109 protein-coding genes, 1 other RNA gene and 1 pseudogene (2 of these 111 cut by a window edge) are annotated in these 113178 nt (G+C 64.6%); 45 read left to right on the top strand and 66 right to left on the bottom strand.

Going from position 1 to position 113178, the window contains the following annotated elements:
• Together N5A92_RS08365 and N5A92_RS08360 are read right to left on the bottom strand one after the other, a co-directional pair.
• A protein-coding gene (locus tag N5A92_RS08365) for an AsmA family protein (RefSeq protein WP_482155899.1) crosses the window boundary here: on the bottom strand, positions 1–545 show its 5' portion. Its footprint begins 3388 nt before the window's first position; 545 of the gene's 3933 nt are visible here — the first part of the coding sequence; the start codon lies at positions 543–545; its stop codon lies off the left edge, out of view.
• A 152-nt stretch (positions 546–697) separates the two neighbouring features.
• Positions 698–2119 (bottom strand): FAD-binding oxidoreductase, encoded by a 1422-nt coding sequence (locus N5A92_RS08360; protein WP_260901716.1) that lies wholly within the window; start codon positions 2117–2119, stop codon positions 698–700.
• Between the two features lie 128 nt (positions 2120–2247).
• On the opposite strand from N5A92_RS08360, the gene N5A92_RS08355 reads away from it, so the two are divergent.
• The 3 genes from N5A92_RS08355 to N5A92_RS08345 all read left to right on the top strand — a co-directional run bounded on the left by N5A92_RS08355 (position 2248) and on the right by N5A92_RS08345 (position 4719).
• Positions 2248–2724, top strand: a complete 477-nt coding sequence (locus tag N5A92_RS08355; RefSeq protein WP_260901714.1) for a thioesterase family protein — start codon at positions 2248–2250, stop codon at positions 2722–2724.
• Positions 2725–2731: 7 nt separating this feature from the next.
• Positions 2732–4366 carry a chloride channel protein gene (locus N5A92_RS08350; RefSeq protein WP_260901713.1) on the top strand — a complete coding sequence of 545 codons (1635 nt, stop codon included), beginning with the start codon at positions 2732–2734 and terminating at the stop codon, positions 4364–4366.
• A 155-nt stretch (positions 4367–4521) separates the two neighbouring features.
• Positions 4522–4719, top strand: coding sequence for a hypothetical protein (locus N5A92_RS08345; RefSeq protein WP_260901712.1), 198 nt, complete (start codon positions 4522–4524; stop codon positions 4717–4719).
• Between the two features lie 103 nt (positions 4720–4822).
• Here the strand turns inward: N5A92_RS08345 and N5A92_RS08340 are convergent, their stop codons facing one another.
• The gene (locus N5A92_RS08340; RefSeq protein ID WP_260901711.1) at positions 4823–5698 is read right to left on the bottom strand and encodes a dienelactone hydrolase family protein; all 876 of its coding nucleotides are present in this window, start codon (positions 5696–5698) and stop codon (positions 4823–4825) included.
• Between the two features lie 194 nt (positions 5699–5892).
• Here N5A92_RS08340 and N5A92_RS08335 point away from each other — a divergent pair, with 194 nt between their 5' ends.
• Complete coding sequence (locus tag N5A92_RS08335; RefSeq protein ID WP_260901710.1) at positions 5893–8520, top strand: ATP-dependent helicase; 2628 nt, start codon at positions 5893–5895, stop codon at positions 8518–8520.
• Between the two features lie 31 nt (positions 8521–8551).
• On the opposite strand, the gene N5A92_RS08330 is transcribed toward N5A92_RS08335, so the two are convergent.
• Positions 8552–8995 carry a hypothetical protein gene (locus N5A92_RS08330; protein WP_260901709.1) on the bottom strand — a complete coding sequence of 148 codons (444 nt, stop codon included), beginning with the start codon at positions 8993–8995 and terminating at the stop codon, positions 8552–8554.
• Between the two features lie 345 nt (positions 8996–9340).
• Here N5A92_RS08330 and N5A92_RS08325 point away from each other — a divergent pair, with 345 nt between their 5' ends.
• From N5A92_RS08325 to N5A92_RS08315, 3 genes are read left to right on the top strand one after another with little or no spacing between them, the layout of a single operon-like run.
• Entirely contained in the window at positions 9341–9499 is a 159-nt protein-coding gene (locus N5A92_RS08325; RefSeq protein ID WP_260901708.1) for a hypothetical protein, read from the top strand.
• Positions 9500–9521: 22 nt separating this feature from the next.
• Complete coding sequence (locus N5A92_RS08320) at positions 9522–10100, top strand: SCO family protein (protein ID WP_313958396.1); 579 nt, start codon at positions 9522–9524, stop codon at positions 10098–10100.
• A gap of 37 nt (positions 10101–10137) precedes the next feature.
• Positions 10138–11010 carry a 50S ribosomal protein L11 methyltransferase gene (locus tag N5A92_RS08315; protein WP_260901707.1) on the top strand — a complete coding sequence of 291 codons (873 nt, stop codon included), beginning with the start codon at positions 10138–10140 and terminating at the stop codon, positions 11008–11010.
• A gap of 58 nt (positions 11011–11068) precedes the next feature.
• On the opposite strand, the gene N5A92_RS08310 is transcribed toward N5A92_RS08315, so the two are convergent.
• Positions 11069–11251, bottom strand: a complete 183-nt coding sequence (locus N5A92_RS08310; protein WP_260901706.1) for a hypothetical protein — start codon at positions 11249–11251, stop codon at positions 11069–11071.
• A gap of 230 nt (positions 11252–11481) precedes the next feature.
• On the opposite strand from N5A92_RS08310, the gene N5A92_RS08305 reads away from it, so the two are divergent.
• Complete coding sequence (locus N5A92_RS08305; RefSeq protein ID WP_260901704.1) at positions 11482–13305, top strand: aminopeptidase P family protein; 1824 nt, start codon at positions 11482–11484, stop codon at positions 13303–13305.
• A 9-nt stretch (positions 13306–13314) separates the two neighbouring features.
• Here N5A92_RS08305 and N5A92_RS08300 read toward each other — a convergent pair whose 3' ends face one another.
• From N5A92_RS08300 to ligA, 4 genes are all read right to left on the bottom strand, one after another.
• Positions 13315–13614 carry an AzlD family protein gene (locus N5A92_RS08300; protein ID WP_260901703.1) on the bottom strand — a complete coding sequence of 100 codons (300 nt, stop codon included), beginning with the start codon at positions 13612–13614 and terminating at the stop codon, positions 13315–13317.
• Positions 13611–14339, bottom strand: coding sequence for an AzlC family ABC transporter permease (locus N5A92_RS08295; protein ID WP_260901699.1), 729 nt, complete (start codon positions 14337–14339; stop codon positions 13611–13613). Before N5A92_RS08295 ends, N5A92_RS08300 begins: the two co-directional genes overlap by 4 nt.
• 144 nt (positions 14340–14483) lie before the next feature.
• Positions 14484–14909, bottom strand: a complete 426-nt coding sequence (locus N5A92_RS08290) for a BA14K family protein (RefSeq protein ID WP_260901697.1) — start codon at positions 14907–14909, stop codon at positions 14484–14486.
• A 60-nt stretch (positions 14910–14969) separates the two neighbouring features.
• Positions 14970–17087 carry an NAD-dependent DNA ligase LigA gene (gene ligA, locus N5A92_RS08285; protein WP_260901694.1) on the bottom strand — a complete coding sequence of 706 codons (2118 nt, stop codon included), beginning with the start codon at positions 17085–17087 and terminating at the stop codon, positions 14970–14972.
• A gap of 786 nt (positions 17088–17873) precedes the next feature.
• Between ligA and N5A92_RS08280 the strand changes: the two genes are divergently transcribed.
• Positions 17874–18227, top strand: coding sequence for a hypothetical protein (locus N5A92_RS08280; RefSeq protein WP_260901692.1), 354 nt, complete (start codon positions 17874–17876; stop codon positions 18225–18227).
• A gap of 189 nt (positions 18228–18416) precedes the next feature.
• Here the strand turns inward: N5A92_RS08280 and N5A92_RS08275 are convergent, their stop codons facing one another.
• Entirely contained in the window at positions 18417–19121 is a 705-nt protein-coding gene (locus N5A92_RS08275) for a glutathione S-transferase family protein (RefSeq protein ID WP_260901691.1), read from the bottom strand.
• A 108-nt stretch (positions 19122–19229) separates the two neighbouring features.
• Between N5A92_RS08275 and N5A92_RS08270 the strand changes: the two genes are divergently transcribed.
• The gene (locus tag N5A92_RS08270; RefSeq protein WP_260901690.1) at positions 19230–19583 is read left to right on the top strand and encodes a winged helix-turn-helix transcriptional regulator; all 354 of its coding nucleotides are present in this window, start codon (positions 19230–19232) and stop codon (positions 19581–19583) included.
• Between the two features lie 339 nt (positions 19584–19922).
• Here the strand turns inward: N5A92_RS08270 and N5A92_RS08265 are convergent, their stop codons facing one another.
• Positions 19923–20561, bottom strand: a complete 639-nt coding sequence (locus N5A92_RS08265; RefSeq protein WP_260901688.1) for a class I SAM-dependent methyltransferase — start codon at positions 20559–20561, stop codon at positions 19923–19925.
• Between the two features lie 85 nt (positions 20562–20646).
• On the opposite strand from N5A92_RS08265, the gene N5A92_RS08260 reads away from it, so the two are divergent.
• Entirely contained in the window at positions 20647–21525 is an 879-nt protein-coding gene (locus N5A92_RS08260; protein WP_260901686.1) for a LysR family transcriptional regulator, read from the top strand.
• 188 nt (positions 21526–21713) lie between these two features.
• Here N5A92_RS08260 and N5A92_RS08255 read toward each other — a convergent pair whose 3' ends face one another.
• Positions 21714–22157, bottom strand: a complete 444-nt coding sequence (locus tag N5A92_RS08255; protein ID WP_260901684.1) for a DUF6389 family protein — start codon at positions 22155–22157, stop codon at positions 21714–21716.
• A 180-nt stretch (positions 22158–22337) separates the two neighbouring features.
• Between N5A92_RS08255 and N5A92_RS08250 the strand changes: the two genes are divergently transcribed.
• Together N5A92_RS08250 and N5A92_RS08245 are read left to right on the top strand one after the other, a co-directional pair.
• Positions 22338–23366, top strand: a complete 1029-nt coding sequence (locus tag N5A92_RS08250; protein WP_260901683.1) for a trans-3-hydroxy-L-proline dehydratase — start codon at positions 22338–22340, stop codon at positions 23364–23366.
• A gap of 333 nt (positions 23367–23699) precedes the next feature.
• Positions 23700–25943: a mechanosensitive ion channel domain-containing protein gene (locus tag N5A92_RS08245; protein WP_260901681.1), complete on the top strand. Its 2244-nt coding sequence runs from the start codon at positions 23700–23702 to the stop codon at positions 25941–25943.
• A gap of 130 nt (positions 25944–26073) precedes the next feature.
• On the opposite strand, the gene N5A92_RS08240 is transcribed toward N5A92_RS08245, so the two are convergent.
• From N5A92_RS08240 to mraZ, 21 genes are all read right to left on the bottom strand, one after another.
• Positions 26074–27078, bottom strand: a complete 1005-nt coding sequence (locus tag N5A92_RS08240; protein WP_260901680.1) for a nuclear transport factor 2 family protein — start codon at positions 27076–27078, stop codon at positions 26074–26076.
• Positions 27071–27343, bottom strand: a complete 273-nt coding sequence (locus tag N5A92_RS08235; RefSeq protein ID WP_260901678.1) for a hypothetical protein — start codon at positions 27341–27343, stop codon at positions 27071–27073. Before N5A92_RS08235 ends, N5A92_RS08240 begins: the two co-directional genes overlap by 8 nt.
• Positions 27344–27478: 135 nt before the next feature.
• Positions 27479–29155, bottom strand: a complete 1677-nt coding sequence (gene recN / locus N5A92_RS08230; protein WP_260901677.1) for a DNA repair protein RecN — start codon at positions 29153–29155, stop codon at positions 27479–27481.
• Between the two features lie 12 nt (positions 29156–29167).
• Positions 29168–30034 (bottom strand): outer membrane protein assembly factor BamD, encoded by an 867-nt coding sequence (locus N5A92_RS08225; protein ID WP_260901676.1) that lies wholly within the window; start codon positions 30032–30034, stop codon positions 29168–29170.
• Positions 30035–30233: 199 nt separating this feature from the next.
• Positions 30234–31184 (bottom strand): UDP-3-O-acyl-N-acetylglucosamine deacetylase, encoded by a 951-nt coding sequence (gene lpxC, locus N5A92_RS08220; protein WP_260902317.1) that lies wholly within the window; start codon positions 31182–31184, stop codon positions 30234–30236.
• A 274-nt stretch (positions 31185–31458) separates the two neighbouring features.
• A complete protein-coding gene (ftsZ, locus tag N5A92_RS08215; protein ID WP_260901674.1) occupies positions 31459–33084 on the bottom strand; it encodes a cell division protein FtsZ in 1626 nt (541 codons plus the stop codon).
• Positions 33085–33152: 68 nt separating this feature from the next.
• Positions 33153–34460: a cell division protein FtsA gene (gene ftsA / locus N5A92_RS08210; protein WP_260901672.1), complete on the bottom strand. Its 1308-nt coding sequence runs from the start codon at positions 34458–34460 to the stop codon at positions 33153–33155.
• Positions 34457–35356, bottom strand: coding sequence for a cell division protein FtsQ/DivIB (locus tag N5A92_RS08205; protein WP_260901670.1), 900 nt, complete (start codon positions 35354–35356; stop codon positions 34457–34459). The genes ftsA and N5A92_RS08205 overlap by 4 nt, the downstream gene beginning before the upstream one ends.
• Positions 35344–36270: a D-alanine--D-alanine ligase gene (locus N5A92_RS08200; protein ID WP_260901669.1), complete on the bottom strand. Its 927-nt coding sequence runs from the start codon at positions 36268–36270 to the stop codon at positions 35344–35346. Before N5A92_RS08200 ends, N5A92_RS08205 begins: the two co-directional genes overlap by 13 nt.
• Positions 36271–36609: 339 nt before the next feature.
• Entirely contained in the window at positions 36610–37572 is a 963-nt protein-coding gene (gene murB / locus N5A92_RS08195; protein WP_260901668.1) for a UDP-N-acetylmuramate dehydrogenase, read from the bottom strand.
• Positions 37569–38966: a UDP-N-acetylmuramate--L-alanine ligase gene (gene murC / locus N5A92_RS08190; RefSeq protein ID WP_260901667.1), complete on the bottom strand. Its 1398-nt coding sequence runs from the start codon at positions 38964–38966 to the stop codon at positions 37569–37571. Before murC ends, murB begins: the two co-directional genes overlap by 4 nt.
• Complete coding sequence (gene murG / locus N5A92_RS08185) at positions 38963–40087, bottom strand: undecaprenyldiphospho-muramoylpentapeptide beta-N-acetylglucosaminyltransferase (RefSeq protein ID WP_260901665.1); 1125 nt, start codon at positions 40085–40087, stop codon at positions 38963–38965. The genes murC and murG overlap by 4 nt, the downstream gene beginning before the upstream one ends.
• Before the next feature lie 2 nt (positions 40088–40089).
• Positions 40090–41244, bottom strand: a complete 1155-nt coding sequence (gene ftsW / locus N5A92_RS08180; RefSeq protein ID WP_260901664.1) for a putative lipid II flippase FtsW — start codon at positions 41242–41244, stop codon at positions 40090–40092.
• Complete coding sequence (gene murD / locus N5A92_RS08175; protein WP_260901662.1) at positions 41241–42647, bottom strand: UDP-N-acetylmuramoyl-L-alanine--D-glutamate ligase; 1407 nt, start codon at positions 42645–42647, stop codon at positions 41241–41243. The genes ftsW and murD overlap by 4 nt, the downstream gene beginning before the upstream one ends.
• Positions 42648–42891: 244 nt before the next feature.
• Entirely contained in the window at positions 42892–43974 is a 1083-nt protein-coding gene (gene mraY / locus N5A92_RS08170) for a phospho-N-acetylmuramoyl-pentapeptide-transferase (protein WP_260901661.1), read from the bottom strand.
• Between the two features lie 32 nt (positions 43975–44006).
• Entirely contained in the window at positions 44007–45434 is a 1428-nt protein-coding gene (locus N5A92_RS08165; protein ID WP_260901659.1) for a UDP-N-acetylmuramoylalanyl-D-glutamyl-2,6-diaminopimelate--D-alanyl-D-alanine ligase, read from the bottom strand.
• Positions 45431–46885 carry a UDP-N-acetylmuramoyl-L-alanyl-D-glutamate--2,6-diaminopimelate ligase gene (locus N5A92_RS08160; RefSeq protein WP_260901658.1) on the bottom strand — a complete coding sequence of 485 codons (1455 nt, stop codon included), beginning with the start codon at positions 46883–46885 and terminating at the stop codon, positions 45431–45433. The genes N5A92_RS08165 and N5A92_RS08160 overlap by 4 nt, the downstream gene beginning before the upstream one ends.
• A 52-nt stretch (positions 46886–46937) precedes the next feature.
• A complete protein-coding gene (locus N5A92_RS08155; RefSeq protein WP_425248561.1) occupies positions 46938–48650 on the bottom strand; it encodes a peptidoglycan D,D-transpeptidase FtsI family protein in 1713 nt (570 codons plus the stop codon).
• Between the two features lie 2 nt (positions 48651–48652).
• Positions 48653–49015, bottom strand: a complete 363-nt coding sequence (gene ftsL, locus N5A92_RS08150; protein WP_260901655.1) for a cell division protein FtsL — start codon at positions 49013–49015, stop codon at positions 48653–48655.
• A gap of 4 nt (positions 49016–49019) precedes the next feature.
• Complete coding sequence (gene rsmH, locus N5A92_RS08145; RefSeq protein ID WP_425248560.1) at positions 49020–50042, bottom strand: 16S rRNA (cytosine(1402)-N(4))-methyltransferase RsmH; 1023 nt, start codon at positions 50040–50042, stop codon at positions 49020–49022.
• Complete coding sequence (gene mraZ, locus N5A92_RS08140; RefSeq protein ID WP_260901652.1) at positions 50042–50506, bottom strand: division/cell wall cluster transcriptional repressor MraZ; 465 nt, start codon at positions 50504–50506, stop codon at positions 50042–50044. The genes rsmH and mraZ overlap by 1 nt, the downstream gene beginning before the upstream one ends.
• A gap of 514 nt (positions 50507–51020) precedes the next feature.
• Between mraZ and N5A92_RS08135 the strand changes: the two genes are divergently transcribed.
• Positions 51021–51917, top strand: coding sequence for a transferrin-binding protein-like solute binding protein (locus N5A92_RS08135; RefSeq protein WP_260901650.1), 897 nt, complete (start codon positions 51021–51023; stop codon positions 51915–51917).
• A gap of 1 nt (position 51918) precedes the next feature.
• Positions 51919–53082 carry a surface lipoprotein assembly modifier gene (locus tag N5A92_RS08130; RefSeq protein WP_260901649.1) on the top strand — a complete coding sequence of 388 codons (1164 nt, stop codon included), beginning with the start codon at positions 51919–51921 and terminating at the stop codon, positions 53080–53082.
• Positions 53083–53301: 219 nt separating this feature from the next.
• Here N5A92_RS08130 and rnpB read toward each other — a convergent pair.
• The 7 genes and pseudogenes from rnpB to N5A92_RS08100 form a co-directional block, all read right to left on the bottom strand.
• An RNA gene (gene rnpB / locus N5A92_RS08125) (RNase P RNA component class A) lies at positions 53302–53716 on the bottom strand.
• A 261-nt stretch (positions 53717–53977) separates the two neighbouring features.
• Positions 53978–54145: pseudogene (locus N5A92_RS27460) on the bottom strand (polysaccharide deacetylase family protein); the annotation flags it as partial.
• Positions 54146–54302: 157 nt separating this feature from the next.
• Entirely contained in the window at positions 54303–54956 is a 654-nt protein-coding gene (locus N5A92_RS08120; protein WP_260901648.1) for a lytic transglycosylase domain-containing protein, read from the bottom strand.
• A gap of 159 nt (positions 54957–55115) precedes the next feature.
• On the bottom strand, positions 55116–55883 hold the full coding sequence (locus N5A92_RS08115; RefSeq protein WP_260901646.1) for a peptidoglycan recognition protein family protein: 768 nt from the start codon (positions 55881–55883) through the stop codon (positions 55116–55118).
• Positions 55880–56587, bottom strand: a complete 708-nt coding sequence (locus tag N5A92_RS08110; RefSeq protein WP_260901645.1) for a J domain-containing protein — start codon at positions 56585–56587, stop codon at positions 55880–55882. The genes N5A92_RS08115 and N5A92_RS08110 overlap by 4 nt, the downstream gene beginning before the upstream one ends.
• 233 nt (positions 56588–56820) lie before the next feature.
• Positions 56821–57012 (bottom strand): hypothetical protein, encoded by a 192-nt coding sequence (locus tag N5A92_RS08105; RefSeq protein ID WP_260901644.1) that lies wholly within the window; start codon positions 57010–57012, stop codon positions 56821–56823.
• A gap of 148 nt (positions 57013–57160) precedes the next feature.
• Positions 57161–57682 carry a winged helix DNA-binding protein gene (locus tag N5A92_RS08100; protein ID WP_260901643.1) on the bottom strand — a complete coding sequence of 174 codons (522 nt, stop codon included), beginning with the start codon at positions 57680–57682 and terminating at the stop codon, positions 57161–57163.
• A 125-nt stretch (positions 57683–57807) separates the two neighbouring features.
• Here N5A92_RS08100 and N5A92_RS08095 point away from each other — a divergent pair, with 125 nt between their 5' ends.
• Positions 57808–61449 carry a hydantoinase B/oxoprolinase family protein gene (locus N5A92_RS08095; protein ID WP_260901642.1) on the top strand — a complete coding sequence of 1214 codons (3642 nt, stop codon included), beginning with the start codon at positions 57808–57810 and terminating at the stop codon, positions 61447–61449.
• A gap of 94 nt (positions 61450–61543) precedes the next feature.
• Positions 61544–62527: a squalene cyclase gene (locus N5A92_RS08090; RefSeq protein WP_260901641.1), complete on the top strand. Its 984-nt coding sequence runs from the start codon at positions 61544–61546 to the stop codon at positions 62525–62527.
• Here the strand turns inward: N5A92_RS08090 and N5A92_RS08085 are convergent.
• The gene (locus tag N5A92_RS08085; protein ID WP_260901639.1) at positions 62524–63327 is read right to left on the bottom strand and encodes an aldo/keto reductase; all 804 of its coding nucleotides are present in this window, start codon (positions 63325–63327) and stop codon (positions 62524–62526) included. The genes N5A92_RS08090 and N5A92_RS08085 overlap by 4 nt on opposite strands.
• 198 nt (positions 63328–63525) lie before the next feature.
• Here N5A92_RS08085 and N5A92_RS08080 point away from each other — a divergent pair, with 198 nt between their 5' ends.
• A complete protein-coding gene (locus N5A92_RS08080; protein WP_260901638.1) occupies positions 63526–64770 on the top strand; it encodes a BtaA family protein in 1245 nt (414 codons plus the stop codon).
• Entirely contained in the window at positions 64770–65426 is a 657-nt protein-coding gene (locus N5A92_RS08075) for a class I SAM-dependent methyltransferase (RefSeq protein ID WP_260901637.1), read from the top strand. The genes N5A92_RS08080 and N5A92_RS08075 overlap by 1 nt, the downstream gene beginning before the upstream one ends.
• A 16-nt stretch (positions 65427–65442) precedes the next feature.
• On the opposite strand, the gene N5A92_RS08070 is transcribed toward N5A92_RS08075, so the two are convergent.
• Positions 65443–66846, bottom strand: coding sequence for a serine hydrolase domain-containing protein (locus tag N5A92_RS08070; protein ID WP_260901636.1), 1404 nt, complete (start codon positions 66844–66846; stop codon positions 65443–65445).
• 60 nt (positions 66847–66906) lie between these two features.
• Between N5A92_RS08070 and N5A92_RS08065 the strand changes: the two genes are divergently transcribed.
• From N5A92_RS08065 to N5A92_RS08055, 3 genes are all read left to right on the top strand, one after another.
• A complete protein-coding gene (locus N5A92_RS08065) occupies positions 66907–67713 on the top strand; it encodes a glycoside hydrolase family 25 protein (protein WP_260901634.1) in 807 nt (268 codons plus the stop codon).
• A gap of 32 nt (positions 67714–67745) precedes the next feature.
• Positions 67746–68945: a lytic murein transglycosylase gene (locus tag N5A92_RS08060; protein WP_425248550.1), complete on the top strand. Its 1200-nt coding sequence runs from the start codon at positions 67746–67748 to the stop codon at positions 68943–68945.
• Positions 68946–69069: 124 nt separating this feature from the next.
• Positions 69070–69987, top strand: a complete 918-nt coding sequence (locus N5A92_RS08055) for a DMT family transporter (RefSeq protein ID WP_260901632.1) — start codon at positions 69070–69072, stop codon at positions 69985–69987.
• Positions 69988–70369: 382 nt separating this feature from the next.
• Here the strand turns inward: N5A92_RS08055 and metF are convergent, their stop codons facing one another.
• Both metF and N5A92_RS08045 read right to left on the bottom strand, forming a co-directional pair.
• Positions 70370–71290, bottom strand: a complete 921-nt coding sequence (gene metF, locus N5A92_RS08050) for a methylenetetrahydrofolate reductase [NAD(P)H] (RefSeq protein ID WP_260901630.1) — start codon at positions 71288–71290, stop codon at positions 70370–70372.
• On the bottom strand, positions 71290–72309 hold the full coding sequence (locus N5A92_RS08045; RefSeq protein ID WP_260901628.1) for an ArsR/SmtB family transcription factor: 1020 nt from the start codon (positions 72307–72309) through the stop codon (positions 71290–71292). The genes metF and N5A92_RS08045 overlap by 1 nt, the downstream gene beginning before the upstream one ends.
• Positions 72310–72507: 198 nt before the next feature.
• Here N5A92_RS08045 and N5A92_RS08040 point away from each other — a divergent pair, with 198 nt between their 5' ends.
• The gene (locus N5A92_RS08040) at positions 72508–72855 is read left to right on the top strand and encodes a DUF2293 domain-containing protein (RefSeq protein ID WP_260901626.1); all 348 of its coding nucleotides are present in this window, start codon (positions 72508–72510) and stop codon (positions 72853–72855) included.
• Between the two features lie 236 nt (positions 72856–73091).
• On the opposite strand, the gene N5A92_RS08035 is transcribed toward N5A92_RS08040, so the two are convergent.
• Both N5A92_RS08035 and ettA read right to left on the bottom strand, forming a co-directional pair.
• The gene (locus N5A92_RS08035) at positions 73092–74231 is read right to left on the bottom strand and encodes a beta-ketoacyl-ACP synthase III (RefSeq protein ID WP_260902315.1); all 1140 of its coding nucleotides are present in this window, start codon (positions 74229–74231) and stop codon (positions 73092–73094) included.
• Between the two features lie 223 nt (positions 74232–74454).
• Positions 74455–76104 (bottom strand): energy-dependent translational throttle protein EttA, encoded by a 1650-nt coding sequence (gene ettA, locus N5A92_RS08030; RefSeq protein ID WP_260901625.1) that lies wholly within the window; start codon positions 76102–76104, stop codon positions 74455–74457.
• A gap of 162 nt (positions 76105–76266) precedes the next feature.
• Here ettA and N5A92_RS08025 point away from each other — a divergent pair, with 162 nt between their 5' ends.
• Both N5A92_RS08025 and N5A92_RS08020 read left to right on the top strand, forming a co-directional pair.
• Entirely contained in the window at positions 76267–76953 is a 687-nt protein-coding gene (locus N5A92_RS08025; RefSeq protein WP_260901624.1) for an SDR family NAD(P)-dependent oxidoreductase, read from the top strand.
• Between the two features lie 103 nt (positions 76954–77056).
• The gene (locus tag N5A92_RS08020; protein ID WP_260901622.1) at positions 77057–77989 is read left to right on the top strand and encodes an alpha/beta fold hydrolase; all 933 of its coding nucleotides are present in this window, start codon (positions 77057–77059) and stop codon (positions 77987–77989) included.
• 46 nt (positions 77990–78035) lie between these two features.
• On the opposite strand, the gene N5A92_RS08015 is transcribed toward N5A92_RS08020, so the two are convergent.
• A complete protein-coding gene (locus N5A92_RS08015) occupies positions 78036–78467 on the bottom strand; it encodes a CBS domain-containing protein (RefSeq protein ID WP_260901619.1) in 432 nt (143 codons plus the stop codon).
• A gap of 181 nt (positions 78468–78648) precedes the next feature.
• On the opposite strand from N5A92_RS08015, the gene N5A92_RS08010 reads away from it, so the two are divergent.
• A complete protein-coding gene (locus N5A92_RS08010) occupies positions 78649–79824 on the top strand; it encodes a CaiB/BaiF CoA transferase family protein (RefSeq protein WP_260901617.1) in 1176 nt (391 codons plus the stop codon).
• On the top strand, positions 79821–81470 hold the full coding sequence (locus N5A92_RS08005) for a thiamine pyrophosphate-binding protein (RefSeq protein ID WP_260901615.1): 1650 nt from the start codon (positions 79821–79823) through the stop codon (positions 81468–81470). The genes N5A92_RS08010 and N5A92_RS08005 overlap by 4 nt, the downstream gene beginning before the upstream one ends.
• 72 nt (positions 81471–81542) lie before the next feature.
• On the opposite strand, the gene N5A92_RS08000 is transcribed toward N5A92_RS08005, so the two are convergent.
• From N5A92_RS08000 to N5A92_RS07980, 5 genes are all read right to left on the bottom strand, one after another.
• Positions 81543–81704 carry a glycine zipper domain-containing protein gene (locus N5A92_RS08000; protein ID WP_260902362.1) on the bottom strand — a complete coding sequence of 54 codons (162 nt, stop codon included), beginning with the start codon at positions 81702–81704 and terminating at the stop codon, positions 81543–81545.
• A 52-nt stretch (positions 81705–81756) separates the two neighbouring features.
• Positions 81757–82281, bottom strand: a complete 525-nt coding sequence (locus N5A92_RS07995; protein WP_260901614.1) for a DUF6692 family protein — start codon at positions 82279–82281, stop codon at positions 81757–81759.
• Positions 82281–82736 carry a DUF305 domain-containing protein gene (locus N5A92_RS07990; protein ID WP_313958395.1) on the bottom strand — a complete coding sequence of 152 codons (456 nt, stop codon included), beginning with the start codon at positions 82734–82736 and terminating at the stop codon, positions 82281–82283. The genes N5A92_RS07995 and N5A92_RS07990 overlap by 1 nt, the downstream gene beginning before the upstream one ends.
• A gap of 17 nt (positions 82737–82753) precedes the next feature.
• Complete coding sequence (locus tag N5A92_RS07985) at positions 82754–83320, bottom strand: c-type cytochrome (protein ID WP_260901612.1); 567 nt, start codon at positions 83318–83320, stop codon at positions 82754–82756.
• Between the two features lie 124 nt (positions 83321–83444).
• Entirely contained in the window at positions 83445–84059 is a 615-nt protein-coding gene (locus N5A92_RS07980) for a TetR family transcriptional regulator C-terminal domain-containing protein (protein ID WP_260901610.1), read from the bottom strand.
• A gap of 222 nt (positions 84060–84281) precedes the next feature.
• Between N5A92_RS07980 and aptA the strand changes: the two genes are divergently transcribed.
• The 10 genes from aptA (at position 84282) to N5A92_RS07930 (ending at position 93676) form a co-directional block, all read left to right on the top strand.
• Positions 84282–85610: an omega-aminotransferase AptA gene (gene aptA / locus N5A92_RS07975; protein ID WP_260901608.1), complete on the top strand. Its 1329-nt coding sequence runs from the start codon at positions 84282–84284 to the stop codon at positions 85608–85610.
• Position 85611: 1 nt separating this feature from the next.
• Positions 85612–85905 carry a cupin domain-containing protein gene (locus tag N5A92_RS07970; RefSeq protein ID WP_260901605.1) on the top strand — a complete coding sequence of 98 codons (294 nt, stop codon included), beginning with the start codon at positions 85612–85614 and terminating at the stop codon, positions 85903–85905.
• Between the two features lie 15 nt (positions 85906–85920).
• Complete coding sequence (locus tag N5A92_RS07965; RefSeq protein WP_260902312.1) at positions 85921–87171, top strand: Zn-dependent hydrolase; 1251 nt, start codon at positions 85921–85923, stop codon at positions 87169–87171.
• A 122-nt stretch (positions 87172–87293) separates the two neighbouring features.
• Positions 87294–88745 (top strand): dihydropyrimidinase, encoded by a 1452-nt coding sequence (gene hydA / locus N5A92_RS07960; protein ID WP_260901604.1) that lies wholly within the window; start codon positions 87294–87296, stop codon positions 88743–88745.
• A gap of 39 nt (positions 88746–88784) precedes the next feature.
• Positions 88785–89603, top strand: a complete 819-nt coding sequence (locus N5A92_RS07955) for an ABC transporter ATP-binding protein (RefSeq protein ID WP_260901603.1) — start codon at positions 88785–88787, stop codon at positions 89601–89603.
• A 213-nt stretch (positions 89604–89816) separates the two neighbouring features.
• A complete protein-coding gene (locus N5A92_RS07950; RefSeq protein WP_260901601.1) occupies positions 89817–90755 on the top strand; it encodes an ABC transporter permease in 939 nt (312 codons plus the stop codon).
• Entirely contained in the window at positions 90752–91612 is an 861-nt protein-coding gene (locus tag N5A92_RS07945) for an ABC transporter permease (RefSeq protein WP_260901599.1), read from the top strand. The genes N5A92_RS07950 and N5A92_RS07945 overlap by 4 nt, the downstream gene beginning before the upstream one ends.
• 109 nt (positions 91613–91721) lie before the next feature.
• Positions 91722–92708: an ABC transporter substrate-binding protein gene (locus N5A92_RS07940; RefSeq protein WP_260901596.1), complete on the top strand. Its 987-nt coding sequence runs from the start codon at positions 91722–91724 to the stop codon at positions 92706–92708.
• A 181-nt stretch (positions 92709–92889) separates the two neighbouring features.
• On the top strand, positions 92890–93255 hold the full coding sequence (locus N5A92_RS07935; protein WP_260901594.1) for a DUF982 domain-containing protein: 366 nt from the start codon (positions 92890–92892) through the stop codon (positions 93253–93255).
• Positions 93256–93370: 115 nt separating this feature from the next.
• Positions 93371–93676 carry a DUF982 domain-containing protein gene (locus N5A92_RS07930; protein WP_260901592.1) on the top strand — a complete coding sequence of 102 codons (306 nt, stop codon included), beginning with the start codon at positions 93371–93373 and terminating at the stop codon, positions 93674–93676.
• Position 93677: 1 nt separating this feature from the next.
• Here the strand turns inward: N5A92_RS07930 and N5A92_RS07925 are convergent, their stop codons facing one another.
• Entirely contained in the window at positions 93678–94598 is a 921-nt protein-coding gene (locus tag N5A92_RS07925; RefSeq protein ID WP_260901590.1) for a helix-turn-helix domain-containing protein, read from the bottom strand.
• A 104-nt stretch (positions 94599–94702) separates the two neighbouring features.
• Between N5A92_RS07925 and pobA the strand changes: the two genes are divergently transcribed.
• From pobA to N5A92_RS07900, 5 genes are all read left to right on the top strand, one after another.
• On the top strand, positions 94703–95875 hold the full coding sequence (pobA, locus tag N5A92_RS07920) for a 4-hydroxybenzoate 3-monooxygenase (protein ID WP_260901589.1): 1173 nt from the start codon (positions 94703–94705) through the stop codon (positions 95873–95875).
• A gap of 19 nt (positions 95876–95894) precedes the next feature.
• Positions 95895–96290 (top strand): 4-carboxymuconolactone decarboxylase, encoded by a 396-nt coding sequence (gene pcaC, locus N5A92_RS07915; protein ID WP_260901587.1) that lies wholly within the window; start codon positions 95895–95897, stop codon positions 96288–96290.
• Complete coding sequence (gene pcaH / locus N5A92_RS07910; RefSeq protein ID WP_260901584.1) at positions 96287–97027, top strand: protocatechuate 3,4-dioxygenase subunit beta; 741 nt, start codon at positions 96287–96289, stop codon at positions 97025–97027. Before pcaC ends, pcaH begins: the two co-directional genes overlap by 4 nt.
• 2 nt (positions 97028–97029) lie before the next feature.
• On the top strand, positions 97030–97644 hold the full coding sequence (pcaG, locus tag N5A92_RS07905; RefSeq protein ID WP_260901582.1) for a protocatechuate 3,4-dioxygenase subunit alpha: 615 nt from the start codon (positions 97030–97032) through the stop codon (positions 97642–97644).
• 262 nt (positions 97645–97906) lie between these two features.
• Complete coding sequence (locus tag N5A92_RS07900; protein WP_260901581.1) at positions 97907–98974, top strand: 3-carboxy-cis,cis-muconate cycloisomerase; 1068 nt, start codon at positions 97907–97909, stop codon at positions 98972–98974.
• Between the two features lie 16 nt (positions 98975–98990).
• Here N5A92_RS07900 and N5A92_RS07895 read toward each other — a convergent pair whose 3' ends face one another.
• From N5A92_RS07895 to N5A92_RS07880, 4 genes are all read right to left on the bottom strand, one after another.
• Positions 98991–99368: a DoxX family protein gene (locus N5A92_RS07895; RefSeq protein WP_260901579.1), complete on the bottom strand. Its 378-nt coding sequence runs from the start codon at positions 99366–99368 to the stop codon at positions 98991–98993.
• Between the two features lie 122 nt (positions 99369–99490).
• Positions 99491–99955, bottom strand: coding sequence for a carboxymuconolactone decarboxylase family protein (locus tag N5A92_RS07890; protein WP_260901578.1), 465 nt, complete (start codon positions 99953–99955; stop codon positions 99491–99493).
• Positions 99956–99967: 12 nt separating this feature from the next.
• The gene (locus N5A92_RS07885) at positions 99968–100489 is read right to left on the bottom strand and encodes an RrF2 family transcriptional regulator (RefSeq protein ID WP_260901576.1); all 522 of its coding nucleotides are present in this window, start codon (positions 100487–100489) and stop codon (positions 99968–99970) included.
• A 93-nt stretch (positions 100490–100582) separates the two neighbouring features.
• Positions 100583–101017: a MarR family winged helix-turn-helix transcriptional regulator gene (locus tag N5A92_RS07880; protein WP_260901573.1), complete on the bottom strand. Its 435-nt coding sequence runs from the start codon at positions 101015–101017 to the stop codon at positions 100583–100585.
• A 118-nt stretch (positions 101018–101135) separates the two neighbouring features.
• Between N5A92_RS07880 and N5A92_RS07875 the strand changes: the two genes are divergently transcribed.
• Entirely contained in the window at positions 101136–101804 is a 669-nt protein-coding gene (locus N5A92_RS07875) for a glutathione S-transferase family protein (RefSeq protein WP_260901571.1), read from the top strand.
• 52 nt (positions 101805–101856) lie between these two features.
• Here N5A92_RS07875 and N5A92_RS07870 read toward each other — a convergent pair whose 3' ends face one another.
• Positions 101857–102150 carry a DUF6958 family protein gene (locus N5A92_RS07870; protein ID WP_260901569.1) on the bottom strand — a complete coding sequence of 98 codons (294 nt, stop codon included), beginning with the start codon at positions 102148–102150 and terminating at the stop codon, positions 101857–101859.
• A gap of 11 nt (positions 102151–102161) precedes the next feature.
• Positions 102162–102701 (bottom strand): GFA family protein, encoded by a 540-nt coding sequence (locus N5A92_RS07865; RefSeq protein WP_482155897.1) that lies wholly within the window; start codon positions 102699–102701, stop codon positions 102162–102164.
• A gap of 112 nt (positions 102702–102813) precedes the next feature.
• On the opposite strand from N5A92_RS07865, the gene N5A92_RS07860 reads away from it, so the two are divergent.
• Entirely contained in the window at positions 102814–103446 is a 633-nt protein-coding gene (locus tag N5A92_RS07860; RefSeq protein WP_260901565.1) for a TetR/AcrR family transcriptional regulator, read from the top strand.
• Between the two features lie 14 nt (positions 103447–103460).
• Here N5A92_RS07860 and preA read toward each other — a convergent pair whose 3' ends face one another.
• The 3 genes from preA to N5A92_RS07845 are packed head-to-tail and all read right to left on the bottom strand — an operon-like array spanning position 103461 to position 106513.
• Complete coding sequence (gene preA, locus N5A92_RS07855) at positions 103461–104771, bottom strand: NAD-dependent dihydropyrimidine dehydrogenase subunit PreA (RefSeq protein ID WP_260901563.1); 1311 nt, start codon at positions 104769–104771, stop codon at positions 103461–103463.
• Positions 104772–104788: 17 nt separating this feature from the next.
• Positions 104789–105154, bottom strand: coding sequence for a VOC family protein (locus tag N5A92_RS07850; RefSeq protein WP_260901561.1), 366 nt, complete (start codon positions 105152–105154; stop codon positions 104789–104791).
• A gap of 6 nt (positions 105155–105160) precedes the next feature.
• Complete coding sequence (locus N5A92_RS07845) at positions 105161–106513, bottom strand: NAD(P)-dependent oxidoreductase (protein WP_260901559.1); 1353 nt, start codon at positions 106511–106513, stop codon at positions 105161–105163.
• A 292-nt stretch (positions 106514–106805) separates the two neighbouring features.
• Between N5A92_RS07845 and N5A92_RS07840 the strand changes: the two genes are divergently transcribed.
• Positions 106806–107600, top strand: a complete 795-nt coding sequence (locus tag N5A92_RS07840; protein WP_260901557.1) for a VOC family protein — start codon at positions 106806–106808, stop codon at positions 107598–107600.
• A gap of 175 nt (positions 107601–107775) precedes the next feature.
• Here the strand turns inward: N5A92_RS07840 and N5A92_RS07835 are convergent, their stop codons facing one another.
• The 4 genes from N5A92_RS07835 to N5A92_RS07820 all read right to left on the bottom strand — a co-directional run.
• The gene (locus N5A92_RS07835) at positions 107776–110463 is read right to left on the bottom strand and encodes a dipeptide ABC transporter ATP-binding protein (protein WP_260901556.1); all 2688 of its coding nucleotides are present in this window, start codon (positions 110461–110463) and stop codon (positions 107776–107778) included.
• A gap of 91 nt (positions 110464–110554) precedes the next feature.
• Complete coding sequence (locus N5A92_RS07830) at positions 110555–111712, bottom strand: ABC transporter permease (protein WP_260901554.1); 1158 nt, start codon at positions 111710–111712, stop codon at positions 110555–110557.
• A 12-nt stretch (positions 111713–111724) separates the two neighbouring features.
• On the bottom strand, positions 111725–112762 hold the full coding sequence (locus tag N5A92_RS07825; RefSeq protein ID WP_260901552.1) for an ABC transporter permease: 1038 nt from the start codon (positions 112760–112762) through the stop codon (positions 111725–111727).
• A gap of 93 nt (positions 112763–112855) precedes the next feature.
• A protein-coding gene (locus N5A92_RS07820) for an ABC transporter substrate-binding protein (protein ID WP_260901549.1) crosses the window boundary here: on the bottom strand, positions 112856–113178 show its 3' portion. Its footprint extends 1330 nt past the window's final position; the window shows 323 of its 1653 coding nt (coding positions 1331–1653); the start codon falls outside the window, past its right edge — the gene reads right to left on this strand; its stop codon occupies positions 112856–112858.

Here is a 113178-nt window from a genome sequence, read left to right as displayed (position 1 = left end):
AGCGCCCCGTTCACCCGCCAGGGCCCCGCCAGCGTGCGTGCCGAAAGCTCGGCGTCGATGTTGCTGAGCTGAATGGTGCGCCCGCTGGCCTGCTGGTGGATGGCGATGGTGCCGTCGCTGATTGTCACCTTCTCCAGCGTCACCTGACGCGGATCGAAGGGTGAGGACGGGCGCATGGCCCAGTCGATGCGCCCCGACGGGCCGACCTCGAGGCTGGCGCTCGGCCGCACCAGCCGCATGTCGAAGATCAGAAGTTCGCCGGAGAGGAACGGCGCCAGTTCCGCGTCCATAGAGAACTCGTCGACCGTCATGGCCGCCTCGCCTGATTCCCCGTCAACCACGACATCGGTGAAGGTCACGGAGGGAAAAGGCAGAAGCCGCGCCCGCGCAGTACCTTCAACCCGCACGTCGCGGCCGAGGACACGGCCAGCCTCGCGCTCGAATTCGTCGCGGTAGTTCGTCCAGTCGATGAAATAAGGCGCCACCAGCGCCGCCGTCAGCGCCAGCACCACAAGACCGCCAATAATGACGAAGAGCCGTGCCAGCTTTTACCTCCGTTTCCGCGTGGGGGCTTCCATTGCCATTCCCCGCTCTATGTCGCTCCCCTCTGGCCTGCCGGCCGGAGGGCGCGAAGGGGCAAAAGCATTTTCCGCTAAGTTATCCGACCTCAATGCCCATAAAATGGCCACCAGTCCGACTACTCGCCCTCAATTCCGATGATCTTTCCCGGATTCATGATGTTGAGCGGATCGAGCGCCTTTTTGATGGCGCGCATGACGTCCACGCCCTCCGCTCCGTGCTCCTCCTCCAGATAGCGCATCTTGCCCTGGCCGATGCCGTGCTCGCCGGTGCACGTGCCTTCCATGGCAAGCGCCCGCCTGTTGAGACGCGAGACGAAGCCTTCCGCGCGGGTGATCTCCTCTTTATCCTCCATGTCCATCAGCACGGTGACATGGAAATTGCCGTCCCCGACATGGCCGACGATGGGCGCGATCAGCCCTGTCTCGGCGATATCGGCCTCCGTCTCGACGATGCACTCCGCAAGCCGCGAGATTGGCACGCACACATCCGTTGCCAGCGCCTTCGTGCCGGGCCTCAGCGTAAACCCCGCCCAGTAGAAGTCGTGCCGGGCCTTCCACAGCTTCTGGCGCTCCTCCGCCTCGCGCGCCCAGTTGAAGGGGCCACCCGAGAACTCGCCCGCGATCTCGCCGAACAGCTCCGCCTGCTCGGCGACACCGGCATCCGTGCCGTGGAATTCGAGGAACAGGCACGGGCTCTCCGGATAATCGAGCTTGGAATAGCGGTTGATGGCCTGCATGCCGAGCGCGTTGACAAGCTCCATGCGGGCAACGGGAATACCCATCTGAATGGTGGTGATGACCGCCTGACAGGCAGCCTCGACGCTCGGAAAAGGGCACACGCCGCCGGAGATCGCCTGTGGGATGCCGTAGAGCCTGAGCGTCAGCGCGCTTATGACGCCGAGCGTGCCTTCCGAGCCGACGAGAAGCCGCGTCAGGTCATAGCCGGCCGAGGACTTGCGCGCTCGCCGCGCCGTCGTCACCGCCCTGCCGTCCGGCATTACCGCCGTAACCGACAACACGTTCTCCCGCATTGTGCCATAGCGCACTGCATTCGTGCCGGATGCCCGCGTCGCGGCCATGCCGCCAAGGCTGGCATTGGCGCCGGGATCGATGGGAAAGAAAAGGCCGGTGTCGCGCAAATAGTGGTTCAGTTCCTCGCGCGTGATACCGGGCTCCACCGTACAGTCGAGATCCTCCTGGTTGACGGCGAGCACGCGGTTCATGCGCGACATGTCGAGGCATATGCCGCCGGCAGGCGCGTTGACGTGCCCTTCCAGCGAGGAACCGACACCAAAGGGGATCACCGGCACGCGGTGCTCCGCACAGACCCGCACCGCCTCCTGCACCTCCTCGACACTTTCGGGGAAGAACACGCCGTCCGGCGCCTGGTTCGGGATATAGGTGGTGGTGTGGCCGTGCTGCTCGCGCAGGGACTGCCCGGTCTGCAGCCGGTCACCGAAGCGCTCGCCGAGCTGTTCCAGAACCCGCGCAATCCCGCTTTCGTTGCGCTCTGTCTTCGCCACCGCCGCCACGGCCATGTTTTTTCTCCCTGAATCCGCCTCCCGCCCTTGTGGAGCAAAAGGCTTTCCGTTTCTATCCCGAGTCTCCAGCAAATCGTCGCATTGTCCAGTGGCGATCGGCATTGCAAGGGAAAGGAACGAGACGGGTGGGTGGACCGCACATTTCCAGTGTCTTCAAGGTTGAGGAAGGCTGGATCGACTACAACGGCCACATGAACATGGCCTACTACGCGGTACTCTTCGACCGCGCGTTCGATGAGGTCTCCATCGCGCTCGGCATGGGGCCGGACTATGCAAAGACGCGGCGGCTGACCACCTACTCGGCCGAGGTCCACATCTGCTATGTGCGCGAACTGCACCTGGGCGACCGCGTCACCGTTTCCTGGCAGCTTCTCAACCACGACGAAAAGCGGCTGCACGCCTTTCAGGAGATCCGCCACGCCGATGGCTGGCTTGCCGCCACCTGCGAGGGCCTTACACTGCATGTGGACATGAACGGCCCCAAAGTAGCACAGTTCCCGCCCGACGTGATGGAGAAGGTGGATAGGCTCGCCACGGCCCATGCCGGCCTGCCCACGCCCGAGCGTGCCGGCCGCGCTATCGCCATCCGCCGGCGGGCCTGACGGACCCATGGCTCCGCGCCTTGTCACCCGGCTTCCACGCATCGTCGTCTCCTGGGTCGAGCCGAACCTGCGCGCCTTCACGGAGACGCGCCAGCCCCTCGTCTGGCTGATCGCGTTGATTGTCGGCATCGGCGTGGCCATTGCCGCCATCATCTTCCGCGAGCTGATCGGCATCTTTCAGCTTCCCTGGCTCGGCACCCGCTCCGAACGCGTCTATTCAAATGCCGTCACGCTTCCCTGGTACTGGATCATGGCCGGCCCCGTCGTCGGCGGGCTTCTCGTCGGGCTGCTTCTCACCCGGCTCAATGCGCGGCGCACGGGTGCCGTGGCCGACGTCATAGAGGCACGGGCGCTCTCCGGCCGCAAACTTTCGCTGCGCGATGGGCTGCTTTCCGCCTTCATTACCGCGCTCTCTCTGGGGTCCGGTGCCAGTGCCGGGCGCGAGGGGCCGGTGGTGCATCTGGGCGCGGTACTGGCTACCGCCGTCGCCTGGCGCGCCGAACTGCCCGGATGGTGCCGCCGCACGCTCCTGGGTGCCGGCGTGGCGAGCGCCATCGCCGCCTCCTTCAACGCGCCGATCGCCGGTGTCCTGTTCGCCCATGAGGTGATCCTCGGTCACTACGCCATGCGCTCCTTCGTGCCCATCGTCATTGCGTCGACCGCGGGCGGTGTAGCCTCCCGGCTTTGGTTCGGCGATGCGGCAGCGTTCCTCATACCGCACTATGCGATCACGTCCTTTTGGGAATTCCCCGCCTTCGTGCTGCTCGGCGTGACGGCGGCGGTGGTTGCCATTCTGTTCCAGCTGGCGCTGTTCATCGCCGACTTCACGGCACGCAGCACACCCGTCCCGCTGTGGCTGCAGCCGATGGCCGGCGGCGTCCTGGTCGGCGCCATCGCTCTCGTCTTCCCGCAGGTGCTCGGCGTCGGCTATGAGGTGACGGACATGGCGCTATGGCAACGGCTGCCTCTCATCACGATGCTGCTGCTGATCGTGGCGAAGACGGTCGCCACGGCGATCACGCTCGGCGCCCGCTTCGGCGGCGGCATCTTTTCACCCGCGCTCTATCTCGGCGCCCTCACAGGCGGCTCCTTCGGCATCATCGCCGCATCTGTCTTCCCCGACCTGGCCTCGAGCGGCGGGCTCTACGCCATCCTCGGCATGGGCGCGGTCGCCGGCGCCGTCCTCGGCGCACCCATCTCGACGACGGTCATCGTCTTTGAGCTGACGGGCGGCTACACGCTTTCCATCGCCCTTCTACTCACCGTCGCCGTCGCCCACGGCATCACGCAGGCGATCCATGGCCATTCCTGGTTCCACTGGCAGCTGGAAATGCGTGGCCTGTTCATCCAGGAAGGCCCGCATCGCGCGCTCGGACAGACCACCCGCGTGATGGACTTCATGGAGCCGCTCACCGACGACGCCCAACCGGAGCGCCACGATCCGAAGGAAGGTCCGCCCGCGCTCAAGCCCAGCGACACGCTGGAAGCGGCCTTGCGCGCCTTCGACCAGAGCGGCCACACCCGGCTACCAGTGGTCGATCCCAAGGACGAGACTCGCATCATCGCCTTCGCCACCCACATCCGTGCATTACGCTCATTCAACAGGGCCCTGGTACAGCTCAGCGAGGAAGAGCATCGCTGAGGTTCTCGGGCCGATGCGTTAACCGGCGCTTAACCATGACGCCCTTTGCACAGCTTACCGCCCCGCCCTTCCTTGAAGCGCCCGGTAGGCATTTCAGAATTCTCCCAAGCTCAAATTGATTCGCCCGCCGCCCCGGCGGCACGAGGGAGATGGTCTTGAAGGTCGATGTGAAGCGGATGTCCGAAAGGCTCGCCCGTGACGCGAGCGTAAGCGACTACGAGGTCTGGCGCGCCCTGAAAGCGCTGGACGAGGAGCTTTACCAGATCGAGTCGCAACGCGACCCCATCCCCATAGACCTCGTCTTCGCGCGTGCGATCCTGCGCCGGGCGCAGGAAGCGCGGGGCTGCCCATAGCAGTTCCGGGAGAAGTGGAAACCGGTTTTCCGTCCGGAATTGCGACAAAGAGATCGGACCACCGATCCGGTGAAACGACGGTCTGATCTAGCCCCTTGCTGGCTTAGGCAAGCTTCTCGTTGAAGAAGTCTATGGTGCGCCGCCACGCCAAGTCCGCCGCTTCCTTGTCGTAGCGGGCCTCGGATGTGTCGTTGTTGAAGGCGTGGTTCACCCCCTCGTACATGTGGATGGTGTATTCCGCGCCGCCCGCCTCTAGCGCCTCGCGATACTCCTCGATGCCGGCGTTGATGCGCTCGTCGAGGCCGGCGTAGTGAAGGAGCAGCGGTGTGTCGATGTTCTCAACGTCCTCCGGGTCGGGCTGCGCCCCGTAATAGGCAACCGCCGCGTCAAGCGAAGGCGCGTTGACAGCGAGAATGTTCACAACACCGCCGCCCCAGCAGAAGCCGACGGCGCCCACATTGCCGTTCGTCTCCTCGTGCTCTTCCAAGTATGTGATCGTCGCCACGCCGTTGGCGACCGTCTGCTGTCGGTCGAGCTGGCCGAACATCGACCGCGCCTCATCCTCGTCTTCCGGCGTGCCGCCGAGGGGCGACAGGAAGTCTGGTGCCAGCGCCACGAAACCCTCCAACGCCACACGCCGCGCCACATCCTGGATATGCGCATTGAGGCCGCGGTTCTCGTGGATGACGATGACTGCCGGCAGCGGCCCTTCCTGCTCGGCCGGGCGCACCAGATAGCCCCGCATCTCGCCTGCCCCGCCCGGATAGGTGATCTCCTCGATCGCCAGCCGCTCATCGTCTTCGGCAACCATGGCCGCGCGGGCGGAGCTGGCTGCCAGCATCGGCGCAATCGCCGCGGCGGCCGCGCTCGAACCGGCGAGCTTCGTCAGCTTTTCCATGAAGCCGCGGCGGTCGAGTGTAAGGTGGGTGTACTCGTCGTAGGCTTCGATCATCGCCTGGGTGATCTTCGGTGTGGACATGGCTATGCTCCTGGGAATGATTACGTACCCCCCCTTGGGTCGTCACACCCTGAGCTAGAATAAGAAGCAGTTGAGGGGGCGGTCCACTCAAGGCTGCGTGAAGTGCCGGGACAGACCTTGGCCTTGCCGTGACGAACCGGTACAAAAGGAAAACGCTTGGCCTCCCGGGCCCGAATCACCATATGCAGTGCTCAATGTCAGGTTCTCCGGACGATCTGCCGTTCTTCGGCGACGATGAAACCCCGCGTCCCCCCTCCGCCGCGCCGCGCGCGGGGGGCATTGCCGCGCGCGCCATGGCCGCCCGTCAGGGCGCGGCCGCGCCCTATCTCGAAGGGCTGAATCCCGAGCAGCGCCTGGCCGTCGAGACCACCGAAGGTCCAGTGCTCGTGCTGGCCGGTGCCGGTACCGGCAAGACGCGGGTGCTGACGACACGCATCGCCCACATCCTGGCAACCGGCCGCGCCTACCCTTCGCAGATCCTCGCCGTGACTTTCACCAACAAGGCGGCGCGCGAGATGAAGGCGCGTATCGGCGTGTTGGTCGGCCAGGCGATCGAGGGCATGCCGTGGCTCGGCACGTTCCACTCGATCGGCGTGAAGCTCTTACGCCGCCATGCCGAGCTCGCCGGCCTCAAATCCTCCTTCACCATCCTCGACACCGACGACCAGATCAGGCTCCTGAAGCAGCTCATCCAGGCCGAGGGCCTGGACGACAAGCGCTGGCCGGCGCGCCAGTTCGCGCAGATGATCGACGGCTGGAAGAACAAGGGGCTGGTCCCGAAGGACATCCCCGAGGGCGACGCCCGCGCTTTCGCCAACGGCAAGGGCCGCGAACTCTACACCGCCTATCAGGAGCGACTGAAGACGCTGAACGCTGTGGACTTCGGCGACCTGTTGCTCCACCCCATCCGCATCTTCCGTGAAAACCCGGATGTGCTCGCAGAGTACCACCGCAAGTTCAAGTATATACTGGTCGACGAGTACCAGGACACCAACACGGCGCAGTATCTCTGGCTGCGCCTCCTTGCGCAAAGGCCGCAGATCAAAAGCGGACTTCCTGCCGAAGGCCGAGCGCGCGACCGCGCGCCGGGCGACGTTTCGCCCGCCCCCGCGGAGGACCAGCCGCCGCAGGCGGCGGAGCGGCCCGTGAGCGAAAACAAACAGCAGCAGATAAATATCTGCTGCGTGGGCGACGACGATCAGTCGATCTATGGCTGGCGCGGCGCCGAGGTGGACAACATCCTGCGCTTCGAGAAGGATTTTCCGGGCGCCACCGTCATCCGCCTTGAGCGCAACTACCGCTCCACCGCCCATATCCTGGGCGCTGCCTCCCATCTCATCGCCCACAACGAAGGCCGGCTCGGCAAGACGCTTTTCACCGACGCCGCCGACCCAGACGACCCCAAGGTGAAGGTGCACGCTGCCTGGGATTCGGAGGAGGAAGCGCGCGCCCTCGGCGAGGAGATCGAGGCTCTCCAGGCCAAGGAGCACGCCCTCAACGACATGGCCATCCTCGTGCGCGCTTCCTTCCAGATGCGCGAGTTCGAGGACCGCTTCGTCACCCTCGGCCTCAACTACCGCGTCATCGGCGGCCCGCGCTTCTACGAGCGCATGGAGATCCGCGACGCGCTCGCCTATTTCCGCGTCGTCGCCCAAGGGGCCGATGACCTCGCCTTCGAACGTATCGTCAACGTGCCGAAGCGCGGGCTGGGCGAAGCCGCCGTGCGCCAGATCCACGATGTCGCGCGCATGCGCGGCGCGCCGCTCCTGCAGGCCGCGCGCGACCTCGTCGGCACCGAGGAGATGAAGCCCAAACCGCGCGCGGCCCTGCGCAACCTGGTGGAAAGCTTCGAGCGCTGGCAGGGCATGCTCGAGCGTACGCCGCACACGGAGCTTGCCGAGCTGATCCTGGAGGAGTCTGGCTACACCGATATGTGGAAGAACGACCGTTCGGCCGAAGCGCCGGGGCGTCTGGAAAACTTGAAAGAGCTCATCCGCTCCATGGAAGAATACGAGAGCCTGCGCGGCTTTCTGGAGCACGTGGCGCTGGTCATGGATGCCGAGCGCGACGAGGAGCTTGACGCCGTCAGCCTCATGACGCTGCACTCGGCCAAAGGATTGGAATTCGACACCGTCTTCCTGCCCGGCTGGGAGGAAGGTCTCTTCCCCCACCAGCGTGCGCTCGACGAGGGCGGGCGCTCGGGCCTGGAGGAGGAGCGGCGGCTTGCCTATGTCGGCCTCACGCGCGCCAAGAAGAACCTGCACGTCTGGTTCACCTCCAACCGCCGCATCCACGGCCTATGGCAGTCCACCATCCCCTCACGCTTCCTTGACGAGTTGCCGGAGGCGCACGTCGAGGTGGCCGAGGACGGCGGCGCCTATGGCGGTTACGGACGGCCCCTGGGCGACAGGCAGCCCGGCCGGCCCAATCCCTACGGCCCCTCGCGCTTCGACGAGGCGGCGGAGGTCTTCTCCAGCACCTACGCCACACCCGGTTGGCAGCGCGCCCAGAAAAACCGCACCGACGCCACGGCGCGCAACTGGGGAACCCGCTCCGGACATCAGGTTGAGCGCATCGGCTACGGCGAGACGGATTCGGGCTATGGCGCCGGGCGAGGCTCGGTCAAGGGCCGCACCATCGAGGGCGAGCTGGTGGCCAAGTCAGTCGCCGACAGCCCCTCGGCCTTCAAGGTGGGCGACCGCGTCTTCCACTTGAAGTTCGGCAATGGCAACGTTGCGGCAATAGACGGCAACAAGCTCACCATTGATTTCGACAAGGCGGGCCAGAAGCGCGTCCTGGACGGCTTCGTCGAGCGCGCGTAACCTGCGCTGCCTCTCGTAACGGCAATATATCTTATTTGAAGTATACGTACTTGCCTTCGGCGTTTTTCTCGCGCTTCAGCACGCCGCTATTGGCGTAGCGCGACAGCGGCCCGGAGAAGGCATTGGATTTATAGCGGGTGCCGACTTCTTCTTGGCATTTCTTCACGATGTCGCCGATGGTGCGTTTTTGATTGAAGAAATCGCTGGAAATCAACCCCGACAGCGCGGCGACAGCACCGCTGGCGCTGGGCGCGGTTGTGCGTGCCCGTGAAGCCGACGGGCCAGCCTCGCGTCCACCAGCCCGGCCCGGCCCCACGGCGTAGGAACTGCCAGGCGCTTCCAGGAACCGCTCGCCGCCAGCCTGATTGAATAAAAGCTCCACGATGCGGAGCTGGACTGCTTCCGACTCAAATTTGTTGATGGTTTCAGAGAGTTCGGCAAGCTGTCGCTTTAGTTCGTGGAAGTTCTTATTCATTTTAATCGCCCCTGCTCGACACCGCGCCGCCAAGACGCAGAAAAGCCCTTGTCATTTGGCTATATAAGTAGGATGAAAGTCAATACACGCACTGCGCGAGTATATTTCTAGATGGGGTTGCACATAAGCTTCCTCGGGCCGCGTAGGTAAATCGTTTTGAATGCACGCCAAGCTAATTCTGCCACAACAGCCTAAAACAAGGTAAAGGCCGTATCGGCAAACACGGCGCATGCACATGACGACGCCGAGTGCAGCGGCTTAATATCTATGGCGGCTTGGCGAGCGATTGCCGCTTGCGACAGTTTGCATCTTCCTTCCCCTCGGTATCAGGACTATTCTTCACCCATGAAGACGGCACCAGCCAATCTTCCAGCTTTCCTCAAGCTCGGCGCCGTCGCCATGCTTTTAGCGGCGCTGGCTGGTCTCGGGCTTGCGATGTGGGTAGAGAACGGCGCGGCGATTTTTATTTCCATGGCCCAGGCCGGCCTTGCCTGGTGTCTGTGATCTCCTTCAGCGGTGAATTTCCATGATGCGCTACATTCTTGTCGGCATTCTCGCCCTCATGATTCTTGCAGTCGGGCTGCTCACCTTTCAATGGTACCGCGACAGGAATGCGGCAATCGCCTTCGGCGCGCCTTTCGAGCTTGTCGACCAGAACGGCGAACCGATCACCGAGGCGGCATTCGAAGGCAGTCCAACAGCGATCTTTTTCGGCTTCACCCATTGCCCCGACGTCTGCCCCACGACGCTTTTCGAGATGGAAGGCTGGCTCGATGAACTGGGCGAAGACGGCGAAGCCCTGGGCACCTTTTTCGTCACTGTCGATCCCGAGCGCGACACACCGGAGGTCATGAAGACCTACCTGGAAAACTTCTCCAGCCGCATAGCCGGTATCACCGGCGAGCCTGAGAAGGTGATGGAGATGGTCAAGTCCTTCCGCATCTATGCCAGCAAGGTGGAACTGGAAGACGGCGACTACACAATGGACCACACCGCGTCGGTCATGCTGCTTGACCGCGACGGCGACTTTTTCGGCACCATTTCCTACCAGGAGAACCCGGAGACAGCTATCGCCAAGCTGCGCCGGCTGATAAAGGAGGGCTGACTGGCCCCTCCTCCTATAACCCCCCGCCTTGAGACCAATGCCTCAGACCCGTCTCTACCTTCAGGCGCCGCAGGCGCTTGCAACCCGCATCTACGATCTCTTCGACCGTGCATTCGAGGATGACGGGTTGGCACTCGCCATCATGGAGATCGACGAGGCGCGGGACCTGCACGAAGTCTCCGTCTATGCGATGGAGGACGTCGACGGCGTGAAAGCGCGCATGCGAACGGTCCTCTGTGCCCTGCCCGCCATTCCTGAGATCGCTACGGAGGAGCTTCCGGAAACCGACTGGGTGGCCCACGCGCTGGAGGGCCTGCATGCCGTGCGGGCCGGCCGTTTCTTCATCCACGGCGCCCACCAACGCAGCGGCGCGCGGCCGGGCGAGATCGCCATCGAGATCGAAGCTGGCCTCGCCTTCGGCACCGGCCACCACGGCACGACGGCAGGCTGCCTGGAGATGATCGGTAGCGTTGTGAACCGCGAGCGCCCCATGAATGCTCTCGACCTCGGCACCGGCAGTGCCGTCCTGGCCATCGCCATCGCCAAGCTCAGGCGCATTCCGGTGCTGGCCACCGACATCGACGCCACGGCAACGCGTGTGGCCCGCGCCAATGTGCGGCTGAACGAAGCGATCGCCTGGGTACAGGCCGTCACCGCGCCCGGCTTCCATCACCGCCTATTTGCCGAAAGGCGGCCTTTCGACCTGATTGTCGCCAACATCCTCGCTCGCCCGCTGATGCGGCTGGCGCCCGATATGGCACATCATCTGGCACCGGGCGGGTCGCTCATCCTGTCGGGCATTCTGGACCGCCAGCGCCGCGCCGTCATCGCCTCCTATGTCGGCCAAGGCTTCCGCCACGTCGCCACGATACACCGCGAGGGCTGGGCCACGCTTCACATGAAGCGCTGAAAAGAAAAGGCGGCCGCAGTGGCTGCAGCCGCCTCTTTCCAAGCCCCGAGCGGAAAACTCAGTACATATAGGCCGTGCCCCTGCGGCGCAGCTCTTCACGGCTGTAGCCGTGCGTCTTCAACGTCTCGTCGTCGAGCATCAGGAGCGCACCATTGACATAGCGGCTCACCTGCCGTTCGCGGGCAGCAACCAACGCATCTACCGCGTTACGAAAAAATCCACGCTTTGCACCATGTGCCATGTGAAGTTTCCTTCTCACAATCGAAAGTTCGTCCTCCACGCTTTGAAAGGTAAGCACTGCTGACCTGATCAACCAGCGCTCATTGTGCATGCCAGCCATTCGGTTTTTGCATGCGCGAAGGAGATGCTGCATCGCAGCATCAATAAGATTGAAATCCCTCTCCGCTGCATTGCTCGCGCCCGCACTGGCGGATAGGGTTCGCGGCCTCGAAGCCCCTCCGGAGTATCTCCATGTTCCAGTCGTTCGACAGCACCGCCGATCCCTCACAGGCAGGTCCGCGCCTGGAGCGCTTGCGTGCGTTGATGATAGAGGAAAACCTCGAGGGCCTGCTGGTACCGCACAGCGACGAACATCAGGGCGAATATCTGCCGCCGGGGGCGGAGCGGCTGGCATGGCTGACCGGCTTCACCGGCTCGGCGGGCGCGGCCCTTATCCTTCGCGGAAAGGCGATCCTCTTCGTCGACGGCCGCTACACGCTGCAGGCCGGCGAGCAGACGGATCCCACGCTCTTCGACATCGAGAGCCTGGTCGACAACCCGCCGCGGGAGTGGATGAAGGCGCACCTGTCGAAGGGTGCGCGCATCGGCTTCGATCCTTGGCTGCACACGATCGGCGACATACGCGGCCTGCGCAAGGCCCTGGAGAAGGTAGGCGCGGAGGCCGTGCCGCTCGAACGCAATCTCGTTGACGCCATCTGGGAGGACCAGCCCGCACCGCCCGCCGAGCCGGTGCGCATCCATCCCCTCAGCTATGCCGGGGAAGCCGCCGCCGACAAGCTCTCCCGCCTGGCCGGCAAGCTGGCCGAGGACGGCATTGACCACACGGTGCTCACCGACCCCTCATCGCTCGCCTGGGCATTCAACATCCGTGGCAGCGACGTGCCGCACACGCCGCTGGCGCTCGGTTTCGCCATTCTCTCGGCTAAAGACCGACCGCGCCTCTTCATGGACCCGAAAAAGCTCTCGAACGAAACGGAGGCCTACCTGCGCGAACTGGCGGAGCTCCATGCGCCCTCGGAGCTGGAAACCGTGCTCGCGGAGCTGGCGCGAGACGGCGCGAAGATCGGCCTCGATAACGCCCGCGCCGCCGAGAAGCTGCGCCTCCTGGTGGAGGAGAGCGGCGGCACGACCGTCTCCTTCGCCGACCCCACCGCCCTTCCCCGGGCAATGAAGAACGAGCCAGAGCTGAGGGGCGCCCGTGCGGCCCACCTCCGCGACGGCGCGGCCCTTGCCCCCTTCCTTGCCTGGCTCGACGCGCAGGAACCGGAAAGCCTGGACGAGATTGCTGTCGTCAAGCATCTGGAGGAATGCCGCCGCACCGGCGAGGAAGCACAGATGCCGCTGCGCGACATCTCCTTCGACACCATCTCCGGCGCCGGGCCCAACGGCGCCATCATCCACTATCGGGTCACGGAGAAGACCAACCGCAAGCTTGCATCGGGCGAGCTTCTGCTAGTCGATTCAGGCGGTCAGTACGAGGACGGAACGACCGACGTCACACGCACCGTCGCCCTCGGCCGGCCGACGGACGAGATGCGAAACCGCTTCACCTTGGTGCTGAAGGGCATGATCGCCATCTCGATGCTGCGCTTTCCCGAGGGCACCCGCGGCATGGACATCGACGCCTTCGCCCGGCTTGCGCTTTGGAACGCCGGTCTCGACTACGGCCATGGCACAGGCCATGGCGTCGGCTCCTATCTCTCCGTGCACGAGGGCCCGCAGCGCATCGCCAAGACCGGCACGGAAAAGCTGCGCACCGGCATGATCCTCTCCAACGAGCCCGGCTACTACCGCGCCGGACACTACGGCATCCGCATCGAGAACCTCATCGTCGTCACGCCGCCCAAGGCGGTGCCGGGTGGCGAGGTGGAGATGCACGGCTTTGAGACGCTAACGCTGGCGCCTATCGACCGCCGGCTTATCGAACCTTCGCTCCTGAGTGTGGAGGAGCGGGCGTGGCTGGATGCCTATCACAAGCGGGTGTTCGAGGAGGTCGGGCCGCTGGTCGATGGAGAGACGGCTGCATGGCTGCGTGGGGCGACGGCGCCGCTGTAAAGACCCGCCCTACCCCAGCAAATGGCGCAGAAGGATGAGCAGCGCCGTTGCCGACAGAAACATCGGCATCATGCCGCCACCGGCCAGCGAGATCATCGCCCCTACTGCCAGGGCCGCAATCTCGGCCGGCCCGCCCTCCATCGCGGCGGGCGCCACCAGGGTCGTCAGAACTGCCGCGGGCACGGCGTTCAGCCCTGCCTCCACGCGCGGATGGATGCGCTCGAAGCGCGAGAGCACCAGATGCCCGCCGGCGCGCGTCAGGTAGGTCAGCACCGCCCCGGCGACGATGATCCAGAAAATAGTGCTCATTGCGCCTCCTCCCGCGCAGCTTTGCCCGGCGGCAGCAATGCACCGAGGAAGACGCCGGCCAGCGCGCCGATCGACACGTGCCAGGGAGAGCCTACGGTCTTGTAGGCGATGATGGACGCCACCGCGCTCACACCCACGACCGGCAGCCACAGGGCACGTTTGCGGAAGCTCATGACGAGGCCGAGGAAGTAAATCGGTAAAAGGAAGTCGAGCCCCAGCGCATGCGGATCGGGGATGAGGCGGCCGAACAGGGCTCCGAGCCACGCCTCGACGACCCAGCAGGCATAGATCGGCAGGGCAAGCCCCATGTACCACGTGAAGCTGACCGCACGGCCGCTCTCCACCCGCTGCTCGGCTTCAGCGAATTGCGGGTCGACCAGGAAGAAAAAGCCGATGACACGCTGCAAAGGCGTCCAGTGGGAGAGCTGGCGGCCGATGGTGGCTGAATAGAGCACGTGGCGGAAATTGACGGCGAAGATCGAAAGGACGACCAGCCACGGTGCGATTTTTGCACCGAACAGGTCGAGGCCCACCATCTGGCTGGCGCCGGCGTAGATGGCGGCGCTCATGAAGACCGCCTCGAAGGTGGAAAAACCGTTCTCTACCGCCAGCATGCCGAACAAAAGGCCGAAGGGAGCGGCGGCCACGAGGACCGGCAGGCTCCTACGCGCGCCAAGCATGAATTCGCTCCACGGGCGCGGCGCGGCATAGCTGTCAGCGGTCATGGGGAACCTCCTGCCGGTAAGCATAGGTCAGGAAGGCTGACCAGTCATATCAATTTCATTGAGCCAACGATGAAGGCGGATGATCGGTTGGCCGGAGAGCCGGCCGCCGCCCGCGCGGCGGCCGGTTTCGCCTGGAGCCTCGGCTCAGCGGTATGGCGAGTTACAATATTTGCGCGGACCGCTGTAGGGCTGGAAGGTGTCCGTGCGCACGTCGTAGGAACGATAGCGCCGCAAGCACCACTGCACATGCGGGTCGCTGGTGCGGTAACGGTAGACGGGTGCCGCCCGCGACGACTGGGATAGCAGTCCGCCAAGGATCGCACCCGCCGCAAGACCGCCGAGAAACGCGCCGGCATTGCCGCGCCTGGAGCGGTGGCGGTGCTTCCTGTAGCGATGATAGTCGCGCGCGTAGTACCTGTGGCGATGGTTCACCTCCTCGATCAGCTTGCCACTGGCGGGTGTTGCCAAGGGCGCCGGATACACCGGCGCGGATATGGCCGGCGCGGTGGGGACACCTGCAACGGAGAGCGCCATGACCGCCGCGCAGAGCGTTGCGATTTGCTTTTTCATCTCGGCCTCCTCGGTCATTTCGACCGTTTCATGCACTTTTGTGCCCCTTCATGTATGATTCTAATCCTGTCCGCCCACCCGCGCAAACCAGGCGTCCTCGTCGATCACCTCGACGCCGAGCTCCGCCGCCTTCTTCAATTTCGATCCCGCGCCCGGCCCGGCAACCACGAGGTCCGTCTTTTTCGATACCGAGCCGGCCACCTTGGCGCCCAGCCGTTCGGCCATGTCCTTGGCCTCGTCGCGCGACATGCGCTCCAGCGCACCGGTGAAGACGATGGTTTTTCCGGCGACAGGCGAATCCATCACCGGCCGCTCGGCGTCCTCCACATTCACCTGCGCCGCAAGCTTCTCCACCAGCCCCCGATTGTGCGCCTCGGCGAAATAGTTGGCCACGGCATCGATCACCGCATCGCCGATATCCTCCAGCGCGTCCATCTCCTCGCGCGCGGCGGAATCCCCCGCCGCCACGGCAAGCGCGGCGTCGTGAAAATCCTGCCAGGAACCGTAGGCGCGCGCCAGCGTCATGGCCGTTCGGTCGCCCACATGGCGGATGCCCAGCCCGTAGATCATGCGGTCGAGCGGGATGGTGCGCCGCGCCTCGATGGCCGCGAAGAGGTTGGCCGCCGAGACGTCGCCCCAACCGTCCTTGTCCTTGAGTTTCTTCAGGTTCTCCCCGTCGCGCCTTGCGAGCGTGAAGATGTCGGCCGGGCTTTTGACGGGCAGGTCCGGGTCGTGGAAGAAGAACTCGATCTGCTTTTCGCCCAGCCCCTCGATCTCGAAGGCGCGGCGCGAGACGAAGTGGCGCAGGTGCTCGATGCGCTGGAAGGGGCAGGCGAACTCGCCCGAGCAGCGGCGCACCACGCCCTCCCCGCCGCCGGCCGTGCCCTCGCGCACCACCGGCGTTTTCAACTCGCAGGGGCAGACGGTCGGGAAGGTGAACTCCTGCGCGTCCTTCGGCCGCCGCTCCGGCACATAGCCGAGGATCTGCGGAATGACGTCGCCCGCCCGCTGCACGGTCACCGTATCGCCGATCTTGATGCCCAGCCGCTCGATCTCCTCGGCATTGTGCAGGGTGGCGTTCGTCACCACCACGCCGCCCACCGTCACCGGCTCGAGCCGCGCCACCGGCGTCAGCGCGCCGGTGCGGCCCACCTGAATGTCGATGCCGCGCAGAATGGTGGAGGCCTTTTCCGCCGGGAACTTGTGGGCGATCGCCCAGCGCGGGCTGCGCGAGACGAAGCCGAGCCGCTGCTGCAGCGCAAGGTCGTCCACCTTGTAGACCACGCCGTCGATATCATAGCTCAGGGTGGCGCGCTGCTCCTCGATCGCCTTGTAATGCGCCAGAAGCTCCCTGGCCGTCTCGCAGTGGCGCATCAATTCGTTGGTGCGGAAGCCGTAGCTTTTCAGCGCCTCCACCATTCCCATCTGCGTTTGCGCGGGCATCTCGCTCACCTCGCCCCAGGCATAGGCGAAGAATTTCAAAGGCCGCGCGGCGGTCATGGCCGGGTCGAGCTGGCGCAGCGAGCCGGCGGCCGTATTGCGCGGGTTCACGTAAGTCTGCTTGCCCTCCGCCTCCTGGCGCGCGTTAAGGGCCAGGAAGTCGCGGTGCGTCATGTAGACCTCGCCGCGCACCTCGATGATCTCGGGAGGGGCGCCGGCAAGCACATTGGGAATGTCGGCGACCGCGCGTGCATTGGCCGTCACATTCTCGCCCACCTGCCCGTCGCCGCGTGTGGCCGCTGAAACGAGCCGCCCCGCCTCGTAGCGCAGCGACAGGGACAAGCCGTCGATCTTCGGCTCCGCCGTCATGTCGATGGGGGCGTCGGGAGCGAGCTTCAGATAGCGCCGGATGCGCGCCACGAACTCGATCACGTCCTCGTCGGAAAACGCGTTGTCGAGGGAAAGCATCGGCACCTTGTGCCGCACCTTCTCGAATTTCTCCGACACCGGCGCGCCTACCCGGCGCGAAGGCGAATCCTCGCGGATGAGATGCGGAAAGGCCTGCTCGACGGCGAGGTTGCGCCGCCTGAGCGTGTCGTACTCGGCATCCGAGATCGCCGGCCGGTCCTCTGCGTGATAGAGCCGGTCGTGCTCGGCGATCTCGCGCGCGAGGCGGGCTAGTTCTTCCCTGGCTTGCTCCTCCGTCATGTCCTCGACGGGGATATTGGCTATGGTCATGGGCGATGATCCGGATTCGGTCGGGCCGCCAACATATTGCTTTTCGGACGTTTGTCTCAAGTCGCTCGATCTCCGCACCTGCCTCATCCTGACGGCCATGCCTATTCCTTCCCGCCGGTGGGCCGGCGGGTGCGCTTCAGTTCGGGGAGACGGGCGGCCCTTGTGTCGCTCGTCTAGTTTAGTCGCGACCCGCAGGCCGCCCGTCCGGCGATTTCAGTCTCCGCCCGTTCCGCTTCCAGGGAGTGGATTGTGGAAGGTTTTCGCCTTCCGCGACGGGGGTGGCCCTTCGACCCGCTCGGGGCTGCCACGTTGCCCGTCATTCCTCCGCTCCCCTTTAAAGTGCACCGTCCGGCACGCGCCGCCCGTAGTGGCGGCAGGGGAACCCTTGGGCGGAGCCTCCCCGGGCCGGCCGCCACGTTAGCGGCCCGCCGGAGGCGCCGACCCATCCTCGCGAGATCACCGTCGCGACCTGCGTCCCCGCGGGATGGGCGGGGACAGGATAGTGCTGGGTTGGTGAGGGGGGATAAAATTGGGGTGAGAAAATTAGGAAGCTGCGAAATATCAGGGAGTTACGGAGACCTATGCTGGCGATTTTTCCCCGCTCTGGATCGATTGATTGGGCCAGAGCGCTCTGCTGTTTCTGCGTATGGCAACGGGAAAGTTCGACCCCTTCCGAACGCTTGTTAGACCTGACCGAATTCACGCCCATGACCCAAAGCGGACGCAAACTCGTGGCATGGGGTATGCGTTCAACTGATTGAGTCACACATACAGGAGATGCCCCCGATGAGTCAGAGCTGCCCTGTCCTCACTCCCGCTGAAAGGCAAGTCAACGACATACTGAAACGAGCCGAACAAGCTATGTTGGCTACGGTTTACAAAGCTCTTGAGGATGCCGAGAATCAAGCCGCCGAAGAGCTGCAATCAATCGGATCTCAGGAAAGGCCACCGGCATACGAGTATTTTGCCGCCGTCGTACACCAAAACCTGTTCTTGCTGTTATGCGGAGCCGATCCTGAAACGTGCGAGGGTGGGGATCCTGAAATCGCCGCCCGTATCCTCGATAACGGTCGAAAAATATCCGTCCACTACTGGGCGGGCAGGAATGCAGGCCCGAACCCTGCCAATTCTGCCGACTGATCGTGCATCCTACTCGGGACTTTCGGCAGATTAACGTCCGCTCCTGGCGCTTCCTGCGCGTTCAATTCAAGGGCAGCAACGCGAACTTTCCACCCTTCTGAGACATACCGCCGTTGCACGGAATACTTCGTCGCGCAATTAATGGCGCGCGGGCCAGAAACCATTGTCTGAGTCCGCGCCCAATGGTCACTAACTGCCGAATTGTCTTATAACTTCCACGAGCTCGACATGACCGAAGCATGCACCACTTCCCGGCTGGATTTCACCGTTTTCCAATGCCGTGGCATAAATGACCGCCGGCTCCGCTTCGATACGCTCCCGAACCGCGGCAAGCTTCGGCCAACGGCTTTTGTTCGCCACCTCATGGAAGTCGAGCCAGCGCGCTACACCGATCAGGAGGCCGTCGGCAAGGGTGGGCCGATCGGTGATCAGGAACCTGCTGTCACCGATCATCTCTTCCAGCCTGTCGTGACGTTCGATCACGCCTTCACGGCCCCAGTTGCGCAGCGCAGACTGCATTGCGGGGTTGGGCGGCTCCATTTCCATAGCGGCCCAAAGCGGACTGAACGAGCCAGTAAAGCCAGTATTGATGAACGCTATCATCTGGTGCATCCGGGCTGCCTCTCGTGACAACGGATCGAAGCTGATACGTCGTTCCGTATCTCGCGCCTCGAGCCAGGCGGCAATCGCCATGGTTTCCGTCAACACCTCGCCCTTTTCGGTAATGAAGGCGGGCGTTTCTACACGCGGATTGATACGTCTGTACGAAGGGTCGCGCATCTCGCCGAACATATCAACGCGGCACAGCCTGTAAGGCTTGCCCAGCCATTCGAGGGCAGCGACAAGCCCCATCGAGCTTCCGGACGGGAAGCCATAAAGTAGGATCGGTTCCATGATATCGTTCTCCGTGATTTCTGGTGATCACGCTGCGCAGCGAAACTGGAACCTAGCGGCTCGCCGGGCCAAGTAAATTACGCACCTTTTTGTAACCACGAGGTTCCGATGAAAAATCTCGTCTCCCGCTGTCCGATCGAAGAAGTGATGCAAGTGCTCAGCGGCCGCTGGCCGACTCTGCTCATCTACTATCTGCAAGAAGGTACCAAGCGCTTCAGCGACCTGCGCCGGGACAATCCAACGATCTCGCACAAAATGCTAACGCTCGAGCTACGCAAGCTCGAAGATGCTGGCATCGTTCAGCGTACCGAATTCGAGGGCTATCCGCTTCGAGTCGAGTACGAGTTAACCTCCGCAGGACAAAAGCTGGTGCCTCTCATCGATGCTTTGGGTGATTGGTGGGAGACAACCGATGGCCTTGGTCAGGAACAGGACATGGCGATGGCGGATACCACCGCGTAGGAGCCGAATGCTCGCCTATCCCGTCATATTTTTGTGCTGATGCGGCTGTGTTTGCGCGTCCACTCTTCCTGCTCGTTCCCGATTCGAGGGAAGGTACGGCGGAAATCCACCCTCTCATGACCTCAGAGAAACGCGAAGGTTCGACCCTCTGCGGTCATCCACGACAAGCACGGCGAACGGTTGTTTGAGCCCTTTCGGGACCTTCGTTGCCGTTCTTGCGGCTCGGAAGCCCTACTCTCCGACCGGAAGGCGAGATCGTGTGGCAGCCACACTCCTTGGCGCATGCCGGCGGCCTTGTTGACGGCCAGACATGAGATCCGGCGCATTCAGAGGGCATCTTCACTGCTTTTTTGTAACGAGGAACGGCCGGGCATCCCTGCCGCGCGTGCCGTGGCGGTCGCTCTCGACGATCTCGAAGCCGGCGGCTTCGATCTCCCGCTCCAGCTCCGGCCCGGAAAAGACCGACACATAGGGCGCCTTGCCGACGAACTGCATGACCGGTATCGCAACCCGCACGGCGGGGTTCATCTCTTTCAGGCACGGCGTCTTGGAGATGAAGAGCCCGCCCGGTTTCAGGAGCCGATGTAACCCCCGCAGGGCCGCTTCCCGCTCGGCCACCAGATGCAGCACGTTGAAACCGAACGCCACGTCGAACGAACCGTCCGGCCAGGGTGCGGCATCTGGCGTCGCTGCCGCGAACTCGACGTTGGCGCAGTCTTGCGCCACGGCCTTCTCGCGCGCGATCGCGATCATCTCGCCCGATATGTCGGTTGCCACGATGCGCGCGACAAACGGTGCCAGCCGCAGCGCTGTCGTACCCGTACCGCACCCGAACTCGAACGCCGTCTCGCCGCCATCGAGATAGTCGCGCGTACGCGCCAGCGTCCGCTCGTAGCCCGCCATGTCGGCGATCGGATCGGCGGCGTATTTGCGCGCGATGCGGTCCCAGAAACGTGCGTCGTTGTGCGTTTGGAACACTGGTGGCCTCCTTGTGCATCGTGCTCTAGCATATGCGCAGGAATTTGGAATTGCGGACCAACGCACAAGCGATATACTTTTTTGTATGACTGAAATCGACTGGAACCGCGCTCGCGCCTTCCTCGCCACCGCCGAGGCCGGGTCGCTCTCGGCCGCTGCGCGCAAGCTCGGGCTCACTCAGCCCACCTTGTCCCGGCAGGTCGCCGCCCTTGAGGCCGAGCTTGCGGTTCTTCTGTTCGAGCGAATCGGCAAGAAGCTCGTGCTCACCGAGGCGGGCGACAGCCTTTTGCAGCATGCGCGCGCCATGGGCGAAGCCGCCCTCGCCATGAGCTTCGCGGCGAGCGGCCGTGCCGAGGCGATCGAGGGTCGCGTCACCATCTCCGCCACCGACGGCAACGCAGCCTACGTCCTGCCGGAGATCGTAGCGCGCATCCGCAGGGAAGCGCCGCAGGTCACGCTCGTCATCATCGCTTCCAACTCGCTCAGCGACCTGCAGCGGCGCGAGGCGGACATCGCTATCCGCCATGTGCGGCCCGAGGGCGACAACCTCATCGGCAGACTGGTGCGCGAGAGCACTGCGCATTTTTATGCTGCTTCATCTTGGCTCGCTCGCAACGGACATCCGAAATCGCCGGCGGATGTCGCGCCGCACGACTTCATCGGCTACGAGCAGAGCGAGCGCTTCGCCGAACTTATGCGCGGCATCGGCACGCGTGCGACGGTGGACGGTTTCCGCCTCGTCTCCGAAAGCTCGGCCGTCGTGTGGGAAATGGTCAAACGCGGACTGGGCGTTGGCCTCATGAGCCGCGAGATCGCGCTGCGCACCGAAGGCGTGGTCGAGCTCTTCCCCGACCTCGAACCGCCACGATTTCCCGTCTGGCTCGTCACCCACCGCGAGCTCCGCACCAGCCGGCGCATCCGGCTCGTCTACGAGATACTGGCGGAGGAACTGGGGCGCGTTTAATGCCCCTCCGTCAATGACTCCAGGGTGAATTCGACGAATTGTATCAACCTCAGCGATGGAGACGCCTGACGAATGCCCTGAAAGTCCGCGTATAAGCCATCCACCACGCTCGTCGTGGATGACTGTTCTCCACCCTACCGCGACAAAAAGGAACCGGAAGGTCCGACGCTGAGCGGTCATTCGTGCTTTCAAGGAAGCAAAGATTTGCTCTCTATAGTTCCGTAGTCTTCCTCTCCGAAAACGACGGCCGGCAGGCCGACGCCGCCGAGCCGTTGCCAAAGACTTTCAACCCACTCCATGCAGGTGTCTACGATGACATCGTTCACAGAAAACGCCGGCTCATGTGGATCGAACACGGGAACATTCGGCTGCATCTGGCCATCCATACACCGAACTTCAAACAGCGAGCGGTGCGGCGCTATTGCCTTGTTAAGCACGTAAAGATCCGGACCATCCAAATGGACCATAACGGCGAAGAAACCTTCTTCGCTTTGGCCTGGATGAATCCCGACCATGAGCTGCCGGGCTTGTTCCGGGAGGGATCGCTTTATGGCGTGGAGCCGATCCAAGGCTGGCTGCGCATGAGCCTGCAAGATGCTTTGAAGCGCAGTTCTGTACTCATCTGCTGTCATTGCTTTACTCGATTTCTCGTAATCATCGTGGTTGAAGATAACTCCGGATGGCCGCAATGTCTGCGAGATCGCCGATCGAGAAGCGCCTCGATCGAGCCCTTTTCAGACCTTGCTGCTAGTGAATGTTCTTTGATCCGGGCATACTCCGGCTCCTTGCCAACCACATAGTAAGGAATGGGCATGCGCAGCACGAAAACCATCCATGTCATCTCCTGCCATGCCGAAGGGGAAGTCGGCGATGTGATCGTCGGTGGCGTCTCGCCACCTCCGGGCGACACGATTTGGGAGCAAAGCCGCTGGATTGCGCAAGACCAGACCTTGCGCAATTTCGTGCTGAACGAGCCGCGAGGCGGGGTCTTTCGGCATGTGAACCTGCTGGTGCCGCCCAAGCATCCGGAGGCGCAGGCCGCATGGATCATCATGGAACCGGAGGACACGCCGCCGATGTCGGGGTCCAACTCGATTTGCGTGTCTACCGTGCTGCTCGATACCGGGATCGTCCCGATGACGGAACCCGAGACGCACCTGGTTCTGGAGGCACCGGGCGGTCTTGTCCGCGTGCGGGCGGAGTGCCGTGACGGCAAGGCGGAACGTATCTTTGTCCAGAACCTGCCCTCTTTCGCCGCCCGCCTCGATGCATCGCTTGAGGTCGAGGGAGTTGGCACGCTGACGGTCGACACCGCTTATGGCGGCGACAGTTTCGTGATCGCGGACGCCGCGAAGCTGGGCTTTTCGCTGAACGAGGGCGAGGCGCATGACATCGCGACGCTGGGCGTAAAGATCACCGATGCCGCCAATGCGCAACTGGGCTTCGAGCATCCCGAGAATCCGGATTGGCGACATATCTCATTCTGCCTCTTCGCCGGGCCGTTGATCGAGGGGCAGCATGGGCTTGAGGCTGGCGCGGCGGTCGTGATCCAGCCGGGCAAGGTCGATCGCTCTCCGACCGGCACGGCGCTCTCGGCGCGCATGGCGGTGCTGCATGCGCGCGGGCAGATGAAGACGGGGGGCCGCCTCACCGCCCGCTCACTGATCGGTTCGACCTTCTTGGGCCAAATTTTGGGTGAGACAACCGTAGGTGACCGCCCGGCCATCCATCCGGAAATCTCGGGTCGAAGCTGGATCACCGGCATCCATCAGCACATGCTTGATCCTTCTGATCCTTGGCCCGAAGGTTACCGACTTGCGGATACATGGGGTGCGCACTGATGCAGGCTAGGGCCACGAACTGAATGTCCTGTTTGTCTGCCCATTCAAGTTCAGCGGCGTCAACGCGAACTTTCCACCCTTCTGAGACATATACCGCCGTTGCACGCACGAAAATGCAGTGCCGCTGAGCCCATGCATTCGCCCAGCGGAAGGGGCAGCGCGGCGAGGACGAGCATCGGGATCCAGCGCCGCAGCACGAATGATACTGATTGCTACAAGATAATATTGTCTATTAAGAAAATAAAAATACTTCGTCGCGCAATTAACCTGGATCAAGAGCCTTCGCTTAAAGCCACTGCCCTTACTCTGAACGCATCGTGCCGGGGGTGAAACATGCGGCTGGTCGTCCTCTTCCTGTTGCTGGTGGTTGCCGCCACGCCGGCCATATCCCAGACGGCCACCAGTGGGCAGAGCGGCGACGTCGAGACGTTTATCCGGATCCTCGAAAACGACGAAGCGCGCAGGCAGTTGCTTGAGAAGCTGCGGGCCGCGGATGAACCGTCTTCCGCCACACCTGAGATGACCGTCGTGCACGGCATCTCAGCTTACGCGCGCGGTGCCGTGGAAGGCGGTGCCGAACTGATCGACACTGCCATGCGCCTCGGTGATCAGGCGGTCGACGTCATCTCGGGTGCTGGCACGATCGATTTCCGGCGCCTGTGGAATTCGGTGCGTGACGTTCTTCTCGTTGTTGCCGTCACATTTGCCGCCTATTTCCTGCTGCGGCTCGCCTTCCGGCGTGTTCAGCGCGTTCTCGCGGGTGCTGCGGAGCGCAGCAGCGTTGTCAAACGTATCGGGATCGTCGCCTCGTTGGCGGGGGCGGACGCCGTTACGGTGCTTGGCGCCTGGGCCGTCGGCTATCTGCCGGCGCTCCTTGTCGGGTTGACCGGGCAGACGGGCAACAGCCGAACCCTCTTTCTCAACGCCTTCCTCTTCATAGAGCTTGCGAAGGTTGTCGCGCGCGTTCTGCTTGCCCCGAGGTGGCCGGCACTGCGCCTGGGGCGCATCGACGATACCACGGCGGCCTATTGGTACTTCTGGGTGAGCCGCCTCGTCAGCGTGATCGGCTACACGTTTCTCTTCGTCGCCCCGCTTCTTGCGGCGAATATCTCAAGCAGCACGGCCGAAGCGCTTCGCATTTTCGTGCTCTTTTGCGCGCTCGCCATGGCGTGGGTCATCATCCTTCAGAACCGGGACACGGTGCGCGCACGGCTGGTCCGCTATACCGAACACGGGCAGGCGGAGCCTCTCGTCCGCGTTCTATCCAGCGTCGCCAGGTTCTGGCACATTGTGGCGATCGGCTATCTTTCCCTCATCTTCGTGCTATGGCTCGCCAATCGCGAGGCAGCGCTCCCCTTCGTTCTTCTGGCGACCGTCCAGTCGCTTGTCGCGGTAGCGGTCGGTATCGCGCTGACCATTGCGATTGTCCGGCTCGCCGCCGGCGGCATGCGTCTGCCGGACGACGTCAAGGCGCGGCTGCCGCTGCTCGAAGCGCGCCTCAATGCATTCGTGCCCAATGTCCTGCGGGTCATCCGCGGCATCGTCATGGTCACCGTCGTCCTGGCGATCGCCCAGATCTGGCGGGTGGCCGACTTCATCGGCTGGCTGTCGAGCGAATTCGGCCAGCGGGTCGTGACCTCGGTGCTGGCCGCCGTTTTCGTGCTCTTCGTCGGCGCTCTCATCCATCTTGCCGTGCAGTCATGGGTGGAATACCGGCTCAACCCATCCTACGGCCGCATACCGAGCCCTCGCGAACGCACGCTGCTGGCGCTGTTCCGCAATGCGTTCACAATCGTGCTGAGCGTCGTCATCTTCCTGCTGGTCCTGGCCGAGCTCGGCGTCAATATCGGGCCGCTTTTGGCCGGCGCGGGCATCATCGGCCTGGCAGTCGGCTTCGGCTCGCAAAAGCTGGTGCAGGACGTCATCAACGGCGCCTTTATCCAATTCGAAAATGCGATGAATGAAGGCGATGTGGTGACCGTGGGAGGAATTACGGGGACGGTCGAGCGATTGACGATCCGATCCGTTTCGCTGCGCTCGATCGACGGCGTCTACCACCTCATCCCGTTCTCATCCGTCGATTCGGTGTCGAACTTCATGAGGAACTTCAGCTATCACCTCGCGTCCATCGGGGTCGACTACCGGGAAAACATCGGCGAAGTGAAACAGGCGATGCAGGAGGCTTTCGAGAGGCTGCAGCAGACGGAGCTCGGTGAGAACATCATCGGCGAACTGGAGATGCACGGCGTGACCGAATTCGCCGACTCCGCCATCATCGTGCGCGCGCGCATCAAGACCGTTGTCGGCACGCAATTCGCGCTTGGCCGCGCTTATAACGAGCTCATCAAGGAAGTCTTCGACGAGCGCGGCATCAACATACCGTTCCCGCACGTCACGCTTCACTTGCCCGATAGCAAGCAGAACGCCGAGACGAAGCCGACCGCAGCGCCCACCAAGCGCAGGAAATCCGAGGATGCTCCGGAGACGGCGGTACCGAAACGCCGGCGCAGGTCCAAGCCCCCTTATGACGGACCCGCCGACGGGGGCAACGATACGCACGATGAGATGGCGGTCTAGCGCGCCGCCGAAAGGGAGAGGCCGCGCGTCCGCGCCCTGAACCGGATGCGAGAACCGCACCGCCGCCAGCCCTCAGCCGCCCTCCCCGCCTCTTCCGCCGCCGCAATCATAATTCTCCACAAGCCCAAGTTCATGCCAGCGGTGTGGCGACCGAAAGCAGTGCGGTGACGAGCGCCGGCTGGCTTCGCACGCCGGTCTTCTCGAACATGCGATGAAGCTGGGTGCGGGCGGTGTTGACGGTGACGCCGAGGCGCTCGGCGGCGGCGACGAGATCATGTCCTTCGACGATCAGCTTCGCCAGACGCGCCTGCGCCGGTGAGAGACGATAGACCAGCGCGGCATCCTGCAGGCAGCGGCTGGACGCCCTCTGATCGCCGATGGCGATCACGGCGTTGCCGTTCATGTCCAGGGACGATGCAATCCAGCAGACGCAGTCGACCGAGCCCTGCTCGCCCTTGAGGATGAACGGGACCCGGACGACTCCGGTCCACGGGGCCCCGCAAGCCGCATCCCGGATCATCGCGTGAAGCCGCGTATCGGCATCCCGGTTCACCGCGTGCAGCCGGCCGTTGCGCACGCGCAATGTCGCGCTTTTGCCGATCCGCTCGGCGGCCCTCCGGCTCATCGCGATGATCGTCGCACGTTCATCGACCCTCACCAGAGCCTCGTCGGGGTGTCGCGGCAGCTGGAAGGAAAAGCCCATGTAGACCGTCTTCCATTCGCCCGAATGCTTTTCGAATATCCGCGTTTCGTGTGAGAACCCGGTTATGTCCGGCGCAGGCCTGCTGTTTCCGTCAAGCGGATACTGCTTGTAGGTGGCCCAGGCAATGTCGCGCCCCACGCGCACGTTCCAGTCCTCCCGGTGCGTGCCGTAGGGAAAGACCGTGAGGCTCGTCTCCTCGAATATGTGCCGCCACATCGAGCGGATGGCATCCCACCCCTCGTGAACGCAGACCCCGCCCTCCGACCAGTCGTCCCGGCCATGCGACCAGTTTGCAACTCGGCGGACATGGGGCGCGTGCAGCCAAACGTTTGAATAGGCTTCGAGATCCCGGCGGGTCAGCGCGTCCACACCTTCCGCGACGAGACGCATGATCGCGGCAGTATCGGCCTCGCTCTCCTCCGTCTCAGTCATGCTCACGATCCCCTGTAGAGATCGATCCGCCGCCCTGCCGATCCCCAAGGCTCAACATCATAGCACCGGCAGGCTGGAGCATCATAGCGAGAAACAGGATGAACGGGTGGCGGATGAGGCGATCGGCCTTCGCAGCCGAACCGGGACTCTCCTCAGTTTCCGCCGCCGCTGCCGGGGTGCGAACCGCCTGGGAGACGGGTGTCGATGATTCCGACCCGATCGTGCCTAATTGGTGCGGTAGCGGTTGCCACTCGATAGTCCGCATGGCCGAACCCTCCTGCGATGAGGAGAGGCTAGCTCCACGGTGGAAGGCTGTCTGTCCTCTGTTCGGAGGACAATGGACGGGCGGGCGGCTTCTTTCCTTGCCGACGGTACGCGGAGCCCTCGGCCCCCTCCTCGCCTACTCCGCCGCCGCCGCGTTCTCCCGCAAAAGCCGCTCTGCCGCCGCGCGCGCCTCGTCTGTCACCGTGGCGCCGGCCAGCATCCGGGCGATCTCTTCCTGGCGGGATGCGGTGTCCATGACCGCGATGCCGGTGGTCACGCGGTCGTGGCCGCCGGATTTGGCGATCAGGTAATGGGTGTGGGCGCGGGCGGCGACTTGGGGGGCGTGGGTGACGGATAGCACCTGGATGCGTTCGGCAAGGCGGGCAAGGCGCTGGCCGATGGCATCGGCCACCGCACCGCCGACGCCGGTGTCGATCTCGTCGAAGACGAGTGTGGGCGCCGAGCCGCGGTCGGCGAGCGCCACTTTGAGCGCCAGGAGGAAGCGCGACAGCTCGCCGCCTGAAGCCACCTTCATGATCGGGCCGGGCCGCGTGCCGGGATTGGTCTCGACCCAGAACTCCACCCGATCGATGCCCTCCTCCATGCGGTCGTCGGGCTCGCTGTCGAGGTTGACGATGAAGCGCGCTCGCTCGAGCTTCAGCGCCGGCAGTTCGGCCATCACGGCTTCCACCAGCGCCCCGGCCGTGTGGTGGCGGGCTTCCGACAAAAGCTTCGCCTCGCCGTCATAGGCGTCGCGGCGGGCGCGTGCTTCCTTCTCCAGGAGCCCCAACCGCTCCTCGCCGGCGTCGAGATCGGCAAGGTCGGCGTCCATGCGGTCGCGCAGGGCGGCGAGGTCATCGACGGTGACGTTGTGCTTGCGGGCTGCCGCACGGAGGGCGAAAAGGCGCTCCTCCGCCTGCTCCAGGCGCTGGGGGTCGAACTCGGTGGCCCGCAGGGCATCGTCTACGGCGCTTTGCGCGGCATCGAGCGATAGAAGCGCCTCGTCGAGCGGCGTGATGATCTCTTCCAGAAGCCCCGGCGCTTCCTGGGCCTTGCGCTGCAGCCGCCGCAGGAGGCTGGCTAGCGCGGGCAGCGGCGAGGCGTTGCCCGAAAGCACTTCCTGCGCATCGGCGATGTCGGAGGCGATCTTCTCCGCGCGCATCATCTGCGCGCGCTCGTCGGCCAATGCCGTCTCCTCGTCGGGCTGGGGGTCGAGCTTTGCAAGCTCCTCCACGGAAGCGCGCAGGAAATCGGCCTCGCGGGCGGCAGCCTCCACCTTCGCCCGGTGCCGCGAGAACGCCTGTTCGGCGTCGCGCCAGGCACGCCATGCGGTGCGTACGGCCTCGGCGCGCGGGGTGAGCCCGCCGAAGGCGTCGAGCAGGTCGCGGTGGGCGGCCGTGTCGACCAGCGCGCGCTCGTCGTGCTGACCGTGGATTTCGACCAGCGCATGGCCGAGACGGCGCATCAGGGCGACGCTGGTGGGCTGATCGTTGATGAAGACGCGGGTGCGCCCATCGGCCGTCTGCACGCGGCGCAGGACGAGATCCCCCTCCTCCTCGACCGCGTTCTCGCGCAGCAATTCGCGCGCCGGGTGCGCGGCCGGCAGGTCGAAGACCGCCGTCACCTGCCCCTGGGCCGCACCATGGCGCACCAGCGAGGCGTCACCCCTGGCGCCGAGCGCCAGGGACAGTGCGTCGAGCAGGATAGACTTGCCGGCGCCCGTCTCGCCGGTCAACACCGACAGCCCGGCAGAAAAATCGATGTCGAGCCGTTCGATCAGGACGATATCGCGGATCGAAAGGTGCGACAGCATCGTTTCGCGCGATCAGCTTCCCGTGATGAGGGATGCGGCCCTGGAGATCCAGGAACCGGTGTTCTCGCGCGGCTCCAGGCCGCCCGATTGCAGCAGCGCGTAGGAGTCCTTGTACCACTGGCTCTCGGGATAGTTGTGGCCCAGGACCGCCGCCGCGGTCTGTGCTTCGGACGCCACGCCCATCGCGTAGTAGGCCTCGACGAGACGCGCCAGAGCCTCCTCCACGTGACGCGTATCGGAATGATTTTCCACCACGCCGCGGAAACGCCGGATGGCGGCGATGTATTCGCGCCGCTCCAGATAATAGCGGCCGATCTGCATCTCCTTGCCGGCGAGCTGGTCGCGCGCGAAGCGGATCTTCTCCTGGGCGTCCGGCACATATTCCGAATCGGGCCAGCGATCCACCACCTGCTGCATGGCCTCGATCGTCAGCCGCGCGTCCCGCTGGTCCTGCGTCACTTCGCGGATCTGCCGGAAGTGGCTGAGCCCGATCAGATATTGCGCATAGGCCGCGTCCTCGCTCGTGGGATAGAGGGTGACGTAGCGCTTGCCGTTGTTGATGGCCTCCTGATACTGCCCCTGCCTGTAATTGGCGAAGGTGTTCATCAAAAGCGCCTTACGGGCGAACTCGGAATAGGGATGTTGCCGGTCAACCGCCTCGAACTTGGCGATCGCCTCCTTCATGCGCCCGGCGTTCAGATTGGCGAGGCCCTGGTTATAGAGCGCGTCGGCCGGCTCCGTCTGCTCGACATAGGTCGACAGATCGAGGTCCTTCTCCGCATTGCAGCCGGCTAAAAGAAGCGGTGCGGCGGCTGCGGCGATCACCAGTGATGAGAACCGAGGGCGGCGATCGGTGCTGGCAGCGCGTCTAAACAACATTCGCGGGTCGCCCCTCCGGCGTTTCTGACAGAAATAATGCACGCACTCATAATGCAAAAACGGCGCGCGCGGCAACGCTATCGAGGTGCAATGGCACTTTTTTGTGGCAAGGGGGGCAGAAAGGCCTTTGTCCCCAATCATCCCGGCCAGATGCGCCGGTCCGCTCAACGGACGCGAGGGACAACCGGCAATGACAGGATCAGAGCACCCAGGGCGCGTAGACCGGCGCGTTGACGGCGATCATCTCGGCGCCGCGGCCGCGCTCGCGCCGCGCCGTCTCGACGATTTCGAAGGCCGAGCGGTCGGTCAACAGATGCCGTAGCGCAGTCGCGTTGAGGCGGTGGCCGCCGCGGTAGGAGCGGAAGCAGCCGATGAAACGCGCGCCGGCCAACGCCAGATCGCCGATGGCGTCCAGTGTCTTGTGGCGGACAAACTCGTCCTTATAGCGCAGGCCTTCCATATTGATGACCCGATGGTCCTCGCCGATGACCACCGAATTCTCCAACGAGGAGCCGAGTGCGAAGCCAGCCGCCCACAGCCGCTCGACATCCTTGATGAACCCGAAGGTGCGGGCGCGGGCGACCTCGCGCGCGAAAACCTCGGCATTGAGGTCGACGGCCAGCGACTGGCGGCCGATGGCCGGGCTATCGAAGTCGATCTCGATCTCGAAACGGGTGCCGTCATGGGGCCGGAACTCGGCCCAGGAATTGCCGATGTCGATGCGCACCGGCTTGACAATGCGGATATAGCGCCTTTTCTTGGCCTGCGTCTCGATGCCGGCCTGCTGAAACGCCTCGACAAAGCTGGTGGCGCTACCGTCCATGATCGGCACCTCGCCACCGTCGATCTCGATGGCGACATTGTCGATGCCCATGGCCGACAGCGCGGCCATCAGGTGCTCGACGGTCGCCACGTGGTCGCCTGCCGGGTCACCGAGGCCGGTGCAAAGGTCCGTTTCTCCAACCTCGGCCGCCAGCGCACGAATCACGCGGCCCGAGGCTTCCTCGTCGACGCGCTGGAAAACGATGCCGGTGTCGGGCTCTGCCGGGCTGAAGTGGATGGATACAGCTTTTCCGCTATGGACGCCGATTCCGGATAGACTAAAACGCGACTTAAGCGTGGTTTGGTATTCGAGCAACTCAATCCCCATTGTCCCGCCCCCGATCGCACGCATCCTCTTTCCACGCGGGCGATCCGTTCGACGAAGCAGGACTAGCCCCAGATATGCCCTTCGCTCCGCAACCGTTCGCGGCGGAAGATAATGTTACGGTAAGACAACGCCAAATCACGCTTTCTTACCCGATGTTACGGTATAGTAGTGTAGTATGCGAACCGTAATCCTCTGTTTTTAAATCACTTTTTTCCAAACACGAGCGGGCGCCGCAGCGCCCGCCGGTTACCGTTTGTTAACACCTGTGACCGACTCAGTTCGCCTGCCTTCTGAGGAAGGCGGGGATCTCCAGTTGGTCGTCTTCCTGTGCTGCGCGAGGCTGCTGCTGGGCGACACGGCCGTGCTCGTCGAGCTGTCCGCGACGCGGCGCGTAGAGCTGGCTCTCGCTGCCGGCCACGCGGCGCGGCTCCGGCTGACGCAGCCGCGGCTCCGGCGGCTGGGCTGCAGGCTCTTCCTCCTCGCGGCGGGAAAGGCCATGGGTCAGGCGCCGCAGCAGGCCTACCGGCCCGCGCTCCTCGTGCTCCTCGGGAGCCGCCTGGCGACCGGCCTCGAGCTCGGCCTGCACCACCGGCGGGAAATCCTCCACGCGCGGCATGCGCGGCTGGGCCGGCTGAGGCTGAGGCTGCGGCTGAGCGACCGCCTGCGCAGGTGCCGCCGGCCGGGCAGCCGGCTCCGGCTGTACGGCTGGCTTGAAGAGCTTGCTCTGCGGCCGGAAACCACCCTGCGGCTGCGCCGCATTCTGCTCCGCGGTGCGAATCGCCTCGGCAACCGGATCCTCGTCCACTCCAGTCGCCGGCACCTCGCGCGCCGCCTGCGGCTGCGGTGTCTCCGAGCGCATCTCCGGCCTGTGCTGCGGCTGAGTGGGCCGCTGCGGCTGGCGGACGGCGGTGGGCGGCGAGGAGATCTCGGCCGCCGACTTGTCGATGCCCGTGGCAACCACGGAGACGCGGATAACGCCCTCCAGTTCCTCGTCGAAGGTGGCGCCGAGGATGATGTTGGCCTCCTGATCGACCTCCTCGCGAATGCGGGTGGCTGCCTCGTCCACCTCGAACAGGGTGAGGTCGCGGCCGCCGGTGATCGAGATGAGCAAGCCCCTGGCGCCCTTCATGGAGGTCTCGTCGAGCAGCGGGTTGGCGATCGCCGCTTCCGCCGCCGCCATGGCGCGGCCCTCCCCGGAAGCCTCGCCCGTGCCCATCATGGCCTTGCCCATCTCGCGCATCACCGAGCGAACGTCGGCAAAGTCCAGATTGATGAGGCCTTCCTTGACCATCAGGTCGGTGATGCAGGCGACGCCGGAATAGAGCACCTGGTCGGCCATCGCGAAGGCGTCGGCGAAGGTGGTCTTGTCATTGGCGATGCGGAAGAGGTTCTGGTTCGGAATGACGATGAGGGTATCGACGCACTTCTGCAGTTCCTCGATGCCGGCATCGGCGATCTTCATGCGCCGCTGACCCTCGAAGTGGAACGGCTTGGTGACCACGCCGACCGTCAGGATGCCTTTCTCGCGCGCCGCACGCGCCACGACGGGAGCCGCCCCGGTGCCCGTGCCGCCGCCCATACCGGCGGTGACGAAGCACATATGGGTCGACGACAGGTGATCCATGATCTCGTCGATGCACTCTTCGGCGGCCGCCTGGCCGACCTCCGGCTGCGAGCCGGCGCCGAGCCCCTCGGTTACTGCCGCGCCGAGCTGGATGATCCGTTCAGCCTTGGAGGTAGTGAGCGCCTGGGCGTCCGTGTTGGCCACCACGAATTCGACACCGTCGAGGCCCGCCGTGATCATATTGTTGACCGCATTTCCGCCGCCACCGCCGACACCGAACACGGTAATCCTCGGCTTCAGCTCGGTGATGTCCGGCTTCTGCAGGTTAATGGTCATTTCCTCGTCCTTTCCGCCTTGTCCGCCGCCTCGCCGCCGCGGCCACAGTTAATGGGGCCCATCCCCCGTCAAAAACTCTCACGCAACCACTGACTGACGCGCTGCAACCGTCCCCCGGTCCCCGTCGCGCGTGTAAAGATGCCGCCCTTGGAGATGCGGCTTTCGAAATCCGCCACCTGCGGATAAATCAGGAGCCCGATGGGAGCTGCGAACGCCGCTCCCTTGGCCGCTTCCGGCAAGCCCTTCACGCCGAGCGGCCGGCCGAGACGCACGTTGCGGCCGAGAAGCCGCCGCGCCGCTTCCGGCAGGCCGGCAAGCTGGCTCGCGCCCCCCGTCAGCACTACGCGGCGCCCCACCACCTGGCCATAGCCGGAGCGGTTGAGCCGATCACGCACCATCTCCAGCGTCTCCTCGATGCGCGCCCGTACGATGCGCGTCATGACGGCACGTGGCACCTGGAGGGCCTCTTCGCTCTCGTCGCCGATGGGCTGGATGGCGATGACGTCGCGGTCGTCGGCGCTGGCCGGCAGCGCCGAGCCATGCATGACCTTCAGCCGCTCGGCATCCTCGAGGCGCGTCGAAAGCCCCCGTGCCAAGTCCATGGTCACGTGATGACCGCCGACCGGCATCGCGTCGGCATGCACGAACTTGCCATCGACGAAGACGGAGATCGTCGTGCAGCCGCCGCCCATGTCGATGCAGGCGGCCCCCATCTCGGCCTCGTCGTCCACCAGCGCCGCAAGGCCGCTGGCATAGGGCGTGGCCACCATGCGCTCGACCGAAAGATGCGAGCGGTTGATGCAAAGCTCCAGATTGCGCAAGGGCACGCTATCGGCCGTCACCACATGCATGTCGACGCCCAGCACATCGCCCACCATGCCGCGGGGATCGCGGATGCCGCGCTCCGAATCGAGCGAGAAACCAACGGCCAGCGAGTGCACGACCTCGCGCTCGGCGCGCAGCGCCTGGCGCGCGCCAGCCGAAAGCACCCGGTTGACGTCGGACTTCGTCGCCTCGTGTCCGCCCAGATTGATGGTGGCCGAAGCCGTCTCGCTCTTCAGCCGCCCGGCCGAAACGTTGACGATCAGAGATTCGACCGTCAGCCCCGCCATCCGCTCCGCCGCGTCGACGGCCAGGCGAACCGCCTGCTCGGCACGCTCGAGGTCGACGATGACGCCCGACTTCACGCCGTCGGACTTCTGATGGCCGATGCCGATCACCTTGATGCGGTGGGTGCGGTGCGCCAGCGCCCTGCCACCCTCGTTTGGCAGCAGGCGCGCAATGATGCAGCAGACCTTGCTCGACCCCACGTCGAGGACCGTGATGATGCCCGAACGCCGCTGTGCGGCATTGCGATCGCCAAGAAGCCAGTTCATATCCTGGCTCCCTTCTTGCGCTGGTCCATCAGCTCCTCGAACGCCGCATTGCGCTTTTCCGCAGCCTCCGGCGTCAGCGCCACGGTCACGCGGTCGGGCAGACGCAGGTCGATGGCCTCGATATCGCGCGCGAAAAGCGCATACTCGGCATCGAGCCTTGAGGCCTCCGCCAGCGCCGCCTCAAAGCCGTTTTCCGGCAGCTTGATGGTGATGCCGTTGTCGAGCCGCAAATCCCAGCGCCGGTCGGCAACGCGGATATAGGCGCGCACGCGCCCGTCAAGCCCGCGAACCCGCGATACCTTTTCGATGAAGCCGGGCCCGGCCTCGCTGGCGCCCGCTCCGATAAGCAGCGGCAGCCCTGCAAGACGCCCGCCGTAGAACGGAGCGATGGTGTCGCCGTCCTCTTCGATCACCGAAAGCTGGCTTCCCTGTTGCCACAGGGCAAAGGGCTCGCGCTCGACGATATTCACGGCCACCGTTGCCGGATAGACCTTCCTCACCTCGGCACGCTCGACCCAGGGAAGCTCGGCGATGCGCTCGCGCGCCGCCCGCACGTCGAAGCCGACCATCGACGTCCAGCCGTCCAGGCCGATCTGCTGCAGGACGTCGATCTCCGACGCGTAATGGTTGCCGCGCACGTCGACGTCCTCGATGGCGAAGCCGACGCGCGACGTGGTGGCCCGCACCACCTCGTCCATATGCCCGCCCTTGAACCCGCCATAAAGGCCCGTGAGCGCAAAGAGGGCGCAGATCGCCATCGTCGCGGCGAAACGCGGCGGCTCAATGCGGTCGATATCGACACGCTGGAGCATGCGCGCAGGGCGACGCAGCCACCGCGGCAGCACCAGGCCGGCCTCATCCGGGCGCCTGCCCCTATCCGACCTCAGCGCGAACACGACGCATCCTCCACCATCCAACTCAACAATTCACCAAAACCAATTCCGGCCGCAGCGGCAATCTCCGGCACCAAGGACGTCGGCGTCATGCCCGGCTGCGTATTGATCTCGAGCCAGATCAGCTCCCCTTCTTCCGAAAAACGGTCGTCGTAGCGGAAGTCGGAGCGAGTGACACCCCGGCAGCCGAGCGCCCTGTGCGCGGTAACGGAGATTGTCTCTATTTTTTGGTAAATATTCGGTGAAATTTTTGCCGGGCATTCGTGCTTTGATCCGCCCGGAGCGTATTTCGAATCGTAATCGTAGAAGGAATGCCCCACCGGCATGATCTCGCTCACGCCGAGCGCCCGCTCGCCCATCACCGCACAGGTGAACTCGCGCCCGTGCACGTAGCGCTCCACCATCACCCGCTCGCCGTACCCCCACTCGGCCGAGCCCAGTATCTGCGGAGGATGCGATTGGCCTTCATGCACGATGACCACGCCGAAGCTGGACCCCTCGTTGACCGGCTTGACGACATAGGGCGGATCCATCGGATGGACATCGCCAATCTCGAAGCGGTTGACGATGCGCGACGGCGCAACGGGAATGCCAACCGCCCGCGCGAGGATCTTCGCCAGATCCTTGTCCATGGCGAGCGCCGAGGCGAGCACGCCCGAATGCGTATAAGGAATGGCCTGGAACTCCAGCACGCCTTGAATGGTCCCGTCCTCGCCGTAAGGGCCGTGCAGGGCATTGAAGGCGACGTCCGGCTTCAACTCGCCGAGCACGCGAGCGATGTCACGATCCACGTCGACGCGTGTGACGCGGTAGCCCTCCGCCTCTAGGGCGTCGGCGCACGCGGTACCGGAAGAAAGACTGACCGGCCGCTCGGACGAGAACCCGCCCATCAACACGGCCACATGCTTCTTCTTCATCTACCGGTGCCCCCTTCAGGCCGTTCCCGGCTCGGCGTCTTCACGAATCCATTCCCCTCGCTCCAGAGAAGCCCCCCAGATCGGATCATCGCTTCACGGAATCGATAATCCGATCCAACTCTTTGCTGTCGCAATTCCGAACGGAAAACCGGTTTTCACTTTTCCTGGAATTGCTTTGGCGCAAACACCGCCGACTCAAACAGGAAAGCTTATGCCCAAAGAATCAGAGAGTTGATTCCGTGGCAAGGCCTTGAGATTCCGCTGGATTCAAATTTTCGGTAAATTTGCGAAAATTGATCGCGTAAGGTGCCTTTCCCTCCCCCTTGCGGAGAGGGAAAGCTAAAGCAGCTGCCCCAGGAACGGGTCGATCGCGTGGCCCGGCTTGAAGGCGCCGATGCGCCGGATTTCCCATTGGAGATGGATGCCGGAGTTCTCCAGCACCCGTGCGCGCACGGTTTCGCCCAGGAACTCCAGGTCGTAACCGGTCGCGGTCCCCGTGTTGATCATGAAGTTGCAGTGCATGGGCGACATCTGCGCGCCGCCGATCATCAGGCCGCGACCGCCGGCTTTATCGATCTCTTTCCAGGCGGACGTGCCTTCCGGGTTCTTGAAGGTCGAGCCGCCGGTCTTCTCGCGGATGGGCTGCACCGTCTCGCGATGGTGCTGCACGGCATCCATCGCCGCGCGGATGGCCTTTTTGTCTTCCGCGTACCCCTCCATCACCGCCGAGGTGAAGATGAGGTCGGCGGGCGCGGAGGATTTACGGTAGTCGTAGCCCATATCCTCGTTCGTCAGCACGTTGAGATCGCCCTTGCGGTCGAGCGCGCGCACCTCGACGACGCGCTCGTGCGTCTCGACGCCGTTGGCGCCGGCGTTCATGCGCAGCGCGCCACCCAGCCCTCCGGGGATGCCGTGATAGAAATGGAAGCCGCCGATTCCCGCTTCGAGCGCAGCCGCCGCAAGCCGCTTGTCGGGGATCGCCGCCCCGGCCTTGATCCGCGTCGGCGAGATCACCTCGGCCTGGCCGAACCCCTTGGCCGACAGCCGCACAACGAAACCTTTCAGACCGCCGTCGCGCACCAGGAGGTTGGAGCCGATGCCGACGACGGTGACGGGGATCTCCTCTGGCACCGCGCGCAGGAATTGGGCCAGGTCCTCCTCGTCCTGCGGCTGGAACAGGACTTCCGCCTCGCCGCCGGCGCGGAACCAGGTGATCTTGTCCATGCCCGCGTCGGGAGTCAGCCTGCCGCGCAGGCCCTCGAGCCGGGCGCCGAGCTTCTTGATGAGCTCCGCTCCGTTCATGACGAAAGTTCCTCGGGCAGCGCATAGGCCCATTGGGTGATGTTGCCGGCACCCAGGAAGACGACGAAATCACCGTCCTTTGCTATCTCGCGCACCAGGGGCGCGACCGCCTCCGGCCCCTCTAGGAGGCGTGCGTCGCGATGGCCGGCCGCGCGCAGGCTCGCCACCAGCGTTTCGGAGGAAATGCCGTCGATCGGCGTCTCGCCCGCCGCGTAAACCGGCGCCACCAGCACCGTGTCGGCATCGTTGAAACAGGAGGAGAAGTCGTCGAAAAGGTCATGCAAGCGCGTGTAGCGGTGCGGCTGGGCGATGGCGATGATGCGCCCGCTTGTCGCCTCGCGCGCGGCCTGCAGGACGGCGCGGATCTCCACCGGATGGTGACCGTAATCGTCGAATATCTGCACGCCATTCCAGGTGCCCGTCTGCGTAAAGCGCCGCTTGACGCCGCCGAAGGCGGACAGCCCCTTGCGGATGTCCTCGGCCGAAATGCCCATCTCATGGGCGACCGCGACGGCCGCCACCGCGTTCGTCACGTTGTGCCGGCCGGGCATGGGCAGACGCAGGCCCTCGATGGTCTCGACTGTCTCGGCCTTGCGCCCGCGGATGATCACGTCGAAGACGGACACCGCCCCGTCCATGCGGTGGTTGGCGAAGCGCACGTCGGCCTGCGGGTTCTCGCCATAGGTGACGACACGGCGGTCCTCGATGCGACGCACCAGCGCCTGCACTTCCGGATGGTCGATGCACATGACGCCGAAGCCGTAGAACGGCACGTTCTCCACGAACTGACGGAACGCTTCGCGCACCTTGTCGAAGGAGCCGTAATGGTCGAGATGCTCGGGATCGATGTTGGTGACGACGGCGATCTCGGCCGGCAGCTTGAGGAAGGTGCCATCGCTCTCGTCGGCCTCGACCACCATCCAGTCGCCCTCGCCCATGCGTGCATTGGTGCCGTAGGCATTGATGATGCCGCCGTTGATGACCGTCGGGTCGAGCCCGCCGGCATCGAGAAGGGCGGCGACCATGGAGGTGGTCGTCGTCTTGCCGTGCGTGCCGCCGATGGCGACCGCCTGGCGGAAGCGCATGAGCTCGGCCAGCATTTCGGCGCGCCGCACGATGGGCAGGAGCCGCTCGCGGGCAGCCCTGTACTCCGGGTTGTCGCGCTTGATGGCGGTGGAGATCACCACCACCTCGGCCTGGCCGAGGTTTTCCGCCTTATGGCCGACGAAGACCTCGATGCCCTTCTCGCGCAGGCGCATCACATTCGCGTTTTCCGCCTGGTCGGAGCCTTGCACCTGATAGCCGAGCGTGTGCAGCGTCTCGGCGATGCCGCTCATGCCGATGCCGCCGATGCCGATGAAATGCACGACCCCGATTGTCTGCGGCATCTTCATGCGCCCGCTCCCTCTTTCATACTGGCTGCCGATTTTCCCGACGCAATAGCCTCTGTGAGGTCTGCAAGCAATGCGGCGGCATCCGGCAGACCGATGCCGCGCGCTGCCACGGCCATCGTCGCACGCTGCCCGCCATCGCCGAGCAGCGCCGCAAGATCGCCGGCCAGGCTCTCGGCGGTGATTTCCGGCTGCCGCCTCATGACCGCCCCGCCCACATCCACCAGAAGCTGGGCGTTGTGGCCTTGATCGTCGTCAAGCGCGTGCGGCAGCGGCACCAGGATCGCCGGCCGCCCTATGACGGAGAGTTCGAGCACGGTCGAGGCGCCGGAACGGGCGATGGCAAGGTGGCTTGCCGCCATGCGCGCCGGCAGATCGGCGAAGAACGGCGAAACCTCCGCCTCAACGCCGAGTTCGCGATAGCGCTCTTTGACACGCGCCTCATCTTCCGGCCGTGCCTGGTGGGTGACGACGAGGCGCGAGCGCAGGGTTTCCGGCAACTGTGCGACCGCTTCGGGGACCGTGTCGGAGAAGAACCGCGCGCCCTGGCTGCCGCCGAAGACGAGGAGACGCAACGCATCTCCTTGCGATGGTGCGGCATAGGGCGTGTTGGCGACGTCGAGAACCGCCCGGCGGACCGGATTGCCGGTCTCGACGATCTTTTCCGCGTAAGGGCCCTGCGCTTTCAGGAAGCCGCCGGCGATCGCCGTCACGCGGTCGGCCAGCGCCTTGTTGGCACGCCCCATCACCGCATTCTGCTCGTGAATGATTGTCGGCACGCCGCGCCGCGTGGCGGCGAAGAGGGGCGGCAGCGTCGGATAGCCGCCGAAGCCGACCACGGCCTTCGGCTTGAGCCGCGCGATGAGTGCCGAAGACTGGCGCACGCCGCGCCAGATGGCGAACCCGCTGCGCAGAAGGGTGAGCGGGTTGCGCGAGCCGAAGGTGGCCGCGTCGATGGCGTGCACCGCTTCCGCCGGAAAGTTCTCGGCGAAGCGCGCGGCGCGGGCGTCGGTCGCCAGGTGCACGGACCAGCCGCGCTTGCGCAGCACGTGGGCCAGCGCCTCCGCCGGAAACAGGTGCCCGCCGGTGCCGCCGGCGCTAAGAAGGACGGTCCTGCCCTCCATCGTCAGCCGGCCGTCGCCGCCCGTCCGGAGACGCTGGAGAAGCTCATGGGCCGCCGCTTCTCCGGCCGCCGCCGGGCAAGCGCCAGGACGATGCCCATCGAGATCGCCATGGCGACAAGCGACGAGCCGCCATAGGAGATGAACGGCAGCGTCATGCCCTTGGCCGGCATCATCCGCACGTTGACGGCCATGTTGATGATCGACTGCAGGCCAAACAGAATGACGAGGCCAGAAAGTGCATAGCGCGTGAAGTCGTCGCTCTCGCGCTTGGCCAGCGCCAGCCCGCGCAAGACGATGAAGGCGAACAGCGCCAGGATGACCAGGCACATCACGATGCCGAACTCCTCGCCGGCGACGGCGAAGACGAAGTCTGTGTGGCTATCAGGCAGGATGCGCTTGACCGAGCCCTCGCCCGGCCCCTGCCCCAGCCAGCCGCCGCGCGTCATGGCCTCCAGGCTCATGTCCACCTGATAGGTGTCGCCCTCGCCGGTGATGAAGCGGTCGATACGGTCAGCAACGTGCGGGAAGAGGGAATAGGCAGCCGCCGCGCCCGCCGCCCCCAGGGCGCCGAGCACGAGGATCCACAGCCACGGCATACCGGCGATGAAGAACATCCCTCCCCAGGTGCCGAGCACCAGCATGGTCTGGCCGAGGTCGGGCTGAGCGACCAGCAGAGCCACCACGAGACCGAGCAGGATCATGGCGAAGAGGTTGCCGGGGATTTCCGGCTGCCGCGCATGCTCGGCGAAGAGCCATGCGCAGATGACGACGAAGGCCGGCTTCAGATACTCCGAAGGCTGGATGGAGATGCCGAACAGGTAAATCCAGCGCCGCGAGCCCTTCACCTCCATGCCGATGAACAGTGTGGCCACCATCAGCACCAGCGACGCGACCAGCATGACAAGCGCCAGCCGGCGCACATGGCGCGGCTCCAGGAACGAGACGCCGATGAGCACCACCAGCGCCGGGATCATGAAGATGACTTGCCTTGTGACGAAGTGAAAGCTTTCGAGGCCGATGCGCTCGGCCACGGCTGGGCTTGCTGCGAAGGAAAGCACCACGCCAAGCCCCATGAGCAAGAGAAAGGCGGCGAGGAACCAGCGGTCGACGGTCCACCACCAATTGGCCACAAGACTGCGATCGGTACGGCTGATCATTCCCTGGTCTCCCCGAGTGGCTCGACGCCGGAAAGCGAAAGCACCGCCTGGCGGAACGCCTCGCCCCTCACTTCGAAATTCCTGAACTGGTCGAAACTCGCACAAGCCGGCGACAACAGGACCACAACTTCACCCGCGGGATCGCCCGCCGCATCCCGCGCGGCATGCTCGACTGCGGCTGCAATAGTACCCGAAATCTCGTACTCCGTCGCCTCCCCAAGCGTGGCGGCGAAGGCGGGGGCCGCCTCGCCCACGAGATAGGCCTTGGCGATGCGGCCGAAGAAGGGCCTCAGGCTGCCGATGCCGCTCTCCTTCGGCAGGCCGCCGGCAATCCAGTAGATGCGCGGGAAGCTCGAAAGCGCGCGGGCCGCCGCATCCGCGTTGGTGGCCTTCGAATCATTGATGAAGAGAACGTGCTTGAACCGCCCCACCTGCTCCATGCGGTGGGCAAGGCCGGGAAAGCTTTCGAAGCCGGCGCGGATCTCCTCGATTGTAAGCCCGCAGGAAAGGCAGGCGGCAAGGGCGGCGAGCGCGTTCTGGGCATTGTGCCGCCCGCGCAGAGAGCCGACGCCTTGCAGCATGAACAGCCTTTCGGTCCTGCCGCCGCCCTCGGCGCGCATCACCTCTGCATCGCGGGCGAAAAAACCCTCTTCAAGCGTCTGCGTCACGGAGATCCGCATCACCTTGCGCCCGGCCTCATCAAGCCGCGCGGCGACGGCGCGACAATAGGCGTCGTCCATGCCGACGATAGCTGTGTCGCTGCCGGCGACCAGCCTCTCCTTGATCGCCGCATAGTCATCTATCGTGCCATGCCGGTCGAGATGGTCGGGCGAAAGGTTGAGCAGGATGCCGGCGGAAGGATCGAGCGTCGGCGCCAGGTCGATCTGGTAGGAGGAGCACTCCACCACATAGTGGCGCCCCGCCGCCGGCGGCTCCAGCGTCATCACGGCACGGCCGATATTGCCGCCCATCTGCACATCGCGCCCGGCCGCCTTCAGCACGTGGGCGATCAGCGCCGTCGTCGTCGACTTGCCGTTGGTGCCGGTGACGGCGATGAAGGGCGCCTCGGGCGCTCTCGCCCGCCGTTCGCGCGCGAAAAGCTCGATGTCGCCGATGATTTCCACACCGGCCGCCCGCGCCAGCTCCACGCTCCAATGCGGGCGGGGATGGGTAAGCGGCACGCCCGGCGCCAGCACCAAGGCGTCGAAATCCTTCCAGTTCGCCGCACGCAGATCCTGGGTCTCGACGCCTTCCTCCCCCGCGCGGGCGACGCTTTCGGGATTGTCGTCCCAGGCCAGCACCGACGCCCCGCCCGCAATAAGCGCCCGCGCCGTGGCGATGCCCGAGCCGCCGAGGCCGAAGACGGCGACGGTCTTGCCGGCGAAGGTGGAGACGGGGATCATGAGGTGGTTCCCTGCCACTGCAAGATGAAAGTCGCGGCCATCTGTGCTCGACTTTGCCCCCCTCTGTCCTGCCGGACATCTCCCCCACATGGGGGGAGATTGGCCGCCCGCTTGCCCAGGCGCCTTTCCCGCAACGTCAGTGATTGGCGAAAGTATCCGCGACGGCCGATCTCCCCCCTCGTGGGGGAGATGTCCGGCAGGACAGAGGGGGGCGTGACGGGGCTCGGCATAGCAATCCGGCCTTCTACCTCAGCTTCAACGTCGAAAGCCCGATCAGCGCCAGGACCACGGCGATGATCCAGAAGCGGATGACCACCTGGCTCTCCGTCCATCCCAGCTTCTCGAAATGATGGTGGATGGGCGCCATCAGGAACACACGCTTGCCCGTCATCTTGAAGACGGCGACCTGGATGATCACGGACAGGATCTCGATCACGAACAGGCCGCCGATAATGGCCAGCACGATCTCGTGCTTGGTGGCCACCGCGATGGTGCCGATGAGACCGCCGAGCGCCAGCGATCCCGTGTCGCCCATGAAGATGGCCGCCGGCGGCGCGTTGAACCACAGAAAGCCGAGGCCGGCGCCGATCACCGCGCCAAGGATGACGGCGAGCTCGCCCGTGCCCGGCACGAAGTGGATCTGCAGATAGTCTGCGAAGATGGCATTGCCCGAAAGATAGGCGATCACCCCGAAGGAGGCGGCCGCCACCATGACCGGCACGGTGGCCAGCCCGTCAAGCCCGTCGGTGAGGTTCACCGCGTTGCCCGCGCCGACGATGACGAAGGCTGCGAAGGGAATGAAGAAGATGCCGAGGTTGAGCAAGAGCTCCTTGAAGAAGGGGAAGGTGAGCGAGGAGGAGAATGGCTCCTGTCCAGCGCGCATGATCATCCAGGCGGCGAGGCCGGCAATGATAAACTCCAGCGCCAGCCGTATCTTGCCCGAAAAGCCCATATGCGACTGCTTCGTAACCTTCAGAAAGTCATCGTAAAAGCCGATGGCGCCGAAGACCACCGTCACCATCAGCACGATCCAAACATAGACGCTGGAAAGGTTCGCCCACAGGAGGGCGGAGCCGAGGATGCCGCTCAAGATCATCAGCCCGCCCATGGTGGGCGTGCCGGCCTTCTTGAAATGGGTCTGCGGCCCGTCGGCGCGGATCGGCTGGCCCCGTCCCTGGCGCACGCGCAGCGAATTGATGATGGCCGGACCGAACAGGAAGACGATGAAGGCCGCCGTGATCAGCGCCCCGCCGGTGCGGAAGGTGATGTAGCGGAAAACATTGAAGGCCGTAAATTCATCGGCAAATTCCACGAGCAGCGTAAGCATAATGAAAGTCCCTCAGGCGGGTGTCCCGCCTCCTAAATCTGCGCCGGCGTTGCCGCCGGAAATTGCTTGAGAAGGGCCTCGACCAGCTTTGAAAAGCCGATGCCCTTGGATGACTTGATCATGAGCGCGTCCCCCGGCCTTACCGCCTCGATAAGGAGCGGCGTCAGCCGTTCCGCATCCTCGCGATATTCGACGGTGAGGCCGGCCGGCGGGCTGTCGGCCAGCGCCTTCATCTCCGTCCCGCCCAGGAAAAGCAAGTCGACGTTGGAGGCTGCGATCAGGTCCGCGAGTGCGGCATGCAGCTTCGCCGAGTGCGGTCCAAGCTCCAGCATATCGCCCAAAACGGCGATGCGCCGGCCCTCACCGGCGACCGGCGTGCTGGCCAGAAGCTGCATCGCCGCCCGCATGGAGGCGGGATTTGCGTTGTAGCTCTCGTCGATCAGCGTGAAGGTGCCGTCGTCAAGGCGCAGCCGGTGGCGCTCGCCGCGCCCCGCTCCGGCGGAAAAATCGCCCAGCGCCAGGAGGAGCTTGGCGACATCCGCGCCGGCCAGATAGCCGGCACCGATCGCCGCGAGGGCGTTCTGCACCATGTGCCGCCCCGGCGCGCCGACCCGTGCCACCAGTTCCTGTCCGGCGATCTTCACCGTCACGGCCGAGCCCTCTCCCTGGGGCTCCCACTTGACGAGCTTGAACTGCGCCCGAGCGTTCTCGCCGAAGCCCCAGATGTTCTTGATGCCGGCATCGGTCGCCATCTTCGACAGGATCTTCCAGCGCTGGTCATCGCGGTTGATGACGGCGTGGCCGCCGCGCACGACGCCGGAGAAGATCTCGCCCTTGGCCTGGGCGATCTCGTCGAGGCTCTTGAAATGGCCGAGATGGGCCGCCGCCACCATAGTGACGAGAGCGATGTGCGGCTTCACCAGCCGCGTCAGCGGCTCGATCTCGCCGGCGTGGTTCATGCCGATCTCGAAGACGGCGTAGTCGCAGTCGGCCGGCAGGCGGGCGAGCGTCAGCGGCACGCCCCAGTGGTTGTTGAAGGAGCGGTCTGCCGCATGCACGCTGCCGGCGCTGGCGAGCGCGTGGCGCAGCATCTCCTTCGTGGTCGTCTTGCCGGCCGAGCCGGTGACGGCGATCACCTTGGCGCGCGTGCGCTCGCGCGCCGCCGCCGCCAGCCCTTCGAGCGCCTTGAGAACATCCGGAACGACCACCTTGGGCACGCCCAGGCGGCCGAGTGCTGGCAGCTTCTCTTCGGAGACCACCAGGAGCCCGGCACCGGCCGCCATGGCTGAGGTGGCGAACTGGTGACCGTCGAACTTGTCACCCTTGATGGCGAAGAAGGCGTCGCCGCGCTCCAGCGTGCGGGTGTCGATGGAGATGCCCGTCACCCCCTCGGGCAGGTTGCCGAACGGGCGGCCTCCGGTGGCCTTAACAAATGCATGGCTGTCCCAAAGAAGCCTCACGCGCCCTTCTCCTTAAGTGCCTGCCGCACCTCCTCGTGATCTGAAAAGTGATGCTTCCTGCCGGCGATCTCCTGCCCGACTTCATGGCCCTTGCCGGCGACCACCAGCGTATCCCCCGTCTCCAACATGGCAATCGCGGCGCGGATCGCCTCGCGCCGGTCGCCGATCTCTGTGGCCGTAGGCACCGCCTCCATGATGGCGGCGCGGATGGCGGCGGGGTCTTCCGAGCGCGGGTTGTCGTCGGTGACGATGACGACGTCGGCGAGCCGCCCGGCGATCTCGCCCATGATCGGCCGCTTCAGCCGGTCGCGGTCGCCGCCGCAGCCGAAGACGACGATGACGCGGCCGGTGGTGAACGGCCGGACTGCCAGAAGCACGTTCTCCAGCGCCTCGGGCTTGTGCGAATAGTCGACATAGCACTGCGCGCCGTTTTCGGCCGTGCCGACGAGCTCCAGCCGGCCCGAGGCACCCTTAAGATGCTCCAGCGCCGCCAGGGCCTTGTCGGCCGCAAGCCCGGTGGCGATGGCGAGCCCCGCCGCCACCAGCGCGTTGGACACCTGGAAATCACCCGCCAGCGGCAGGTCGATCTCGTGGATCACGCCTTCGTGCTCCACCTCGGCGCGCTGGCGATGGCGCTCGTGCTCGACGCGTTTCAGCGTCAGGAACGTGCCCTTGCGCCCGACGGTGAAAAGGTTGAGGCCGGCGTCACGGACCGCCTTCTCCGTCGCTTCCGACCATGCGTCGTCGGCGAAAACGACCGCCGGCGCACCCTTCGGCAGGAGCGTGTCGAACAGGCGCATCTTGGCGCGATGGTAGTGCTCTACCGTCGGGTGATAGTCCATATGGTCGCGGCCGAGATTGGTGAAGCCGCCGGCGGCGAGCCTGACGCCGTCGAGCCGGCGTTGGTCGAGCCCATGGCTCGAAGCTTCCATGGCGCCGTGGGTGACGCCGGCCTCCGCCAGTTCCTTCAGGAGGCGGTGCAGCGAAATGGGGTCCGGCGTGGTCAACTCGCCGTACTCCTCGCGTCCCGGTGCCACCACGCCGGTGGTGCCGATCGCGGCGGCGGCAAGTCCGGCCGTTTGCCATATCTGCCGTGTGAAGGAGGCGACCGAGGTCTTGCCGCTGGTGCCCGTCACCGCCGCCATCGTCGCCGGCTGGCCGGCGTAAAGGCGGGCGGCCGTCAGCGCCAGTGCGCGGCGCGGGTCTTCCACCTCGACGACAGGAACACCGATATCCGTGTCAACGGCACCCGGCCGTGCCACGATCGCCGCTGCCCCCTGGCGCGCGGCCTCCGCCGCGAAGGCGGCTCCATCCGCCTTGGCGCCGGCTAGCGCGAAAAACAGGTCGCCGTCGGAAAGCTGCCGCGTATCCGATGAAAGACCGGAGATTTGCATATCGTCGGATAGTGCCCCGCCATGCGGCAAGATATCGGCAAGTTCACCCAGATTCATCACATCCCAGAATTCTTTTACGGCCAACCGTACGACACTCGGCTTACCGGAATCACTGATACGAAACCAGCAAAGCCTCACTTTCATGGCCGAAATCTGGCTGCACGCCAAGTAGCGGGGCTGCGCGGCGGATGATGTTTCCGGCGAGCGGCGCGTTGGTTATGCCGGAGGTTGCGGACAGGCCGGGTTTTTCCGGCTTCGGCTCATCGAGAACCACGAACACGACATAGTCCGGATCATTGGCCGGAAAGCTGGCGATGAACGTGTTGAACCGTGTGTTGTTGGAGTAGCGGCCGTTGACCACCTTCTCCGCCGTCCCCGTCTTGGTGCCGACATAGTAGCCGGGCACTTCGGCGCGCCGTCCCGAGCCCTTCTCGGTATTATAGCGGAACAGGTAGCGGACCGCAGCACTAGTTTGCTCAGAAATCACCTGCTCGGCGATCGCGTTCGCCTCTTCCTCGGTGCGCGGCAGGAAGGTCGGGGGAATGAACTTTCCGCCATTCAGCATCGCCGCCGCGGCGGTCGCCGTCTGCAGCGGCGTCGTAGCGACGCCGTGGCCGAAGGAGATGGTGACCGAGTTGATCTTCTTCCACTTCGCCGGCTCGGTGGGGCGTGCGACTTCGGGCAGTTCCGTCTTGACGCGGTCGAGGATGCCGATCCGATCCAGGAACTCCCGGTGCCCTTCGATCCCCACCACGTCGGCCATCTTGGCGGTGCCGATGTTGGAGGAATAGATGAAGATTTCCGGCACGCTTAGAACGCGCCCCTTGCCGTGGAAATCCCTGATGGTGTGCCCGCCGATGCGCAGCGGGCGCGTCGCATCGAACTTGTCGTTCATGCTCACGAGACCGGAATCGAGCGCCATCGACGTCGTAAAGAGCTTGAAGGTCGAGCCCATCTCGAAGACGCCGGCCGTCATGCGGTTGAGCCGGTCCTTCTCGAGCGCGTTATAGGGATTGTTCGGATCGTAGTCGGGCAGCGAGGCCATGGCCATCACCTCGCCCGTGCGCGCATTGAGGACGACGCCGCCGGCGGCGATCGCCTGGTGGCGCTCCATGGCCTGCACCAGCTCGTCGTGCAGCACGTGCTGCACCCTCAGATCGATGGAAAGGCCCACCGGATTGAGTGTGTCCGGCCCGGCAAGGCCCAGCGCCTGCAGGTCGGCCAGGCCCTGCTCGTCGACATATTTCTCCATGCCGGCGATGCCCTGGTTATCGATGTTCACGAGGCCGAGGATGTGCGAGGCGGTGGGGCCGCCGGGGTAGAAGCGGCGTTTCTCCGTGCGAAAACCCAGTCCCGGAATGCCGAGCGCCAGGATCTCGCTCTGCTGGCGCGGCGAAAGCTGGCGGCGCAGCCAGACGAAGCCGGCGTCGCTGTCGAGCCGCCGGTACGCCTGCTCATAATCAAGATCAGGCAGCACCGTCTGCAGCTTCTCGATGGTCTCGTCGATATAGGCGATGCGCCGCGGCTCGGCGAAGAGCGATGCGGTTTTGATGTCCGTCGCCAGCACCTCTCCGTTGCGGTCGACGAGGTCGGGCCGCGAGGCCGTCGCCCGGCTCTGCGGCAGATTGACCACCTCCTCTTCGACCATGCCGAGATGCACGAGCCGCGCGCCGATGGCCGCATAGATGCCGAAGAGCACGGCCATCGCCATCACCACGCGGTTGCGCGACCGCCCGCCGATGGCCTTGCGCGCGCCTTCGACCACGATGGCGCCCTCGCCTTCCGCCTTTGCCGGCCGCCGGTTCTTCCACAGCCTCGGCATCTTCATGGCCGCACGCCTCCCGTCACCACCGGTTCATCCGCGCCGTCCGCGCCCTCGACCATCAGCCTCTCCGAGCGGAAGGGAATCTCACGCAGCGATGCCTGCGTAGCGATCTGCTTGGCGTCCATGAGGCCGAGGCCGAGCTCGTCCTTGTAAATTTCCGCCAGCTTCTCCAAGCGCCCTGGCTGGGTGAGTAGGCTCCGGTCCGCCTTCAAAACGTCGATGGCGTCCTTTTCGAGCTGGATCCGCGTCTCCAGGTCACGGACGCGGCCCATCATCGCCTCAGCCTCGTGCTTGGTCTTGTAGGTGAATGCCGCCGCCGAAAGCATGACCGCAATCAGGATGATGTCACTGGTCCGGAACAACTGCCTACCTCGCCTTCTCGCCAAGCTGTGCCGTGACGAAAAGCGCCGGCACGCCCAGACTGTCGAAATCCTCGCTCCCCGCCGGCGCATCCGTGCGCCGCGCCGCCCTGAGCCGCGCCGAGCGGGCGCGCGGGTTTTGCGCCGTCTCCGCCTCGTCGGGCGCCACCGGCTTTTGCGGCTTTTCGAAGATGGGTTGCGGCGCGGCCGCCTCCGGCAGATGCCGGGAGCCGCCCGCTGCGCCCGTGCGCGAGGTGAGGAACCGCTTGACGATGCGGTCCTCCAGCGAATGGAAGGTGACCACGGCGATAACGCCGCCCGGCTTCAAAATGCGCTCGGCCGCGAACAGCGCACGCGCCAGTTCGCCGAGCTCGTCGTTGACGAAGATGCGCAGGGCCTGAAAGACGCGCGTGGCGGGATGGATCTTGTCGCTCGGCTTGCGGCCGATCGTCCGCTCGATGAGACCAGCCAGGTCGCCGGTGGTCTCGAACGGCTTTTCCGCACGTCGCCGCTCGATGGCGCGGCCGATGCGGCCGGCGTGGCGCTCCTCTCCCAGCAGCCCGAAGATGCGCGCCAGATCCCCGGCCTTCAGGCGGTTGACGACATCGGCAGCACTCGGGCCCTCGCGGCCCATGCGCATGTCGAGCGGGCCTTCCTTGCGGAAGGAGAACCCGCGCTCCGCCTCGTCGAGCTGCATGGACGACACGCCGACATCGAGCACCACGCCATCCACGGCGCCGCCTGCGATGTCCTCCATTTCCGAAAAACGGCCGAGCTCCAGCCGCAGCCGGTCACCGAAGCGCTCAGCCAACGCCTGACCGCCGGCGATAGCGTCAGGGTCGCGGTCGATCGCCACCACCCCCGCACCCCGCTCCAGGAGCGCAGCCGTATAGCCGCCCGCACCGAACGTGCCGTCGACGATCGTCTTGCCGGGCGCCGGGTCGAGGGCGGCGATCACCGCGTCGAGAAGGACCGGAATGTGGCGGGCCAGTCCGCCACCGGCCGAGCTTTCGCCGCCGGGGCCCGCCATCATTCCGTATTCGCGGCACGGGCCTGCGAGGCCTGTTGCCGCAATTTCAAGAGCCGTGCGCGAACATCCGCGCCATGGGCACTGAGCCGCTCCGGCTCCCATATCTGAAAGAAGAGGCCGCGCCCCACGAAGGCGACCTGCGATGTAATCCCCGTATGCTCGCGAACGAAGTCCGTTACGGTAATGCGCCCGTCCTGATCCAATTTCAGGAAGCTGCCGTCGCCATGAACGAAGAAGGACATGTCGTCCGCCGTCTGCAGGAACGGGTCCTCCACCGCGATCCGCTCCTCGTAGCGGTCGAGCAGGTCCGGGCCGCCCACATCCATCGCCGGCACATCCAGCGCCCTCAGCGCGTAGAGGTCGGTGAAGCCGCGCCTCTGCACCACGGAGCGGAAGTGAGCCGGCACGGAGACCCGCCCCTTCGCGTCGATCCTGTTGATCGCACTGGATAAGAACCGATCCATGATCTGCGACGGCCGCTGTTGGCGTCATGCCCCTCTGCATTGCTTCGACCGCGCAAACCCGCGGCTCCTCGATCCGTTCCCCGCTCCAGGCACAATGCCCTGCACCCCGCCGAAAACGCGGCGGCGCGGCCTTCAAACTCCTCACTGAAACAATAATCTGACTGATTTGATGGGATAACATGGGCTACTATGGGCGTCAACGGGATTGATAGACATAGATAGCAAATCCGCCCCGGATTCCGGCGGCTTGCGGCCATCGGATATTTATCCCGTGTTAAGCCTAACGAAGGGTTGCGCTTACAGTGGCCTTACGGTCACCGGCCCTGCCCGCCGCATGTGCGACCGTCGGCATGCGTGACGCACGACCGCAGGCAGCCAAGTTTCATAAAAACGTGGAAGAAGGCGCCTAGACTGTTGAAGTGCAGCTACAACCAGTTAGGTTCACCCCGGCTGGTTATGCACTAGAAAGTAGCCGATCAAGCATAATTTTAGGTAAGATTGGGGGTTAGAAATCGTGAAAAAGCTGTCTTTTCTCATCCTCCCACTCGCGGTCGCAGGATGCGGCGGGGGATCGGGCGGTCCTGGTGGCCCCAACGGCCCGAGCTTCACGAGCTTCGCCGAAATGGAGGTCAGCGAGCCTACGACGATGGAGGGAAAGGGGCGCGAATCCACCATCGAACTTACGAATGCTGGGTATAGGCTTACAGAGCCCTCAAGAGTAAATACGTCCGCGAATGTAGAAATAAATTCCGACGGAGAACCAACGTCGATTTCACTGAACACACCAGCTTCAAATAAAGTCATAAATACAGAAGGTTTGCCGCCGGAAAAATCATATCCTTTCCAAGGTGGAAAATTCCAATATATCAATTCACACGACAACAAGACCAGCATGCGATATGCAAATCCTGAGGAAAATGGATTTGAGTATCAGACCTTCGGCACTTGGATGGAGCTCCAGTCCCCGTCAACAGGCAATGTTGGGGCAACAAGCGTGGGCGCCAAAACGCGGGTGGCCAGCATTCCTTCGTCTGGAAATGCGACATTCAGGGGGACGGCGCTGGGAGAATATGTCGATCTCGACCCCGCAGACAACGCTCCCGAATGGCACACGATAACATCCGAGGCGACGTTGAACGCAGATTTCGCAGGGCGCTCCGTAGAGTTTCAAACCACCAACACGACAAACTGGGCAGGTACGCCGAGGGACGAGCTCGACCTGAACGGCACCATGTCCTACTCGGGCGGAAGCAACGAGATGTCGGGAACGGTCACCACCGCCAACGGCATGTCCGGTGAGGTCGACGGTCGTTTCTATGGCCCGGGCGCCCAGGAAGTCGGCGGCACGTTCTCCTTGAAAGGCGACGGCGTCGAGCGATACTACGGAGGCTACGGGGCCAAGAAGCAGTAATATGAAGATACTGGCTGCATTCGCCATTTGTCTTGTCTTCAGTACGGTAGCGAACGCAGAGAGACTGGCCCCCGAAGAAGCCGACGCCATTTTCATGGAAAGCCTGTCTGCCGCCCAGGCCGGGCGGCACGATATCGCTATCCGCAACTATCGCCACTTGCTGAGGGCAGTCCCGACCGCGCGAATAAAGCTGGAGCTTGCCCGGTCCTATTTCAGCGTCGGCAAATTCAAGCAGGCGCTGGCGCTTTTCCGGGAGGTTTACGATGCGCCCGGCACACCCAAGACGGTCAAGCGCAACATCCTGCCCTTCATCGAAGAGGCGGAGCTGCATATTCTGCGCGTCCGCTTCGGCGCCAGAATCGTAAGCGACAGCAATCCCGCCCGCGCTCCCTCGGGCGGGACGATCTTCTTCAACGGAATTCCGCTCGAATACGAACCCTCCTCGCCACGGGAGTTCGCGCACGGCTTCGAGCCTTGGATTTCCGTCGAAAAGCTTTGGGACAACGGCCTGCTGACCAAGTTCAACGGCAGCGCGCGGCTTTTTGAGCACGACGAGCTCAACGTGCTGCGCGGCCGGTTTTCCGTCGGCCGCATGCTGCCGTCGAAGCTGTTTGTCGAGGCGAGCCTGGATGCGGAACTGAACGAGGACAGCCCCTTTATGCGCCCCACGCTCGGCGCCTGGCGGCGCTTCACCCTGTCCTCGACGAGCCGGATCGGCGTGGGCGGCGACATCGGCTATACGTTTTCGGAGGACCACGACAGATCGGGCCAGTTCTACAGGCCCTATCTCTTTGGCGACTGGACGTTCCGCCCGAACGCGACCTTCTTCTGGAATGCCTCTCTGGAGCACCAGAACGCCCTCAACGATTACTACTCTTACGACAAGCCAAGCACGACCGTCGGGCTTGACGTGAAATTCGGTGGCTGGAACGTGTCGCCCAACCTGTCAGCGAGTTGGACGAGGTTCACCGAATACGATCCGTTTTGGAGGCTGAACCGGAAAGATGTAACGGTGCGTCCCTCCTTCTCCGTCTCCCACGACCGGCTGGAATGGAAGGGGATCAAGCCGGAATTCACGATCTTTCACGAGGGGCGCGACAGCAATGTCGACATCTATGACTATCACCAGACCGGCGGGTTCATCTCCCTCCGCAGGGCATATTAGAGTGGGATGCCCTTAGGCCGGATCAAATCCACGCCGTCATCCCGGAAGCCGGAGCGATAGCTGCGGCTGTCCGGGGCCCGTTCCGGAACGGCGGTGTCACGGAATGGATCCCGGCCCTCACTTCGTTTTGACCGGGATGACGCGCGGGGGGATTTATCCCACCTCAACGCATCCCTCCCGGAGACGAGGGCCAGGCCGCTCTTACTAAGGAAGAATGAAAAAACCAGCCGGTCTGTAAGCCGGGTTCTGTATGGCCGCACCGCCCGTGGGCTGTGCGACGTGACGACCATTCCTCTGGGACCGGTGTTGCCGCCGGCCTCAAGCAACCTACCCGAACGGCCGGGCCGGAAACCGCCCTTGAAGGTTGCCCTTCATGCCGTTCCTATTCGGTCTTGCTCCCGGTGGGGTTTGCCGTGCCGCCCCTGTCGCCAGGCGCGCGGTGGGCTTTTACCCCACCCTTTCACCCTTACCCGGCTTGGCCCTTCGGGCTTCGCCGGGCGGTTTGCTTTCTGTGGCACTTTCCCTGGGGTCGCCCCCGCCGGGCATTACCCGGCACCGTGTTTCCGTGGAGCCCGGACTTTCCTCACGCGCGGCCTTTTCAAGCGCTTGCGCGTGCGGCCGTCCGACCGGCTGGTGCATCGTATAAAGGGATTCGAGCACTAAAAAGCAATGCCTTCCGGCTAAAGCTTAAGACATTTATTCGGCGGGATAATTCGTCGTCCCAGAGATAGTTGGTTGGCCGCGGACATCGCAAATGCCGGGAGTGGACGGCTATCCTGTCAGGCACTTCTTCAAAAAATGGAGCGATGTGTCATTGCGCCGGATCGTAGCGCGAGGGAGCCAGACAGGGCGTCAGAAGGCGTGCGCGGCCACGACAGGTTGTCACGGCATAAAGCTATCCCGCCTCCTGAACCATCCGGCGGTATATCTCTCCCTCCTGTCCGTACGGATAACTGAAGGAAAGCACTTTCTCACCGAAAATATCCTCAAGGAGGCTGCGCGAGCGGACAATCTGGCGCATCGCCTCATCCGGCGGCTGCTCCGGCAGATGGATGTGGTCGAGCGTGTGCGGCCCACTTCATTGCCAAGCGCCGCCCATTCGCGCAATTGATTTCCGCCGGGACAGGCAGCCAGCCTTTCGACCTGCTGCCTGCGTTCTGCCGCACGCTTCAGATGAATGATAAACGCCTTAGTCGAGTTCCGGCTTTCGGGCCAATGCGCTACCCGCCAGCCAAGATGCGCTTCACCTTGGTGCAGTAAGCAGAGGAGACCGGGTTCATGCGCTTGGCGCCATGGCCGGCATTGTACCGCAGGATAGCGCCGCAGGTATTGCCGCCTCCCAGCCGGTATGCGCCGGCGAGGTATTTCATGCCGTACTTGATGTTCGTTTCGGGGTCGAAGAGCGCGCCGGCGGATCCGCGGTAGCCCAGGCCGCGAGCGGTGGACGGCTTGATCTGCATCAGGCCGATTTCGCCCGCCCTGCCACGCGCCGAGGCGCGGTAATTGCTCTCCACCGAAATAACGGCATGCGCGAGCGCCACCGGCACGCCGTATTCGGCGGCATAGCGCGAAATGATCGTGTGGTAGGATTGCCTGGCCTTGGGCGATTTGGCTTCGTTCACCCGCTTGGCATTGCGGCTGGTGCCGCTGGCGAACTCTTCCAGTCGCGCCACCTTTTCCTCGCGTTCGGCAGTGGGAGCAGCTTTTCCGCCCCGTATGAACTGCTTGAGCAAGGGGGCAAGTGAGCCCTTGTTGGTGCCGTTTGCATTGGCCGTCACGACGGCAGGCGTCTCGGGAGCGTCACTTGCGGCCTCGGAGCCGCCCGTCGTCATGCCGACAACGAGCGTTGCCGCAACAAGAATTTTGATGTGCATTGTAATCCGTTTTATTTTGTCGCCGCGGATGCAGCGCGTTTTGTTGATTGAACGGCGTGGAAATTCCCGCCGCCGACCCAGCGGCGCCTGTGGCAGGCAAAAATGCGCCAAAAAGGGCTTGCGCACTCAAAAGATGTGACGCTGTGAAATAGTTACTACTCAGCCGAGATCGTCTTTGGGCAGTCCGGACAAGAGCCGCGAAAGCGTGTCGCGGGTCGAGGGATCAGCGATGCCATCTACCCGCACCGGGCGGAAATGGCGCTGGAAGGCGCTCACAACGGTCGTTGTGGCGGCATCGAAAAAGCCAGTTATCTCAACGCCATAGCCATAAAGAGCCAGCATCGTCTGCAGCGCCTCCACCGCCTCGCCCCGGTCTCCCTCGGCGAGCACCGGACCGTCCGTCAGCGGCGCCGGCACGACATGATGTCCGATCCCCTCGCGCGCCAGGAGATCCCAGGGGAACTTTTCGCCCGGATCGACCTTGCGACCAGGTGCCACGTCCGAATGGGCAAGCACCCTTTGCGGCACAATCGGGTGCCGCCGGCATAAATCGCGGCACAAGGCGATCACCGCGGCGATCTGCTGGGCGGGAAAATCCGGGTAGCCGAGCTCGTGGCCGGGATTAACGATCTCAATGCCGATGGAGAAGGAGTTGACGTCGCTCATCCCCTGCCAGGACCCCCTGCCTGCGTGCCACGCGCGCGCGCCCTCACGCACCATCTGCACGACACGCCCGTCCTCGTGCACGAGATAATGCGCCGAAACCTCGCTTTCGGGATCGCACAGCCGGCGCTCCGCCGCCTCGCCGCTCTCCATGCCGGTATAGTGCAGGATCAGCGTGTCCGGCCGCATCCCGCCACGCCGCTCGCCAAAATTCGGGGAGACGCGCACTTGCGCCGGCGCGTATTCGGCGGCAAAGCCGATCATACCGTCCGCCGGGTTTTCTCGAGCTGCTCATAGGCCGCGTTTAGCGCGGCGACGCGGCTGTTGGCGATGGCGATGAACTCCTCCGGCACGCCGCGTGCGATCAGGCGGTCGGGATGGCTTTCGGCCACCAGCTCCCGGTAGCGGCGCCGGATCTCCTGAAAGGGAGCATCGCGCCCTACGCCGAGCAGGATGTATGGATCGCCCTCACCCTCCGTCACGTGCCTGGCGCGGATTTGCGCGTAGTGTGCCTCGTTGATGCCGAAGATCTCCGCCACGCGGGCGAGAAATTCCTGCTCCCCGTCGTGCAGCACGCCGTCGGCCTTGGCAATGTGGAACAGCCCGTCGAGAATGTCCTCCAGCATGGCGCAGTTGGGCTTGCCCGAGCCGCACAGCCCAGCCATCTGTCGCGCATAGACCTCGAAGCCGGCCACGTCCTTCTTGGCGAGGTCGTAGAGGCGGGCGACATTGCGCATTTCCTCGCGCGGTACGGAGAAAATCTCGTGGAAGGCGCGCACCTCGTCGGGCGTCACGATACCGTCGGCCTTGGCCATCTTGGCCGACAACGCGATCAGCGCGATCGAGAAGGCCACCCGTCGCCGCAGCTCCGGGTCACCCTTGAAGGCCATGCGCACCGCCTCCACCAGCGTCGAAACGCTGCCGGATGCGCGGGTCAGGAGGTCGGAGATGCGGACAAGGATGCTCATCGCCGGCACTTTTAAAACGATTTGCCGACGAATTCGAGGCTGGATTTTCGTCGCGCCCGACCGTGACGGGAATGCCCGTCTCCAACCGCCCGCGCACGCAAAAAGAAAGGCCGGCGAACCGGCCTTTCTCGTGGACGAGACCCAGCCTTAAACCTTTCCCCCGTGGCGACCTGGGGACATACGCCATCTCAGGGAGATTTCGGTGCGGACCTCGAACTGCTCGGGGAAAGCGTCTACTGCTGGGTATCCTCGCCCGTCCCGCCGGCATCGGGCTCAAGGCCCTGTGTCGTTGTGTCGTCGGTCCCCTCTGCCGGCTCTTCCAGCGGTGCCGTCTGCTCCGGCGCAGGCGCATCACCGCCCTCGTCGCATGCGGCAAGCCCCACAAGGGCCGCCGCGGACATAAGCCCGATGAAAACTTTGTTCATGCCATCTCTCCTTTTCAGGCAAGCCTTATGGCGGGCACAAGTCCCACGCTGGGCAGCCGGGGCAGGAATGCGCGCTGTTATTCCGGAGTTTCGTCACATTTCTTGAAGAGCGGTTACAGTCGAATGATCGACATCGCGTCACCGCCACTCACAGGATGGTGGCGCTGCGGGCAGCCTGATCGTACTGGCCGGAGATGCTGCGCATGGTGGCGGCGATGCCCGACAGCGCCTTTTCATCGAGGTTGAGCCGCTTCATGCTGTCCACCAGCAGCGCCTCGCGCACCTCGTGATAGCGCCGGCAGGCCTCGACGCCCTTTTCCGTCGCCTTGACCGTCTTCTCCTTACCGCGCCGGCCGCTCTTCACCAGGTCGAGCGCTGCCAGCTTGTTGATCGCGTAGGTGACGACGTGGGTGTCCTCGATGTTGAACATCATGCACAGTTCCGACAGCGTCTTCTCGCGCCCGCGGTGGGCGACGGCGTGCAAAAGGTGCACGGCGACCGGCTGCAGCCCCGATACGCCTGCCGCCGCCATGCAGCGCACCATCCATCGCTCGAACGAGTGGTGCATCAGGGTCATGGCGTACTCGATTTCCGACAGCGCCGGCATGCGGCCGGCCGCAAGATGCGCGGCCGCAACAATCGGCCCTATTCCCTCGTTCTGCTGCGTCATGGCTACCTCGAAAACAATGCCAGGCGCGAGGGTCGCACGTTGTGAGATTTTGTCAATAAATTATTGACGTTTTATTCGAGACGTGGTTTTGCTGCGGCGATGGCCGATGCAAGAGGAGCGAGCACATGACTGCCGGCAGATGGGACTTCTGGATCGACCGTGGCGGCACCTTCACCGACGTCATCGGCCGCGACCCCGACGGCGCGCTGCATGCGCGCAAGCTCTTATCGGAAAATCCCGAAGCCTATCGCGACGCCGGCATCCAAGGGATCCGCGACCTTTTGGGCGTGAAGGCGGGAGAGCCCATGCCCTCGCACCTCGTGGGCGAGGTGAAGATGGGCACCACCGTGGCCACCAACGCGCTTCTGGAGCGCAAGGGCGACCGCGTGCTCCTGCTGATTACGAAAGGCTTCCGCGACGCGCTGAAGATCGCCTACCAGGCCCGCCCCGACATCTTCGCCAAGGAGATCGTGCTGCCCGAGCAGCTCTATGAGCGCGTCGTCGAGGTGCCTGAACGCGTGCGCGTCGACGGCACGGTGGAGGCGGCACTCGATCTCGAGGCGGTGCGCGGCGAGATGGAGGCGGCAAGAAAGGACGGCATCGATGCCGTGGCGGTCATCTTCATGCATTCGTGGAAATTTCCGGAGCATGAGAAAAAGGCGGCGGAGCTCGCCCGCGCCCTCGGCTTCACGCAGGTCTCGGCGAGCCACGACACCTCGCCGCTGATAAAGCTCGTCGGCCGCGGCGACACCGCAGTGGTCGACGCCTATCTCTCCCCCATCCTCGCCCGCTATGTGCAATTGGTGGCGGGGGAACTGGGGATTCGCTCTCCTGCCTCCTCAGCGCCGACCTTCCCCCGACTCAAATTCATGATGTCCTCCGGTGGGCTCACCGCAGCCGACAAATTCCAGGGCAAGGACGCCATCCTGTCCGGCCCTGCCGGCGGTGCGGTGGGCATGGTGGAGACGGCGAGGATCGCCGGCTTTGAGAAGGTGATCGGCTTCGACATGGGCGGCACCTCCACCGACGTCGCCCATTACGAGGGCGAGTATGAGCGCGCCTTCGACACCGAGATCGCCGGCGTGCGCATCCGCGCGCCGATGATGCGCATCCACACGGTGGCCGCCGGCGGCGGCTCCGTCCTGCACTACGCGGACGCGCGTCTGAAGGTCGGCCCGGATTCGGCGGGCGCCAATCCCGGTCCCGCCTGCTACCGCCGCGGCGGCCCGCTCGCCGTCACCGACGCCAACCTGATGCTGGGCAAGCTGCAGCCCGACTTCTTCCCGGCGATCTTCGGCCCCGGCCAGGACCAGCCGCTCGATGGCGAGACGGTGCGCCAGCGCTTCACGGCGCTTGCCGAAAAGGTCGGCGACGGCCGCAGCCCGGAGGCGGTGGCGGAGGGCTTCGTCACCATCGCCGTTGAAAACATGGCGAACGCCATCAAGAAGATCTCCGTCCAGCGCGGCTATGACGTCACCCGTTATCTGCTCAACTGCTTCGGCGGCGCCGGCGGCCAGCATGCCTGCCTGGTGGCAGACGCGCTGGGCATGGAATCGGTCCTCATCCATCCGCTTTCGGGCCTTCTGTCGGCATACGGCATCGGCCTTGCCACCGTCTCGGCCTCGCGCCAGAAGGCGCTGATCAAGCCGCTGTCCCAGGCCGCCCTGCCCGAGATCGAGGCGCTGATTTCTGAGTTGCGCGAGGAGGTGCTGAAGGAGCTGACGGACCAAGGCGTGGAGGCGCAGGCGACCGAGTGGCGCCTGCGCCTCGAAGTGCGCTATGACGGCACCGACACCACGCTTTCCGTCCCATTCGACGAGCGCTCCATCGGCGCCGCCAAGACCGCCTTCGAGGCGGCCCACAAGGCGCAGTTCGGCTTCGTCTACGACGACAAGCCGATGGTCGTCGAGGCAGTGAATGTCGAGGGCGTGGACGCCCGCGCGGCGGGGCCGGGGGAGCCGGAGCTTGCCGTCAACGACAACGATCCCGCGCCGCACGTCACCCGCCGCATCTTCTGCGAGGGCACATGGCGCGAGGCCGGCGTCTTCCGCCGCGCCGATCTTGCCCCCGGCAACCGGATCAAGGGCCCGGCCCTCGTCATCGAGGACAACCAGACCATCGTCGTCGAGCCCGGCTGGCAGGCCGAGATCACCGAACGCAACCACGTGCTGATGCGGCGCGTCGAGAAGAAGCCGCGCCAGGCCGCACTCGGCACCGAGGCCGACCCGGTGATGCTCGAGGTCTTCAACAACCTCTTTATGTCGATCGCCGAGCAGATGGGTGTCACACTCCAGAACACCGCCTATTCGGTGAACATCAAGGAGCGGCTCGACTTTTCCTGCGCCGTCTTCGACCGCAACGGCGCGCTTGTGGCCAATGCACCTCACATGCCGGTGCATCTGGGCTCCATGGACCGCTCGGTGGAGACCATCATCCGCTTGAACGAGGGCGACATCCACCCCGGCGACGTCTTCGCCCTTAACGCCCCCTATAACGGCGGCACGCACCTGCCCGACATCACGGTGGTGACGCCTGTCTTCGACGAGCAGGGAAAAAACATCCTGTTCTACACAGCCTCGCGCGGCCACCATGCCGATGTCGGCGGCACCGCACCCGGCTCCATGACGCCGCTCGCCACGAATGTGGACGAGGAAGGCGTGCTGTTCGACAATTTCCGCCTCGTCGAACGCGGCCGCTTCCGCGAGAAGGAATTGCACGACCTCCTCACAAACCATCCCTACCCGGCCCGCAACCCGCACCAGAACATCGCCGACCTGAAGGCACAGATCGCCGCCAACGAGAAGGGCGTGGCGGAATTGAGGAAGATGGTCACCGACTTCGGCCTCGACGTGGTGGAGGCCTATATGGGCCACGTCCAGGACAACGCCGCCGAAAGCGTACGCCGCGTGCTGGAGCGCCTGCCCGACGTCTCCGAATATGAATACCCGACCGACACCGGCCAGGCGATCAAGGTGAAGATCACCGTGGACCGGGAAAAGCGCGAGGCGACGGTCGACTTCACCGGCACCTCGCCGGTGATGAAGAACAACTTCAACGCGCCCGAGCCTGTCGCCCGCGCCGCCGTCCTCTACGCCTTCCGCGTCATGGTGGAGGGCTCCATCCCCATGAATGCCGGCTGCCTGAGGCCGATCAGGATCGTCATTCCCGAGGGCTGCATGCTGCGCCCCTCCTATCCGGCCGCCGTCGTTGCCGGCAACGTGGAGACTTCCCAGCACGTCACCAACGCGCTGTTCGCCGCCATGGGGGCACTTGCCAACGCGCAAGGGACGATGAACAACCTGACCTTCGGCAATGAGACCTACCAGTACTATGAGACGATCTGTTCCGGCTCTCCCGCCGGCCGCATGAACGACGGCCGCGGCTTCAACGGCACGAGCGGCGTCCACACCCACATGACCAACTCCCGCCTTACCGACCCCGAAATCCTGGAGTTGCGCTTCCCCGTGCTTCTGGAAGATTTCCACATCCGCGAAGGCTCCGGCGGCAAGGGCAAGTGGAACGCCGGCAACGGCACGCGGCGCACCCTGCGCTTTCTTCAAACCATGGAATGCGCCATCCTCTCTTCCCACCGCACGGTGCCCCCGCGCGGCGTCGACGGCGGCGACGACGGCCAGCTCGGCAAGACCGAGGTACGCCGCAAGGACGGCCGCATCGAGACGCTGAAGGGATGCGACCAGACGGTGGTGGAGGCCGGCGAAGCCGTCATCGTCACCACGCCGACTGCTGGCGGGTTCGGGCGGGGCTAGCCCGGATTTCCCACGAACGCATCGGCTTGGCACGGGTCGGTAGAAGCGATTAGAAATAATCTACCGGCCCCGACCTGCTGATAGGTTCGCTCTGATGACTAACCCCGGATCGGTGATCGACTGGCTTCTCGACTCCGACCCATCGATCCGGTGGCAGGTGATGCGCGACCTGCTCGATGCCCCGGATCCAGAGTGGGCGGCGGAGCGGGCCAAGGTGGAGACCGAGGGCTGGGGAGCCAGGCTCCTCTCCTTCCAGGACGAGGACGGGCAATGGGCGGGCGGTGCCTTTGTCCCGACCGATTTCGATCCGCGCGAGTGGCGGGAGGTCGGTCAGCCGTGGACGGCGACGTGCTTTTCGCTGACACAGCTGCGCGAATTCGGTCTCGATCCCGCGTCAAGCCGGGCCAGACGGACCGTCGAGCTGATCGGCGCCAACTCACGTTGGGACGAGGGTGGCCAGCCCTATTGGGAGGGCGAGGTCGAGGAGTGCATCAACGGCCGGACCGTTGCCGACGGCGCCTATTTCGGGGTCGACGTCTCGCCCATTGTCGGCAGGCTCGTGGGCGAGCGTCAGGACGATGGCGGCTGGAACTGCGAGAGGTGCAACGGCTCGGTCCGCTCGTCATTCGACAGCACGATCAACGTGCTGGAAGGGCTCCTGGAATACGAAAGAGCCACCGGCGGCACGCCTGCCTCCCGGAAAGCGCGCAGGTCGGGCGAGGAGTATCTGCTGAGGCGCAAGCTCTTCCGCCGTCTCACGACGGGTGAGCCGGCGGACGAGCGGTTTCTGTCCTTCCTGCATCCGAACCGCTGGCGCTACGACATCCTGCGCGCGCTCGATTATTTCCGCTCCGCCGCGATGCCGAGCGGCGCCGATCCGGATCCGCGGCTCGGCGAGGCGATCGACCACATTCGCTCCCGGCGGCTGGAGGACGGCACGTGGCCTCTCGACTGGCGCCCGAAGGGGCGGGTCTGGTTCGAGGTCGACGACGGGCCGGACAAGCCCTCCCGGTGGGTGACTCTCAGGGCAATGCGCGTGCTCAGATGGTGGGAGAACCAGCGCCGGCCTAATGTCTAGGCATACGGAAGCCTCCCAAGCGACGAAAAGCGCTCGTTCAAACCGTCGAGCCGCGCCATGTCATCTTCGCTCAGCTCGAAATCAAAGACGTCGATGTTCTCCTCCAGGTGGGCACGCTGATTGGCCTTCGGTACGGCTGCCGTGCCGCGTTGCAGGTTCCAGCGGATCAGCACCTGGGCCGGCGACTTGCCGTGCTTGCCGGCGATCTCGCCGAGTGTGGTATCGTCGAGCCGCTTGCCGCGCGTCAGCGGGCTATAGGCCTGGATGACCATGTTCTTCTCCCGCCCGTAGCGCAGCATGTCGTCGCTGTAGCCGAACGGGCTCCACTCGATCTGGTTGACCGCCGGCACCTCGCCAGTGGCATCGATCAGGCGGTCGATACGGTCGGTGGAATAATTGCTGACGCCGATGTCCCTCGTAAGGCCGTCCTCTTTCGCCTTGATCAGCCCGCGCCACAGGTCCTCGCCGGGGCCGGATGACGGCGGGCGGTGTATGAGCATGAGATCTGCGTAGTCGAGGCCGAGTTCGCCCAGATATGCGCGGGTCGCCTCATAGGCGTCGTCCGTCTCTTCCACCTTGGTGACGAGATAGAAATCGGAACGTTCGACGCCACTGCGACGGATGCCTTCGCCGATGCCTGGCTGCGTTCCGTAATCCACGGCCGTGTCTATCAGGCGATAGCCGAGCTCTAGGGCGGCGGCGATCGTGCCCGCCGTATCGTCCTTCAGTTGCCAGGTGCCGAGGCCGAGTATCGGCATGTTGCGACTGGTATTGAGCGGCAGCGCGGTTTTCGGATCCATTGCCATCTCCTAGTCTTCGGGCCTGCGGCTCTAACCCAAGCTCCAGCGACATGTTCCAAGCTGCGGGCGGATCTCCGCCGCTGGTTAGGCGGGCAGCCGCCCCTCCTCCACAGCCCCGTCACATACCGTCATACCGCCTTCACCCCCCTGTCACGCATCTCCGCTAGCCCTTTGGGTAGCGTCCAAGGGGATTCTCCCATGACTGACCTTTCCGCCGATATTGGCCTCTCCTCCCGCCGCCGTATCGGCAGCGCCGTCTATCAGAACGCCGCCCTGACGAAGGCGGGGCTTTCGGAGCGCCTGTTCGCGCTCCTCTTCTCCGGTCTCGTCTATCCGCAGATCTGGGAGGACCCGGAAGTCGACATGGAGGCGATGGCGCTCGATGAAGGCCACCGCGTCGTCACCATCGCCTCGGGCGGCTGCAACATGCTGGCCTACCTCACCCGCGCGCCCGCCCGCATCGACGTGGTCGACCTCAACGCCGCCCATGTGGCCCTCAACCGGCTGAAGCTCGCCGCCTTCACCGCGCTCCCCGCCCACGGTGACCTCCTGCGGTTCTTCGGCCAGCCGGGAGAGACGGCCAACGAGGAAGCCTACGACCGCTTCATCGCACTGAGGCTCGACGCGACGAGCCGCCGCTACTGGGAGACGCGCGACCTCTTGGGCCGGCGGCGCATCGGCGCCTTCGACCGCGATTTCTACCGCACCGGCCTGCTCGGCTTTTTCATCGCCACGGGCCACCGCGTCGCCCGCCTGCATGGCGTCGACCCATCCGAGATCATGCACGCCAAAAACATCCGCGAGCAGCGCCGCTTCTTCGAAGAACGGCTCAAGCCCCTGTTCGACAAGCCACTCGTGCGCTGGGCCACTTCGCGCAAGGCCTCGCTCTTCGGCCTCGGCATCCCGCCGGCGCAGTATGACGCGCTGCTGGGCTCCGGCGGCTCCATGGCCGAGGTGCTTTCCGCACGGCTGGAAAAGCTTGCCTGCCATTTTCCGCTGAGCGACAACTACTTCGCCTGGGCCGCCTTCGCCCGCCGCTATCCGAAGGAGGGGGAAGCCACGCTTCCTACCTACCTCCAGCGCGAAAATTTCCGGACCATCCGCGCCAATGCCGGCCGCGTTGCCGTCCACCATGCCAATTTCACCGAACTGCTCGCCATCAAGCCGGCGGCAAGCATCGACCGCTTTGTGCTGCTCGACGCCCAGGACTGGATGAGCGACCGGCAGCTGAACGCGTTGTGGAGCGAGATCACCCGCACTGCCGCCCCCGGCGCCCGCGTCATCTTCCGCACCGCCGCACAGCCGACCCTCCTGCCCGGCCGGGTCCGGCAGGAATTGCTCGACCAGTGGCACTACGAATTCGCCCGCTCGCGCAACTACTCGGCGCGCGATCGCTCGGCCATCTATGGCGGCTTCCACCTCTATGTGAGGAAGGACGCCTGATGGCCGTCACCGACGGCCCCGGCCATGCGCGGCTGATGGACGGCGTCTACCGTCGACAGCGCCACATCTACGACCTCACCCGCAAATTCTATCTTCTGGGCCGCGACGGCCTTATTGCCGGCCTCGCCGTGCCGCCCGGTGGCAGCGTGCTGGAACTCGGCTGCGGCACCGGGCGCAACCTGGCGCTCGCCGCCGAGCGGTATCCGCAAGCCCGCCTCTTCGGCCTAGACATCTCCCGCGTCATGCTCGGGACCGCCGAAAAGCGCATGCGCCGTGGGGCCGGCAAGGTGCATCTGGCCGAGGCCGACGCCTCCGTCTTCGATGCCGAAAGGCTCTTCGGCCGCCGGCACTTCGACCGCGTCTTCCTCTCCTATGCGCTCTCCATGATCCCGCCCTGGCAGCGTACTGTCGCCGCAGCACTCGACTGCGTGGCACCCGGCGGGTCGCTCCATATCGTCGATTTCGGCCGCCAGGAGCGGCTTCCCGGCTGGTTCCGCGCAGGCCTCAGGCGCTGGCTCGCCGCCTTTCACGTCAGGCCGCGTGATTCATTGCGCGAGGTGCTTGAATCAGAGTGCGAGAAGCGCGGAGCAAGCCTTTCCTTCGATTCACGTTTTCACGGTTATGCGGTATACGCGGTGGTGACACTGCCGCGTTGAGATGTGCGGGCAGAATCTACTCCTCTCCCCGGTCGAGCGCCTTCACCACCGCCTCAACCAGGATCTGCGGCTTGTAGGCAAGCACGGTCGGCGTCAGCCCCATGCGCACCACCACCAGTCGGCGCGACGGGATAATGGTGATGGTCTGCCCGTCATGGCCCAGCATCCAGTAGGCGTCGTCCGGCAGGTCGAAGCCGTCGTCCTGATGCCTGTCCCGTGGCGTCATCACGCGCGGGCCCTGCATCCACAGCCCACGACCGTATTCGCCGTCGGAGGTCTGTGTCGGCGTGCGCATCCATTCCACCCAGCCTTCCGGCAGGACCTGCCGCCCCTCCCAGATGCCCTCCTGCAGGAGAAGCTGGCCGAAGCGCGCCCAGTCACGTGCGGAGGCATAGAGGTAGGATGAGCCGACGAAGGTGCCGCGCGCGTCGGTCTCGAAAACCGCCGTCTCCATGCCCGCGGGATCGAACAGCGCCCGCCGCGGCCATGCCAGCGCTTCCTCCTCGTCAGCGAATGCGTTCTGCCAGACACGCGACAGAATAACGCTCGTCCCGCTGGAATAGGAGAAATGCTCGCCGGGCCGGTAAAGCAGAGGCATATTGGCGGCGAAACCCGCCATATCCGGCTCCATGTAAAGCATGCGCGTGACGTCGCTCACGCCGTTGTAGTCCTCGTTGAAGGCAAGGCCGCTTTCGAGGCCCAGGAGGTGGGCGAGGGTGATCTCGCCGCGCTGGTCGCCGGCCCATTCCTGCAGAAGCCCCTCCTCCTCGACAGACAGCCTTCCCGATCCCACCACCGTGCCGGCGATGGCCGCATTGACGGTCTTGGTCATGGACCAGCCGAGAAGCGGCCGGCCAGGAACGGCGTCACCAGCGCCGTAGCGCTCGCCGACGATGCGCCCGTCGTGGACAACCACCGCGGCGCGCAGGCCTGGCCCGACGATTGCCGGATCTTCGAGCAAGGCGGCGATATCGGGGTGGCGGGAGGTGTCAGCCCCCTCCCCCTCCGGCCACAGCGCCGTCTCGTCATGCGAGGTCGCAGCCGGCGCCTCGATGGCCACCTCACGCACCGCCGCCAGATCGCCATCCGGCACTACAGCGCAACCCGTGCCATCGCGAAAGACGGCGAGCCCGTTGCCGAAGACGCCGAACAGTCCCGTCCGCACGATCCCCTCTTCCGCGTCCATACGCACCCACATCAGCCTCAAAAGCGGATGTCCCGGCGCCTGCACGTCCTCTCTCAGCACGTCGTCAGCCTCGCGTCCGGCCAGAAAGACATTGGAGCAGACGATCTTGGCGGTATAGCTCGCGCCGACGCGAATAAGCTCCGGCGGCGCCAGCCACAGCCAAACGACCAGGGCCAGAAGCGCAACGAGCAGAAGGCCCGCGAGCCATTTGACGATGGAAAGAACGATCCGCATGGCTTATCCCCGAAAACATATGCACGATAGCGATTCGCCGCCGGGGAGGCTCTGCCAAAAATGCGCCTGTTGACGGTTTTGCTGCTGCTCATGTCGGTGACGGCCTGTTCGCGGGGGGGCTACGACCTCGCGGACCTCGTGCCGACGCCCGCAGCCCAGGCGCCCGAACTCACCGGTGGCGGTCTGCGCTTTGCCGACAACAAACCCCATGAATGGGAAGACCGCCCGCCCTGGAGCTATCCCGTTCACGGCACCGACGTTTCCAAATACCAGGGCGCGGTCGACTGGCCGCGCCTGGCGCGCAACGGCATTGCCTTCGCCTTCATCAAGGCGACGGAGGGCGGCGACCGCTTCGATGAGACCTTCAACAGCAACTGGCAGGGCGCAAAAGCCGCCGGCATTGCCCGCGGCGCCTATCACTTCTTCTATTTCTGCCGCCCGGCGATCGAGCAGGCGCGCTGGTTCATCCGCCACGTGCCGCGTGATGCTTCAGCCCTGCCGCCGGTGCTCGACATGGAGTGGAACCACCTCTCCCCCTCCTGCAAGCTACGCCCGCGCCCGGAGGTGGTGCGCAAGGAAATGCAGGTTTTCCTCGACGCGGTCGAGCGGCATTACGGCAAGCGCCCTATAATCTACACATCCGTCGACTTCTTTGACGACAATGGCCTGGGACGCTTCAAGGGTTATCCTTTCTGGCTGCGCTCGGTGGCCGGCCATCCGGATGACAAATATAGCAATCATCCTTGGGTGTTCTGGCAATATACGGGAACGGGCGTCTTGCCCGGTATCGAGGGAAACGCCGATATCAACGTCTTCCACGGCAGCGCCAAAGCCTGGCGTGAATGGCTGAAGGCCTATACCAGCTGACGGTGCCCGTGGTCATATGGAGGGAAAAAGGCATGCATTTGCGAGGCCTCTTGGCTCATCTACGCGGCCCCTTGTTCACGGCCCTGGCCGCCCTTTCCATGCCGGCGGCGGCCTTCGCGCAGCAGTGCGGCGGTGATTTCGCCGCCTGGCGCGCCGGCATCGAGGCCGAGGCTGCAAGCCAGGGTGTCGGCGCCACCGGGCTTTCAGCGCTCAACCGCGCCTCCTTCGACCAGCGGGTGGTCAATGCCGACCGGGCGCAGGGCGTCTTCACGCAGACCTTCCGCGAGTTCGCCAGCCGCATGATAAACGACTACCGCCTCACCCACGGCCGGCGGAACCTGGAAAAATACGCCGACACCTTTGCCCGGGCCGAACGGGAATTCGGCGTTCCGGGCCCGGTCATCGCCTCCTTCTGGGCGCTGGAGACGGATTTCGGTGCCGTGCAAGGCGATTTCTCCACCTTGAACGCGCTCGCCTCGCTGGCCCACGACTGCCGGCGGCCGGAGATCTTCCGCCCCGAGCTGATCGCGCTTCTGAAGCTCATCGACCAGGGTGCGGTGTCCGCCGACATCACCGGTGCCTGGGCCGGCGAGATCGGGCAATTGCAGATGCTGCCGAGCGATTATCTGGAAAAGGGCGTGGATGGCGACGGCGACGGCCGCGTCGACCTTAAGGGCAGCGCGCCGGACGCCATCCTCACGGCCGCGCACGCAATCGGCGCGCTTGGCTGGAGGCCCGGCGAGCCGTGGCTCGACGAGGTGCGCGTGCCGGCCGACATGTCCTGGGGAGAGGCCGGGCTGACGAACAAGCTGCCGCGCAGCGAGTGGGCCGCTCTCGGCGTCACCCGTCGCGATGGCAGTCCGCTGCCGCCCGATGCCCTCCCCGCCCGCCTCATCCTGCCCATGGGTCACAAAGGCCCCGCCTTCCTCGCCTACGACAATTTCGACATCTATCTCGAATGGAACCAGTCGCTCGTCTACACGCTGACCGCCGCGCACTTGGCCGCGCGCTTCGACGGCGCGCCTCCCTTCGACCCGCGCACCCCGGAGCCGGGCCTGGCGCCGGAGGTCATGAAGCAGCTCCAGCAGAAGCTCGCCGACCGGGGCTACAACGTCGGCGGAATCGACGGCATTCTCGGCTTCAACACCCGCGAAGCCGTGCGCCAGGAGCAGCTGCGCCTCGGCCTGCCGGCGGACGGGTGGCCAACGGCAACGCTTTTTTCCAGTTTGTAGGGAATGGCGTTGCCCCTCCCTCAAGCCTCGTGCCACCGCGGCAATCGCCATTGTGCCAGCGCCAAAAACGGGTGGTGACGCACGGCGCGGGTGTTAAGGGTTGTCCTTTCACCGGGAGAATTCCATGGCAGCCGAGACCCGTGCCGCGACCGCACGTCACATGTCGCTACAGGACTGGGCGCTGCTGATCCTGCTCGGTGCCATCTGGGGTGGGTCCTTCTTCTTTGCCCGCATCGCGGTGGCCGAGATCACGCCGCTGGCGCTCGTCATGTTCCGCGTGTCGATCGCCGCCCTGGTGCTGCAACTTTGGCTCGCCCTGCGCGGCCCGAGCTTCCGCCTTGCCTTTTCCATGACCGGCAGCTTCTTCGTTATGGCGACGCTCAACAACATCATCCCCTTCTCCCTCATCTTCCTCGGACAGACGGAGCTCGGCGCGGGGCTCGCCTCCGTGCTCAACGCCACCACCCCGTTCTGGACGGCGATCCTCGCCAATATGCTGACGCAGGACGAGAAACTCTCCTTGAACAAGCTTGCCGGCATCGGCTTCGGCATCGCCGGCACGGCGGTGATGATCGGCCCCGGCCTCGTAGCCGGCCTCGGCGGGCCGATCTGGGCCAAGTTCGCGCTGGTGGGGGCTGCCGTCTCCTACGGCTTCGCCTTCATCTTCGCCCGTCGCTTCCGCGCTATCCCGCCGCCCGTGGTGGCGACGGGGCAGCTCACCGCCTCGACCGTCGTCATGATCCCGCTGGTGATGCTTGTACACGGGCCGGAAGGCCTGTTCTCGGCGAGTGCGCACGTCTGGGCGGCAGTCCTCGCGCTCGCCGTGCTCGCCACCTCCTTCGCCTATATCCTCTATTTCCGCATCATCGCGTCCGCCGGCGCCACCAACGCTTCGCTGGTCACGCTGATCGTACCCGTCAGCGCGATCCTGCTCGGCGCGCTGTTTCTCGGTGAAAGGCTGGAACTCTTCGAAATCGCCGGCATGCTTTTGATCGGGCTCGGGCTGATCACCATCGACGGCCGTCTTCTCAGGGTGCGCTGAGGCGTGAGTCTGTGAACTTGTTAACACAACTTAACACAACGTGACGGAGGCCGTTTAGGCAGCGAATTCAAGCGGCAATACAAGATCGTAGGAAGCGTTTTTCACAAAGCTGCTGCGCCGCAGCATAGAAAGCGCTTGGCAATGCCGCGTGAGAACCAATAGAATCGGGCTTCAGTCTGCAGAGGAGGCTATCGCTTATGGGACTGACACGGCCACTAAACGCGCTCGTGATATGTGCAGCCTTTGCATTTATCGGCGCAGTCATCATGGGGGTCCTTCCGTAAGCAGTACAATAAGAAAAGACGGGAAAAGCTGGAAAGTTAAGGAAAAGGCCGGGCAGAACCCGGCCTTTTCTGTTCGGTAAAGGTGCCGGCCCTTCGAGCTACGCCGCCGCCGGCTGCGCGCCGATCCTCTCCGCCGCCGGCCGTATGCCGATCATATGGCAGATGGCGAAGGCGAGATCGGCGCGGTTCATCGTGTAGAAGTGAAAATCCTCCACGCCCCGCTCGACCAGGTCGAGCACCTGTTCGGCCGCCACCGCCGCGGCGACAAGCTGGTGGGTGGGCGGGTCGTCGTGAAGCCCCTGGAAGCGCTCGGCCAGCCACGCCGGCACATGCGCTCCGCACTGGCCGGCAAAGCGCGTCATCTGCGTGAAATTGTGCACCGGCAGGATGCCTGGCACGATGGGGATATAGATGCCGGCGCGCCGCGCCCGCTCGACATAGCGCTCATAGACGTCGTTGTCGAAGAAGAACTGGGTGATGGCGCGCGTGGCGCCGTTGTCCACCTTGCGCTTCAGCATCTCGATGTCGGTGGCGAAATCCGGGCTTTCGGGGTGCTTTTCCGGATAGGCGGAGACGGAGATGTCGAAATCACCGTGGCGCGAGAGCGCGCCCACCAGCTCCGCCCCGTTGGTATAGCCGTTAGGATGCGGCCGGTAGGCCGCACCCACGCCTTCCGCCGGATCGCCGCGCAGCGCCACGAAGCGCTTCACGCCCATACCCGCGAACTCGCGGATGACGGTATCGACCGCATCGCGATCGGCATCCACGCAGGTCAGGTGCGCAGCCGGCGTCAGCACCGTCTCCTCCAGGATACGCCGAACCGTGCGCGCCGTGCGCTCGCGCGTCGAGCCGCCGGCGCCGTAGGTGACGGAAACGAAATCGGGATCGAGCGGCTCGAGCCGCTTTACCGTCTCCCACAACTTGCGTTCCATCTCGTCCGTCTTGGGCGGAAAGAATTCGAAGGAGACGCGGACTTTCTCGCCCTTATCCGTGCGGCGGGAAAAACGGTATCTGGTCATCAGGCAATCTCCTCGCGCGCCTGCATTTCTGTCTCGCTGTCGGCCATCAGGATGCGCCGGTCGCGCGCCAGCCACAGCTTCACCGTCAACCCCTCGGCCGCCTCGCCTTCAGGTGCGAAGGCGCACGTCTCCTCGAGGTCGAGCTCAGCCTCGCCGAGCCATTCGGCAATCTGCCGGTCGGCGAAGCCGAGGCGCAGATGCGCATGCTCCTCACGTAGGAACTCGTGCCCGTGCGGCGCGAAATCGAGGATCACCAGCCGCCCGCCGGGGCGCAGGAGCCGGGCGGCCTCGCGGATCGCCAGTGCCGGGTCCTCCAGGTAATGCAGCACCTGATGGATGGTGACGAGGTCGTGCGCGTCGCGCTCCACGGGCGGCGCATAGATATCTCCAAGCCGCACTTGCGCTTGTGTCACGCCGGCCCGCTCCAGATTGGCGCGCGCCACGGCCAGCATCTCGCGCGACAGGTCGACGCCGACGCCGCGCCGGTAAAGCGGCGCGAAGAGCTCTAAAAGCCGCCCAGTGCCGGTTCCGAGGTCTACCATGGACTGGAACGACCGCTCTCCCACAAGCGCCTTCAGCCCCGTCTCGACGGCAGCATCCGGCACGTGCAGGGAGCGGATCTGGTCCCAGCTTGCGGCGTTCTTGGCAAAATACTCCGCCGCCCGCTCCTGCCGGCGCCGCTTGATCGCTTCGAGCCGCTCCAGATCGCGATCCGTCACCGGGTCCGTGCGGTCGATGCGGGCCACCACGCCATCGACGAACTCGCGCGCCGCATCCGCCTCCGACAGGCGAAAGAAGGCCCACGAGCCCTCCTGGTAGCGGGCGATGAGATCGGCATCGAGCAGAAGCTTCAGGTGGCGCGAGACGCGCGGCTGCGACTGGTTGAGGATTTCGGTCAGGTCGGAAACGGTCAAATCCGCGTGCGACAGGAGGACAAGAATGCGCAGCCGGCTTGGCTCGGCCGCCGCCTTCAGGATATCCACCATCACGTCCAGCCGTATCGTCGGGCGTGTCAGCATGCGCCTCTCCAACAAAGACATAAAGATATGTTTATATGAAATATGATGGCTTGGCAAGCCCATGTGGTTCCGGGGACATCGTTGCGCGCGGGCTTGGCAACAGGAAAAACAGCGCAAAGGGGGCGCCGGCCTTTCCCGCTGGCCAAGCCGCACCTAAAGCAGAGAGCGCAAACCGTTCGGCAGCAAGGAAGCAGCGCAATGAAGGTCTCGACCGCCCGCCAGCGCGCGGTAAACAAGGCGCTCACGGCGCTCCTGCCCCTGGCGCCCTATTCCGACACGGAGAAAATCCGCGCGCTCGCCAACGACCGAAAGCTGCGCACCCTGCCGCCTTCGATCGCCGTATGGCTGGCAACGGTCACCCATGTGCGCCACGAGCACAGCGACTACGACGACCTTCTGGCCGAGGGCTACGACCGCGACGCGGCGCGCTTCTTCGTGGTCGACCAGATCAACGACATGCTGACGGGCTGGCGGGCGACACGGCTGCTCGATGCGGAGGAGGGTGAGAGTGAAGCCGTTGGCATGAATGACAACGAAGCCAAATGATGGCACATAGGCCAACATGAGGGCGAGGTTGGTGCATGAGTCGAAGGATACCTATCCGATGGCTCGATCGTTGAGATGGTTATATGGGAAGTTCCTATTCCAGGTCTCGGAAGCCAACACCGCTATAAGTACAGCCAACGGAAAACGCATCGTCTGTTATGACAACGAGCGAGGTGGAAGTGCCCTACGAGGTCATCCACGCGGATTTCGACTTGCGCGCTGTTGCCTAAGGCGGTTCACATCATCCTAAGAAGCGCCCCGCCGATGGAATAGCCCGCCCCGAAGGCGCAGAGCAGGCCGAAGTCTCCGGGGTGCATGTCCTCGTGGTTCTCCTTGAGCGCCACGATGGCGCCGGCGGCGGCCGTATTGCCGAGACGTTCGAGCACGGTTGGAGCCACGTCCTGCCCCACCTCCTTTCCGAAGGCGAGTTTCAGGATCATGGCGTTCATGCGGGCGTTGGCCTGGTGCAGCCAGAAGCGACGGATCGTGCGCGGGGTGTGGCCGTGCTCAGCCAGGAAGTCGACGATGAACTGGTGGCCGGCCACCGTCACTTCCTTGAAGACCTTGTTGCCCACCTGCTTGATCATGTTGCCTTCCATGTCGAGCACGGAAGGGTTGCCCTGCGAGAGACGGGCAAGGAAGCCGAAATTGGTGCGGATGTTGTTGGAGAACTGGGTCCAGCTGCGCGTATCGACAATCTCGAAGCGTCCCGGCCGGTCCTCGCCCTCCTCCATGCCCTCGACAAGTACGGCCACGGAGGCGTCGCCGAAGATGAAGTGGGTCTGCCGGTCCCGGAAGTTCAAAAGCCCGGTGATCAGCTCCGGCGTGACGACCAGCACCCGTCTGTGCGCGCCGGTGCGCACCAGGTTCGTCGCCACATGCAGCCCGGCCAGCGCCGAAGAGCAGCCGAGCCCCATGTCGAAGGCCGCGCCTTGCGTCCCCAGCGCCTGCTGGATCTCGATGGCGACCGCCGGATAGGGCCGCTGATGGTGCGCGGCCGAACAGATGACGAGATCGACGTCGCGCGGCGCCACCTGGGCGTGGGCGAGCGCCTTTTTCGCCGCCGCCAGGCCGAACTCCGCCATCACCGACAATTCGTCGTCGCCGCGTGCGGCAATGTGCGGCGCCATGCGATTTGGATCAAGAATGCCCTCGCGCTCGTAAACGTGGCGGCGGCGGATGCCCGAGGCCTGGACGATGAAGTCGGCATCCGAGGGCGGCAGCGGCGCCTCGCCGCGCCTCGCCCGCTTGGCGTTCTCCATCTCCACCCAGATGTTGTAGGTGTGGACAAGCTCTTCGTTGGAGATGGAGGCTGGAGGGATTTCAACGCCGATGCCGCCGATCGCCACGCGGCTGAATGCCTTGCGTGCCGCCATCACCGCGAATTCCGTCGCCTCGCGCTCGCTCGTCCGCCGTAGCATAGGTTCGGCCTGCCTTCTTGCGTTGTGCCTTCACGCGCGCGCGCCGACAAGGCGGCAGTCCCCGCTCCCTCCCAGGACAACCGATACTATGATCAAATAACTAAGGGAATGCGAATGCGGCGTATTTCTGACCGTATACCGTTGAAAGGGGGCGGATGCCTGTCCGCCCCCGTCGTCCTCACCGCGTCAGCGGCTTATACGTCACCCTTCTTGGATTGACGCTCTCCGGCCCCAGCCGGCGCACCTTGTCGGCTTCGTAGTCCTCAAAATTGCCCTCGAACCATTCCACGTGGCTGTCTCCCTCGAAGGCCAGGATGTGGGTTGCCAGACGGTCGAGGAACATGCGGTCGTGCGAGATGATGACGGCGCAGCCGGCGAAGTTTTCGAGCGCATCCTCGAGAGCCGCCAGCGTCTCGGTGTCGAGATCATTGGTGGGTTCGTCGAGCAGGATGACGTTGCCGCCCTCTTTGAGCAGCTTCGCCATGTGCACGCGGTTCCTCTGGCCGCCGGAAAGCGTGCCCACCTTCTGCTGCTGGTCGCCGCCCTTGAAGTTGAACGAGGAGCAGTAGGCTCTGCTGTTCACCTCGTGCCGGCCCAGCTTGATGATGTCGTTGCCGCCGGAGATTTCCTCCCAGACGGTCTTTTCAGGATTGAGCGTGTCGCGGCTCTGGTCGACATAGCCGAGCTTGACCGTATCGCCGATGCGGATTTCGCCGCCGTCGGGCCCCTCCTGGCCCGTCAGCATGCGGAACAGCGTCGTCTTGCCGGCGCCGTTGGGGCCGATCACCCCGACGATGCCGCCGGGCGGCAGCTTGAATGAGAGATCGTCGATCAGAAGACGATCGCCATACGCCTTGGAAAGCCCCTCGGCCTCGATCACCTGATTGCCCAGCCGCTCACCGGCCGGGATGATGATCTGCGCATCGCCCGGCCGCCGCTCGGAGGCCGCCTGCACCAGTTCGTCATAGGCCCTGATGCGCGCCTTCGACTTGGCCTGCCGCGCCTTGGGGCTGGCGGCTATCCACTCGCGCTCGCGCGACAGCGCCTTGAGGCGGGTGGCCTCCTCGCGGCCCTCCTGCTGCATGCGCTTGGCCTTGGCTTCCAGATAGGCGGTGTAGTTGCCCTCGTAGGGAATGCCACGCCCGCGGTCGAGCTCGAGGATCCAGCCCGTCACATTGTCGAGGAAGTAACGATCGTGGGTGATGATGAGGACGGCACCCGGATATTCCCGAAGATGCTTTTCGAGCCACGCCGTCGTCTCGGCGTCCAGGTGGTTGGTCGGCTCGTCGAGGAGAAGCAGGTCCGGCTGGCGCAAGAGAAGCTGGCACAGCGCCACGCGCCGCTTCTCGCCGCCCGAAAGCTTCGTCACCTCCGCATCGCCCGGCGGGCAGCGCAGCGCTTCCATCGCCATCTCGACCTGGGAATCCAGGTCCCACAGGTTCTGGCTGTCGATCTTATCTTGGAGCTCCGCCGCCTCGTCCGCCGTCTCATCGGAGTAGTTCATCATCAGTTCGTTGTAGCGGTCGAGGATGGCCTTTTTGGCCGCCACGCCTTCCATGACGTTGCCCATCACGTCGAGCGCCGGGTCGAGCTGCGGCTCCTGCGGCAGGTAGCCCGAGGTCGCCCCCTCGGCCAGCCACGCCTCACCGGTAAACTCCTTGTCGAGGCCGGCCATGATCCTCAGCACGGTCGACTTGCCGGCGCCGTTCGGCCCCAGAATGCCGATCTTGGCATCGGGGTAGAAGGAAAGGTGGATGTTTTCGAGAACCTTCTTGGCTCCAAAGGCCTTGTTGAGGCCGGCCATGTGGTAGATGAATTGGCGTGCCATGGGGCGCGTCGCACTCCGTTTGCAGGATCGGGGAAAGCCGTGGCGTATGTAGGCCAAAGGGCTTCGCCCCGCAATGCCCTGATTGTCTGCGCGAAACGCCGGTGCTCGCTTCAGACCAGCCGCGCCCCGTCTCGCTAAAGCTTTGCAAAGGAGGAATTGTCCATGTCAGTCGCTCTGATCGTCGGCGTGGGAGACGGCCTCTCGGCCTCGCTCGCCAGAAAACTCGCAGCGCGCGGCTATCGCCTCGTGTTTGCGGCGCGCAACATCGCGAAGCTGGGCGGGCTGGCTGCCGAGACCAAAGCCGTCACGGTTGCCTGCGACGCCTCCCAAAAAGACGACGTCGCTGCCCTCTTTGAGCAGGTGGACGAAATGGGCGAAGCGCTGGAGATCGCCATCTACAACCCGTCCGCGCGCGCCCGCGGTCCGTTCATCGAGATCGACCCCGACGCGGTGCAAACGGGACTTCAAGTCACCGCCTTCGGTGCATTTCTTGTCGCGCAGCAGGCGGCAAGGCGCATGCTGCCGCGCGGGCACGGCGCGATCTTCTTCACGGGCGCCTCGGCCGGCGTGAAGGGTTTCCCCCAATCGGCCTCCTTTGCCATGGGAAAGTTCGCGCTGCGCGGTCTCGCACAGTCGCTCGCCCGCGAACTGCATCCGAAAGGTGTGCACATAGGTCACGTCGTGGTCGACGGGGCGATCCGCAATCCCGGCCGGACGGAGCCGCCCGACCGGCCGGACTCGATGCTCGACCCCGACGCGATCGCCGAGACATACATGCAGCTTCTGGAACAGGATCGCAGCGCGTGGTCGTGGGAGATCGAGGTCAGGCCCTGGGTCGAAACATTCTAACGGCGCGCCGGGCCGGCGCTCTGAACTCCTCCGGCTTGAACGAAAAACGGATACGCGCCTATTTTCAACGAAGATTTGAGCCGGCCTTGCGGCGGGAGGGGCTATGCCGTTCGATGATCAACGCGAGCTTGCCGCACCGTCCGGCGCCGTGCTCAACCTTTATATCAGGCACTGCAACCCGCCGGCTAAGGGTGTCGTGCAGATCAATCACGGTCTGGCCGAGCATGCCGCCCGCTATGCGCGCTTCGCTGATTTCCTGGCAGCGCACGGCTTTCACATCTACGCGCATGACCACCGCGGCCACGGCCATACCAAGGCGCCGGACGCGCCGCTCGGCACCTTCGGCCAAGAACCGGCTGCGGAGAATGTGATTGCCGACGTGCTGGCCGTGCACGAGCGAATCGCCACCGATCATCCGGGTCTGCCGGTCATCCTCTTCGGCCACTCCATGGGGGCCATGATCGCCCTCGCCTTCCTGATGCGCCACGCCTCCCGCGTCCGTGCCGCAGCACTGTGGAACGCGCCGCTGGCAAACCGGCTAGAGGCGCGTGCGGCCAAGGCGGTGCTCGCCTGGGAGCGCTTCCGCCTCGGTTCCGACGTTCCTTCGCAGCTGATTCCGCGCCTCACTTTCCAGGCGTGGATAACGGCAATCCCCGATGCCCGCACGCCCTTCGACTGGCTGTCGCGGGACGCCGAAGAGGTGGAAAAATGCATTGCCGACCCCCTCTGCGGCTGGCTCCCCACCGTTGCCATGTGGCGCGCCGTCTTCGACTTCAATCTCATGATCGCCGGCGGCGACTTCTCCGCAGTGCCAAAGGGTTTACCCGTCCAACTCGTCGGCGGCGGCGCCGACCCTTCGACCAAGGGCGGTGAAACCGTGCGTCGGCTCGAGGCGCGTCTTCGCCGGGAGGGCTTTTCGAATCTGGAAACAATAATTTACCCGGAAATCCGGCACGAATCCCTGAACGAGTTGAATCGAGAGGTCATCATGGGTGATTTCGCACAATGGGCCACGGGCGCGCTCGCGGGCGCCTGAGACGGCGCCCGAACGCGCCCCGCATCAATCCACCGTGGAGGCGACCCTACATACGCCGCGGATCATCGCTCGGCTCCGACACGTCTTCGAGCGCGTGCTCGGCGGCCTCGACGTCACCACGAGCTAGATCGGCCAGCGCCACCATGCCAACAAGCCGCTTGTCCCGGTTGATCACCGGCAACCGCCGCACCTGATGCTTGGCCATAATGTCGGCCGCGCGCTCGGTGCCGTCATCCTCGTAGCAATAGGCGACCTTGTCCGACATCACCTCGCGCACGGTCGTGTTACCGGCCGGCCGCTCCTCGGCCACGGCGCGAACGGTGATGTCGCGGTCCGTCACCATGCCGATCAGCCGGTCGTTCTCGCCGACCGGCAGCGCCCCGACATTATCCGCCCGCATCTTGCGCGCCGCCTCGCGAATGGTGGCATTCGGATCGATGATGTCGACGGACGTGCTCATGAACTCCTGCACCTGCATGGCTTCCTCCAGGGTAAACGTTGCCTTCCCCTATCGAACGCACTTGGAGGCGTCATGTTTCCCCGGTCCGCCATCAAGATTGCAAAATGCTACCGGAAAAGAGGCACTTTGCGACAGGCAGTGACAGGGCGTGGCAAGTTCTGCTAGGCACCGATCGTCGTCACAGGAGCATCCACCTTTCATGGCCGCCCCCCCGCTCAAAGGCATCCGCGTCGTCGAACTGGCGCGTATCCTTGCCGGCCCCTGGGCCGGGCAACTGCTCGCCGATCTCGGCGCCGACGTTATCAAGGTGGAAAACCCCGACGGCGGAGACGACACGCGCCGCTGGGGGCCGCCTTTCGTGACGGCCGAGGACGGGACAAACCTTTCGGCCGCCTACTACCACGCCACCAACCGGGGAAAGCGCTCCATCGCGCTCGATTTCGCACAAGAGGGCGACCGCACCGCGCTTCTGGAGCTCATCGCCTCGGCCGATGTGCTCATCGAGAATTTCAAGCTCGGCGGGCTGAAGAAATACGGCCTCGACTACGAGAGCCTGAAGGCGCTCAACCCGCGCCTCGTCTACTGCTCCATCACCGGCTTCGGCCAGGACGGGCCCTATGCGCCACGCGCCGGCTACGACTTCATCATCCAGGGCATGTCCGGGCTGATGTCGATCACCGGCCCGGCCGGCGGGGAACCGCAGAAAGTGGGAGTAGCCGTCTCCGACATCTTCACCGGCCTCTATGCCGTCATCGCCATCCAGGCAGCGCTGCGCCACGCCGAGAGCACGGGCGAAGGCCAGTTCATCGACATGGCGCTCTTCGACGCACAGATCTCCGTGCTCGCCAACCAGAACCTGAACTACCTTGTCTCCGGCAATGCACCGACCCGCATGGGCAACGCCCACCCGAACATCTGCCCCTATGAAGTCTTCGAGGTGGCGGACGGCCATTTTGTCCTGGCCGTCGGCAACGACGCCCAATTCGCTCGCTTCTGCAGGGTCATCGGCGCGGAACATCTGGCTGGCGATGCGGATTTTTCGACCAACGCCGCGCGCGTCGCCAACCGTGAACGCCTGCGCGGCGAGATAACGCCGAAGCTGAAGACCTTCCCCCGCGACGCGCTGTTGGAGAAACTCGATGCGGCCGGCGTGCCCGCAAGCCCGATCAATACGATCGAGGAGATGTTCGCCGACCCGCAGACCGTCGCCCGCGGCATGCGCATCGAGCTTGACGACGGCCACGGCAATACTTTGCCCTCGGTGCGCGCGCCAATGCGCCTGTCGGCAACGCCGCTGTCCTATACGCGGCCTTCCCCCCGGCTGGGCGAGCACACGCAAGAGATCCTGCGCGAACTGGAAGAGAGAAAATCATGAAGACGGGCGGTGAGCTTATCGTCGAGGCGCTTGAGGCAAACGGTGTTGACCGGCTTTATTGCGTGCCGGGCGAAAGCTACCTCGCGGTCCTCGACGCGCTTTACGAATCGACTATCCGCACCATCGTCTGCCGCCAGGAGGGCGGCGCGGCCATGATGGCCGATTGCCACGGCCGGCTTACCGGCCGACCCGGCATCTGCTTCGTCACCCGCGGCCCCGGCGCCACCAACGCGTCTGCCGGCGTTCACATCGCCATGCAGGATTCGGTGCCGATGATCCTCTTCATCGGCCAGGTGGCGCGCGGCATCAAGGAGCGCGAGGCCTTTCAGGAAGTGGACTACAAGGCCTTCTACGGCGGGATCGCCAAATGGGTGGTCGAGATCGACGATGCCGCCCGCATCCCCGAGCTTCTCACCCGCGCCTTTGCGGTCGCCACCTCCGGCCGCCCCGGTCCGGTGGTGGTGTCGCTGCCGGAGGACATGCTGACGAGCGAGGTGGAGGCCTCCGCAGCTCTGCCCTGCACCCCGGTCGAGACCCGCCCCGGCCATCATGAGATGGAAAAGCTCGCCGAGCTTCTCATCAATGCGAAGCGCCCCTTCGTCATCCTCGGCGGCACGCGCTGGGACGAGGCGGCAATCTCCTCCTTCCAGAAATCGGCCGAGCGCTGGGCGCTGCCCGTCGGGTGCTCCTTTCGCCGGCAGATGCTCTTCGACCATCTGCACCCCTGCTACGCGGGCGATGTCGGCATCGGGCCCAACCCGCAGCTCGCCGATGCCATCAAGAATGCTGACCTCGTCCTCCTCCTCGGCAGCCGGCTGGGCGAGATGCCATCCTCCGACTACACGCTGCTGAAAAGCCCCTACCCCGACCAGACGCTCGTCCACGTGCATGCGGATGCGAACGAGCTCGGCCGCGTCTACCGCCCCGCGCTCGCCATCAACGCCACGCCTTCAGCCTTCGTCGCCGCCTTTGCCGAGATGAAACCGGAAGCCCTGCCGGACTGGGCGGAGGAGACCGAACGCCTGCACGGCGCCTACCTTGCCTGGTCCACCCCGCCCGAAACCGGCCCCGGCCCGGTGAAGATGGGCCCCATCATGGCGTGGCTTGAAGAAAACCTGCCCGACGATGCCATCCTGACCAACGGCGCCGGCAACTACGCCACCTGGCTCCACCGCTTCCACCGCTTCCGCCGCTTCGCCACCCAGGGCGCTCCCACCTCCGGCTCCATGGGCTACGGCACGCCTGCGGCGGTGGCCGCCAAGGACCTGTTCCCCGACCGTGAGGTGATCGCCTTCGCCGGCGACGGCTGCTTCCTCATGAACGGCCAGGAATTCGCCACCGCCGTGCAATACGGCCTGCGCATCATCGTCGTCGTCGTCAACAACGGCACCTTTGGGACCATCCGCATGCACCAGGAACGCCACTACCCCGGCCGCGTCTCCGCCACGGACCTGCAAAACCCCGACTTCGCCGCGCTGGCCCGCGCCTATGGCGGGCATGGCGAGACGGTGGAGAAGACGGAGGAGTTCGCCGGCGCCTTCGAGCGGGCGCGGGAAAGCGGCAAGCCGGCGATCATCGAGGTGAAGCTCGACCCGGAGGCGATCACGCCGACGCGGACGCTGACGGAGATCAGGGAGGGGCGGTAGTTCGGCTCCGGTCAACACCGAGGCACTTGTCCCTTTCCGCAGCTGATCGCACCGGAAAACTTGCTCGCCCGCCTAACCGCCCCTCTTGGCACGGTTAGCCGCGCCTATGCCGGCGCCTACGGCGATGCCGATGGCGATCCACATCGCGACATTGTCCATGGCAGCGCCAAGGGCTGCACCTACGCCCACGCCGATCGCAATGCCCCAGGCCATGGATGAGGACCGATCTTTCATGTGCACCACTGTAGCGACTGAACAGACGGCGGCAAGCTCGGAAAAATCGACCTCAGTCGACGCACCGATAATAACCGCGATAGCCCACCTTCAGCCTGTCGCCCACCTCAAAAACCGACGTCGCCTCTTCCTGGCTCTGGTCGGCGGTCGCGCCTCCCCCCTCCGTAGCAAGCGACATGCGAACCTCGTCTGCGGCGAGCACAAGCTCGCTGCTTGATGAAGCCGAGCGCAGCAGCACGAGGGAGCCATTGAGTTTCACCACGCCCTCGGCGCCGCCGCCCGGCAACGCCTTCACGGCAAGCACCGGCTTGCCGGAGCTGGTGTAGCGGAAGATGCAATGCGCCCCCCGCCCAATGGCCTTCCAGATCTCCGCATCGCTCATCGTCGCCGGGTCGAGGGTCGGGATATGCGCGCCAGAAAGCGCTTCCCCCGCCGGCGCTATCCGGGGGGGCTCATGGGCTCGCACGGGGTTGAGCTCGTCGTCCGGCGCTTCGCTCTCGCTGCATCCGACAAGCAAGGCGGGCGCGAGGAGAACCGCGGTGTACGCCCAGTTGAGCCGTGGCGAAGGCGATCGCATCAGTCCCGTGCCTCGAGATCGCGTATAAGGTATTTCATCTCGGCGATCTCCCGCTCCTGCGCCTCGATGATCTCGTCGGCGAGCTTTCGCACGCGCGGGTCGGAAACCTGGGATCGCGCGCTGGTCATGATGGCGATCGAATGGTGCGGGATCATCGCCTTCATGTATTCGATGTCATCCACCGTGGCCTGGCTGCGCACGAGCCACAGGGAAAGCGCGAACAGGGCCACCGATCCGCCGAAAATGGCCAGGTTGATAGACATCCGCTTATACATGCCCAGCATGAAACCGAGCATGATCACGGCCATCGTCGAACCCATGACAAGCGCCATCCAGGCGCGCGTCTCACTCCAGAACACGTGCTCGTAGGCATAGGTATTCAGATACATCAGCCCATACATGACCACGGTGGCTGTCACGATCATTCCGGCGAAGCGCCAGTATGACATCTGCATCGGCTCGTCCTCCGTCGTCAGTGCGCGTTTTCTCCGTGCGAACTGCCCTCGCTGGCAGGCTCACCGGTGGCGGCATATTCCTCGGGCGTCATCGCCGGCAGACGCTTGACGAAGAGAGCGATGTTCCAGAGCGTCCGGTCGTCGTGGGACGGCCCGAAGGCCGGCATGCCTGTCAGCCTTATCCCGTGCTTGGCGATCCAATGCACCTCCTCCAGCTTCCACTCGTCGGCCACCTCCGCCAGGTGAGGCGGCCTCGGCCGCATGCCGCTCGCCCATTCGGCCCGCTCGACGCCCGGGCCGGCATGGCAGTGCTGGCATGTCGCCTTGTATTCCGTGCCGCCGGCGGCGATCATCTCGGGTGTTGCGCCTTCGGGGGCAGTCGTGCCGGAGGCGCGGTTGCGGACGGAATTGCGCAGCGTGGTGTCGAACGCCCACCGGGTGAAGGACGTATGCTGCTCCGTCGCCGCGACGTTGTAGCCGCCGGTATAGACGACGACCAACCCGATCACGGCGAGCACGACGAGGACGCCTGCCACGCCCGCGATCACGAGAAGGCTACCCTTCCTCAGCTCGCGCTTGTCCATGTCAACCTCTCTGCAGGTGCACTTCCAAGCGCTGCGGGACCGAATTTGTTCCTCACCGGAGCTTAGGTGTGAGGCCTTGGGAATGGGTTGGGCGTCTGGAGTCGTGAGGCCGGTGCAGGACATCTCACCCCAAAAACAACCCCTCCAGAAACCGCGCTGCGTCCTCGAACCTTCCCTCCCCGCCCTTGTCCGGCCCCAGCACCGCGCGCACCTGCACGTCGAAATCGGCATAATGCTGCGTCGTCGCCCAGATGGCGAAGATGAAGTGGTGGGGGTCGGCTTGTCTCAGCTTCCCCTGGCGCATCCAGTCGCGGATGATCTTCGCCTTCTCGTCGACGAGTTCCTTCAACTCGCCCTCCAAGAGCGGCAGGGTGCGCGGGGCGCCTTGCAGGATCTCGTTGGCGAAGAGGCGGCTTTCGCGCGGGAAGTCGCGGGCCATCTCGATTTTGCGGCGGATATAGGAGCGGACTTCGGTGACCGGGTCGCCCTCGGCGTCCATCTCGCGCAAGGGGGCGAGCCAAGCCTCCATCAGCCGGTCGATGAGGGTGACGAAGATCGCTTCCTTGCTCTTGAAGTAGTAAAGCAGGTTGGGCTTCGACATGCCGGCGGCCTCGGCGATCTGGTCGATGGTCGCGCCGCGGAAGCCGTGCTGCGCGAAGACCTCCAGTGCCGCCTCCAGGATAAGCTCGCGCTTCTCGCGCTGGATGCGCGTGCGCCTCGGATTCGTTGGCTTATCCATCGTCTCGACCCCGCCGCATCCGCGCTCTCCTCGCCCCGCCCCTGGCCCAGCGCATCGCCCGGGGCTGGTGCGCCAAGCCATGGGCTGAAAACCCTAGAATGGTCTTGACCGCCCGAATGGCGGTGTTAACGTTTGTCCAAACGGTCAAAAATTGCGTATCACACCTTCGCTAAGAATACCAAGCTTGACCGGGACAAGGGGAACCATAACGGAGGCTTGGTCATGTCCAACCGGCTCAATGTAAAGCCGAACGATCTCAGTGCATTCTGGATGCCGTTCACGGCGAACCGGCAGTTCAAGCAGGCGCCGCGCATGCTGGTGGCGGCGAAGGATATGCATTACACGGCCGATGACGGCCGCAGGGTCCTCGACGGCACGGCGGGGCTGTGGTGCGTGAATGCCGGCCACTGCCGGCCGAAGATCACCGAGGCGATCCAGAACCAGGCGGCTGAGCTTGACTATGCGCCGGCCTTCCAGATGGGCCACCCGATCGTCTTCGAGTTTGCCAACCGGCTGGTCGATATGGCGCCGGAGGGTATGGACCACGTCTTCTTCACCAATTCCGGCTCGGAGTCGGTCGATACGGCGCTGAAGATCGCACTCGCCTATCACCGGGCGAAGGGCGACGGCGCGCGCTTCCGCCTGATCGGCCGCGAGCGCGGCTATCACGGGGTGAATTTCGGCGGCATTTCAGTGGGCGGCATCGTCGCCAACCGCAAGATGTTCGGCACGCTTCTGACCGGCGTCGACCACCTGGCGCACACCCACCTGCCGGGCAAGAACGCCTTTATCCGCGGCGAGCCGGAGCATGGTGGCGACCTGGCGGACGAGTTGGAGCGCATCGTCACGTTGCACGACGCCTCAACGATAGCCGCAGTCATCGTCGAGCCGGTTGCCGGCTCCACCGGCGTGCTCATCCCGCCCAAGGGGTACCTCAAGCGCCTGCGCGACATCTGCGACAAGCACGGCATCCTCTTGATCTTCGACGAGGTCATCACCGGCTTCGGTCGCCTCGGTACCCCCTTTGCGGCCGACTATTTCGACGTCGTGCCCGACATCATGACGACGGCCAAGGGTGTAACCAATGGCGTCATCCCCATGGGCGCGGTGTTCGTGAAGAAGGAAATCCACGACGCCTTCATGAACGGACCGGAGCACCTGATCGAGTTCTTCCACGGCTACACCTATTCCGGAAACCCGATCGCCTCGGCCGCCGGCATCGCCACGCTGGAGACCTATAAGGAGGAAGGCCTGCTCACGCGCGGCGCCGAGCTCGGCCCCTACTGGGAAGACGCCCTCCATTCGCTGAAAGAAGCGCCGTACGTCATCGATATCCGCAACATCGGCCTCGTCGGCGCCATCGAGCTGGAGCCGATCGCCGGCCAGCCGACCAAGCGCGCCTTCTCCGCTTTCCTGAAGGCCTTCGAGAAGGGCGTCCTGATCCGCACCACCGGCGACATCATCGCGCTCTCGCCGCCGCTCATCATCGAGAAGGGCCAGATCGACGAGATCGTCGACTGTCTGCGCGAGGTGCTGAGAATGGTGGATTGACATGAATGGATCCCGCCCGCAGGCAACCCACGAAGTGCTGATCGACGACGATCGGGTGCGGGTCACGCGCTGGGATTTCGTGCCCGGCGCGCAGACCGGCTGGCACCGTCATGGCATGGACTATGTCATCACCACCCTCACCCCCTGCTCCTTCTTGCTGGAGGAGCAGGGCGGCAGTTCCAGACGCGCCGACATGGCCGCCGGGGTCTGCTACCGGCGTAACGAGGGCGTCGAGCACAATGTGGTCAATGCCGGCGACCAGCCCATGGCTTTCGTGGAAGTCGAACTGAAATAAAAGGGGACTATGAACATGGCCGCACCGGGCGAGAACCTGAGGATCAACGCCGACCGCTTGTGGGATGCGATCCACGAAATGGCGGAGATCGGCCCGGGCGTTGCCGGCGGCAACAACCGCCAGACGCTCACCGACGAGGATGGCGAAGGCCGCCACCTCTTCAAGCGGTGGTGCGAGGAAGCGGGCATGAGCGTGGCCGTCGACGAGATGGGCACCATGTTCGCCCGCCGCGAGGGCACCGATCCCGATGCACTCCCCGTCTATGTCGGCTCCCACCTCGACACGCAGCCGACCGGCGGCCGCTATGACGGTGTCCTGGGCGTGCTCGGCGGCCTGGAGATCGTGCGCTCCCTGAACGATCTCGGCATCAAGACGAAGCACCCCATCATCGTCACCAACTGGACCAACGAGGAAGGCACGCGCTACGCCCCGGCGATGCTCGCCTCCGGCGTCTTCGCCGGCGTTCACGAGCTCGATTGGGCCTATGACCGCAAGGATGCCGCGGGAAAACGCTTCGGCGACGAGCTGGAGCGCATCGGCTGGAAGGGTGAGGAGCCGGTCGGCCAGCGCAAGATGAAGGCGTTTTTCGAGCTGCACATCGAGCAGGGCCCGATCCTGGAGGATGAGGGAATCGACATCGGCGTCGTCACCCACGGCCAGGGGCTGAAGTGGCTGCAGGTCACGATCACCGGCAAGGAGAGCCACACCGGTTCCACCCCCATGCCCAAGCGCCGCAACGCCGGCCTCGGCATGGCACGGGTGACGGAGCTGGTGCACGAGGTGGCGATGGACTATCAGCCGAACGCCGTAGGCGCCATCGGCCATGTCGAGGTCTACCCGAACTCACGCAACATCATTCCCGGCCGCACGGTCTTCACCATCGATATCCGCTCGCCGAACAAGGAGACGCTGGACACGATGGATGCCCGCATCCGCGAGGGCATCGCCGCGATCTGCGAGGCGATGGACATCTCCCACGAGGTGGAGCAGGTGGGCCATTTCGACCCCGTTACCTTCGATGAGGACTGCGTAAAGGCGGTCCGCAACGCCGCCGAGCGCCTCGGCTACACCCACCGCAACATCGTCTCCGGCGCCGGCCATGATGCCTGCTGGATCAACCGGGTGGCACCGACGGCGATGGTGATGTGCCCCTGCGTGGACGGGCTGTCGCATAACGAGGCCGAGGAGATTTCGAAGGAGTGGGCGCAGGCGGGCGCCGACGTGCTGTTCCACGCGGTGGTGGAGACGGCGGAGATTGTTGAGTGAGGAAGTGGTTGCCGGTACCACCCTTCCCCTCCTCTGGAGGACACTTATGGGGAGGCTTAAGGGGCTAGCCCGCGCCATCGACGCAATGTAATCACGGACAAACGATAAAAAGGGGAACCCCAATGTCCAAGGTCATCAAGAACGGCACCATCGTCACCGCCGACCGCACATGGAAGGCGGATGTGCTGATCAAGCACGACAAGATCGTCGGCATCGGCCCCGACCTTCACGCCGACCACGAGATTGACGCCACGGGCTGCTACGTCATGCCGGGCGGCATCGATCCGCATACGCATCTGGAGATGCCCTTCATGGGCACCTACTCCTCCGACGATTTCGAAAGCGGCACGCGCGCGGCCGTCTCCGGCGGCACCGCGATGGTGGTCGATTTCTGCCTCCCCTCGCCCGGCCAGTCGCTCCTGGAAGCCATCCAGATGTGGGACAACAAGTCGACCAAGGCAACGTGCGACTACTCCTTCCACATGGCGATCACCTGGTGGAGCGAGCAGGTTTTCAACGAGATGGCCGAGGTGGTCGACCGCGGCATCACCTCCTTCAAGCACTTCATGGCCTATAAGGGCGCGCTGATGGTGGACGACGACGAGATGTATTCGTCCTTCCAGCGCTGCGCCGCGCTCGGCGCGCTCCCCCTCGTCCACGCCGAGAATGGCGACGTGGTGGCCCAGCTCCAGGCCAAGCTCATGGCCGAGGGCAACAACGGACCCGAGGCACACGCCTATTCTCGCCCGCCGGAGGTAGAGGGCGAGGCTGCCAACCGCGCCATCATGATCGCCGACATGGCGGGTGCACCGCTCTACATCGTCCATACCTCCTGCGAGCAGGCGCACGAGGCCATCCGCCGCGCCCGCCAGAAGGGCATGCGCGTCTATGGCGAGCCTCTCATCCAGCATCTGGTGCTCGACGAGAGCGAGTATGCAAACCCCGATTGGGACCACGCCGCCCGCCGCGTCATGTCGCCCCCCTTCCGCAACAAGCTGCATCAGGATTCGCTCTGGGCAGGCCTGCAGGCGGGCTCCCTGCAGGTGGTGGCAACAGACCATTGCGCTTTCACCACCGAGCAGAAGCGCTTCGGCGTCGGCGACTTCACCAAGATCCCGAACGGCACCGGCGGTCTCGAGGACCGCATGCCTGTCCTGTGGACCTTCGGGGTCAACACCGGCCGGCTGACCATGAACGAGTTCGTTGCCGTCACCTCGACCAACATCGCCAAGATCCTCAACATGTATCCCAAGAAGGGCGCCATCGTGGACGGGGCGGATGCCGATATCGTGGTGTGGGACCCGAACGCGGAAAAGACCATCTCCGCCGAGAACCAGCAGTCGGCAATCGATTACAACGTCTTCGAGGGCATTAAGGTCAAGGGCCTGCCGCGCACCGTGCTGTCACGCGGCGAGATCGTCGTCGAGGATGGCGTGGTCAAGCCGAAACCCGGCCACGGCGAATTCGTGGCGCGCGAGCCCAACGCGCCTGTCAACCGCGCACTGTCGAAGTGGAAGGAGGTCACCGCGCCACGCAAGGTGGAGCGAGCCGGCATCCCGGCGAGCGGTGTATGAGAATGCCGCGCCCTGCCGTCCGGACGTGCGAGTAACGCCATGAACGCCCCCGCAAGCAAGCTCCAGCCAGCCGCGGCCACCACCTCCCCTGTCGTCGAGGCGAAGGCCTTGAGCCTCACCTTCGAGACCGCCGACGGCCCCGTCCGGGCGCTCTCTGATGTCGATCTTTCTGTCGGACGCGGCGAGTTCGTCTCCTTCATCGGCCCGTCGGGCTGCGGCAAGACCACCTTCTTGCGCGTCATCGCCGACCTGGAGCAGCCGACGGCGGGCGACATCCGCGTCAACGGGCTCACTGCCGAGGCCGCCCGCCGGGCCCGCGCCTATGGCTACGTCTTCCAGGCCGCCGGCCTTTTCCCCTGGCGCACCATTGAGAAGAACGTCGCCCTGCCGCTGGAGATCATGGGCTATTCGGCCCGAGAGCGGCGAGAACGCGTCGCCCGCACGCTGGATCTCGTCAACCTCACCGGCTTTGAGCGCAAATACCCATGGCAGCTTTCCGGCGGCATGCAGCAGCGCGCCTCGATTGCCCGCGCACTCGCCTTCGACGCCGATCTTCTCTTGATGGACGAACCCTTCGGCGCATTGGACGAAATCGTGCGCGACCATCTGAACGAGCAGTTGCTGGAGCTCTGGGCGCGCACGAACAAGACCATCTGCTTCGTCACGCACTCGATCCCGGAGGCGGTCTATCTCTCCACCCGCATCGTCGTCATGTCGCCGCGCCCCGGCCGGGTGACGGACGTCATCGAATCGACACTGCCGAAAGAGCGCCCGCTCGACATTCGCGAGACGCCGGAGTTTCTTGAGATCGCCCACCGCGTACGCGAGGGCCTGAGGGCGGGGATGAGCGATGAGTGAGCGCGGCATAGAGCGCCGGCGCCTCCCCTCCCCCTCGAGGGTAGGGTGGACAGCCGCCGTCAGGCGGCTGGACGGGTGGGGTCACCCCGGCCGTACTCGGCGCTCATCAGCGTCCCGCTCTTCGACCGGGCAGCCCCCTCTGGCCTGCCGGCCATCTCCCCCTCAAGGGGGGAGAACCGCTACTGCCATGACGCAGCCCCGGAGGACGTATTCATGACCGCCTCCACTCCCATCGCCGCTCCCGGCTCCGCATCCGCCGCCACGGGCACCGTCTTTCGGCGCCTGGCAGACGGCAAGGCGCTGCCCATCGCCATCGTCGTCGCCGCCATCGTCCTCATCTGGTACGGCTTCACCGTCTACCTCAACGCCCCCTGGCAGATTGGCCTGTACCAGCGCGCAGACACCGAATGGACGGCGGCCGATCTCGTGCGCGACACCATGGCTCAGGAGAGGCCGGTGCTGCCGGCGCCGCACCAGGTGCTGGCCGAGATGTGGAAGACCACCGTGGAGGTGCGCCCCACCTCCAACCGCAGCCTTCTCAACCACGCCTGGATCACCCTCTCCTCCACCCTGCTCGGCTTCGCCATCGGCACCACGCTCGGCGTCCTGCTCGCTGTCGGCATCGTCCACAACCGCGCCATGGACAAGTCGGTGATGCCCTGGGTGATCGCCAGCCAGACGATCCCCATCCTCGCCGTCGCGCCGATGATCATCGTCGTGCTCAACGCCATCGGCCTCTCGGGCCTCCTGCCGAAGGCGCTGATCTCCACTTATCTCTCCTTCTTCCCCGTGGTCGTCGGCATGGTGAAAGGTTTCAGGAGCCCCGAAGCGATCCAGCTCGACCTGATGCGCACCTACAATTCGAGCCGCACGCAGACCTTCTTCAAGCTGCGCTGGCCGTCGGCGCTTCCCTTTCTCTTCACCTCCATGAAGGTGGCCGTCGCCATCAGCCTCGTGGGAGCCATCGTCGGCGAATTGCCGACGGGTGCCGTCGCCGGCCTCGGCGCACGCCTGCTCGCCGGCTCCTACTACGGCCAGACGATCCAGATCTGGGCCGCCCTCTTCATGGCGGCGGCCCTCGCGGCAAGCCTCGTCGCCCTGGTCGGTCTCGGCCAGCGCCTCGTCATGGCGCGCATGGGAGCACGGCCATGAATGCGGCGGTCGCCGGTGCCCTTGTCTTCTGGGCGGGCGCCTGGGCGCTCAACGAGTGGCTGGTGCGGCACAATCCGCGCGCACCACTTGCCCGCCGCGCCCTCTCCCTTCTCGTCCCGGCCATCTTCGGGATAACGCTGCTGGTCGTCTGGGAGGGCCTCGTGCGCGGGCTCAACGTGCCGACGGTGCTCCTCCCCCCTCCCTCCATGATCTGGGATCGCATCGTCGGCTCCGTCCCCACCCTGTGGGCCGACTTCCGCCAGACCTTCCTGAAGGCGGTGCTTATCGGCTATGCGCTCGGCTGCGGGTCGGGCTTCCTGGCGGCGATCGCCATCGACCGCTCGCCCTTCCTGAAGCGCGGGCTCCTGCCGCTCGGCAATTTCGTCTCCGCACTCCCCATCATCGGCATCGCCCCCATCATGGTCATGTGGTTCGGCTTTGACTGGCCGTCGAAGGCCGCCGTCGTCGTCGTCATGACCTTCTTTCCCATGCTGGTGAACACGGTTGCCGGCCTCTCGGCCTCCTCGGCCATCGATCGCGACCTGATGCGCACCTATGCGGCCTCCTACTGGCAGACGCTCTTCAAGCTGCGCCTGCCGGCGGCTGCGCCCTTTATCTTCAATGCCTTGAAGATCAACTCCACCCTGGCGCTGATCGGCGCCATCGTAGCCGAGTTCTTCGGCACGCCCATCGTCGGCATGGGCTTCAGGATCTCCACCGAGGTGGGACGGATGAACATCGACATGGTGTGGGCGGAGATCGCCGTCGCCGCCCTGGCCGGTTCGCTCTTCTACGGCCTTGTCGCCCAGATCGAGCGGGCCGTCACGTTCTGGCATCCGTCCATCCGCGGTGGATAGAGCAATTCCAGGAAAGATGGGGAACCGGTTTTCCGTCCGGAATTGCGTAGAATAAGGAAGACCAACCGGCCGTGGGGAGCACGGCTCAACCTCAGAGGGAAGCGAAAAAATGAAAAGACTGATGACAACCATGCTCGCCGGCGCCATGTCGCTCGCCGCGCACAACGCACTTGCCGCCGACGATGTCACCCTGCAGCTCAAATGGGTGACCCAGGCCCAGTTCGCCGGCTACTACGTGGCCAAGGACCAGGGCTTCTATGAGGAAGAGGATCTGAACGTCGAGATCAAGCCCGGCGGGCCGGACATTGCGCCCCCGCAGGTGCTGGCCGGCGGCGGCGCCGACGTCATCGTCGAATGGATGCCGGCAGCACTTGCCGCGCGCGAGCGCGGCGTGCCGCTGGTCAACATCGCCCAGCCTTTCAAGTCATCCGGCATGATGCTCACCTGCCTCAAGGAGAGTGGCATCGAGACGCCGGAGGATTTCCGGGGCCGCACGCTCGGCGTCTGGTTCTTCGGCAACGAGTATCCCTTCCTGTCGTGGATGAGCCATCTGGGCATCCCGACCGATGGCGGCGAAGATGGTGTGGAGGTCCTGAAGCAGGGCTTCAACGTCGATCCGCTGCTCCAGAAGCAGGCCGACTGCATCTCCACCATGACCTACAATGAGTACTGGCAGGTGATCGACGCCGGCATCCCAGAGGAAGACCTCATCACCTTCAAATACGAGGACCAGGGCGTGGCGACCCTCGAGGATGGCCTCTACGTGCTTGAGGACCGGCTCGAGGACCCTGAATTCGTCGACAAAATGGTCCGCTTCGTGCGCGCTTCCATGAAGGGCTGGAAGTGGGCCGAGGAGAACCCCGACGAGGCCGCCATGATCGTGCTGGACAACGACGCCACCGGCGCCCAGACCGAAAAGCACCAGAAGCGCATGATGGGCGAGATCGCCAAGCTGACGGCCGGCTCCGACGGCACGCTTGACGTGGAGGACTACCAGCGCACGGTGGACTCGCTTCTGGCTGGCGGCTCCGACCCCGTGATCACCGAGGCTCCCGAGGGAGCCTACACGCACGAGATCACCGACAAAGCGCTGTAAGGACGGCATCACCCGTGCATTCTCAAGGGGCGGGCGACCGCCCCTTGATCTTTGAGATGGCGCTTGAGCGCGCTGCCCATATCGCGTTCATAATTGCTCATAAAATTTTCCCGGCAATTGAATAAAAGCTGCAACCTTTTCGGGCTTCGCGCGTTTAGCGGCGTCGGGAATGGGGGGAGCCATGCACCTTTTCAAGACACCCGTCGTCGTCGAGCCCGGCGTGCTGGGCCGCTTTCGGATCGTGCTGGGACCGGTCCAGGCGCTTGAGATCCTTACCGGCAGATGGCCGGACAAGGAAAGCGAGAACTATCGCAAGGCGGTGGCGGCTTGCCGCGAGGCGGCCAAGGGCAGGAAGGCGCCGCATCTCGCGCGCCGAAGCTTCGTTGCGGCAGCACGCACAGCCAAGGTTCTCGTCCCACCAGAGGTTTCGCGCCAATACACGATCGGCTCCGTCGATCTGGCTGCGTTCGCAGTTAGCGCTGCCAAGAGGCGCCGATATCGGCGGCGCGGCCCATCCGGCGCGGGATCGCCCTCCCGCTCGCATTGAGCATGCCCACAGGGGCTTTGCCGGCAGCGCAGAACAGGGCCGGTGAAGCTTTCTTATTCGCCGGGCATCGAGTATTCTTCGGGAACTGGTTGCGGGAAGGGAAGGAGCCCCTGAGATGGATGCCGCCCAGTTCAAACTGCCGATCCGGCTTGTGCCTCATCCGCACGAACCCGTGGTCGAGATCTACAGCGCCGAAGAGGCGCTCGATTTCCTGATGTCATGGCCGGTACAGGAGGGAGGCCTCTTCGAACGCACCCTTGCCGCCTGCCTCGCGGCAAGCGCCGACCCCACGTCAACCGAGGAAGCTCGAAGGATCTTCTCCAGCTTCGCCCGCGCGGTCGGCGTCATCGCGCGGGACGTGCCGCTCGACAGCCTCTATGAGGGAGAGCGCCTGAAGCAGGATATCCAGGGCGAGAGTTGACCTATCCGGTGCGTGCCGCCGGCGCCTTCACCAGCTTACGCCGCTCTTCCTCGCGGAAAGCCCCCGGCGTCATGCCGGTCTGGCGCTTGAAGAAGCGGTTGAAATAGGCTGGATCCTGGAACCCTAACGAATAGGCGATCGCCTGCACAGGCGACGGCGTGAAGACGAGGTCGCGGCGTGCGGCCCGCAGGAGGTGGCGCTGGGCGAGTTCCTGGACGCTTGCGCCCGCTTCGCGCCGCGCGATGCGGTTGAGATGCACCGGCGACAGGCCGAGCCTCCCCGCATAGAAACCGACAGGCTGATGCTCGCGGCAGTGCGCGGCAAGCAGTGCGGTGAGTGCATGCATCCGCTGCCGGTCGCGCCGTCCAGCGGCGGCGGGCTCGTCCGCATCCTCGGCCCGTGCGCCCGTGCGCGCGAGCCTCAGCACGATCTCGGTGACCATGGCGTCGAGCAGGATGTCGCTGCCGGGGCCCGCGCCGTGAAGCTCGCCATGGATACGCGCGGCAAGGGCTGCCACCAGCACGCCGTCCGCGCCGTCGCCATCCAGCGGGGTCACCTGCGTACCCGACAGATAGGCGTCGACAGCGGCGTCCGACGCGCGGATCGACGGTAGGCGATCGGCAAGCACCGTCAGCACAAGCCCGTCTGCATCGCGGGAGAAGCGGAAGCCGTGGGCGGCGCCCGGCGGCACATAGATGGCGGACGGTGCCGCGAAGGGCGTCCGCTTCGCCCCGCTCAGAAGTTCGCCCTCCCCCGCCTCCAGCACGAACATCTGGAACAGCGCCTCGTGGCGATGGAGCGAAATCTCCCAATTGTGCAGCCGGCTGCGCACCGGCAGCGTCTCGCTGTGCAGCCAGAAATCCTCCGATTCCCCTGTTTTCTCTCGATAAAGCCGGTAGTTTGGAACCTGCCTGGCGCTCATGTCACCTCCATCTTATGATTGGAAAGTGCAATGATACGCCGCAAAAGTCCATTGCGCGGTTTCACGCGGCACTCCAATCTTCCCCGTCGGGAGGATTGAAGGCATTGCGCACACAGGTCGCCATCATCGGCTCAGGCCCGGCGGGGCTTCTGCTCGGCCAGCTCTTGACCAATGCCGGCATCGACAACGTCATCCTCGAGCGCACCACCAAGGAGCACGTGCTGTCGCGCATCCGCGCCGGCGTGCTGGAGGAAGGCATGGCCGGTATGCTGGACGAGGCGGGTGCCGGCGCCCGCATGCGCGCCGAGGGCCTGCCCCATGACGGCTTCGACCTCGCCTTCGACGGCCGCCGCCACCGCGTCGACCTTTACGGCCTGACCGACGGCAAGCGCGTCATGGTCTACGGCCAGACCGAGGTCACGCACGATCTGATGGACAAGCGGGAAGAAACCGGCGGCCTCTCCGTCTATGAGGCCGCCAACGTCCGCCCGCACGATTTCGATACTGACCGGCCCCACGTCACCTACGAGAAGGACGGCAGGGAACACCGCATCGACTGCGATTTCATCGCCGGCTGTGACGGCTATCACGGCATCTCGCGCAAATCCGTGCCGGAAGCGGCCATCGAGATCTTCGAGCGCGGCTATCCCTTCGGGTGGCTCGGCATCATCGCCGACGTGCCGCCGGTGAGCCACGAACTCATCTACGCCAACCATCCCCGCGGCTTCGCGCTCTGCTCCATGCGCTCGACGACGCGCAGCCGCTACTATGTGCAGGTGCCGGCGGACGAGAAGGTGGAAGACTGGTCGGACGAGCGCTTCTGGGACGAAATCCGCAGCCGACTGCCGGAAAAGACGGCCGAAGCCATGACCACCGGCCCTTCGGTGGAAAAATCCGTCGCCGCCATCCGCTCCTTCGTCGCCGAACCCCTGCGCTTCCGCCGCCTGTTTCTCGCCGGCGACGCCGGCCATATCGTGCCACCCACTGGCGCCAAGGGCTTGAATCTGGCTGCGAGCGACGTGCGCTATCTCTTTGACGCGCTTCACGAATATTACGCCGAGAAATCGAGCGCCGGCCTCGATGCCTATTCCGAAAAGGCGCTCGCCCGCGTGTGGAAGGCGGAGCGCTTCTCGTGGTGGATGACGAGCACCATGCACCGCTTCCCCGACCAGGGCCCCTTCGGCCAGAAGATCCAGCACGCCGAACTCGACTATCTCTTCCAATCGCGCGCCGCCTTGACCATGCTGGCGGAGAACTATGTCGGCCTGCCCTACTGAACCCGCCACGGAGGAACGAATGAGCGGCAAATCCAAACGCTACGAGGAAGGCATGGCGACGCGCCGCGCCGTGCTGGGCGATGATTGGGTGGACCGCGCGGAGGCAAACAAAACGGATTTCGACGCCCCGTTCCAGGAGCTGATCACCGAAGCGGCCTGGGGCCACGTCTGGTCGCGCCCGGACTGGACGAAGCGCGAGCGGTCAATGGTCACCATCGCGCTGCTCGCCGCCCTCGGCCATCACGAGGAGCTCGCCATGCACGTGCGCGCCACCGCCAACACGGGGGCGACCGCCGACGACCTGCGCGAGGCCATGCTGCACGTGGCGATCTACGCCGGCGTGCCGGCGGCCAACCACGCGATCAAGATCATCAAACAGACACTTTCCGAGATGGAAGGCGGAGGAGAGACATGAGGAACGTGAAACCCGAGACGGGCGGCTTTTTCCAGCGCGTCCGGTCCTGGCACCCGCCGGCCTTCGCGCCGGGTTACAAGAGCACGGTGGTGCGTTCCCCGCAAAGGGCCCCCATCTCCTTCGGAAACACGCTGTCGGAGATCACAGGCCCCGTCTTCGGCCGCGAAATACTGGGCCCGCTCGACAACGACCTGACGCTCAACTACGCCAAGCCCGGTGAAAGCGCCATCGGCCCGCGCATCATCGTCTACGGCCAGGTGCTCGACGAGCGCGCCCGCCCGGTGCCCAACGTCTTGGTCGAGTTCTGGCAGGCCAATGCAGGCGGCCGCTACCGCCACAAGAAGGACGGCTACCTCGCCCCGCTCGACCCCAATTTCGGCGGCTGCGGCCGCACGATCACCGACGAGGACGGCAATTATTCCTTCCTCACCATCCAGCCCGGTGCCTATCCCTGGCCCAATGGCATCAATGACTGGCGCCCCGCCCACATCCACTTCTCGATCTTCGGCCACGGCTTCGTGCAGCGGTTGATCACGCAGATGTATTTCGAGGGCGACCCGATGATCTGGCAGTGTCCGATCGTCCGCACCATCCCAGACAAGCGCGCCATCGAGACGCTCGTCGCCGCCCTCGACATGGAGGCCACGGTGCCCATGGACGCGCGGGCCTACAAGTTCGACATCGTCCTGCGCGGACGCCGCTCGACCATGTTCGAGAACAAGCTGGAGGGCAATTGACCATGGCGCAGCAGCTAGACAGGCTAAAGGAAACCCCGTCCCAGACGGCCGGCCCCTACGTCCATATCGGGCTGACGCCGAACATCTGCGAGATCCACGGCATCTATGAGGAAGACCTCGGCACCCGCATGGTCAACGACAAGACCAGGGGCGAGCGCATCACCGTGAAGATGCGCATCTTCGACGGCACCGGCGCCGTCATCAGGGACGCGCTGATCGAGATCTGGCAGGCCGATGCCGACGGGCTCCACAATTCGCCCTCGGAGCCGCGCGGGAAGGCGGACCCGAATTTCACCGGCTGGGGGCGGCAGGCCTCCGATGCAGAAACCGGCGTCTTCACCTTCGAGACCATCAAGCCCGGCCGCGTCCCCTTCCTCGACGACCGCCCGCAGGCGCCCCACATCTCGCTGTGGATCGTCGCCCGCGGCATCAATCTCGGCCTGCAGACGCGCATGTATTTCGGCGACGAAGAAAAGGCGAACGCGGAAGACCCGGTGCTTTCCCGCCTGGAACACCAGCACCGGGGCCCCACCCTGATCGCCCAGCGTGAGGGCGATACCTATACGTTCGACATTCACCTGCAGGGCGAGAAGGAGACGGTGTTTTTCGATGTTTGAGAGCGGCGGCGCGGGCCCCCTCTCTAAGGACTTGGGCTTTGCCCAAGCCCAAGAATTTGCTTTCTCCCCCGCCAAGGGGGAGATAGGGGCCTGCAATGCCGCATCCGCCAATCTCCTGCGCCGGCGATTTGCGGGACGGATGAAGCCGGCGTTTATCTCTCCCCTTGCGGGAGAGAAAGCGATGGGTTTAGCGAAGCCAAGCCTTTAGAAACCGCAAGTGAGGGGAACAGCACGAGCATCTCCGAATAGCAGGGCCAACCCGATGACCATCTCCGTCTTCGACCACCCGATCCTCTCCGGCCTCCTCGGCGACGAGAAGCTAGCCGAGCTCTTCTCCGCAAGGGCGGAGATCGACGCTTTGCTGCGCTTCGAGGCGGCGCTTGCCGAGGCGCAGGCTCAAGAACACGTCATCCCCAAGGAAGCCGCGCGAGCCATCACCGAGGCACTCGACGGCTTCAGCCCGGACGTTTCCGCCCTGAGGGACGGTGTCGCCAGGGACGGTGTGGTGGTGCCGGCCCTGCTCGCCCAGCTGCGTGAAAAGCTCCCACCGGAGCACGCGCCTCACCTCCATTTCGGCGCCACCAGTCAGGACGCCATCGATACGGGCCTGGCCATCCGGCTCTCGGCAGCGCTGAAGCTTCTGGCATCACGCCTCGACCGGCTGGTGGAAGCCCTCGATGCACTCGAAAAGCGCGACGGCGCCACGCCCGTGATGGCGCACACACGTATGCAGGCGGCCATTCCCGTCACCGCGGCACGCAAGATCCGCTCCTGGCGCGAACCCTTGATGCGCCACCGCGCGCGCCTGGGTAGCGTCGCCAAATCCGCCGCCATCCTCGCCTTCGGCGGCGCGGCCGGCACGCTCGACAAGCTCGGCGACAGGGGCCCCGCCGTGGCGGCGCAACTGGCAAAGACGCTCGGCCTCAACCTCGTCGCCCACGCCCGCCATTCCGAGCGCGACGGGTTCGCCGACCTCGCCTCCTTCCTGTCGCTTACGACGGGAAGCATCGGCAAGATGGGCCAGGATGTAGCGCTGATGGCGCAGAGCGAGGTGGGCGAGGTGAAGCTTGCGACGAGCGGCGGCTCCTCCGCCATGCCGCACAAGCAGAACCCGGTGAAAGCCGAGGCCCTTGTCACGCTCGCCCGCTTCAACGCCACGCTTCTCACCGGCATGCACCACGCGCTGGTGCATGAGAACGAGCGCTCGGGCGCTGCCTGGACACTGGAATGGATGCTCCTGCCGCAGATGACGGTGGCAACGGGGGCAGCGCTCAAGCTCGGCATCGGGCTTGCGGGCGGCATCTCCTTCACGGGAGGCAAGCCGGGATAGCCGTCGCGCGGGTATTCTATTGGGCCGCCGCAATTACCAGCAGGAACGCCCCGACCAGCGCAGTGTTGCTGACGACGCCATTGATTCGGTTGGCGCGGTCCAGCCCTTCATAGTCCCAGAAATTGTGGAACAGGAGCGTGGCGGTGACGAGGAAAACGACAAGCGCTGCGGCCGCCGTGGAAGCCCACAGGCCAGCAGCGACAAGTGTGCCGCAGGCAATCTGCAAGCCTATTCCCGAAAGCAGTATGAACCGCGCCTGGGGCACGCCGCGCGCGGCGATTAGCTGCGTGAGTACGGGAATGTTCCGCAGATTGCGGACGCCCGCGTAGACAAAAGCTCCACCAAGAAGCAGATGGCTGAGGGCAAATGCCAGGATCAGGGTTTCCGCAGGCATGGAATTCTCCTTGGCTGGTCAGGTACTTGCTGACGGGAGTGAGATGACAGGATTTGGAAAGCGCCGATGGTCTGGTACTTTCCGAAATCCATTCCGATTTTCGGGCCGATGCTGTAGCCGCCTCAGGCCGCCGCCTGCCCTTCCCCGGCCACCGGATGGATGCTCCGGAAGGGCACGCAGAGGCGGTTCCACACGTTTATCAAACCGATCGCGACGGAAAGCTTCACCAGTTCGTCCTCGCCGAAGTGCTCGCGCACATCCTTGAAATCCTCATCCTCAACAGGGGTACCGGCAAGCCGCGTCAACTTTTCCGTCCAGGCGAAGGCGGCGCGCTCCCGCTCGGAGAAAAGCGGCGATTCGCGCCAGGCCGCGACGAGATGCAGGCGCTGCTCACTCTCGCCGTCCTCTCGCGCTTCGCGGCTGTGCATGTCGACGCAATACGAGCAGCCGTTGATTTGCGAGGCCCTGAGCTTCACGAGATGCAGCATCTTCCTGTCAAGACCGGACTCCTCGACTGCCATATGGAGTGCCCGAACGGCCTGCACGATCTCCGGTGAAGCCTGATAAAAATTGAGACGCGGTTGCATGCTACTTCCTTCCTACTTCGGCTCTTTGGGGGAGGATTCGCTTTGGGGCCGCTGATGGCGGGCCACGAAAGCGCAGTTGAAAGCGACCGCCCGCGGATCGCCCTCGGCCTGATAGCCGGCGACGATCTCGGAGAGCATTGTCCCGGCGAGAACGGCCCGCCAGGCCTGTTCTGCCTTCAGCATGGCGACCTTGATGCCGCACGGCTTGACATAGGCCGACGGCTCCAGCGCCCCCGGCCCGCGCTGGCGGATCTCGGCACAGCGGAAGGCTGGCTCCCGCCCCTCCACAGCGAGCACGATATCGAGCAGGCTGATGCGCTCGGGCGCGCGCGCCAGCCGGTACCCACCATGCGGACCCGGCACCGATTCAAACATCTTCGCCGCTGCCAGCGCCTGCAGGTGCTTCAAGAGGTAGCTCGGGGAAAGCCCGTGAAGCTCTGCCAGTGCACTGGCCGGAAGAACCCGCCCCTCTTCCAGCCCCGCCAGCACGGCCGCGCAATGGATGGCCGCTTCAACACCGTCGCTCAGCTTCATGGCCGCCTCCTATTCGTGGATAAGAAATATCATGGATAAATCTCGTCCACAATAGGAAATCGCCACCGTTCCCGGAGCAGTCCCCGCCCGCCGCTATTCCAGTTTTCGGAGGAGCCGCGCCAGCGTCTGCGCTTCCTCTTCGCTCAACCTGTCGCCCACCGTCTCCCGGATGGCGACCGCATAGACCTCCCACATGTCGCGCCTCAGCGCCCTTCCCTGCGCGCTGATCCTGAGCTTCAGGCCGCGTTTGTCCTCCGGGCAGGCGCCGCGCTCGATGAGCCCCGCCGTCGCCAGCCGGTCGGCAAGCCGTGAGAGATTGTACTGCTCGAACAGAAGCGCCTTTTCCAATTCGAAGGGGCGCAGGCCGCAGTCTCCCGCCTTCTCCAGCTCCCACAGCGCATCGTACCAGGCAAGCGGCGGCAGCTCCGCCGCCTTCAGCCGCTCCTCAATCCTCGTCGTGGTCAACCGTGCCGCCCGCGCCAGCGCGACCCATGCGGCGACCGTGGCTTCGTCAGGTTTCCCGATCATGGCTCACCAACAGTTGATTTCATGCAATTGCATCGAGATTGACATCCGGATCCATGTCGCCAATATAAATGCAACTGCATGGACTTTCCACGCAGACCACACCTCTCAGGAGCAACCAATGCCACAGAATCCCACCCTCGTCTCCTTCGACCTGTGCCCCTATGTGCAGCGCGCGGCGATCGTGCTCAAGGAAAAGGGCGTCGCCTTCGACCGTATCGACATCGATCTGGCAAACAAGCCCGACTGGTTCCTGAAGATCTCGCCGCGCGGCAAGGTGCCGGTCTTGAAGGTGGGCGAGGAGGTACTGTTCGAGAGCGCGGCCATCGTCGAATATCTGGATGAGACCTACACCCCACGCCTGCACCCGCAAGACGCGGTCGCCCGCGCCCGCCATCGCGCCTGGATGGAGTTCGGCTCCGCCGCGCTCGGCGATATCTGGACCATCGAGACGACCGGCGACCAGGCCGCCTTCGACACCGCCGTCAAGGCGCTGAAGGAAAAACTCGCGCGCATCGAGGCCGAGCTCGGCGACGGCCCCTACTTTGCCGGCGAAGCCTTCACCATCGTCGACGCCGTCTTCGCCCCCGCCTTCCGCTATTTCGACCTCCTCGACACCATCACCGACCTCGGCGTCTTCGACGGCCTGCCGAAGGTGCAGGAGTGGCGCAAGGTGCTGGCGGAACGTCCCTCGGTCCGCGAGGCGGTCGCGCCCGACTACAACGACCGCCTGCGCCGTTTCCTGGAGAAGAAGGACGGCCTCATCGTCAAGCTGCCCGTAGCGGCCTGACAACGGGCAAGCATACAGGGCGGCCTTAACCCTGAGGCCGCCCGCCGGCCCCTCAGCTTTGATGCAGGCGCAGCGGCTTGGAATTTCCCCGCTTCACGATGCCCTTCGCCTCGAGGTCGAGCTGAACGGCCTTCAGCCACCAACCGGCCTTCTCACCGCCGGGGAACAGCTCCTGATCCAGGAACTGCAGAAGCTTTTCCTTTGCCTCGGCCACCGTCAGCCCAGGGGCCGCTTTAGGCAAGACCTTGAGCAACGCCTTCTTCATGGCCTCGTATTTGGCCTTGTCGACGCGCGTCACTCTGCCGGGCGAGGTGAAATTCTCGACCTCGATTTTCTCCGCCTTCATGGTTCTCTCCATCACTTTCCCGCGAAGTCGATTTTCGGCGTTCGAAACCCCATCGCCACCCAAGCGCCCAGCAACTTCAGCATGAACCTGCCGGAATGCTTAGCGTAGTTCGGCACGCTATCATCGAGTTCAACACCCGCGCTGCGGTCCTTGGTCATAACGCGCATTTCCAGGGGCGGCCGGCTCTCCGGCGGGAAGCGCGCCTTATAGAAGGTCAGCCAATGACCGGCCGTAAATTCGACGAACATCGGCGTGCTGCAGCATGTCGCTCCAAACCGGCGCGTCTTCGTTCGGGGGTTCAGCCGATATTCCCGAAGAAGCCCCGCCCCCTTCAAGGGATGAACCCTATCCTTGCGGAACAGAACATAGCCCGTTCCGCCATCGTCGTTCAGGACAGGTGAAGCACCCGGCAGATCAGCGAATTGCCGGCCTGCCTCTTGGCAGCTCGCGCAGTAGCAGGCTGCGGTGACAATAGGCTTACCCACCGTCTCGATCGCCACCTGCCCGCACCTGCACCGGGCAACAAGCCCCTGAACCTGCTCACCAGCCATGGCTTACCTCCTTCACGTTACTAGACTGGACCGTCCAGTTTGATACGTCAAGGCAATCAGGTTAGCTTGCAGGGTGAATACGGCTCACGATGACGAAAGGTCCGGACCGGAGATGGCAGAGGGCGCAGAAAAACGCCTAAGGAAGACGCGCAACACGATATTGAGCGCGGCAACCGAGCTCTTTCTCAAGCACGGCTTCCTCGGCACGAACATGGACGAGATCGCAAAGCGCGCCAATGTTTCAAAGCAGACCGTTTACGCGCATTTCGGCACCAAGGAGACCCTGTTTCTCGAAATCATCGAAGGCATGACCGGAAGCGCCGCAGATGCACTGCGGCAACGCGTTTCCGACCCCGTGGACGACCGGCCCATCGAGGCATTCCTTATGGATTTCGCCGAGCAGCAACTGGCCATCGTCATGACGCCGCGCCTCCTACAGTTGCGCCGTCTGGTGATCGCGGAAGCGGAGCGTTTCCCCGAGCTTGGCAAGGCACTCTATGCGCGCGGGCCGCAACGCTCGATCGACCGGCTTGCCGAGGCTTTTGCACATTACAACAGGAACGGCTGGATCAAGGCGGACGACCCGCAGGCCGCCGCGTCCTTCTTCAATTGGCTGGTGATGGGCGAACCCGTCAACAGGGCCATGTTTCTAGGCGACGAAGCAATTCCCCCGGCAGCGGCGCTGCGCCGCCATGCCGAAGAAAGCGTGCGTATCTTTCTTGCCGCCTATGGTGCGGGGCAGTAGGCAGTCAGCCCTACCTACTCGGCCGCCACCTTCATCGGGTTGTTCGGGTGCATGGTCCAGTTGGCGTATTCGGCCTCCACCACCTTGCCCGTGCGCCGGTCCACCGCTCCCGCCGAAAGCGGCACCATGTCGATGCAGCCTTCCACCGGGCAGACATTGACGCACAGATTGCAGCCCACGCACTCTTCTTCGATCACCTCGAAGCGCCGCGCGCCGTCCACCACTGCCGTGATCGCCTGGTGCGAAGTATCCTCGCAGGCAATATGGCAGCGCCCGCATTTGATGCACAGATCCTGGTCGATCTTCGCCTTGGTGACGTAGTTGAGGTTGAGGTACTGCCAGTCCGTCACATTCGGCGTCGCCCGCCCGATGATGTCGTCGAGCGAGGCGTGCCCCTTGGCGTCCATCCAGTTCTTCAAGCCCTCGATCATCTCCTGAACGATCTTGAAGCCATAGGTCATGGCCGCCGTACACACCTGCACGTTGCCCGCCCCCAGTGCCAGGAATTCCGCCGCGTCGCGCCATGTCGTCACGCCGCCGATGCCGGAGATCGGCAGGCCCCGCGTCTCCGGATCGCGGGCGATCTCGGCCACCATGTTGAGCGCGATGGGCTTGACCGCCGGCCCGCAATAGCCGCCGTGCGAGCCCTTGCCGTCGATGGTCGGCTCCGGCGCGAAATTGTCCAGGTCGACTGCGGTGATGGAATTGATCGTATTGATCAGTGACACCGCATCGGTTCCACCGGCGTGCGCCGCCCGCGCGGGCTTGCGCACGTCGGTGATGTTCGGCGTCAGCTTGGTGATGACCGGCATGCGCGTATACTGCTTGCACCAGCGCACCACCATCTCGACATATTCGGGCACCTGGCCCACCGCCGAACCCATGCCACGCTCGCTCATGCCGTGCGGGCAGCCGAAATTCAGTTCGATGCCGTCAGCCTCCGTCTCCTCGACCAGCGGCAGGATAGCCTTCCAGGCGTCCTCCTCGCACGGCACCATCAGAGAGACCACCAGCGCCCGGTCCGGCCAGTTCTTCTTCACCTGCTTGATTTCTCTGAGGTTCAGATAGAGATCCCGGTCGGTGATAAGCTCGATATTGTTGAGCCCGAGCAGCCTGCGGTCGGCACCCCAGATGGCACCGTAGCGCGGCCCGTTGACGTTGACGATCGGCGGTCCCTCCTCGCCCAGCGTCTTCCACACCACACCACCCCAGCCCTCTTTGAAGGCGCGCTCGACATTGTAGGCTTTGTCGGTGGGCGGCGCGGAGGCCAGCCAGAACGGGTTCGGCGATTTGATGCCGACGAAATTCGAGCGGATGTCAGCCATGGGTTCTCCCTCAGCGCTCAAGACGAACTGACAACGATGCGGTTGCCCTCGCTGTCGCGAAACTCCGCGAAGACGTTGCCCGGCTCCCAGGGCGCTTCCTGCGGCTCGGAAATGATCTCCACTTGCGCCTCTTGAAGCCGCCCGATCAGAGCGCGCACGTCCTCTTCGACGAGCACCAGGGCCGGCTTGTTCGAGGGTGCGTCGTCCTTGCGCCGGGTAAGCAGGAGGCGTGTACTCTGCTCAGGGAGTTCAAGCTCCACCCAGCGCCACCCGTTGTCCCCGTAGGGCGCATCGCGCGCGACCGTCCAGCCCAGGTTCCCGGTGTAGAAGGCGATGGCGCGATCCTGGTCGAAGACGGGCAGTTCGGCGAATTTGACGAACATGGCCGTTCACTCCTCCAGCGCCCGGTGAATGCTCTCCGCCGCGTCGCGCCCCTGCGCCACCGCCGAGACTGTAAGATCGTCGCCGCCGGCAATGCAGTCGCCGCCCGCCCACACCTTGGGCAGGGAGGTGCGGCCCTCGGCATCCACCTTGATGCGCCCGCGATCGAGCGCCAGCCCCTCGCCGCTGCCGTTCAGCGCTGCCGGCTCGAAGGTCTGGCCAATCGCCTTGAAGACCTGATCCGCCTTGAGCGTCAGCGTCTCGCCGGTGCCGGTCAGGCGGCCGTCGGAAAGCGCGGTATATTCCACTTCGATCGCTCTCACTTTGCCGCCCTCGGCGATCACCCGCTTCGGCTGCAGCCAGTGGCGGATGATCACCCCCTTGGAGGCTGCAAGATCCTGCTCCCATTCGGAGGCGTTCATGTGCTCGCGCCCGCGGCGGTAGCAGATCGTCACCTCCTCCGCCCCCAAGAGCCGCGCCTGCACGGCCGCGTCGATGGCCGTCATGCCGCCGCCGATGACGACGACGCGCCGGCCGATCGAAAGTTGCGCCATGTCCTGCGCCTGGCGAAGGGTGGCGATATAGTCGACGGCGTTCTCCACGCCCTCGGCCTCCTCGCCCTCGGCTTGAAGTGCGTTGACGCCGCCAAGGCCCATGGCCAGGAAAACGGCATCGAACTCCGCCGCAAGACCGGAAAGTGAGAGGTCGCGACCGAGCGCCTTATCGTGTTCGACGGCAATGCCGCCGATGGCCGTCACGTAATCAACCTCGGCTTGCGCGAAATTCTCCGGCGTCTTGTAGGCGGCGATCCCGTACTCGTTGAGCCCGCCCGCCTTCGGCCGCGCCTCGTAGACCGTCACGTCGTGCCCATGCATGGCGAGCCGATGCGCGCAGGCGAGCCCCGCCGGCCCGGCGCCAACGACGGCGATCCGTCTGCCGGTGGGCGCCGCCCGCGAGTAAAACTGTTTCCCCTCGCCCATCGCCGCGTCGGTGGCATAGCGCTGCAGCCTGCCGATCTGCACCGGCTTGCCCTCCGCATGCTCGCGCACGCATGCCTCCTCGCAGAGCGTCTCCGTTGGGCACACGCGTGCGCACATGCCGCCGAGGATGTTCTGATCGAAGATGGTTTTTGCCGAGCCGAGCGGATTGCCCGTGGCGATCTGGCGGATGAACAGCGGGATGTCGATGGAGGTCGGGCAGGCGTGCATGCACGGCGCGTCGTAGCAGAAATAGCACCGGTCCGCCTCCACCCGCGCCTCGTGCTCGTCGAGCGGCGGATGCAGGTCTGCGAAGTTCTGCGCATATGCATCCGGCGAGAGGCGGCCGGCAATAATTCCGTCCTCATGCTGGCGATCAGCCATTACCGTTCCCCTTGGTCTTCTTATTGGGGAAAGGCTAACGCAGTTTCGTTTTTTTATCAATCGGTCAAATTTCGCATCGAATGGCCGTTTCCATATAAAAGATGAACAAAAATCTCATGTTTTATTGCGTTAGATTGCGTGTCTGGTTTTGCTCTGCCCAATCGTCCTATGGTGGCATTGTTGACCCTGCAGTCTGCGCACGGCTGTACCGCCAGCCGATCCGGCCCTTTCTTCGGCTCCGGAGGTCATCGGACTTCACGCGACAGACGACGGAGCACAAGGAGATAAAGCCATGTCCGCCTCCCCGACATCCTTCTTCTGGTACGAGTTGATGACCACTGACATGAAAGCGGCCGAGGCATTCTACACCGCCGTCGTCGGCTGGCGCCCCGAAACCTGGGGCGGGTCGGGCACGCCGTCCTACACAGTCATGAACGCCGGCGAGCGCGGGGTCGGCGGCATCATGGACATCCCCGATGAAGTGCGCCAATCGGGCGGCCAGCCAGCGTGGCTCGGTTACATCTACGCCAGCGATGCCGATGCGGCGACCGCCGGCGTGGAGAAGGCCGGCGGCGCCATCCATCGACCACCGACCGACATCCCAGGCGTCGGCCGCTTCTCCGTGGTAGCCGATCCGCAGGGAGTGACCTTCATGTTGCTGCAACCGGATGGACCGGACCAGCCGCCCGTGCCCGCCGGCACACCCGGCCATGTCGGCTGGCACGAACTCTACACCACGGGCTGGCAAAAGGCTTTCGACTTCTATTCGAGCCAGTTCGGCTGGACCAAGGCCGACGCAATGGACATGGGTGAGATGGGCATCTACCAGCTCTTCGCGGCCGGCGACGAGCCGATCGGCGGCATGATGGACAAGCCGGAGCAGATCCCCGTCCCCTTCTGGCAGTTCTATTTCAACGTTCCCGCGATCGACGCCGCCACCGAGCGTGTGAAGGAGAACGGCGGCCAAGTGCTCATGGGGCCGATGCAGGTGCCGGGCGGAAGCTGGATCGTGCAGTGCCTCGACCCGCAAGGCGCCGCCTTCGCCCTGGTCGCGCCGGGCGACGCATCCGGGTCGAAAATGGTATGACATCAATAAGTTAGGCGAAGGATCAGAATCAGTTCAGGAAGAACCGATGCCAGCGGTCTTGATTCTTGACCGCTGGCTGAGCGTTGCTATCAATCGCCAACGCTGGGGATTTGCCGAGGAGGATATCGCGAGCGCCTATCTCTCCCGCAAGGGAAGAGATAGAACGCAGCCGCCTTCACCCCTTCTTCTTCATGAGCGCCTTCGCCTGCTTCACCCAGTCCTCACGCTCGATGCGGCCCTTGAACTTCAGCCGCTCGTCCACCCAATCACGCTCCGCCTTCTTCCATGCAGCGATCTGCGCGTAGGTGTAGATGCCGAGGTCGTTGAGCAGCGCTTCGAGCTTCGGCCCGACGCCCGATATCAGCTTCAGATCGTCCGGCTTACGGGGTTTGCGCATCTTCGGCGGGCGGTTCTTGTCCGCCGCTGTCGCCGGCGCAGCACCGATCGCCTTGCGCGCCGCCGCCGGCGAGGAGGCAGCTTTTACGGGGCGCTCCTCGGCACGCCGACGTGCGGCGGCGCCCTTACCGCCGGACCTGACGTCGCCTCCACTCGTGCCGGGCTTCACGCGTGCTGAGGCCGCCTGGCGTCCGCCGCCGACCTCCGTCTGCACCTTCTTGGGAGAGGATTCTCCGGGAACCGCGGAGGCCTTCTCGATGCCCTTGGCCGGTTTCGCCGTGCGCTTGGCCCCGCCCTTGGCGCGGGCGGACCGCGCACCGGCCTTCGTCTGCCCTGCAGGCTTTGCCGCCCCCTCCCCGCGCTTCTCATCGAAGCGGATCACCGGCTCCATCGTCCTGAGCACCTCGTCACCCAGCCAGCACAGGCTGCGATGGCCGTCACCGAGATCGGCGAACGGCGGCAGTTCCCGCTCGCACTTGTTGTCCGGCACTAGGTGCTTGTAGCGGCAGCGCGTCTGGAAGGGGCAGCCGGTTGGCGGGTTCATGGCCGACGGGATGTCGCCCTCGAGCACGATGTGCTTCTTCACCACCGAGGTATCGGCAATGGGGATCGCAGACAGCAGCGCCTCCGTATAGGGGTGATAAGGCGGCGCGAAGATCTGGTCCGTCGTCCCCTGCTCGACGATATGGCCGAGATACATTACCACCACCCTGTCGGCGAGATAGCGCACCACCGAAAGGTCGTGGCTGATGAACAGCATCGTCGTCTTGTTCTTGCGCTGGATGTCCATCAAGAGCTCGGTGACGGCCGCCTGCACCGAGACGTCGAGTGCGGAGACCGGCTCGTCCGCCACCACCACCTTGGCATTGCCGGCAAAGGCGCGCGCCACGCCGATGCGCTGCTTCTGCCCGCCGGAGAGCTGGCGCGGCATGCGGTTGGCGAAAGCGCGCGGAAGCTTTACCAGATCCAGAAGTTCGAGCATGCGGTTCTTGCGTTCCGCAACCGTCTTGCCCACCTTGAACTTTTCCAGCGTGCGCATGATCTGCGCACCCACCGAGTGGCTCGGGTTCAGCGTGTCGAAGGGGTTCTGGAACACCATCTGAATGCCGGCCACGGTCTCCGTATTGCGCTCCTCCACCGGCGTTGCCTGGATTTCCGTATTGCCAAGCGTGACGGTCCCCTCCGTCGCCGTCTCCAGGCCGAGGAGCACCTTGGCGAGCGTCGACTTTCCGCAGCCCGATTCACCGACGATCGCCACCGTCTCGGATTCGCGCGCCTCAAAGCTGATCGCCTCGTTGGCCTTCACCGTGCGCGTCTCCGAGCCGCCGAAGATGGCGTTGGCGGCCACGTGGTAATATTTCTTCAGATCGTCGATCTTCAGCATGGGCGCGCCGGGCTTCACCGGCTCGCGTTCCGTCTTCGCCCCTTCCGGCAGCTTCGTCCAGTCGATCTCGTCGAAGCGCACGCAGCGAGAATGGTGGCTTTCATGCCCCTTGACGGCAATCATGGGGATTTCCGCGGCGTCGCACACGCCTTCCACGAAGTGCAGGCAGCGCGGCCCGAAATTGCACCCCCTCGGCCGCTCATGGGGCAGCGGCAACTGGCCTGGAATAGCGATCAGCGGCCGCGCGTTCTTGTCCGCGCCTGGCAAGGGGATCGAGCGGAACAGCCCCTGCGTATAAGGGTGGCGCATCCGGTCGAAGACATCCCTGACGCGGCCCGTCTCCACCGCCTCGCCTGAATACATCACCGTGATGCGGTCGCAGGTCTCCAGGATCAGCCCCAGATTGTGCGACACGAAGATCATCGACGTGCCGAACTCCTTGCCGAGCCCCTTCACCAGTTCGACGATGCCCGCCTCCACCGTCACGTCGAGCGCGGTGGTGGGCTCGTCGAGGAGCAGCAGCGAGGGCTTCGACAGAAGCGCCATGGCGATGACGATGCGCTGCTGCTGGCCGCCGGAAAGCTGGTGAGGGTAGGCGCGCATGATGCGCTCGGGGTCCGGCAGGCGCACCGCACGCACCATCTCCAGCGCCCGGTTCCACGCCTCCTCCTTCGACACCTTTTCGTGGATCAGCGGCACCTCCATGAGCTGCCGGCCGATCTTCATGGCCGGGTTCAGGCTCGCCATCGGCTCCTGGTAGATCATGGCGATCTCGTTGCCGCGGATATGGCGCAGTTCCTCCTCGCTCATCTCCGCCATGTCCCGGCCCTTGAACTTGATGCGGCCGCCGACGATTTTGCCGACATTGGAAAGGTCGCGCATGATGCCGAGCGCCACGGTGGACTTGCCACAGCCCGACTCGCCCACGATCCCCATCGCCTCCCCCGGCATCACCTCGCACGAAAAGTCCATCACCGCCGGAATCTCGCCGGCGCGGGTGAAGAAGGAGATGGAGAGGTTCTCGATCTCGAGGATCGGCTGGCCCGCCGTCTGCGTGCGGTTGATGCTGATGGCTTCGTTCATGGCGTAGCTTTCAGTCTGTATCCTCAGGGAACGGCCTTGTTACGGATCGGAAACCGCAATGGGCGCGAAGGGGCTCGTCATGGCTCTGCTTCTAATCCTTCAGCGATTGCTCGCGCAGCGCGTCGGCGAGCAGGTTCAGCCCCAGGACGAACGACATCAGCGCGAAAACCGGTGGCAGGGCGGGGTGGATATAAGCGCGCAGGAGCCGGCTCGATTCCTTGATACCGGTGCCCCAATCCGGGCTTTCCGGCGCCAGCCCCAGCCCGAAATAGCCGAGCGTGCCCAAGAGGATGGTGGTATAGCCGATCCTCAGGCACGCATCGACGATGAGCGGCCCGCGTGCGTTCGGCAGCACCTCCCACAGCATGATGTACCACGGGTTCTCGCCGCGTGTTTGCGCCGCCGCCACATAGTCGCGCGTCTTGATGTCCATGACGAGCCCGCGCACGATGCGGAAGACGCCGGGCGAGGAGGCGAAGACCACCGCCACGAAAATATTGAGCTCATTGGGGCTGATGGAGATGATGCCGAGCGGATCGGCGTTGAAGACGAGCCCGACATAGACCCAGCCGCCGATGAGCACCGTGATCGCAAGCTGCACGGCAAGCAGTCCCGGCCGGCCTTTGAACCGCGTATAGAACAGCGTCCCGAAGAAGATGACGGGAAAGATGAAGAAGACCCCCGCAAGCCATTGCGGAATGGCCGTCTCGCGGATGCCGGGCGTGACCAGCAGGTAGAAGAGCAGGATCACCGGGAAGGCCAGCACCAGATTGGCGAGGAAGGACAGGAAGTTGTCGATCCGCCCACCGTAATACCCGGCCGGCAGGCCCAGTGTCGTCCCCACCATCAGCGCAAAGAGCGTGGCCGCCGGCGCGATGACGAGCACGATCTGGCTGCCGAAGACCATGCGGCTGAACACGTCGCGCGCGAGCCTGTCGCCACCGAGCAGGAACACCTGGCCCGTACCGGGGTCGATCGTGCCGGGCATCGCGTCCTTCATGATGGGAATCTGCTGGAGCGGGTCGAAGGGGGCGATCACGTCGGCGAAGATCGCCGTGAACAGCCAGAACAGGCAGATCATCAGCCCAGCAATCCCCACACCCGTGTCGAACAGGTGTCCGTAGAGCCCGAGCACCTTCTTGAAGCGCAGGCTGAGGAAAAGGATGATCCCCAGCGCCAGCCACACCGGCCAGAAGCGGGCGATCACGCCGGTGACGATGCCGAGAACACCGATGGTCTCGAATTCCATTCCCCGGCCCTCCTACTGCACGCGGATGCGCGGATTGAGCAGCGCATAGCCAATGTCGGAAATGAGCTGCGTCGAAAGCACCACGAGCACCGACACCAGCGAGCATGCGAGAAGCAGGTCGATGTCGTTGTTGGCCGCCGCCTCCACCAGCGTGAACCCAAAACCCTGATAGCGGAACATCACCTCGACGATGACCACACCGGTCAAAAGCCATGGAAACTGCAGCATGATGACGGTGAACGGCGCGATCAGCGCGTTGCGCAGCGCATGTTTCAGCACCACCGCGTTGAAGCTCAGCCCCTTGAGCCGGGCGGTGCGGATATATTGCTGCGTCATCACCTCGACCATCGAGGCCCGCGTCATGCGGGCGATGTAGCCGATGCCGTAGATGGCCATGGTCATCACCGGCAGCGTGAAATTGTAGAAGGTCACGCCCTGGTTGGTGGCCGAGGCGGCCGAACCGTTGAGCCAGCCGAGCCATGAGGCAAAAACGACGGTGAAGATGACACCCGAGATATATTCCGGCGTCGCCGTGGTGGTGATCGAGGCGACCGAGAGACTTCGGTCCGTACGGCTGCCCTCGCGCATGCCGGCAAGCACGCCGATCAGAAGCGACACCGGCACCATCACCGCCATCACCCAGAACATCAATATCCCGGTCGCCCCGAGCGCCGGTACGAGCTTCTGCGCCACCGGCACCTTGAACTTGGTCGAGCAGCCGAAATCGCCCTGCAGAACGCCGGAATAGCGTGCCTCCGCCGGCTCGCGGCAATAGGCGAAGCGCGGACTCGCCACCCCCGTTTCCGGGTCGATGCTGGGTTGTTTCGGCATCACGCCGAGCCACTGGCCGTAGCGCACGAAGAAGTTCTGCCGGTAGCCGTTCCTCTGCAGCCAGCTTTCAAGGTCTTCCGCCGAGGAGCGCATGTCGAGCTGGCTGATGGCCAGCTTCTTCAAGTTGGGCTCCAGATTGATGAGGAAGAACACCACCAGCGAGAGGCACAGCATCGTCAGCGCCATGACGCCGAGGCGGCGAATGATGAAGCTCAGCACTGTTTCCCCTTCCCCCATTCGGGGGTTGTTGTTTTATTCTTGGTCATTACAAGAGGGGCCGTCGCCGGCCCCTCGCGCTTTTCGTCACAAGCCTCAGGCCTCGTCGAGCCACACTTCGTGCAGGTCGATCTCGAAGGTCTGGTGCATACCGTGGTTCTTCACCGCCGGAACGGAATGGTTGTAGAGCTTGCGCCAGTAGGGCTGGATGATGATGCCCGCATCCTGGATATGCTGCTCGATATCCTTCATCACCGTGCGGCGCTCGTCCGGGTCCGGCATGGTCAACGCCTTGTCGATCATGGCGTCAAGCTCTTGGTTTGAATAGGCCGACTCGTTCCATGCCTCACCGGTGCGGTAGGCCAGTGCCACCACCTGGATGCCGAGCGGACGCATGTTCCAGTTGGTCATCGACCAGG

Origin of the sequence: Chelativorans salis, from assembly GCF_025336525.1 — a bacterium.
Taxonomy (GTDB): domain Bacteria; phylum Pseudomonadota; class Alphaproteobacteria; order Rhizobiales; family Rhizobiaceae; genus Chelativorans; species Chelativorans salis.
Note: the sequence above shows the minus strand (reverse complement) of the source record. Positions and strands in the feature narration are given on the sequence as shown.

Coding starts and splice junctions, on each gene's coding strand:
- N5A92_RS08360 (WP_260901716.1), bottom strand. CDS start 2,119: ATGGCCGTGGCGGCGGTGGCGAAGACAGAGCGCAACGAAAGCGGGATT.
- N5A92_RS08350 (WP_260901713.1), top strand. CDS start 2,732: ATGGCTCCGCGCCTTGTCACCCGGCTTCCACGCATCGTCGTCTCCTGG.
- N5A92_RS08340 (WP_260901711.1), bottom strand. CDS start 5,698: ATGTCCACACCGAAGATCACCCAGGCGATGATCGAAGCCTACGACGAG.
- N5A92_RS08335 (WP_260901710.1), top strand. CDS start 5,893: ATGTCAGGTTCTCCGGACGATCTGCCGTTCTTCGGCGACGATGAAACC.
- N5A92_RS08330 (WP_260901709.1), bottom strand. CDS start 8,995: ATGAATAAGAACTTCCACGAACTAAAGCGACAGCTTGCCGAACTCTCT.
- N5A92_RS08325 (WP_260901708.1), top strand. CDS start 9,341: ATGAAGACGGCACCAGCCAATCTTCCAGCTTTCCTCAAGCTCGGCGCC.
- N5A92_RS08320 (WP_313958396.1), top strand. CDS start 9,522: ATGATGCGCTACATTCTTGTCGGCATTCTCGCCCTCATGATTCTTGCA.
- N5A92_RS08315 (WP_260901707.1), top strand. CDS start 10,138: ATGCCTCAGACCCGTCTCTACCTTCAGGCGCCGCAGGCGCTTGCAACC.
- N5A92_RS08310 (WP_260901706.1), bottom strand. CDS start 11,251: ATGGCACATGGTGCAAAGCGTGGATTTTTTCGTAACGCGGTAGATGCG.
- N5A92_RS08305 (WP_260901704.1), top strand. CDS start 11,482: ATGTTCCAGTCGTTCGACAGCACCGCCGATCCCTCACAGGCAGGTCCG.
- N5A92_RS08300 (WP_260901703.1), bottom strand. CDS start 13,614: ATGAGCACTATTTTCTGGATCATCGTCGCCGGGGCGGTGCTGACCTAC.
- N5A92_RS08295 (WP_260901699.1), bottom strand. CDS start 14,339: ATGACCGCTGACAGCTATGCCGCGCCGCGCCCGTGGAGCGAATTCATG.
- N5A92_RS08290 (WP_260901697.1), bottom strand. CDS start 14,909: ATGAAAAAGCAAATCGCAACGCTCTGCGCGGCGGTCATGGCGCTCTCC.
- ligA (WP_260901694.1), bottom strand. CDS start 17,087: ATGACCATAGCCAATATCCCCGTCGAGGACATGACGGAGGAGCAAGCC.
- N5A92_RS08280 (WP_260901692.1), top strand. CDS start 17,874: ATGAGTCAGAGCTGCCCTGTCCTCACTCCCGCTGAAAGGCAAGTCAAC.
- N5A92_RS08275 (WP_260901691.1), bottom strand. CDS start 19,121: ATGGAACCGATCCTACTTTATGGCTTCCCGTCCGGAAGCTCGATGGGG.
- N5A92_RS08270 (WP_260901690.1), top strand. CDS start 19,230: ATGAAAAATCTCGTCTCCCGCTGTCCGATCGAAGAAGTGATGCAAGTG.
- N5A92_RS08260 (WP_260901686.1), top strand. CDS start 20,647: ATGACTGAAATCGACTGGAACCGCGCTCGCGCCTTCCTCGCCACCGCC.
- N5A92_RS08255 (WP_260901684.1), bottom strand. CDS start 22,157: ATGACAGCAGATGAGTACAGAACTGCGCTTCAAAGCATCTTGCAGGCT.
- N5A92_RS08250 (WP_260901683.1), top strand. CDS start 22,338: ATGCGCAGCACGAAAACCATCCATGTCATCTCCTGCCATGCCGAAGGG.
- N5A92_RS08245 (WP_260901681.1), top strand. CDS start 23,700: ATGCGGCTGGTCGTCCTCTTCCTGTTGCTGGTGGTTGCCGCCACGCCG.
- N5A92_RS08240 (WP_260901680.1), bottom strand. CDS start 27,078: ATGACTGAGACGGAGGAGAGCGAGGCCGATACTGCCGCGATCATGCGT.
- N5A92_RS08235 (WP_260901678.1), bottom strand. CDS start 27,343: ATGCGGACTATCGAGTGGCAACCGCTACCGCACCAATTAGGCACGATC.
- recN (WP_260901677.1), bottom strand. CDS start 29,155: ATGCTGTCGCACCTTTCGATCCGCGATATCGTCCTGATCGAACGGCTC.
- N5A92_RS08225 (WP_260901676.1), bottom strand. CDS start 30,034: ATGTTGTTTAGACGCGCTGCCAGCACCGATCGCCGCCCTCGGTTCTCA.
- lpxC (WP_260902317.1), bottom strand. CDS start 31,184: ATGGGGATTGAGTTGCTCGAATACCAAACCACGCTTAAGTCGCGTTTT.
- ftsZ (WP_260901674.1), bottom strand. CDS start 33,084: ATGACCATTAACCTGCAGAAGCCGGACATCACCGAGCTGAAGCCGAGG.
- ftsA (WP_260901672.1), bottom strand. CDS start 34,460: ATGAACTGGCTTCTTGGCGATCGCAATGCCGCACAGCGGCGTTCGGGC.
- N5A92_RS08200 (WP_260901669.1), bottom strand. CDS start 36,270: ATGAAGAAGAAGCATGTGGCCGTGTTGATGGGCGGGTTCTCGTCCGAG.
- murB (WP_260901668.1), bottom strand. CDS start 37,572: ATGAACGGAGCGGAGCTCATCAAGAAGCTCGGCGCCCGGCTCGAGGGC.
- murC (WP_260901667.1), bottom strand. CDS start 38,966: ATGAAGATGCCGCAGACAATCGGGGTCGTGCATTTCATCGGCATCGGC.
- murG (WP_260901665.1), bottom strand. CDS start 40,087: ATGGAGGGCAGGACCGTCCTTCTTAGCGCCGGCGGCACCGGCGGGCAC.
- ftsW (WP_260901664.1), bottom strand. CDS start 41,244: ATGATCAGCCGTACCGATCGCAGTCTTGTGGCCAATTGGTGGTGGACC.
- murD (WP_260901662.1), bottom strand. CDS start 42,647: ATGATCCCCGTCTCCACCTTCGCCGGCAAGACCGTCGCCGTCTTCGGC.
- mraY (WP_260901661.1), bottom strand. CDS start 43,974: ATGCTTACGCTGCTCGTGGAATTTGCCGATGAATTTACGGCCTTCAAT.
- N5A92_RS08160 (WP_260901658.1), bottom strand. CDS start 46,885: ATGAATCTGGGTGAACTTGCCGATATCTTGCCGCATGGCGGGGCACTA.
- N5A92_RS08155 (WP_425248561.1), bottom strand. CDS start 48,650: ATGCCGAGGCTGTGGAAGAACCGGCGGCCGGCAAAGGCGGAAGGCGAG.
- rsmH (WP_425248560.1), bottom strand. CDS start 50,042: ATGGCGGGCCCCGGCGGCGAAAGCTCGGCCGGTGGCGGACTGGCCCGC.
- mraZ (WP_260901652.1), bottom strand. CDS start 50,506: ATGGATCGGTTCTTATCCAGTGCGATCAACAGGATCGACGCGAAGGGG.
- N5A92_RS08130 (WP_260901649.1), top strand. CDS start 51,919: ATGAAGATACTGGCTGCATTCGCCATTTGTCTTGTCTTCAGTACGGTA.
- N5A92_RS08120 (WP_260901648.1), bottom strand. CDS start 54,956: ATGCACATCAAAATTCTTGTTGCGGCAACGCTCGTTGTCGGCATGACG.
- N5A92_RS08115 (WP_260901646.1), bottom strand. CDS start 55,883: ATGATCGGCTTTGCCGCCGAATACGCGCCGGCGCAAGTGCGCGTCTCC.
- N5A92_RS08110 (WP_260901645.1), bottom strand. CDS start 56,587: ATGAGCATCCTTGTCCGCATCTCCGACCTCCTGACCCGCGCATCCGGC.
- N5A92_RS08105 (WP_260901644.1), bottom strand. CDS start 57,012: ATGAACAAAGTTTTCATCGGGCTTATGTCCGCGGCGGCCCTTGTGGGG.
- N5A92_RS08100 (WP_260901643.1), bottom strand. CDS start 57,682: ATGACGCAGCAGAACGAGGGAATAGGGCCGATTGTTGCGGCCGCGCAT.
- N5A92_RS08095 (WP_260901642.1), top strand. CDS start 57,808: ATGACTGCCGGCAGATGGGACTTCTGGATCGACCGTGGCGGCACCTTC.
- N5A92_RS08090 (WP_260901641.1), top strand. CDS start 61,544: ATGACTAACCCCGGATCGGTGATCGACTGGCTTCTCGACTCCGACCCA.
- N5A92_RS08085 (WP_260901639.1), bottom strand. CDS start 63,327: ATGGATCCGAAAACCGCGCTGCCGCTCAATACCAGTCGCAACATGCCG.
- N5A92_RS08080 (WP_260901638.1), top strand. CDS start 63,526: ATGACTGACCTTTCCGCCGATATTGGCCTCTCCTCCCGCCGCCGTATC.
- N5A92_RS08075 (WP_260901637.1), top strand. CDS start 64,770: ATGGCCGTCACCGACGGCCCCGGCCATGCGCGGCTGATGGACGGCGTC.
- N5A92_RS08070 (WP_260901636.1), bottom strand. CDS start 66,846: ATGCGGATCGTTCTTTCCATCGTCAAATGGCTCGCGGGCCTTCTGCTC.
- N5A92_RS08065 (WP_260901634.1), top strand. CDS start 66,907: ATGCGCCTGTTGACGGTTTTGCTGCTGCTCATGTCGGTGACGGCCTGT.
- N5A92_RS08060 (WP_425248550.1), top strand. CDS start 67,746: ATGCATTTGCGAGGCCTCTTGGCTCATCTACGCGGCCCCTTGTTCACG.
- N5A92_RS08055 (WP_260901632.1), top strand. CDS start 69,070: ATGGCAGCCGAGACCCGTGCCGCGACCGCACGTCACATGTCGCTACAG.
- metF (WP_260901630.1), bottom strand. CDS start 71,290: ATGACCAGATACCGTTTTTCCCGCCGCACGGATAAGGGCGAGAAAGTC.
- N5A92_RS08045 (WP_260901628.1), bottom strand. CDS start 72,309: ATGCTGACACGCCCGACGATACGGCTGGACGTGATGGTGGATATCCTG.
- N5A92_RS08040 (WP_260901626.1), top strand. CDS start 72,508: ATGAAGGTCTCGACCGCCCGCCAGCGCGCGGTAAACAAGGCGCTCACG.
- N5A92_RS08035 (WP_260902315.1), bottom strand. CDS start 74,231: ATGGCGGCACGCAAGGCATTCAGCCGCGTGGCGATCGGCGGCATCGGC.
- ettA (WP_260901625.1), bottom strand. CDS start 76,104: ATGGCACGCCAATTCATCTACCACATGGCCGGCCTCAACAAGGCCTTT.
- N5A92_RS08025 (WP_260901624.1), top strand. CDS start 76,267: ATGTCAGTCGCTCTGATCGTCGGCGTGGGAGACGGCCTCTCGGCCTCG.
- N5A92_RS08020 (WP_260901622.1), top strand. CDS start 77,057: ATGCCGTTCGATGATCAACGCGAGCTTGCCGCACCGTCCGGCGCCGTG.
- N5A92_RS08015 (WP_260901619.1), bottom strand. CDS start 78,467: ATGCAGGTGCAGGAGTTCATGAGCACGTCCGTCGACATCATCGATCCG.
- N5A92_RS08010 (WP_260901617.1), top strand. CDS start 78,649: ATGGCCGCCCCCCCGCTCAAAGGCATCCGCGTCGTCGAACTGGCGCGT.
- N5A92_RS08005 (WP_260901615.1), top strand. CDS start 79,821: ATGAAGACGGGCGGTGAGCTTATCGTCGAGGCGCTTGAGGCAAACGGT.
- N5A92_RS08000 (WP_260902362.1), bottom strand. CDS start 81,704: ATGAAAGATCGGTCCTCATCCATGGCCTGGGGCATTGCGATCGGCGTG.
- N5A92_RS07995 (WP_260901614.1), bottom strand. CDS start 82,281: ATGCGATCGCCTTCGCCACGGCTCAACTGGGCGTACACCGCGGTTCTC.
- N5A92_RS07990 (WP_313958395.1), bottom strand. CDS start 82,736: ATGCAGATGTCATACTGGCGCTTCGCCGGAATGATCGTGACAGCCACC.
- N5A92_RS07985 (WP_260901612.1), bottom strand. CDS start 83,320: ATGGACAAGCGCGAGCTGAGGAAGGGTAGCCTTCTCGTGATCGCGGGC.
- N5A92_RS07980 (WP_260901610.1), bottom strand. CDS start 84,059: ATGGATAAGCCAACGAATCCGAGGCGCACGCGCATCCAGCGCGAGAAG.
- aptA (WP_260901608.1), top strand. CDS start 84,282: ATGTCCAACCGGCTCAATGTAAAGCCGAACGATCTCAGTGCATTCTGG.
- N5A92_RS07970 (WP_260901605.1), top strand. CDS start 85,612: ATGAATGGATCCCGCCCGCAGGCAACCCACGAAGTGCTGATCGACGAC.
- N5A92_RS07965 (WP_260902312.1), top strand. CDS start 85,921: ATGGCCGCACCGGGCGAGAACCTGAGGATCAACGCCGACCGCTTGTGG.
- hydA (WP_260901604.1), top strand. CDS start 87,294: ATGTCCAAGGTCATCAAGAACGGCACCATCGTCACCGCCGACCGCACA.
- N5A92_RS07955 (WP_260901603.1), top strand. CDS start 88,785: ATGAACGCCCCCGCAAGCAAGCTCCAGCCAGCCGCGGCCACCACCTCC.
- N5A92_RS07950 (WP_260901601.1), top strand. CDS start 89,817: ATGACCGCCTCCACTCCCATCGCCGCTCCCGGCTCCGCATCCGCCGCC.
- N5A92_RS07945 (WP_260901599.1), top strand. CDS start 90,752: ATGAATGCGGCGGTCGCCGGTGCCCTTGTCTTCTGGGCGGGCGCCTGG.
- N5A92_RS07940 (WP_260901596.1), top strand. CDS start 91,722: ATGAAAAGACTGATGACAACCATGCTCGCCGGCGCCATGTCGCTCGCC.
- N5A92_RS07935 (WP_260901594.1), top strand. CDS start 92,890: ATGCACCTTTTCAAGACACCCGTCGTCGTCGAGCCCGGCGTGCTGGGC.
- N5A92_RS07930 (WP_260901592.1), top strand. CDS start 93,371: ATGGATGCCGCCCAGTTCAAACTGCCGATCCGGCTTGTGCCTCATCCG.
- N5A92_RS07925 (WP_260901590.1), bottom strand. CDS start 94,598: ATGAGCGCCAGGCAGGTTCCAAACTACCGGCTTTATCGAGAGAAAACA.
- pcaC (WP_260901587.1), top strand. CDS start 95,895: ATGAGCGGCAAATCCAAACGCTACGAGGAAGGCATGGCGACGCGCCGC.
- pcaH (WP_260901584.1), top strand. CDS start 96,287: ATGAGGAACGTGAAACCCGAGACGGGCGGCTTTTTCCAGCGCGTCCGG.
- pcaG (WP_260901582.1), top strand. CDS start 97,030: ATGGCGCAGCAGCTAGACAGGCTAAAGGAAACCCCGTCCCAGACGGCC.
- N5A92_RS07900 (WP_260901581.1), top strand. CDS start 97,907: ATGACCATCTCCGTCTTCGACCACCCGATCCTCTCCGGCCTCCTCGGC.
- N5A92_RS07895 (WP_260901579.1), bottom strand. CDS start 99,368: ATGCCTGCGGAAACCCTGATCCTGGCATTTGCCCTCAGCCATCTGCTT.
- N5A92_RS07890 (WP_260901578.1), bottom strand. CDS start 99,955: ATGCAACCGCGTCTCAATTTTTATCAGGCTTCACCGGAGATCGTGCAG.
- N5A92_RS07885 (WP_260901576.1), bottom strand. CDS start 100,489: ATGAAGCTGAGCGACGGTGTTGAAGCGGCCATCCATTGCGCGGCCGTG.
- N5A92_RS07880 (WP_260901573.1), bottom strand. CDS start 101,017: ATGATCGGGAAACCTGACGAAGCCACGGTCGCCGCATGGGTCGCGCTG.
- N5A92_RS07875 (WP_260901571.1), top strand. CDS start 101,136: ATGCCACAGAATCCCACCCTCGTCTCCTTCGACCTGTGCCCCTATGTG.
- N5A92_RS07870 (WP_260901569.1), bottom strand. CDS start 102,150: ATGAAGGCGGAGAAAATCGAGGTCGAGAATTTCACCTCGCCCGGCAGA.
- N5A92_RS07865 (WP_482155897.1), bottom strand. CDS start 102,701: ATGGCTGGTGAGCAGGTTCAGGGGCTTGTTGCCCGGTGCAGGTGCGGG.
- N5A92_RS07860 (WP_260901565.1), top strand. CDS start 102,814: ATGGCAGAGGGCGCAGAAAAACGCCTAAGGAAGACGCGCAACACGATA.
- preA (WP_260901563.1), bottom strand. CDS start 104,771: ATGGCTGACATCCGCTCGAATTTCGTCGGCATCAAATCGCCGAACCCG.
- N5A92_RS07850 (WP_260901561.1), bottom strand. CDS start 105,154: ATGTTCGTCAAATTCGCCGAACTGCCCGTCTTCGACCAGGATCGCGCC.
- N5A92_RS07845 (WP_260901559.1), bottom strand. CDS start 106,513: ATGGCTGATCGCCAGCATGAGGACGGAATTATTGCCGGCCGCCTCTCG.
- N5A92_RS07840 (WP_260901557.1), top strand. CDS start 106,806: ATGTCCGCCTCCCCGACATCCTTCTTCTGGTACGAGTTGATGACCACT.
- N5A92_RS07835 (WP_260901556.1), bottom strand. CDS start 110,463: ATGAACGAAGCCATCAGCATCAACCGCACGCAGACGGCGGGCCAGCCG.
- N5A92_RS07830 (WP_260901554.1), bottom strand. CDS start 111,712: ATGGAATTCGAGACCATCGGTGTTCTCGGCATCGTCACCGGCGTGATC.